Source organism: Candidatus Binatia bacterium, assembly GCA_036563615.1.
Taxonomy (GTDB): Bacteria; Desulfobacterota; Binatia; order UBA12015; family UBA12015; genus DATCMB01.
Genome location: DATCMB010000004.1, coordinates 458,113 through 573,455, shown reverse-complemented (window position 1 = coordinate 573,455; position 115,343 = coordinate 458,113). Strand labels below are relative to the sequence as shown.

Genomic DNA, 115,343 nt, shown 5'->3' with positions numbered 1-115,343 from the left:
GTTGCGCAGGCGGGCGAGGACCTCGCCGTACTCGTCGTCGAACGCGACGCCGAACAGGTCTGCGTAGCGCGCGCGGTCGAGCGGGCGTCCGTCGCCGAGCGAGCGCACGATGAAGAGCGTCTTGCGGTCCTCGACGTCGAGCGGGAACACGCCCGACACCGGGCTCGCGCCGCTCTCCATGCGCTCGACGTACGCGCCGAGCGTCTCCTCGTTGCGGTACACGGTGTCGCCGAGGTGCGACACGGCGCTGACGCCGACGCCGAGCTGGTGCCCCGCGCCGAAGCCGTCGACGCACGGCGCGCGGTCGTAGCGCCTGGCGCGCTCGCTCGTCTCGCGATTGAACGTGTGCCAGCGCGTCTGCACGAAGCCGAGCTCGGAGGTCACCTCGTGCACGAACGCGCGCCAGCGCACGAGGCGCTCGAGGTCGAGGCGCTCGAGCTCGCCCATCGTCGCCGCGAGCGGCGTCATCTCGTTGAGGCGCAGGTTGTAGAGGGTCAGCGCGTCGACGCCGCGCGCCGCGACGTCCTCGAGGTCGCGACGGAAGCTCGCTTCGGTCTGCGCCGGCAGCCCGTAGATGAAGTCGGCGCCGGTGATCAGCCCGCTCGCGACCAGCATGTCGACGGCGTCGAGCGCTTGCTCGCGCGAGTGGCGGCGGTGGATCGCGTCGAGCACGAGCGGGTCCATGCTCTGGATGCCGAGGCTGATGCGGTCGATGCCGTGACGGCGCAGCACGTCGAGGTGCTGCGGCAGGACCGACTCGGGCGACGACTCGACCGTGTGCGCCTCGGCGCCCTCGCGTCGCGTGCGCGCGAACAGCGCGGCGAGCACCTCGTCGAGCAGGTCGGGCGGCAAGGCGGTCGGCGTGCCGCCGCCGACGTAGAGCTGCGTCAAGTACGCGCCCGGCGTGATCCACTCGAGCTCGCGCACCAGCGCGCGGACGTAGCGCTCCATCTGCGCGCGGCTCGCCCCGATCTTCTTCGCGTAGAAGCAGAAGGAGCAGCCGTAGTTGCAGAACGGCACATGGACGTAGAGTCGCAGCGACGGCGCGTCGGGACGCGTGCGCTCGGCGCCGGCTGCCGGTCGGAACGCCGGCGCCGACAGCGGGTAGACGTGCACCGCCTCGTACGCGACGCGCAACGTCGGGCCGAGCGCCTCACGGATACGGGCGACGTCGGCGGGGCCGACGGAGATGCGGTGCTGCGTCATGAATCGGTTTGGCGGTCTATCGTCGTCCGCTCGGCGAAACAAGCCGTCCGCAAGCGATCAAGCACCGCGCGCTCGCGCGGCGGTGGTCGCGAGCGCGGACTCCCAGCCGTCGACCATGTTCGCGAACGGACGCGCCTCGGCGGCCTTGCGTCCCGCGGCCGCGATGCGTCGTCGCAGGTCGGGATCGCGCAGCAGGGCGAGCGTTCGCTCGGCGAGCGCGTCGACGTCGCCCGTCGGGAACAGCAGCCCGGTCTCGCCGTCGCGCACGACCTCGCGCGCGGCCGGAATGTCGCTCGCGACGAGAGCGCGTTCCGCGGCGTGCGCTTCGAGGTAGACCAGCGACGCTCCCTCGCGCTCGGACGGCATGACGACGACGTCGCACAGCGCGAGCACGTCCGGCATGGCGCGGAAGTCGACCGCGCCCGCGAAGCGGAAGGCGCGCTCGAGGCCGCGCGCGCGGACGTCGTCCTCGAGCGCCGCGCGGTGCGGACCGTCGCCGACGATCAGGAAGATCGCGTCGGGCACGTGGCGCACGACGCGCGCCGCCGATGCGATCAGATCACCCGGACGCTTGCCGGGCTTGAGGCTCGAGACGTGCCCGACCACCGGCGCGTCGGAGGGAATGCGCAGCTTCGCGAGCAGCGGCTCCGGCTTCGGACGAGGGCGGAAGCGCTCCTCGTCGACCGCGTTCGGCACGACCGCGCAGTCGAGGCCGAAGCGGGCGAGCGTCGCGCGCAGGTGGTGCGCGACCGCGACCCGCGCGTCGGCGGAGGCCATGTGCGCGAGGAGCTCGCTGCGCGCGTCTTCCGGGTAGCCGCCATCGGCGAAGCCGTGCGTCGGCTGGCCGTGCAGGCCGAGGACGCACGGCACGCCCCCCGCGCGACAGAGCTCGGGCACGTACCAGGCGAGTTGCTCGCGCCCGAGCAGCACGACGTCGGGACGGCGCTCCGCGATTGCGGCGGCGAATCGTGGCGCGAGCGTGCGGCGCGCGCGCTCGCGCCAGTCGCGCGGCGGCGGTGTGGCGGCGGAGCGGTACTCGGCGGCGAAGCCGTGCACGACGAGGTTCGGGACGTCCCAGACGAGGTCGTGGCGGTTCGCTTCGCTCGTCGGCTCGGCGGGCGGAGCCTCGGCGAGGACGCGCACGCGGTGGCCGCGTCGCGCGAGCGCCGGCAGCAGCGCCGCGTGAAACGTCGAGGCGCCGAACTGAAACGTCGTGACGCCGTCCGAGGTGAACGGCAGCGGCGCGATCGCGAGGACGTCGAGACGCTCGGTCGCGAGACGTCCTGCATGCGCCGTCATGCGAGACGCCTACGCGAGCTGGCGCGCGACCACAACGGTGGGCGTTGCGTCGTGCCTGGCGACGTCGCGGAGGTGGTGGGCGAGCGTCGCTCGAGTTGCGGGTGTGAGGCGCGTGGGGAGCGTGGCACGGCGTTCGCTCCCGTGCCGACACGATGCTGCACGACATGACGTCCGACGATCGGCCGCGCGAGCGGCTCGAGCGTGTGGGGATCGAGGCGCTGTCCGACCTCGAGCTGCTCGCGCTGCTGCTGCGCACCGGCAACCGCGGCGCGAGCGCGCTCGTCCTCGCGCAGCGGCTGCGCGCCCGCTACCCGCGGCTCGCCGATCTGGCGGCGGCGAGCGTGCACGAGCTCGCCGCGATCGACGGCATCGGCGCGGCGCGCGCGGCGTCGATCTGCGCGGCGATCGCGCTCGGGCGCCGCGCCGACCATCCCGAGCTCGGACGCGGCGACAAGATCGGCGGCAGCGAGGACGTCTTCCGCCACTTCCGCGGGCGGCTGTGCGGGCTCGCCCAGGAGCGCTTCTACGTTCTCATGCTCGACGGCAAGGGACGCCTGCGGCGCGAGCTGCGTGTCTCGGAGGGCACGCTCACGGCGAGCCTCGTCCACCCGCGCGAGGTCTTTCGCGCCGCGATCCGCGAGGCGGCGGCCGCGGTGATCCTCGTGCACAACCACCCGAGCGGCGACCCGACGCCGTCGCCGGAGGACGTGGCGCTGACCTCGCGGCTCGTCGCCGCCGGCGACCTGGTCGGCGTCAAGGTGCTCGACCACGTCATCGTCGGCAACGGACGCTACACGAGCTTCGTCGACAGCGGGCGGTTGTGAGGCGACGTGTGTGACGTCGCGTTGCAGAACGTTTCAGGCCCGCAACGTCGCGGTGCAGCGCGCGGTTGCGCCAGGCGGCCGCGTTGAGCGACGGCGTTACGCCGTCGCGCGGCGCAGGCGTTCGAGCGCTGCGCGCCGCGCTGCAACGGTAGGCTCGAGGTGACGCCCGCGTCACGCCGCCGTGACGCACGCGTCCCGCGGCGGCGCTACCGACCCACCTCAGAACGGAACGTCGTCCTCGCCCGGGTCCGGGCCGCCGAAGCCGCCCGGCGGCTCCATGTCGGGGATGTCGTCGCGGCGGCCGGCGCCACCGCCCAGGAAGCGCACGTCGCGCGCGATGATCTCGGTGACGTAGCGCTTGTTGCCGTCCTTGTCGTCGTAGGAGCGCGTGCGGATCTCGCCCTCGACGTACACCTCGCGCCCCTTGGAAAGGTACTTCGAGCAGGTCTCGGCCTGCGGTCCCCACACCACGATGCGATGCCACTCGGTCTGCTTCTGGCGGTTGCCATCGCGGTCCTTCCAGACGGTGTCGGTGGCGACGTTGAAGTTCGCCACGGCGCGTCCGCTCGGAACGAAGCGCAGCTCTGGATCGCTGCCAAGCCGGCCGACGATGATCGCCTTGTTCACAGACATCGCGGGGTCCTCCTGATCGGTACGCGCGACGCGCGCCGTCCCGTGCCGTCGCGTTACACCGGGCGGGCGTCGCGAGCAACGTCAACCAACTTCTGTACCACGCGACGAGCCCAACGTGAGACGTCGCGTTGACTTCCCGAAGGTCCGTCCATAGCCTCGAATACCTGGTGGAACGGTCGGGTGGTGGGGCGGACGCCCCTGCGGCACGAGGAGGTCGTTGAGATGGCGGCTCCGGTGCGCATCATTCCGCTCGGCGGCCTCGGCGAGATCGGCCTCAACATGATGCTGATCGAGTGCGAGGGGGCGGCGCTCGCGATCGACTGCGGCGTGCTGTTTCCCGAGCGCCCCGGCCTGGGCATCGATCTGCTGCTGCCCGACGTGACCTACCTGCGCGAGCGTCCCGGGCTCTTGCGCGGCGTCGTGCTGACGCACGGCCACGAGGACCACATCGGCGCGCTGCCGCGGCTGCTCGGCGAGATGCCGGTGCCGGTGTTCGGACCGCGCCTCGCGACCGCGCTGGTCAACGAGAAGCTGCGGCGCAACAAGATCGACGCCCCGCTCGAGACGGTCACGCCGGGCACGCACTTCGCGCTCGGCCCGTTCACCATCGAGCCGATCCACATGACGCACTCGATCGTCGACTCCTGCGCGCTCGCGATCGGCACGCCGCAGGGGACGATCATCCACACCGGCGACTTCAAGCTCGACCCGCGTCCGCTCGACGGCCGCGCGGCCGACGTCGAGCGTCTCGCCGAGTGGGGACGGCGCGGCGTGCTGGCGCTGATGTCGGACTCGACCAACGTCGAGCACGAGGGCGTCTGCGGCTCGGAGAGCGACGTCGGCCCGCACCTGACCGAGCTCGTGCGCACCACCGAGGGGCGCGTGCTGGTGACGACCTTCGCCTCGCACGTGCACCGCATCCAGCAGGTGCTCGACGCGAGCGAGGCGTGCGGCCGTCGCGTGACCATCGCCGGCCGCGGCTTCGAGGACTCGACGCGTCTCGCGAGCGAGCTCGGCTACCTGAAGCTGCCCAGGGGCGGGCTGATCTCGCTCGAGGACGCGCTGCGCCTGCCGCCGCGCGACGTGACCGTGCTGATCTCGGGCTCGCAGGGCGAGCCGACCTCGGCGCTGTCGCGGCTCTCGGACGGGCAGTACAAGCAGCTCACCATCACGCCGGGTGACGCGGTGATCCTGTCGTCGCGCATCATCCCGGGCAACGAGCGCTCGGTGCACGCGCTGCTCAACCGGCTCGCAAAGCGCGGCGCGATCATCCACACCGGCGAGCGCGCGCACGTCCACGTCTCGGGCCACGCCTACCGGGAGGAGCTGCGCACGATGATCCAGCTCGTGCGCCCGCAGCACTTCATCCCCGTGCACGGCGAGTACCGCCAGCTCGACGAGCACCGCCGGCTCGCCGCCGAGATGGGCATCCCGCTCGACCGCTGCCACCTGCTCGAGGACGGCGACGTCCTCGAGCTCGACGAGCACGGCGCCCGCCGGGGCGAGCGCGTGGTCGCCGGCCGGGTGCTGGTCGACGGTACGGGCGAGGGCGAGGTCGGCCCCGAGGTCCTGCGCGACCGGCGCCACCTCTCCGAGGACGGCTTCGTGGTCGCGGTGATCGCGATCCACCAGCAGACGGGCGAGGTGACCTCGGGTCCGGAGCTCATCACCCGCGGCGTGCTCGGCGAGGGCGAGAGCCCCGAGGTGCTCGACGACGCCAAGAGCGCGGTGCTAGAGAAGCTGCGCGAAATCACGCCCGAATCGCGGGCGGATCTGGTCGAGGTGGAGGAAGAGGTGCGACGGGTGCTGAAGCGCTACTTCTCGCGCACCCGCGGCCGCAGGCCGCTGATCGTGCCGCACATCTTCGAGATGTAGAGCCCCGGTCGCGGGGCAGATGGGCAGGTAGGAGGGGATGGGCCACCGCGCGGCGGCGGCACGCGGAGGGCGGCTCGGGGCCAAGCGGACCCGGGACCGCGGTGACGAGGAGATGCGGCGGTCCGCCGCGCCGGGAGGCGAGGCCCTGCACACGCTGCGCCGCGAGGCCGGCGCGGTCGGGCTCGCGGTCGGCGGGGTGATCGTCGCGCTCGCCATCGTCACCTACCAGCCCGACGCGCGCGCGAGCCTGGTCGGCCCGCTCGGCGCCGCGATGGCCGACGTGCTGGCGCAGTCGCTCGGCGTCGCCTCGTGGGCGATCCCGATCGGGCTCCTCGCCTGGGGCGTGCTGGTCTTTCTCGGACGGCTGCCGCGCGTCTCGGCGGTGCGCCTCGCGGCGGGCTTCGGCGCGCTGCTCGCGAGCGCGACCCTCTGCCAGCTCGCGATCGGCCGCTGGCGCGAGATGGAGGCCGGCGGCATCGTCGGCGGCTTTCTCTCGGCGGTGCTGCGCGAGGGCTTCGGCGACGCCGGCGCCTGGGTGATCGCGCTCGCGATCTTCGTCGTGCTGCTCGCGATCGCGACCGGGCAGTCGCTGCGCGACCTCGGTCGGACGAGCGCGCTCGGGACGGTGACGCTCGCGCGCCGCGGCGCGAGCTGGGTCGGCGAGCGGCTCACCCGCCAGCGCGAGGCGGAGGAGCACGCGGGCAACGTGATCCTGCTCGGTCCGGCGCACGTCGTCGGCGGCGGCGGCCGCGTGACGCCCCTGCCGACCCGACGGGAGAGCGAGTCGCGGCCGCAGGTCGTCGTGCAGGCGCGGCCCACGCAGCCCGCCGCGCGCGGTCGGCGCCGTCAAGTAGAATTGCCGTTCACCAGCGACCGCTCGTACTGCTTGCCCGACCTCACGATCTTCGACGAGCCGCCCGCCAAGCCCCTGGTCGTCGATCACGAGGCGCTGATCGCGAGCTCGCGCGTCCTCGAGACCAAGCTCGCGACCTTCGGCGTCGACGGCAAGGTGCGCGAGATCCACCCCGGGCCGGTGATCACGACCTACGAGTTCGAGCCCGGGCCGAGCATCAAGGTGAACCGCATCGCGGCGCTCGCCGACGACCTCGCGATGGCGATGAGCGCGCTCTCGGTGCGCATCATCGCGCCGATCCCGGGCAAGTCGGTGGTCGGCATCGAGGTGTCGAACAAGCAGCGCGAGCGCGTGCTGCTGCGCGAGATCGTCGACTCCGACGTCTTCCGCGAGTCGCCGTCGGTGCTGACGCTCGCGCTCGGCAAGGACACCAAGGGCAACCCGGTGGTGGGCGACCTCGCGCGCATGCCGCACCTCCTGGTCGCGGGCGCGACCGGCACCGGCAAGTCGGTGTTCCTGAACAGCTTGCTGACGAGCATCCTGATGCGCGCGACGCCGCGCGACGTGCGTCTCGTGCTGATCGACCCGAAGATGCTCGAGCTCAGCACCTACGAGCACATCCCGCACCTGCTCGTGCCGGTGATCACCGAGGCGCGCGCCGCGGTGACGGTGCTGAACAACCTCGTCAAGGAGATGAACGAGCGCTACCGCCTGCTGAAGGACAAGGGGGTGCGCAACCTCGAGAGCTACAACCGCCTGATCGCCGAGGAGGCGGGGCGGCCCGAGGTGATCGAGCTCGCGGACGAGGAGTCGGAAGAGGGCGAGGAGCAGGAGGAGTCGGGCGAGGAGCAGCAGGAGCGCCTGGTCCACCAGCACCTGCCGCGCATCGTCGTGATCATCGACGAGCTCGCCGACCTCATCATGACCCGGCGCGACTGCGAGGTGCCGATCACCATGCTCGCGCAGAAGGCGCGCGCGGCGGGCATCCACCTCGTGGTCGCGACTCAGCGCCCGTCGGTGGACGTCATCACCGGTCTCATCAAGGCAAATTTTCCGGCGCGCATCTCGTTCAAGGTCGCGGGCGCGGTCAACTCGCGCACGATCCTCGACAGCATTGGGGCGGAGCGCTTGCTCGGCGACGGCGACATGCTGTTCCTGCCGCCCGACAACTCGAAGCTGCAGCGTCTGCACGGCGCGTACGTCTCGGACGCCGAGATCAAGCGCATCACCGACTTCGTCCGCGGCCAGGAGCCGCAGCGCTACCAGATGGACCTGCTGCAGGACGAGGAGGAGGCGTCCGAAGGCTCCGAGCGCGACAGCGCCGACGAGCCGTACGATTCGATGTACGACGAGGCCGTGCGCATCGTCACGGAGAGCGGCAAGGCGTCGATCTCGTACGTCCAGCGGCGGCTGCAGGTGGGCTACAACCGCGCCGCCCGGATGATCGAGTGCATGGAGCGCGAGGGTGTGGTAAGTCCCGCGGATCACCGCGGGGTTCGCGAAGTTCTCGCCCCGAAACAGGGATAAAAGCTCTCGTGTCCATCATCGCATCGCTCGCGCTCCGCGCAGCGTTGGCCGTCGCCGTCGTGTCGTCGGCGGCCGCCGCCGCCGAGCCGGCGCGTGCCGCGCTGACCGCGCAGGAGGTCGTGCGTCACGTCCAGGAGCGGTACGACGAGACGCAGAACTTCACCGCCGACTTCACGCAGGAGATGCGGATCGAGGCGGGCGGCCAGGTGATCCGGTCGACGGGGACCATGTGGTTCCGCAAGCCCGGCCGCATGCGCTGGGAGTACACGAGCCCCGAGAAGCAGACGATCGTCGCCGACGGCGAGACGCTGTGGATCGATCAGCCGGCCGACAACCAGGTGCTGAAGGCGCCGCTGCGCCAGGCCTTCGAGTCGCGCACGCCGGTGTCGTTCCTGCTCGGCGTCGCGCGCATCGAGCGTGACTTCCAGGCGACGCTGCTGTCGCCGGCCGAGGACGGCTCGCTGCGTCTGCAGCTCGAGTCGAACGACTCGGAGGACGGCTCGCTCGGCTCGCTGACGCTCGAGGTCGATCCGCAGACCTACGACGTGCGAGCGGCGGTGATCCGCGACCCGCTCGGCAACACGACGCGCGTCGCGCTCGCCGGCATGAAGCGGAACGGAACGGTCGACGACTCGCTGTTCGTCTACGAGCGGCGCCCCGGCGTCGACGTGATCGAAGCCCCAACGCGCTGAACGGAGGAGTAGGTCGGTGCCATCGTTCGACGTGGTGTCGAAGGTCGACATGCAGGAAGTCGCGAACGCGCTGCAGCAGACCCGCAAGGAGGTCGAGCAGCGCTACGACTTCAAGGGCTCGAAGACCACGATCGAGCAGGAGAAGAACGTCATCAAGATCACCTCCGACAACGACTTCAAGGTGAAGGCGGTGGTCGACGTTCTGCAATCGAAGCTCGTCAAGCGCGGCGTCAATCTCAAGTCGCTCGAGTACGGCAAGGTCGAGCCCGCCGCGGGTGGTCTCGCGCGCCAGTCGATCACCATCCACCAGGGTCTCGACACCGACGCCGCGCGCGAGGTCGTCAAGCTCATCAAGGAGACCAAGCTGAAGGTCCAGGCGCAGGTGCAGGACGATCAGGTCCGCGTCACCGGCAAGCAGCGTGACGACCTGCAGAAGGTCATCCAGGCGCTGCGCGCGGCGGATTTCCGCCGGCCGCTGCAGTTCGTCAACATGCGCGACTGAGGGGACGTGACGCCGACGCCGCGCAAGGTCCACTTCGTCTCGCTCGGCTGCCCGAAGAACCTCGTCGACGGCGAGGTCATGCAGGGCATGCTGGTGCGCGAGGGGCACGAGCTCGTCCTCGACCCCGCGCAGGCCGACGTGCTGGTGGTCAACACCTGCAGCTTCATCGACGAGGCGAAGGAGGAGTCGATCGACACGATCCTCGAGCTCGCGCGCTACAAGGAAGAAGGGCGCGCGAGCCGGCTGATCGTCACCGGCTGCCTCGCCGAGCGCTACGGCACCGTGCTGCGCCAGAGCATGCCCGAGGTCGACGTCTTCGTCGGCACCGGCAACTTCCTCGAGCTGCCGAAGCTGCTCGTCGCCGACGCCCCGAAGCCGACCTACGTCGGCGCCCAGCACGTGCTGCACGAGGCGGACGCCCCGCGCATCCAGGCGACGCCGTTCTACACCTCGTTTCTCAAGATCGCCGAGGGGTGCAACCGCACCTGCTCGTTCTGCATCATCCCGAAGATCCGCGGACGGCAGGAGAGCCGCAGCATCGCGTCGCTGGTCGAGGAGGCGCGGCGTCTCGCGGACGCCGGCGTCCGCGAGCTCAGCCTGATCGCGCAGGATCTCACCAGCTACGGCACCGACCGCGACGACGGCGCGAACCTGACGCGTCTTCTCGAGGCACTGCTCGAGGTGGACGGCATCGACTGGTTCCGCCTCCTTTACATGTACCCGCAGCACGTCACCGACGAGCTGCTGCGGCTCGTCGCGCGCGAGGAGCGCATCTGCTCCTACCTCGACATGCCGCTGCAGCACGGCAGCGACCGCATCCTGCGCGCGATGCGGCGCGGCACCGCGGGCACGTCGCGGCGGCTGCGCGAGCTCGTCGCGCGCATCCGCGACCGCGTGCCCGGCGTCGTTCTGCGCTCGTCGTTCATCGTCGGCTTCCCGGGCGAGACCGAGGATGACTTCGCGGAGCTGCTCGCGTTCATCGAGGAGTGTCGTTTCGAGCGCGTTGGGGTGTTCCGCTACTCGCACGAGGAGGGTACGGCGGCGTACGAGCTCGGCGATCAGATCTCCGAGCGCGTGAAGGAGACGCGCCGGCGGCGCGCGATGCGGCTCGCGGCGCGCATTGCGCGCGAGACGAACGCGTCGCTGGTCGGGACGACGCTCCCGGTGCTGGTCTGCGGTCAGCTCGACAACGGCCGCTGGTTCGGCCGCACGCAGACGCAGGCGGCCGACATCGACGGCGTCGTCCTGCTACGCGGCCAGGCGCTGGAAGCCGGGACGATCGTGCCGGTACAAATCACACGCGCGAGCACGTACGACCTCGAGGGCGCGGTCTGCGAGCGCCCGGCCGAGAGCGCGGCCAGCGTCGCTTGACGCAGGCTGCGCACGCGCCCGCACCGGCCGTTCGGCCTGCCGGGCGTCCGAATCGATCACCGGTGCGGCGTGGCACGAAGCGTGCACCGAACCGGCCGATCGCTGCTGCGGGCCCGCAGGGGGCCCGCCGTGTGGCGCTCGGCACCATGTTGACACTGCCTGGAAGGATCCTTAACCTCCGCCGCTCCGGCGGCGCCGGCCGCGCTGCCGACTGGACACCGAAAAAATGAGAAAGGCTTTCCTGAAGAGTGCCCGTGAGTCCCTGCTGGCCATGCGGCGCCAGGTTCTCGAGGACATCGAGAACGAGACCAAGTCGAGCCGCGAGGGCCAGAAGGACGAGGGCATGGATGCCTACGACCTCGCGAGCGAGGAGCGGGATCGCGACATCAGCATGATCCTGTCGGACCGCGACCGCGCGAAGTTGCAGAGCATCGACGAGGCGCTCGAGCGCATCAACTCGGGCACCTACGGCATCTGCGAGATCTGCGAGCTCGACATCGCAGAAGAGCGCCTGAAGGCGCTGCCGTTCACCCGTACGTGCGTGACCTGCCAGGCCGAGCAGGAGCGCGAGGCGAAGCAGCAGCGGCGCCTCGACGACGATCGAGGCTACCGTCGCTTCGCGGTCGGCGAGACGGACGAGGAGCTCGGCTGATTCGGCTGCGCAGCGGGGCGTCTCGGAGAAATCCGAGACGCCCCGTGTGCGTTCGGCGCGCGACGACCTGATCGCGATCTACCGCGCCGCGATCGACGCCGTCGACCCGGAGCGGCTGGTCCGCGGTCGACTCGAGCGTCGCGGTGCGCGGCTCGCGATCGCGCTCGGCCGGGAACGGGTTCTCACGCCGCGTCTCGATCGCGTCTGGGTCGCCGGCGCCGGCAAGGCCGCGCTCGCGATGGCGCGCGCCGTCGCGACGATCGCCCCCGAGGTGAGCGGCGTCGTGATCGCGCCCGCGGCCGTCGTCGGTCCGCGCGGCACGCGCCTCGGGCGGATCCACGTCTTGCCGGGGGACCACCCGGTGCCGGGGCGGCGGAGCTACGCGTCGACGCGACGCCTGCTCGTGGCGCTGTCGCGCGCGCCGCGCGATGCGACCGTGCTCTTTCTGCTGAGCGGCGGCGCCTCGGCGCTGCTCGCGGCTCCGGCGCCCGGTGTGACGACCGCCGACAAGAGCGCGCTGAACCGTTGGCTTCTTCGCTGCGGCGCGGACATCGCGACGATGAACGCGGTGCGCAAGCACGTCTCGGCGGTGAAGGGCGGGGGGCTCGTGCGTCTCGCTGCGCCGCGCACGGTGGTGACGCTGGCGCTCTCGGACGTCCCCGGTGACGACCTCTCGGTCATCGGGTCGGGGCCCGGCGTCCCCGACCCGACCACTTTCGCCGATGCGATCGAGCGGCTGCGCGCCGTCGCACCGATGGGAAGGGGCGTGCCGCGGCGCGTCTGGCAGCGCCTCGTCGACGGTGCGGCGGGTCGCGGCCCCGAGGAGACGCTCAAACCGCGCGATCCGGCGGCGCGCCGTGCGCTCGCGGTGGTGATCGGCTCGAACCGCACGGCGCTGACCGCGGCGGCGCGCGCCGCCCGCCGGCTGGGCTACCGCGTCGTGCGCCGGCGTGCGACGCTGCGCGGCGAGGCCGCGGAGGTCGCACGACGTCTGGTCGAGGAGCTGCCGGATGCTCCCGGACCGGTCTGCTTGCTCGCCGGCGGCGAGACGCACGTCACCGTCGGTGACGCGCGCGGCCTCGGTGGTCGCTCGCAGGAGCTGGCGCTGGCCGCGGCGGAAAGGCTCGCGGGTCGCGACTGGACGCTCCTCGCGGCGGGCACCGACGGCATCGACGGACGCACCGACGCGGCGGGCGCGTTCTGCGACGGCACCACGCTGCGGCGCGGCGGGCGGCGCGCGGCCGAGCGGGCGCTGCGCGAGCACGACACGTATCCTTTCTTTGCCCGCATCGGAGATCTGTTTCGTCCGGGAGCGACCGGCACCAACGCCATGGACGTCGTCATCGCGCTGCGTCGTTGATCGTGAATGCCCACGACGGAGCGCGCATTCGAGAGACGTCGTTATACTTCCGATGCGGCGCGTTAGATAGCGATTCCTCTATTGACAGTTTTTTTTGATTCTACTAGAGTCCTCGCGACTTGGTCCGGACAAACAGCATGTCACCGACGCGAGACCTCGTCGCGGAGGTGACCGCGGCCCCGATTGTCGCCCCGCCGTTCGGTGGTGCGCGATGAAACCGTCGCTCTCGCCACAGCGCCTGCCATCCGAATCCACCCCGGTGATTGGTCAGTCCCGCGAGCCGCTTCCGCGGCCCGATTTGCGGCAAGATCGACAGGATCGACAGGAACGGATGGATCTTCTGGACAACAGCGAGCTCGCCGAGATCGCGGAGGATTACGGGCTCGGACGCGTCGTGTCGGTGACGCCGGCGCCCGAAGGGTGGACGCGGCGCGGCAACCACCAGACGAACCTGCTGCTCGACACGGCGCGCGGCAAGGTGATCGTCCGCTTCGACGAGGTGAAGGGCGAGCTCGAGGTCAAGCGCGAGGTCGACCTGCTGCTCTACCTGCGCAAGCACGGCTTCCCGTGCCCGCAGCCGCTCCCCGATCGCAAGGGACGCTACTACCGCGACGCGCACGGCGCGTGCCTGATCGTCTACAAGCACATCGACGGACGCCGTCCGACGGTCGACGCGCTGACGCCGGCGCAGATCGAGAACATCGGCCGCGCCCTCGCAGATCTGCACGTCGTCGGTAAGGGTTACAAGAAGGGGATCGACAACCGCTTCAGCTTCGAGCGCGTCGCCGACCTCTACCACGAGGTGCGCGGCCAGCTGCCGCCGTACTTCAAGAAGATCACCCGCACGCTCGACGAGGAGGTCGAGTACCTCGGCAGCTACCTCGAGGGGAAGCTGCCCAAGGGCGTGATCAACGGCGACCTCTTCGAAGAGAACCTGCTGGTCAAGGGCGACAAGCTCGTCGGCATGCTCGACTTCGAGGCGGCGTGCCGCGGCAAGTTCATCTTCGACCTCGCGACCGCGGTGAACGCGGTCTGCTTCACCGACGGCAAGTACGACCTCAAGCGCTTCGAGTCGCTGATCGCCGGCTACGAGTCGGTGCGCACGCTGTCGCTCGCCGAGTGGGACGCGTTCCCGAACGAGCTGCGCTTCTCGGCGCTGCGCTTCACCGTGACGCGGCTGCGCGAGGTGCTGGCGCTGCCCGACGCCGAGCTCGGGCTCGCGGCGATCACCCAGGAGCGCGGCTCCGCGACCCGCGCCGAGGACCGCAGCTCGCCGGGCGCCGAGCTGCGCATCCGCGTCGCGCGCGGCTTCCAGGATTTCTTCGACCGCTTGTCGATCCTGCGTCGCGAGCGCGAGGGCGGCATGGAGCCGATGCTGCTCGCGATGGCGACCGGGTACGATTACCGCAAGTACCAGAAGGTGAAAGCGGTCGAGAAGAAAGGTAGCAAGTAGGGCGTGGAGCCCTTCCTGCGGGAGATCCTGAAGCAGCTCGGTGAGGATCCCGAGCGCGAGGGTCTCCAGAAGACCCCCGCGCGCGTCGCGCGCGCTCTGCGCGAGCTCACCCGCGGGTACCACGAGGATCCCGAGAAGATCATCAACGGAGCCCTCTTCACCGAGGACTACTCCGAGATGATCATCATGAAGGATGTGGACTTCTTCTCGCTGTGCGAGCACCACATCCTGCCGTTCTTCGGCAAGGCGCACATCGCCTACCTGCCGAAGGGCAAGATCGTCGGGATCTCGAAGCTCGCGCGCCTGGTCGACGTCTACGCCCGTCGCCTGCAGGTCCAGGAGCGCATGACGACGCAGATCGCGTCGCTGCTCATGGAGAAGCTGAAGCCCGAGGGCGTCGCGGTCGTGGTCGAGGCGGAGCACCTGTGCATGCGCATGCGCGGCGTCGAGAAGCAGAACTCGTACGTCGTGACGAGCGCGATGTTCGGCGTGTTCCGCGAGCGTCAAGAAACGCGCGACGAGTTCATGACGCTGATCGGGCACCGCCGCGGCTGACGCGCGCCGGCTCGTTCCTCGCTACGCCGCTTCGCTGCGCACGCCGTCGTGTCGGGCGACGTGTCGCGACCCGCGCGCCGCGCTCAGAACTTCGCCCACCAGGGCGTGATCGTGTCGCCGCGGTCCGCGACCGTGACGTTGAACCGCTCGAGCAGCGTCCCCTGCGCACGCTCGAGCGCCGCGAGCGAGTTGTTGTAGTCGATCACCGCCTGGATCTCGGCGAGGCGCGCGCGTGCGACCTGATCCTGGAAGATCAGCAGGTCGGTGGTGGTCACCATGCCGACGTCGTAGCGCTTGGTCTGGTTGCGCAGGTTCTCCTCGCTGAGCTCGCGCGCGACGCGGGTCTGCGCGATGCGCTGCAGGTTGGAGATCACGTCGCCGACGGTCTGCCCGACCTCGAGCGCGACGTCCGACACCGTCTGCCGGTAGCTGAACAGCGCCTGCGTCTCCTGGATCTTGCTCTGCGTGTAGGCCGCCTTCGCCGCAGCGTTGCCGATCGGGACCTCGATGCGCACGCCGCCCTGGTAGTAATAGGTATCGCCCTCGAACATCCGGCCGAGCGCGTCGCCGTAGGTGCCGCCGAACGGGCTGAAGATGATCACGCCGGGGTTGTCGGGGTTCTGCACCGGGACGGCGTTGCCGCTCAGCGAGTTGATGCCGTAGACGCCGTAGAGGTCGAGCCGCGGCAGCAGCTGGTTCTTGTTCAGCGCGACGTTGAGCTCGTTGGTCTGCAGCGCGAGGCGCGCGGCGATGATCTCCGGGCGCTTCTCGAGCGCGATCGCGAGCGACTGGTCGAAGTCGGCGGCGACGCGATCGACGACCGGCTGATCGATGGGCTCGACCGGACGCGGGAAGCCGTTCGGATCGCCGGTCGGCATGTACACGAGCTGGCGCAGCCGCCGACGCGCCTGGCCGAGCGCGTTGGTCGCGACGATCACCTCTTCCTCGCGCCGCGCCGCCTCGGCCTCGCTCTCCTTGATCGCGACCGGCGGCAGCACGCCGACGTCGACGCGGATCTGGTTGTCGCGCACCGTCTGGCGGGCGAGCTCGAGCGAGGCCTGCAGCACCGCGAGCTGCTCGGTGAGGCGCACGACGTCCCAGTACGCCTGGATCACCTGGGTGATGAAGTTCGCGACGTTCGCGCGATACTGCGCGATCGCGGCGTCGGTCGCGGTCTCCGCGATGCGGATGTTGAGCCGCGAGAAATAGAGGCCGAAGCCGCGCAGCAGCGGCTGGTTCAGGCTGAGCAGCGCTTCGGGCGCGTACTGCGGCACGAGCCCCTGGAAGCGCGAGTCGGTGACCAGGCGGTTGTTGTTCCACTCGAGGCGCAGGAGGCCGCCCGAGAGCAGCTGCTTCTGCGCGAAGAAGTTCCAGTTGCGGTTGGTCGTCGCGAGCAGCGTCGCGCCCTGCAGCACCGAGCCCGCGGGAACCTTCAGACGATCGAGGTTCAGGTCGGCGCCGATGATCGGATCGAACTGGGCCTGCGCCGCGAGGATGCCCGCGTTCTCGACGCTCGGCGTGAGCGACTGGCTGATCAGCCCCGGGTTGTTCTGGATCGCGGCGAGCACCGCCTCGCGCAGCGTGAGCCGAGCCGGCGCCGACGCGAACACCGAGCCGACGTCGGGCGTTCCCGGCAGCGGCCCGAGCGGCGGCGTGAACTGCGCGCGCAGCGTCTCCCAGATCGACGGGATGCGCTCGTCTTCTTCGCGCAGCTCCGCGGTGGGTCCGGCGTCGATGGTGCCGTCGCTCGCGTCGGAAGCGCCTTCGTTCGCGTCGGCGGTTCCGCTCGCGGCGGTCTCCGTTCCGGCCGCGCTCTCCGCCCCGCCTGCCGCTCCTGCCGCGCCCCCCTGCGCGAGCGCTTCGCCGTACAGCAGCGCAGCCGTCGCCACCAACGCGATCGCTGCGACGGCGCCACGGTGAAGTGCTGCCCCCGCACGCCTCAACGATTCGCGCACGATTCCCCCGCGTATCGGCGCATGCCCATGATGTCAACCGACGGATGGCGCGAAGTCGCATGCGTCGCGCGTGCGCGTGCGACGATTTCGTCGCGCGTGGAGCCGTCTTGACGCGCCCGGCCGACCTTCGCTAGCCAGCCACGGCCGCAGCGACGCCTTCGCGAAGCGCGAATTGCTCGCGACGCGCGCAGTGGTAGGTTGACGCCGATGAGCTCCGTCCCACACAAGAAGTACCTTCTCGCCCCTGGTCCGACGCCCGTACCGGCAGAGGTTCTGCTGCGGATGGCGTCGCCGACGATCCATCACCGCACGCCGGAGTTCGAGGCCGTCGTCGCTTCGGTCCGCGAGCAGCTGAAGCAGGTCTTCCAGACCTCGCAGGACGTCATCACCCTCGCCGCGTCGGGCACCGGCGCGATGGAGGCGGGCGTCGTCAACACGCTGTCGCCCGGCGACGCCGTGCTGTGCGTGAACGGCGGCAAGTTCGGCGAGCGCTGGTTGAAGATCTGCAAGACCTACGGGCTCGACGCCGAGGAGCTGAAGGTCGAGTGGGGACGTCCCGTCGACCCGGCGCAGATCGAGGCCGCGCTGAACCGCCGTCCCGAGATCCGCGCCGTGCTCGTCCAGGCGAGCGAGACCTCGACCACGGTGCTGCACCCGATCGAGGCCATCGCGCGCATCACGCGCGAGCGCGACACGCTGCTGATGGTCGACGGCATCACCGCGGTCGGCGTCACCGACATCCCGATGGACCGCTGGGGCATCGACGTGCTCGTGTCCGGCTCGCAGAAGGCGTTCATGCTGCCGCCGGGTCTCGCCTTCATCGCGCTCTCCGAGCGCGCCTGGAAGGTGACCGAGACCGCGAAGCTGCCGCGCTTCTACTTCGACCTCCGCCGCGAGCGCGACAACCTGCACAAGAACACGACCGCGTACACGCCGGCGATCAACCTGATGTACGGCCTCAGCCAGGCGCTCGACATGATCCTCGGCGAGGGCCTGCAGAATCTGTTCGCGCGCTTCGCGCGTCTCGGCGAGGCGACGCGCGCCGGCGTGAAGGCGCTCGGTCTGAAGCTCGTCGCGCCCGAGTCGCCGAGCCCCGCCGTGACCGGCATCTACACGCCGGAGGGGATGAACAGCGGCGAGGTGCAGAAGTACATGCGCTACTCGCTCGGCGTCGAGGTCGCGGGCGGGCAGGATCAGTTCAAGGGCAAGATCCTGCGGCTCGCGCACCTGGGCTTCATCGACAACTTCGACATCGTCACCTGCATCGCGGCCCTCGAGTTCGCGCTCGCGCGCTTCGGCCACCCGGTCGAGTACGGACGCGGCGTCGGTGCGGCGCAAGCGGTGCTCGCGACCGGTCTGCCGGCCGCGGGCGCCAAGTCCTGAGCGCGGCGATGGCAGCGAAGTACCGCGTTCTGGTTTCGGAGAAGCTCGCCCCGGAGGGTCTCGAGATCCTCCGCCGCGAGCCGGAGATCGAGGTCGTCGAGCGTCCGCCGCTCAAGGGCCCGGAGCTCGCGGCGGAGATCGGCGACTTCGACGCGCTGATCGTCCGCAGCGGCGCCAAGGTGACCGCCGAGGCGATCGCCGCCGCGAAGCGCCTCAAGGTGATCGGCCGCGCCGGCATCGGCGTCGACAACATCGACGTCCCGGCGGCGACCCGCCGCGGCATCGTGGTGATGAACACGCCCGGCGGCAACAACGTCACCACCGCCGAGCACGCGATCGCGCTGCTGCTCGCGTCCGCGCGCCACATCCCGCAGGCGAACGCCTCGCTGCGCGAGGGCAAGTGGGAGCGCTCGAAGTTCACCGGCATCGAGATCACCGGCAAGACGCTCGGCGTGATCGGCCTCGGCAACATCGGCCGCATCGTCGCCGACCGCGCCTGCGGGCTCTCGATGAAGGTGATCGCGTACGACCCGTTCGTCACCGCCGAGACCAAGCCGCTCGGCGTCGACCTGGTGTCGCTCGAGGAGCTCTACGAGCGCTCGGACTTCGTCACGGTGCACGTGCCGCTGACGAACGAGACCCGCGGCCTGATCGACGCCGCCGCGATCGCGCGCATGAAGCCCGGCGTGCGGATCATCAACTGCGCGCGCGGCGGCATCGTCGACGAGCAGGCGGTCGCGGATGCGATCCGCGAGGGCAAGGTCGCGGGCGCTGCCTTCGACGTCTTCGCCGAGGAGCCGCCGCCCGCCGATCATCCCCTGATCTCGCTCCCGCAGGTGGTCGCGACGCCGCACCTCGGCGCGTCGACCGGCGAGGCGCAGACCAACGTCGCGATCGCCATCGCGGAGCAGGTGACCGCGTTCCTCCTGCGCGGCGCGATCTCCGCGGCGGTCAACATGCCGGCGATCACGCCGGAGCAGCGCGAGCTGCTGATGCCGTTCCTGCGGCTGGGCGAGAAGCTCGGCTCGCTCACCGCGCAGCTCGGCGGGCTCGACGGGCGCGGTGCGCGTGGAGGGAGCGGCGCGCCGGTCGAGGTCGCGATCGAGTACCGCGGCGACGTCGCGGAGCTCGGCACCAAGACGGTCACCGCCGCCATCCTGCGCGGCCTCCTGGTGCCGATCCTGGGCTCCGACCTGAACTACGTGAGCGCGCCGGTGATCGCGCGCGAGCGCGGCATCGACGTGCGCGAGACGGTGTCGACGCAGCCGAGCGACTTCCGCAACCGCGTCGCCGTCAAGGTGCGCTTCGCGTCGGGCGCGACGCACGAGGTCGCCGGTGCGGTGTTCGGACACAGCACGATCCGTCTCGTCAAGCTCAACGATTTCTTCCTCGAGGCGGTGCCCGAGGGCTACATCCTGATGCTGCACAACCACGACGTCCCGGGCGTCGTCGGACGCGTTGGGACGCTGCTCGGTCAGCACAAGGTCAACATCGCCGGTCTCGAGCTGGGCCGCGAGAAGATCGGCGGTCGGGCCGTGTCGCTGTTCCACGTCGACGACCCGGTGCCGGAGCCGGTCCTCGAGGAGCTGCGGAAGGTGCCGGAGATCATCTCCGCGGCGCTGATCCACCTCGAGTAGGCGAGGGCGGAGGTACGCGGTGTCAGCACTCGTCATCGTCGGCGCGCAGTGGGGCGACGAAGGGAAGGGCAAGGTCGTCGACTTGTTCGCGGCGCACGCGGACGTCGTCGCCCGCTTCCAGGGCGGGAACAACGCCGGCCACACGCTGGTCGTCGGCAACGAGCGCGAGCGCACCGTCGTCCACCTGATCCCCGCCGGCGTGCTGCACCACCAGACGACCTGCGTGATCGGCAACGGCGTGGTGATCGATCCCGCGGTGCTGTGCGGTGAGATCGACGAGCTGCAGAAGCGCGGCTACCTGTCCGATCCCGCGCAGCTCAAGATCGACGAGCGCGCGCACCTCATCCTGCCGGTGCACCGCCAGCTCGACCTCGCGCGCGAGGAGCGCCTCGGCGCGAACAAGATCGGCACCACCGGGCGCGGCATCGGTCCCTGCTACGAGGACAAGATGGCGCGCCGCGGGCTGCGCGTCGTCGACCTCTTCGACCCGGAGTACTTCCGAGAGCGCGCGGAGCGGCTGCTCGCCGAGCGCAACTTCGAGCTGTCGAAGCTCTACGGCTGGCCGCCGATCGACCTCGACGAGATGTGCCGCGAGTACCTCGGCTACGCGGAGCGCCTGCGTCCGCACGTCACGGACACCGCGCTCTACCTCTCGGAGCAGGTCGCGGCGGGCCGACGCGTGCTGTTCGAGGGCGCGCACGGCTCGATGCTCGACATCGACCACGGCACGTACCCGTTCGTGACCTCGTCGAACATCGTCTCCGGCGCGGTCGGCACGGGCGCGGGCATCCCGCCGCGCGCGGTGAGCCGCGTGCTCGGCATCTCGAAGGCGTACACGACCCGCGTCGGCGGCGGTCCGTTCCCGACCGAGCTCGACGACGAGGTCGGGCAGAAGCTGCGCGAGGTCGGCGACGAGTTCGGCGCGACCACGGGGCGTCCGCGGCGCTGCGGCTGGTTCGACGCGGTGGTCGTGCGGCAGGCGGCGCGTCTGTCGGGGATGTCGGGGCTCGCGATCACCAAGCTCGACGTGCTCTCCGGGCTGCCGAAGCTCAAGATCGCGGTCGCGTACGACTGCGAGGGCGTCCGCACGGAGACCGTGCCGGCGGGGGCGCGCGCGTTCGCGGCGGCCCGCCCGATCTACGAGGAGCTCGACGGCTGGGCCGAGGGGCTCGGCCAGGTGCGCCGCTTCGAGGATCTGCCGCCGGCGGCGCGGCGCTACATCGCACGCATCGAGGAGCTCACCGCGACGCCGGTGACCCTGATCTCGGTCGGCGCGGAGCGCGAAGAGACCATCCTTCTGCGCGACCCGTTCCTGCTGTGAGCGCGACGCTATCTTGCGCGAAGAACTGACCACCAATTGACCCCATCCCAGGGGACGGATACGGCTCGAAGGGGATGGCCGCGGCCGTGGTGACGAAGAACCTTCGCCGCTCCTACGACGGCCGCGAGGCGGTTCGGGGGGTGTCGCTGGAGGTCAACGAGGGGGAGATCTTCGGCCTGCTCGGACCGAATGGTGCGGGCAAGACGACGACGCTGTCGATGATCTCGACGCGCATCCGTCCGACCGACGGCGACGCGTGGGTGTTCGGCAAGCACGTCGTGCGCGAGGTGCACGCCGCGCGCCGCTTGCTGAACGTCGCGCCGCAGGAGGAAGCGCTCTACCCGTCGCTCACCGCCGCCGAGAACCTCGAGTTCTTCGCGCGCCTCTACGGCGTGCCGGCGGCCGAGCGTCCGAAGCGCATCGCCGAAGCGCTCGACGCCGTCGAGCTCACGAGCCGCAAGGACGATCGCGTCGCGACCTACTCGGGCGGCATGCGTCGGCGACTGAACCTCGGCTGCGCGCTGGTCAGCGGGCCGCGCCTCGTGCTGCTCGACGAGCCGACCGTCGGCGTCGACCCGCAGTCGCGCGTGCACATCTTCGAAGCCGTCCGGCGGCTGCGCGCGCAGGGGGTCACGATTCTTTACACGACGCACTACCTTGCCGAGGCCGAGGACCTGTGCGACCGCATCGCGATCATGGACGAGGGCAACGTGGTCGCGCTCGGCACCGTCCCGGAGCTGCTCGGCCTGTCGAAGACCAGCGAGGTGATCGAGCTGCGCTTGCGGCAGCCGGCGCCGCGCGTCGACGTCTCCTCGGTCGAGGGCGTGCAGCGCTGCGAGCAGAGCGGTCCGCTGCTGCGCGTCTACACCTCGCGCGCCGAGGAGGTCCTGCCCCGCTTGATGTGCAACCGTCCGGACCTGCAGGGGTTGATCGTGCAGGTCCGCGTCGCGCCGGTCTCGCTCGACACGGTGTTCATCGAGCTGACCGGGAAGGATCTGAGGGACTAGTGAACCAGCTGGTGAACCACCGCCGCGCGAGGGGCTTCGTGCTCGCGCTCGCTGCGGCCGCCGTCGTGGCGCTCGCCCCCGCGTACGTCGTCGCGCAGGGCGACTCGCCGATGGAGACCGTGCGCAAGACGCTGAGCGCGTCGAACAAGATCGTCACGGGCACCGGCGACCACAACACCAAGCTCGCGAAGCTCAAGGAGCTGCTGCGCGGCTTCCTCGACACCGACGCCCTCGGCTACAAGTCGATCGGCAAGCACATCGACGGCAAGACCGAGGCGCAGAAGCGCGAGTTCCTCGACCTGTTCCGCGAGCTCTTCATCCGCACCTACGTGCAGCGGCTGCTGCTCTTCGAGGCGCCCGACTTCGAGTACGGGGCCGAGAAGGTGAGCGGCGATAAGGCGACGGTGAACACCTTCATCGTCACGCCGCGCGACAAGTTCGCCGTCGACTACGACCTCGAGCGCAAGTCCAAGGGCTGGATCGCCACCGACATCCGGATCGAGGGCGTCAGCCTGGCGGAGAACTTCAAGTCGCAGTTCGATCGGGCGCTCGCCAAGCGGTCGTTCGACGAGCTGCTGACGCAGCTGCGCAACAAGTTGAAGAGCGGCGATTCGAGCGGCGGGACCGACTGACGGCGCATGGTTGCGGTCTTCCTCAAGGACCTGCGGCTGATCTTCCGCGACCGCTGGGCGCTGCTGTTCTTCATTCTCGTCCCGATCGTCGTCATCTCGATCATCGCGAGCGCGCTGTTCGACAGCGACGAGGGGCAGAAGCTCACCATCCCGATCGTCAACGACGACCAGGGGCCGGTCGCGAGCTCGTTCATCAAGCTGCTGTCGAAGCACGCCGACCCGGTGGAGATGCCGCGCGAGGCGGCGATCCGCATGGTCCGCGACCAGAACCGGGCGCCGGCGGCGATCGTCTTCCCGGAGGGCATGAGCAAGGCCTACCTGCAGGGCCGGCCGAGCGAGATCACGCTGCTCACCGACCCGGCGCAGGCCGTCGACCTGAACCAGGTCAAGGTGCTGTTGCTGCTGATGGACAAGGACGCGGCAGCGCTCGCCGACCCGCTGGCCGAAGACCGCATCGTGATGAAGGAGCAGAACCTGACGGGGAACCGCATCTCCGTCACGTCCTTCGAGCAGAACGTCCCCGGCTTCTCGATCATGTTCGTGCTGCTCGCGGTCATCTTCTCGACCGCGATGGGGCTGCACGACGAGCGCGACTGGGGAACTCTCCCACGGCTGCTGGTCGCCCCCGCGGGCTTCACCTGGATGCTGATCGGCAAGCTCGGCGCCCGCTTCGTGATGGGCGTCGTGCAGATGCTGGTCCTGTTCATCTGGGGCCACTTCGTGTTCAACGTCTCGCTCGGCTCGTCGGTGCTGGCGTTCTTCCTGCTGACCTGCGCGGTGGTGTTCGTCTGCGTTTCGCTCGGGCTCGTGATCGCCGGCATCGCGCGCACCCGCGAGCAGACCCAGCCGATGAGCCTCGCGGTGGTGATGGCCTTCTCGGCGCTCGGCGGCCTCTGGTGGCCGCAGTCCATCACGCCGGAGTGGATGCGCGAGATCTCGCCAATCGTCTTCACCACGTGGGCGATGCGTGGCATGAACGACCTGGTGCTACGCGGCCGTGGCCTGGCGGCGATCGTCGAGCCGGTGTCGGTGCTGCTGCTCTACGGGCTCGTGACGTTGGCGATCGGGCTGTGGTTGTTCCGCACCAGACACAGCGCGCGGTGAGAGCGAGGCGGGGGAGATCCGAAGGGGGAGAGAAGAGCGCGGCTCGCGCCCTCGCGGTCGCCTGCGTGCTCGTGCTCGCGGCCGCGGCGTCGGGTAGGGCAGAGACCGGCGCGTCTGCGGACGTCGGCGCGTCCGCCGACGCCTCCGCCGCTCGACTCGAGATCGCGCCGTCCGGCGAGAACGGCGCCGGTGCCGCGCAGGCCGCGCCGAAGGTTGACAAGCTCACGCTCGACGAGTTCGTGCGCCGCGCGCTCGAGGCGGCGCCCGAGCTCGCGGTCGCGCGCTGGGACGTCGCGGCCCGCCAGGCGAAGCTACGCGAGGCCAAGGCGTCGCGCTTCGTGCCCCAGTTCGAGGCGCTGAACCTGCTCGGCGTCGCGCCGGCCTACCGCGGTACGGTGCTCGAGCCGCGCGACACCGTCGACACGAGCCGCTACGGACCGTTCACCAGCGTCGACGTCACCCTCGTCCAGCCGCTGTTCACCTGGGGGAAGCTCACCTCGGGGATCGCGGCGGCGACGCACGCCGTCGAGCAGGAGATCGCCGCGAGCGAGGGCAAGGCGGCGGACGTCGTCCTGCAGGTGAAGACCCTGTACTACAACGTCCTCCTGTCGCGCTCGGTGCAGGGCATCCTGGTCGAGGCGCGCGACTCCTTCGAGGACGCGCTCGAGACCGCGAACGAGCGCCGCGAGAGCGGCGACCCGGACATCACCGAGCTCGACATCCTCTACCTGCGCGTCGCGCTCGCCGAGATCGCCAAGGAGGTCCCGAGGATCGAGACCGGCGCGCAGTCCGCGCTCGAAGCGCTGCGCATGCTGATCGGCGAGGACCGCAAGGCGCCGCTCGACGTCGCCGAGCGCTTCCTCGAGCCCGTCGAGATCCGGCTCGAGCCGCTCGAGCACTACCTCGGCCAGCTCTACGACAAGAACCCCGCCTGGAAGCAGCTCGAGGCCGGGATCGCCGCCAAGGCCGAGGAAGTCAAGACGATCGAGGCGGACTACTATCCGATGTTCTTCTTGACGGGCTCGTTCAGCTACAGCTACGCGCCGCGCAACGACCGTCAGCTCAACCCGTTCGCCTGGGACCAGTTCAACTACCAGCGCGGCCCCGGCGGCGTGTTCGGCATCCGCTGGCCGCTGAACTTCCACATCACGGCGGCGAAGGTCGAGGCGACGCGCGCCGAGCTCGGCAAGCTCGAGGCGCAGCGGCGCATGGCGCAGGACGGCCTCGCGCTCGAGCTCGAGACCGCCTACCGGAAGGTGATCGAGACCAAGGAGGCGCTCGACAAGCTCGAGGACGGACGCAGCGCAGGGCGCGCGATCCTGACGCTCTCCGTGACCAACTTCGACATCGGCATCGGCGACGCGTCGGAGATCCTGCAGGGCCTCTCGAACTACGCGCAGGTCTCGGGCCACTACTACGAGCAGCTGCGCGACTACAACATCGCGGTCGCCGAGTTCGAGCGCGTGAGCGGCGTCGAGATCTCGGTCAAGAAAGAGAAGCGCTGAGCGACGGCGCGGCTCAGGCGCTGAGCTTGTAGATCAGCGCCGCGCCGGCGACGGCGGCGAGGATCAGGACCACCCAGGCGGTGACGCTCAAGCGGGCCTTCCTTGCTCGTCGCGCGGGCGCCGCGAGAACCTGCTCACACGCCGAGGATGCTGAGCCCGGCGTCGACGTAGATCACCTGGCCCGTGACGCCGGCGCCGCCCGGTCCGACGAGCGCGAGCGCCATCCCCGCGACGTCCTCCAGCGAGACGTTGCGCTTCAGCGGCGAGCGCTCGCCGGCGTAGTGCAGCATGTCGCGGAAGCCCTTGATGCCGGCCGCCGACAGCGTCTTGATCGGCCCGGCGCTGATCGCGTTGACGCGGATCCCGGACTCGCCGAGCTCCGCGGCGAGGTAGCGCACCTCCGCCTCGAGCGCGGCCTTGGCGACGCCCATGACGTTGTAGTTCGGGAACACGCGCTGGCTGCCGGCGAAGCTCAGCGTCAGGATGCTGCCGCCGTTCTTCATGCGCGGCGCCGACGCGCGCGCGAGCGCGACCAGCGAGTAGGCGCTGACGTCGAGCGCGAGGTGAAAGCCCTGCCGGCTGGTGTCGAGGAAGCGTCCCGAGAGGTCCTCGCGGTTCGCGAACGCGACCGCGTGGATCAGCACGTCGAGCCCGCCCCACACGCGGTCCACCTCGGCGAACAGCGCGTCGATCTGCGCGTCGTCCTGGACGTCGCACGGCGCGATCAGGTCGGCGGAGAGGCTCTCCGCGAGCGGACGCACCCGACGCTCGAGCGTCTCACCGAGGTACGTGAAGCCGAGGCGTGCGCCCTCGCGCGCGAGCGCCTGCGCGATGCCCCAGGCGATGCTGCGCTCGTTCGCGACGCCGATGACGAGTGCGCGTGCTCCCTCGAGCAAAGGCATGCGGGCTTATCGCCAGGGCGAAGCCGCGTTGCAAGGGGCGGCGTGTGAATCGACCAAGCTCGAGCTCGAGCGGGCGAGACGATGGTCAGCGTCGCCGACCGTCCTTCGCGCGACGCTCGGTGCCGAGCACCTCGGGACGGGGCACCGTCGGCTTGTAGCCGCTCCGGCCCTTCAGCCGCTTGAGCTCGATGTCCTTCGGCGTCTCGTAGAAGTACTTGCCCTTGCGCACGTAGCCGCTGCCGCCGCGCTTGTTCGGCTCGGGGTTCGGGATGATCGCCGACGAGCGCAGCGGGATGCGCTGCTCCGGCTCGGGGATCTGCGGACGCTGCAGGCGGCGTCCCGGCGGACGAGGCTCGCGCGGCGTGCGCAGACGCGACGGCTTGTAGATGCGTCCGCCCTCGCCGTACTTGCCTGCTTCCGCGTCGTTCGGCGGCACCGCGACGGCGGCCGCGAGCAGCGCCGCGAGCGCGAGCAAGGAGTGCTTGGCGAACCTCATCGGTGTGCTCCGAAGTCTGCCAGCCCGACATCCGGAGGTCCACCCCACGATTTCGTCGATCCGGTGACCCCGAGGTCGGCGGCGAGGTAGGTGCTGGCGTCGACCGCCGGGCTGGTCTCCGCGTATGCGGGTGGCTGCCTGAGGCTCAGGTCGTCGTCGGCCCAGTGCGCGCCGCCGAGCTGACCGTCGTCGCCGTCCGGGTCGACGTAGAGCGGATCCTGGCCGGTCAGCACCGTGCCGGGCAGGGGCTGGACGATGACCGGCGGGTTGGTGTCGTTGATGTCGCGGCGATTGCCGGCGAACAGGACGTGGTCGACCGTGACCGCCTTCTTGCCCTTGCCGATGAACAGCCCGGCGCCGACGGCCTGGTCGGTGAGCAGGCTGTGGTGCAGGTGGAGATAGATCTTGGTCGCCCGGATCCCGCGGAAGCCGTTCGCGTGGACGGTCAGGAAGGCCGCCTCGGCGTTGCCCCCGAAGAGCTCGAGGCCGTTGCGGCCGTTCGCGTAGACGTCGAGGTCGCGGAGCAGCAGGAGCCTCGCCTTGGTCGTGCGGATGCCGTGGTTGCTCGCGCCCGTGACGATCGTGCGCAGGATCTCGACGCCTCTTGCGTGCTCCACCACGATGCCGTCAACGGCCGAGTTCGTGACGGCGAGCCCGTCGAGGCGCAGATTGGTCGCGTTCTTGTACGCCCGGATGCCGTTCTGGCCGCCGTCGACCCACAGGTTCTCGATCACCACGTCCGGATGACGGATGCGGAAGACGTCGCTGCCGTTCGACACGGTGATGCGCGTCGCCGAGCGATCGGCGCCCGTGCCGCGGATCCGCACCATCGGCGCCCGGGTCTGCACGAAGTTGCTCTCGACGTAGTCGCCCGGCGCGAGCATCAGCACGTCGCCCGCGACCGCCTGGTTCACCGCGTGGCGTAGCGTCTTCCACGGCGTCTGCGGCGACATCGCCTGCGCGCGCGTGTGCGCGTCGCTGCCGAGCGTCGGATTCACGTAGAGCACGATCCCCGGCGGTGTGGCCGTCGGCGTGGGCGTCGGCGTCGCGGTCGGCGTCGGCGTCGCGGTGGGCGTCGGCGTCACCGTCGGCGTCGGGGTCACGGTCGGAGTCGGCGTCGGCGTGACCGTCGGTGTCGGGGTCGGCGTCGGGGTGACCGTCACCGTCGGGGTAGGCGTGGGCGTCGGGGTCGGCGTCGCGCTCGGGGTCGGCGTCGGCGCACCGGGCGGCGGCGGCACCGGCAGCGCGCGGCTCGAGGACGCGTAGTGGAAGCCGATGTCGGCCACGCCGACGTCGGGCGCGCCGCTGGTCGCGGTGGTGCCCGTCGCCCCGAGCGCGCTCGCGTTCGCCGAGCCGAAGTCGACGGCGTCGCTCTGCGAGCTCTGCCCGGCCGCGATCTGCGAGAGGCGGAAGTCGTCGTCCGCCCAGCCGTTGCCGCCGCGGACGCCGTCGTTGCCCGCCGGATTCACGAAGCGCGGGTCGATCTCGAGGTTCTGCACGCAGCCGCCGCAGAACACGTACTCCGGCGGATCGAGGTGCTTGTTGACCGCGAAGAAGCCGTTGTGCAGCAGCAGCGCCTGCGCGGCGTTCGCGGGATGCTGGATCGAGATGCCGATGTTGCCGTACGCCGCGATGTTGTCGCGCACCTCGCCGTTCGCGTTCGCGAGGCGGATGCCGCCGTTCACGTTGAAGGCGGCGGTGTTCTCGGCGACCAGGTTGCCGGTCGAGAGCGCCGCATTGGTGCTGTCGATGTGCAGGCCCCACTCGCCGTTGTCGTAGAGCAGGTTGTTGCGCACGAGCGCGTCGCTCGTGTTGATCAGCGCGATCCCGGACTCGCCCGAGCTCGCCACGACCGAGTCCATGATCGTGACGCCGCTCACGTTGATCACGCGGATGCCGTCGTTCGCCGAGCCGATCACCGCGCAGTTGCGGATCGTGAGGTTGTTCGCGCCTTCCTTGCCCGAGATGCCGGAGTTGGACGCGTTGCGGATCTGGAAGCCGTCGATCGTGACGTCGGTGACGCCCGGCTCGACCACGAAGCCCGTGCGCCCGGGTGGCAGCACGATCGCCGCCTGACCCGGCACCTGCGCCATCACCGTCACGCCCGCGTCGACGATCTGCAGATCGCCGATCTCGGGGTAGATGCCCGGCAGCACGACGATCGTGTCGCCGGGGGCGACGCGCGACAGCGCCCAGGCGATCGTCTTCCACGGCGTCGCCGGGTTGCGCGCGGTGACGGTGCTGTTCGCGTCGTTGCCGTTCGGCCCGACGTAGTAGGTGTGGGTGATCACCGCCGGCGGCGTGACCGGCGTCGGCGGCGCCACCGCGGGCGGCGCGTCGTAGTGGAAGCCGATGTCGGCGACGCCGGTGTCCGGGACGCCGTCGACGCGCGTCGTGCCGCCGATGTCGAGCGCCGTGACCGGGCCCGAGCCGGCGTCGACCACCGGGCTCGCGAACTCGCCGCCCGCGTCGAGCTGCTCGAGGCGGAAGTCGTCGTCCGCCCAGCCGAGGCCACCGAGGATGCCGTCCGCACCCGCCGGCTTCTCGTAGCGCGGGTTCTTCCCGATGTTGTTCCAGACCACGATCGTGTCGGAGTACTCCGACTTCTTGTCGCGGTCGCGACCGTTCGCCGAGAAGTTGTTGTGGTGCACGGAGATGTTCGGCCCCGCGAGGTAGAGCGCGAGGTCGACGGTCTCGGTGAAGTTGTTGTCGCGGATCTCGCCGCTCGCGTTCAGCAGCCGGACGCCGTTGCCGTTCTGGTGGATGGTGTTGAACGCGACGATGTTGCCGGGCTGCGTCGCGAAGCCGTCGGAGTCGATCGACACGGCCCACTCGGCGTTCGCGTAGATCAGGTTGTTGTGCACGTATGCGTTGCGCGTGCGCGGCAGGAGGATGCCGTAGGTGCCCGCGCCGGTGACGATCGAGCCGTCGATCCAGGCGCCGTTGGTCTGCCGGATCCGGATGCCGACCGCGGACGGGCTGACCACCGCGACGCCGGTGATGCGGATGCCGTTGGCGCGGATCGCGGTGATGCCCTGCGCGCCGCCCTGGACGACGAGGTTCGCGATGCGGACGTTCTGCAGGGTGTCGACGTTGATCCCGGACGTGCCGTCCGGCGGCACGATCACGACGTCGCCGAGCGCGCCCTCGCCACGCAGCGTGACCGCGTGCTGCGCGAAGTCCGCCTGCTCGAAGTACGTGCCCGGCTGCAGCACGATCACGTCGCCCGGCGAGACGCGGCTCATCGCGTGGCCGATGGTCTGCCACGGGGTCTCCGGCGAGCGCGCCTCGACGAGCGAGCGCGCGTTCGAGCCGGTCGTCGGGTTGACGTAGTAGGTCGGGCCGGTGCCCGGCTGCGGCACCTCGTCCGGCGGCGTCGCGAACGGCGGCGGCGTGCCGTCGGTCGGCTGCGCCTGCGCGTGGTAGCCGAGGTCCGCGACGCCGTCGTCGGCGACGCCGTCCGAGCGCGTCGTGCCGGAGATGTCGCGCGTGCCGACGTTGCCGGAGCCCGCGTTCACCGCGGCGCTCGTCGACGGCTGTCCCGCAGCCGCGTGCTGCAGGCGGAAGTTGCCGGCCTCGGCGTCGACGAAGCCGGGCGGGGTCGCGAGGAGGTTCGCCCACAGCGTCGGCGGCTGCGCGCTCTCGATCTCGAGCTCGACCGCGCTGTCCCAGATCAGGTTGTGGTGGACGAGCGTCGGCGCGGTATCGGTCTCGATGCCGATGGTCGAGTTGCTCGCGAGGATGTTGTCGCGGATCTCGCCGGTCGTGTGGTCGAAGCGGATGCCGCCCGCCGCCAGCAGCCGACCGCTGCCGACGACGGTGTTGAAGGCGACGACGTTGTTCGCCGACGGCGCGGGCAGCGGGCCGTTCTTGAACTCGATGCCCCACTCGCCGCTGTCGCGGACGAGGTTGTTGCGCACGTAGGCGCCGGTCGACTTCTCGATCAGGATGCCGCGCTGGGTCGCGTCGCGCACGACGTTGCTGTCGATGACGGCGCCGTTCGTGTCCGTGACGTAGATGCCGTTGAAGGTCTGGCCCTGCGTCGTGCAGTCGCGGATGACGACGCCGTCGGCGGTCGCGGCGCGGATGCCGTGCTGGCCACCCTGCACGGTGAAGCCTTCGACGACGAAGCCCGGGTGGTCGATCGTGATGCCGATCTGCCCGGCCGGCGGCTGCACGATCACCGTGCCGACCGCGCGCAGCTCGATGTCGCCCTTGCTGCTCTTCGGCGCCTCGACGTAGGTGCCGGTCTGCACCAGCACGGTGCTGCCGCTCGGCGCGCCGTTGGCCGCGAGCGCGCGCGTGATCGTCTTCCACGGCGTCGCCGGGCTCAGCGCGTCGGTCGCGGCCCGGGTGTCGCTGCCGATCTGCGCGTCGACGTAGTACGTCGTGCCGCTCGGCGGCGTCAGGATCGGGGGCAGGCCGGTCGTGGACGCGGCGCCCTCGTGGTAGCCGATGTCGGCGATGCCGTCGTCCGGCATGCCGTCGGTGCGCGTCGAGCCGGAGATGTCGCGCGCGGCGGGCGGACCCGAGCCGGCGTCCTTCATCGGGCTGTCGGCGGCGTGGCCGGTCGCCGTGTGCTGCAGGCGGAAGTCGCCGTTGTTCGGATCGACGAGCAGCGGATCCTGCTCGACGTTCGACCAGATCTCGGGCGGCGAGGCGCCCTCGAAATCGATCTGCCGCGGGTTGGCGAACAGCCCGTTGTGGTGCACGTAGGTCGGCTGCGAGTCGGTCTTGATGCCGATGCCCGAGCTCGCGACCACCAGGTTGTCGCGGATCTCGCCGCTCGCGCGGTGGAAGCGGATGCCGCCGTGCGCACCCGTCGCGCCGTTCGCGTACAGCGTGTTGAACGCGGCGACGTTGACCGGCGAGACGAAGCCGTCGCCGACGTCACCGCTGTCGAAGTCGATGCCCCACTCGCCGCTGCCGACGACGACGTTGTTGCGCGCGTAGTTGGCGAAGCCGCCCTTGAAGACGATGCCCTTCTGCGCGACGTCCTCGACGATGCTGTTCTCGACGATGACCGCGATGCCGGCGACCACGCGGATGCCGTTCTGCGCGATCGCCGGCGCGGTGCGCGGCCCGACGCGCAGGTTGCGCACCCGGACGTTCGCGATCGCCTCGCTCGAGTTCGCCTTCGCGACGATGACGCCTTCCTTGTTCGAGCGCACGACGAAGCCGTCGAGGACGACGCCATCGCGCCGCACGCGCACGCCCACCGCGTCCTGCGGCGCGGCGATGATCGTCGCGCCGCGCTCCTCGGCGCGCAGCGTGACGTTCGGCCGGCCGATGGTGACGATCTCCTCGCACACGCCGGGGCGCACGATGACCGTCTCGCCGCTCTCGATCTGCGACATCGCGAACGCGATCGTGCGCCACGCGTTCCACGGGAACTGCGCTTCCCACTTGCTGTGGTTGTCGTCGCCGAGCGTGCAGTCGACGTAGAACGTGCTCCCGAGCGGAGGCGGAGTCGGGCCACCGGGATCGCCGGCGCTCATCGCGCCGTAGTGGAAGCCCATGTCGGCGATGCCTTCGTCGGCGACGCCGTCGGACCGCGTGCTGCCCGTGACGTCGAGCTCCGACACCGGACCGCTGCCCTCGTCGACGAGCGGGCTCTGCTGCGGATCGCCGGCGGCGGTCTGCTGCAGGCGGAAGTCGTCGTTGTCCGGGTCGACGAACAGCGGGTCGACGCTCAGGTTCGACGCCCACAGCTGGAACGGGCTCGGCGTCTCGTAGTTGATCGCGTTGCCGAACGAGTCGTTGTGGTGAACCAGCGTCGCGAGCCCGCCCTGATCGAACTTGATGCCGGAGCCCGTGTTCATCGCCGCGATGTTGTCGCGGATCTCGCCGGCGGTGTTCACGAAGCGCAGGCCGTGCCGGTTGTTGTACACCGTGTTGAACGCGGCGATGTTGCCGGTCGACACGGGCGGATGTCCGCCGTCGTCGGCGGTGTTGTCGAAGCTGATGCCCCAGTCCGGCGAGCCCGGCTTGAAGCCGTTGCCGTAGACCAGGTTGTTGCGCACGTAGGCGTTCACCACGCGCTTGAGCAGCACGCCCGCGGCGAGCGCGCCGTGGACGATGCTGTCCTCGATCGTGATGTTCTCGGCGTCGCGAACGGTGATGCCGTTGCCCGCGAGCTCGGTGTCGAGCGGGCGGACGTGCAGGCCGCGCAGCACCACGTCGCGGATCTGCTTGCTGCTCTCCGAGTTCGCGACCAGCACGCCGCGCTGAGCGGACTCGATGACGAAGCCCTCGAGCGTCACCGAGTCGCCCGCGATGTTGAAGGCGTTGCCGTTGCCGTGGCGCCGCACCAGCGTGCCGAAGGGCTCGGCGGCGCGGAGCACGATGCCGCTGCGGTCGACGTCGACCTCGTTCGTGATCTCGCAGGTGCCGTTCGCGACCACGATGACGTCGCCGAAGGAGACGCGGTTCACCGCGTTCTGCAGCGTCTTCCACGGCGTCGCCGGATTCTGCGCGGCTGCGTTGCTGTTCGAGTCGCTGCCGAGCGCGCAGTCGACGTGGTAGGTCGTCCCACCGCCGGGCGGCGGCGTCGGCGTCGGAACCGGCGGCGTGGGCGTCGGAGCGGGCGGGGGAGGCGTGCCGGTCGACGGCTCCGCATCCACGTGGTGGCCGAGGTCGGCGGTGCCCGCGTCGGGCTCGCCGTCGGCACGCGCCGAGCCCGAGATGTCCACGCTCGCGACCGGGCCCGAGCCCGCGTCGATCGCCGGGCTGCTCGCGAGCAGGCGGTAGTCGCCGTTCGCGGCGTCGGCGAATGCCGGGTCGGCCGCCAAGTTCGCCCACAGCACCGGCGGCTGGTCGTTGTCGATCTCGAACGGCTTCAGGCTGCCGAAGACGAGGTTGTGGTGGATGAAGGTCGGCGCGGTGTCGACCTTGATGCCGCGCTCCGGGTTGTTGGCGACGACGTTGTCGCGAATCTCGCCGACCGCCTTCTGCAGGCGGATGCCGGAGGCGAGCCCGGGCGCGCCGCTGCCGACCACCGTGTTGAACGCCACGACGTTGCCGGTCGAGATCGGGTACGGCTGCTCGTTCGCGTCCTTGCCGCTGCTGTCGAGGTGGATGCCTTCCTCGCCGCTGTCGACGACGAGGTTGTTGCGCACGTAACCGCTGCCCGCGCGCAGGTGGATGCCGCGCCCGCCCGCGTTCAGGATGACGTTGCTGTCGATCAGCGCGTCGCTCGCCTCGACGAGCGAGATCGCGTTCTGTGCTTGACCCGTCATCTGCGAGCGGCGGATGACGATCCCCGGCGCCTGCAGGGCGTACACCGCGCGGTAGCCACCCTCGAACGTGTTGTCGCGCAGCTCGCCTGTCGCGTTGACGAGCTGGATGCCGCCCGTCGTGGTCGTGGCGCCGTTGCCGCTCAGCGTGTTGAGCTCCACGACGTTGCCGGTCGAGGTCGTGCCGAGCCCCGAGGCGTCGATCTGGATGCCCCACTCGCCGCTGCTGCTGATCTCGTTGTTGCGGATGTAGAGCTCGGACGATCTCTGCGCGAGGACGCCGCGCTGCCCGACGCCCTCGATGACGTTCAGCTCGATCGTCGCGCCGGTCGTGTCGAGCACCACCACGCCGTTCGCGTTCTGTCCGGTGATCGTGCAGCGGCGGACCGTCAATCCGTCCGCGCCGGTCGCGCGCACGCCGTGCACGCCGCCCTGGATGGTGAAGCCGTCGAGCAGAAAGTCCGGAACGTCGATGTCGAACGCGCTGCCGCTCGGCGGCTGCACGATCGCCTCGCCGGTCGCGCGCAGCGTGATGCCGCCGACTGCGGTCGAGACCGCCTCGACGTAGGTGCCGGGCGCGACCAGCACGGTGTCGCCCGTCGTGGCGCCGTTGCCGTTCGCGAGCGCGCGGTTGATGCTCTTCCACGGCGTCGCGGGCGACTGCGCCTCGGACTTCGTGCGCGTGTCGTCGCCGAGCACGGCGTCGACGTAGTAGGTCGCAGGTCCACTCGTCATCGGCGGCGCGCCGGACGAGGTCGGGGCGCCCGTGTGGTAGCCCAGGTCGGCGACGCCGGTGTCCGCGGGGCCGCCGGTCGTCGAGCCGCCGATGTCGACCTCGTCGGTCGGTCCCGAGCCGGCGTCGATCGCCGGGCTCGTCGGCGCGAGCGAGAAGTCGTCGTCGGCGTAGCCGTCGCCGCCGAGCACGTTGTCCGGACCGTCGGGATCGACGAGCTGCGGGTCGACCGCGAGCATGCCCTCGCCGAGCGGGTAGGTCGACGGATTGATCGGCGTCGGGTTGTCGAACAGCAGGTTGCGGAAGACGGCGCTGCCGGGCGCTTCGAGCCGGATGCCGACCGCCACGTTGCCGACGACGATGTTGTCGCGCACCTGGCCGATCGCGTTCCTGAGCCGCAGCCCTCCCTCACCCGCGACGTCGCCGTTGAAGGCGACCGTGTTGAACGCGACCACGTTGCCGGTCGACAGCGGCGGCTGCGGCTCGCTCGCGTTCGTGTTCTCGAGGTCGATGCCCCACTCGCCGTTGCCGTACACCAGGTTGTTGCGGACGTAGGCCTCGCTCGAGTGGTCGATGAAGATGCCGCGGCTGCCCGCCGAGGCGGCGACCGAGTTCTGCACGATGGCGCCGGTCGTGTTGACGACCGTGAAGCCGTTCGCGCTCTGACCGATCGCGGTGCAGTTGCGGATGTCGAGCCCGTCCGCGCCGTCCGCGCGGATGCCGTGCACGCCGCCGCGGAACGTGATGCCGTCCACCGTGATGTCGTGGTGCGCGACCACCAGGCCCACACCCGTCGGCGGATTGCCCGGCGGCGTGACGACGACGTCGCCGCCGCCCATCGCCCGCAGCGTCACGCCCGGGAAGCGCGTCTCCGCGGACTCGACGTAGAGGCCGGGCGCGACGTGGATTGTGTTGCCCGACTGCACGAGCTGCAGCGCGCGCGAGATGGTCTTCCACGGCGTCGCCGGCGACTGCGCCTGCACGAGCGAGCGCGTGTCGTCACCGGTCGCGGCGTTGACGTAGAAATCGAGCGCTAGAGCGGACGCCGGCGCGAGGAGGAGGACAAGGAGGACGAGGACGGAGGCGTATCCGCAGGTGCGTGACGTTCGGGTTTCGGATCTCACGATGAAGCCACGGCCGAGTCGGGCCGAGCAGTTCTGGAGTCGGTGACGCTCTCCGAGTGTGACTGGCTCTCGGGAGCTGGACCGTAGCCGGCTGCGGACGACCAAGGAACCACCTTTGTCGCCCGCAGCCGGCGACGTTTGTCTTGAGAATCTTGACCTGAGGGCACCCGGTCGTCCGCCCACGTTCGACCGGGCCACACGGCGCTGGCGCGACGTACCCTGAAACCGCACCGCGTCGCTGCCCTACCTGGCCTTCGAGCCACTCCGCGCTCACATCCCTACGCTGCTACCGGACAGCGCGCCCGCGAAAGCCCCGCGGCTCTCGAGCGGGAAAGGATGGCACCCCGAGCCCGGAGCGCTCACGTGTACGTGAGCGTCTAGCCGGGGCGAATCGGGGGCTCGATGGGAGGGGGACTGACGTCGGCGAGCTCGACGGCCGCGATCACGCGTCGACCGTCTGCTCCGACGACGAGCGGTGGTCCGGAGACGACCAGATAGGGAGAGAACGTCTTTCCCGTCATGACGGTGTCGACCAGCGGGGGCGACACCATCAGGAGGGCGCTCGGCGCCTTGGCGACCGCCTTGGTGCCCGAGGTCTGCTGGTGCACCTTCGGCGTCGCGGTATGCTCGGGCATGGGCTGGATGAACGCAAAGCACACGAGCGCCATCAGCGTGGCGACCGTGGCCCAGGCCCTGACGAACGAGCGACTCATCCCGACCGACCGCAAGAGCAACCGCAAGGCCACGCCCGCCGCCTGCGTTCGTCACTTTTCTCGTTCAATCTCGTGCAGTTTCGCATGATCGGGCGCATGTGCGACGAGACGACGCATTTGCCAGGGCGATCGACCCGAAAGCCGTTGGGCAACCTGCCGCCCGCCCGTCTGTTCTTCGGGTTACGGCTTGCGGGTCGGCAGACGGCTCGGCTACCGGGCCGCTCTCACCTAAGGAGAGGAAATGAACACACGCACGAAGCTGGTCAATACGGTGATTGTGCTCGGCGCGCTCTTCGCGCTGCCGGCGGTCGCTCCGGCGCAGGACGTGACGATCGAGGGCGGCAACACGGACTTCCCCGACGAGACCCTGGTGATGCCGTTCTCGGCGATCGGCCGCACGACGTTCTTCTCGATCAGCAACGTCGGTGAGGGGGCGATCGACGCGCGCTGGGTCTTCTACGACAAGTCGGGGCAGCGCATCGACGAGGTGGTGCGCTTCATCTGGGGCGAGGGCGGCACGGACGTCGTCGACGTGACCAGCATCCGGGATCGGTCGATCGACGGCGAGGGACGCTTCGTCGAGGGCCCGGCGCGGAGCCTCGCCGGGTTCGAAGGCTTCGTCGTCGTGATCGGCAACAACGAGCCGCGGCTGATCGGCAACTTCACGATGGCGAACCTGTCGACCAACTCGGCGTTCGGCGTCAACGCGACCGGCTTCGGCGTGCTCGGCACGGTGCGCCAGGGCGGCATCATCCTCGGCACGAGCTTCAATCCCGCGACGCTGCAGGACGACCTGCTCGTCATCCTCGCGCTCGACGTGTTCCAGAACAACGACGCGACGATCGTCACCTCGCTGACCAACGGCAACGCGCCGCCGGTCGAGCCGCTGTTCAACGTCAACATCGTGCTCACGGGCAACGATCCGAACAACTCGATCATCGCCGAGACCACGGTGGGCGTGACCGGCAGCGCGCTGTTCACGACCTGGCAGGCGCTCTTCCCCGGCGTGACGCTGAACAGCTCGATGTCGATCTGGGTGAGCGCGACCGAGGGACCGGGGCTGCGCAACGGCGGCTTCGATCCCGACGACGACGACGGCGTCGGCATCATCGGCTACTACGGCCAGGCCGTCGGGCCGTTCGGCGCCGGCCAGACCCTGCGCGCGGGAACGTTCTTCCAGTGAGCGCAAAGGCGCGCGCGCGGTGAAGCGGCGCTCGGCAGACACCCGGCGCCCGGTGCGACGCGCGGCGCGACCGCGCGTCGCGCTCGCGCCGATGCTGCCGGTGGTCGCCGACGAGGCGGAGCTCGCCCAGGTCGGCGACGACTTCCTGCTGTCGCCGCTCGCCGACGGCTGGCGCTGCCTGGTGACGATCGACGACCGCGTGCGCGTCCGCGGGCGCGGCGGCGCCGACCTCTCCGCGCGGCTGCCGTCGATCGTCGCCGAGCTCGCCCGGCGCTGCGGGCGCGCGCGCGCGGGCGCGACCATCCTCGACGGAAATTTGGTCTTGCCACCGGCCGCCGAGAACGACGCGCCCGGGCTCGGCGACGTCGTCGCGCTCGAGCTGCTCGACGTGCTGTGCTGCGACGGTCGCGACGTCACCGGACAGCCGCTGCGCGAGCGCCAGGCGCTGCTCCGTCGGCTCGTCGGTGGGACGGGCTCGGGCGACGATGCGCTCGTTCGCTGGCACGCGCCGTGGCGCGGCGACGCGCGCGCCGCGTTCGCGCAGCTCGCGCGCGCGGGCGCCGCGGGGCACGCGGCGCTGCTCGCGCGTCGTGCAGAGTCGCGCTACCGCCCGGGGCGACGCTCGCGCGACTGGCTCGTGTTCGGCACGCGCGAGCTCGCCGAGATGCTGCTCTGCGGCGTCACGGCGACGGGCGCGCTCGTTCTCGGCGCGCCGACGCCGCACGGCCTCGTGTTCGGCGGCGTCGCCTGGCCGACGCGCCGCTGGCGCGAGCTCGCCGCGCGCTGCACCGAGGCCGACGCACCGCCGTTCCCCGAGCCGCCGATCTGGCCGTCGCTCGGCGGCGTGCTGTGGGCGCGGCCCGAGCTGTGGCTCGCGCTCGCGCCCGACGTCCGCGACGGCTCGGGGCGGGGAGGGCCACGTTGGCGGCTGGTGCGCGTGCAGGAGGATCTGACGCCGCCCGTGCCGGGCGTGGCGCCGGCGTCCGGCGTGGGCGCATCGAGCGCGAATGCGTCGGGCGGGCGTGCTTCCGGCGCGAGGGCGTCCGGCGCCGGCGCATCCGCCGCGAGCGGGCAGGGCGGCGCGCGATGAGCACCAAGGTCGCGCTCACCGTCGCCGGCTCCGACCCGAGCGGCGGCGCCGGCATCCAGGCGGACCTCAAGACCTTCGCCGCCTTCCGCGTCTACGGCGCCGCGGTGCTGACCTGCGTCACCGCGCAGAACACGCTCGGCGTGCGCGCCACCGGCGAGCTGCCGGCGGACCTCGTCGCGGCGCAGCTCGACGCCGTGCTCGAGGACCTCGACGTCGGCGCGGTGAAGACCGGCATGCTCGGCCGCGCGGAGATCGTCGAGGTCGTCGCCGAGCGGCTCGCGCGCCTGCGCGCGCCGCTGGTGGTCGATCCGGTGATGGTGGCGACGAGCGGCGACGCTCTGCTCGACGCGGCCGGAGCAACGGCGCTGCGCGAGCGTCTGCTGCCGCTCGCGCGGCTCGTCACGCCGAACCTCGACGAGGCGGCGGCGCTCGTCGGACGTCCGGTGCACGACGTCGCTGCGATGCGCGACGCCGCGCGCGCGATCCAGGCGCTCGGTCCGCGCGCCGTGCTGGTCAAGGGCGGCCACCTCACGGACGTCGCCTGCGACGTCCTGCTCGACGGCGACGCGCTGCACGAGCTCACGGCGCCGCGCGTCGACGTGCCGCGGCTGCACGGCACCGGCTGCACGCTGTCGGCGGCGATCGCCGCGCTGCTCGCGCGCGGGGCGTCGTTGCTTGACGCCGTGCGCACGGCCAAGGCGTGGCTGCACGAGGCGATCGCGCGCGCGCCGGCGGTCGGTCACGGCGCGCGTCCCGTCGACCACACCGTGCGTCCGCCGCTGCCCGACGACGAGGAAAGGGCCACGGTGGCACCCCCGCCGGACCGCGGCTATGGTCGAAGATCATGACCACGAAGAGCGGACGGTCGGTGAAGGTCGGCCTCGTGCAGATGCGCTGCTCGGAGGACGTGCGCGACAACCTCGCGCGCGCGCTCGCGCGGATCGACGAGGCCGCGGCCGGCGGCGCGCAGATCGTCTGCCTGCCGGAGCTCTTCCGCTCGCGCTACTTCTGCCAGGCCGAGGACCACGCCAACTTCGCGCTCGCCGAGCCCATCCCGGGTCCGAGCACGGAGGCGCTGTCGCAGGCGGCGAAGAAGAACGGCGTCGTGGTCGTCGGCTCGCTCTTCGAGCGCCGGGCGGCGGGCGTCTACCACAACACCGCGGTCGTGCTCGACGCCGACGGCAGCCTGCTCGGCGTCTACCGCAAGATGCACATCCCCGACGACCCGCTCTACTACGAGAAGTTCTACTTCACCCCGGGCGATCTCGGCTTCCGCAGCTTCCAGACGCGGTTTGCGCGCATCGGGGTGCTGGTCTGCTGGGACCAGTGGTTCCCCGAGGCCGCGCGGCTCACGGCGCTGACCGGCGCGGAGATCCTCTTCTACCCGACCGCGATCGGCTGGCATCAGTCGGAGAAGGCCGAGTACGGCAAGCAGCAGCACGAAGCGTGGGAGCTCGTGCAGCGCTCGCACGCGGTCGCGAACGGCGTCTTCGTCGCCGTGCCGAACCGCGTCGGTATCGAGGGCACGGTCGAGTTCTGGGGCGCGTCGTTCGTCGCCGCGCCGTTCGGACCGCTCCTTGCGCGCGCGAGCCACGATCGCGAAGAGCTGCTGCTCGTCGATTGTGACCTCGAGCGCATCGAGGAGACCCGCCAGCACTGGCCATTCCTGCGTGACCGCCGTGTCGACTTCTACTCCGGACTCACCCGACAGCTCCTTGACGACGCCCGCTAGCACCCCGCGCGAGCTCGGCTACCGCTGGCCCGCCGAGTGGGAGCCGCACGATGCGACGTGGCTCGCGTGGCCCCACAAGGAAGCCTCGTGGCCCGGCAAGTTCGAGCTGGTGCCGCTGGTGTTCGTCGAGATGGTGCGCGCGCTCGTGCCCGGCGAGCGCGTCGAGATCCTGGTCAACGACGCCGTGCGCGAGGACGAGGTGCGCGCGCTGCTGATCGACAAGGGCGTGTCGCTCGAGCGCGTCGGCTTCCACCGCATCCCGACCGACGACGCGTGGATCCGCGACCACGGCCCGATCTTCGTCGTCGGCAAGCGTCCGGGCGATCTCGCGGCGCTCGACTGGGGCTACAACGCGTGGGGCGGCAAGTACCCGCCGTGGGATCTCGACGACCAGGTGCCGCAGCACGTCGCGCGTCAGCTCGGCGTCCCGTGCTTCTCGCCGGGCATGATCCTCGAGGGCGGCTCGATCGACGGCGACGGGGAGGGCACGCTGCTCACGACCGAGGCGTGCTTGCTCAACCCGAACCGCAACCCGCAGCTGTCGCGCGAGCAGATCGAGGCGCGGCTGAAGGACTACCTCGGCGTCGAGCGCGTGCTCTGGCTCGGCGACGGCATCGTCGGCGACGACACCGACGGCCACGTCGACGATCTCACGCGCTTCGTCGCGCCGGGCGTCGTGGTCACGGTGGTCGAGGAAGACCCGCGCGACGAGAACTACCGCGCGCTGCAGGACAACCTCGCGCGCCTGCGCACGATGCGCGACGCCCGCGGGCGCGCGCTCGACGTCGTCACGCTGCCGATGCCCGACCCCGTCGAGTACGAGGGACACCGCCTGCCCGCGAGCTACGCGAACTTCTACATCGGCAACGCCGCGGTGCTGGTGCCGACCTTCGGCTGTCCGAACGACGAGCGCGCGCTGGCGACGCTCGAGCGGCTCTTTCCGGGGCGCCGGGTGGTCGGGATCCGCGCCAACGATCTCGTGTGGGGGCTCGGCGCCTTCCACTGCTTGACGCAGCAGCAGCCGCGCGCGTGACGCGTACGTCGCGGCGCGAGCGTCAGCGGCGCGGCTCCATGCGGAAGAACCACACCTCGACCTTGGCGGCGAGCCCGTCCGGCGAGACGTCGTACTTCTCGGCGACCGCGCGCCGCAGCGCCTCGATCTCGCGCGGGTCGGTGACGCGCACGGCGCTGCGCTCGTAGATCTCGCCGCCGATCCGCAGCCGCACGCGCGGGTCGGCCAGCGCGAGGTGCGGCCAGCGCTTCCAGGGGTTGAAGAAGTCGGCGGTGACGTAGAGCTGGCCGTGGTGCGCGATCACCCAGGTCGTCACCGACAGCGGATCGTCGGGCGACACCTCGACCTCGATGGTCTCGATCGCGTCGGTGAAGCCCCAGTCGGGGTTCTGGTTCGCGGCGAGCGGTCCCGCGAGGCGACCGCCGGGGATCGGGCCGAGCGGACCGCCCGACGCGCGCGCCGCGAGCCGCAAGCCGACGTAGCCGAGCGCCGCCACGCCGACGATCGCGAGCACGACGCGGGGCCAGCGTCGGGCGCGCGAGCGCGTCCGCACGGCGGCTACAGCCTCTCCTGCGTCGCGAAGCGTCCGGCGTAGATCGCGTTGCCCTCGCAGCGCTGCAGCACGATCTGGCAGATCCGGGTGCCGGCGTGGATCGCGAGCGGCCGCGTCGCGACGTTGCTGATCTCGAGCACCTGACGGTTCGACACGCCCGGGCTGACGAAGCCCGCGGTGACGTGGATCATCAGCCCGAGGCGTGCGAAGCGCGAGCGTCCTTCCAGCCAGCCTGCGATGTCGCCCGGCAGGGTGATGCGCTCGCGCGTGATGCCGTGGATGGTCTCGCCCGGCGACAGCACGTAGGGTTCGCGCAGCGGCCGCACCTCGGTGACGGTGCGGTAGTCGGCCTGGTCGTTGACGTCGATCACGTGCGGCCCGCCGGCGAGGACGCGGATCTCGTCGCCGAGGTGGAGGTCGATGGACGCGGGCCCGACCTGCTCCGGGTCGAACGGCTCGATGACGACGCGGCCGCGCTCGATCTCGGCGAGGATCGCGTCATGCGTGAGGATCATGACGCGAGCCTAGCAGCGAGCGAGTTTGCGGCGAAACGCGTCAGATCACGATTTTGCGCGCGCGACGAAGCGCGCCTCGCGCGTGTCGACCTGCACGTACTCGCCGCTCTCGAGGTAGGACGGCACCTGGATGACGAGCCCGGTCTCGAGGGTCGCGGCCTTGGTCTGCGCCTGCGCGGTCGCGCCCTTGATGGCCGGCGTGGTGTCGACGACCTGCAGGACGACCGTGGTCGGCAGGTCGACCGAGATCACGCGGTCGTTGAACACCACCGAGCGCAGCCCCTCCATGCCGTCCTTCAGGTAGCCGACGGCGTCGCCCAGCTCCTCCGCGCTGAGCGAGAACTGGTCGTAGCTCTGCGCGTCCATGAAGTGGAAGTCGTTGCCGTCGCGGTAGAGGAACTGCACCGAGCGCAGCTCGACGTTGGGCTCCTCGACGCGGTCGCCGCCGCGGAACGTCTTGTCGAGGATCTGCCCGGTGCGCATGTTGCGCAGCCGCACCTTGGTCAGCGACGAGGCGCCGCGCGCCGACGGCGTCTGCACGTGCACGTCCTCGATCACGAACGGCTCGCCGTCGACGAGGATCCGCACGCCCTTCTTGAAGTCTCCCGTTTGCAGCATGAGATCACCATCCCGCCAGATCGGCGGCGCGTGCGCGGTGCTCGTTGGCGTCGCCGAGGAAGCTGCGGTCGAAGATCGCACGGCGGAACCACAGGTGCAGGTCGTACTCCCAGGTGAAGCCGATGCCGCCGTGCAGCTCGGTCGTGTCGCGCGCGACGCGGTCGAAGGTGTCGGTCAGCAGCGACTTGGCGAGCGCGGCGCGGTGCGCCGACTCGTCCTGGATGCGGTCGAAGGCGTGCGCCGCGTACCACCACAGCGAGAGCGTCGGCTCGAGCTCGCACGCGAGGTTCGCGAGCTGATGCTTGACGGCCTGGAAGGCGCCGATGATCCGCCCGAACTGCTCGCGCTGCTTGGCGTACGTGACGGCCATGTCGAGCATGCGCCGGCAGCCGCCGTAGGCGTCGGCCGCGATCAGGACGCAGCCCGCGTCGCGCGTGCGCTCGAGGGCGCGCGCGCCGTTCGGCAGCTTGACGCCGGGCGTGCCGTCGAGCGTCACCTGGGAGAGGCGACGCGTGAGGTCGTTGCACAGGTAGTCCGTCGTCTTGATGCCCGCCGCGCCGCGCTCGACGAGCCACAGACCCGGACCGCCGTCGTCGCGCGCCGCGACGATCAGCACGTCGGCGAGCGAGCCGTACGGCACGAGCACCTTGGTGCCGGTCAGGCGGCCGCCCTCCGCGCGCGTCGCGAGCTTCTCCGGAGACCACTCGCCGTCGGGCTCGCCGAGCGCGAAGGTGCCGATGCGGCTGCCGTCGACGAGCTGCGGCAGCCAGCGCTGGCGCTGCTCGTCGTCGCCGCCTTCCGCGAGCGCGATCTGCGCCAGCGCGTTGCCGAGAAACGGTCCCGGCGTCGCGTTGTAGCCGAGCTCCTCCGCCGCGAGTGCCAAGTCGAGCAGCTCGAGACCCGCGCCGCCGTATTTTGCATCGACGTAGAGCCCCGTCACGCCGAGGCCGACGAGCCCGCTCCACAGCTCCGGATCGTGCCCGGTCGGGCCTTCCATGACCTGGCGCACGCGCGTCGTCGGGCACTGCTCGTCGAGGAAGCGGCGGATGGTGTCCTTCAGCAGGACCTGGTCCTGGGAGAGTCCGAAATCCATGCTCGAGTCCTCGAGGTCAGCGGCGCGACGCGGCCGGATCGCGGGGCAGGCCGAGCCCGCGCTCGGCGATGATGTTGCGCTGGATGTTCGCGGTGCCGCCCGCGATCAGGATGCCGAGCGACCACAGGTAAGCCGTGACCAGCATGCCGCCGAACGGCGCCTCGGCCTCGCCCGGCGCGAGCGCGCCGCGGTCGCCCATGATGTCCATCGCGAGCTTCGCGATGTCGTAGTTGAGCTGCGTCGAGTAGAGCTTGTTGACCAGCCCCGCCATGCCGGGCTCCTCGCCGCGCGCGCTCATCGTCAGCTGCCGGTAGCCGTGGTACTCCGAGGCGCGGAGCTTCGCTTCGAGCTCGACCAGGCGGTTGCGGATGATCGGGTCCTGGATCGCCGGACGGCCGCGCAGCTTGGTGGACTGCGCGAGCATCAGCACGCCGTCGAACACCCGTCGCGTCATGCTCGCGCTGCCGATCAGCGCGCGCTCGTGCTTGAGCGTCGAGCGCGACACGATCCAGCCCTGACCGCGCTGCCCGACCAAGTTCGTGTACGGCACGCGGACGTTCTCGAGGAAGACCTCGTTGAAGTCCGCGGTGCCGGTCATCTGACGCAGCGGGCGCACCTCGATGCCCGGCGTCTTCATGTCGATCAGGATGTAGCTGATGCCCTCGTGCTTGGGCGCGTCGGGCTCGGTGCGCACGAGGCAGAACATCCAATCCGCGTGCTGCGCGTCCGAGGTCCAGATCTTGTGGCCGTTGATCACCCAGAAGTCGCCGTCGCGCTCGCCGCGCGTGCGCAGCGACGCGAGGTCGGAGCCGGCGCCGGGCTCGGAGTAGCCCTGACACCAGCGGATCTCGCCGAGGATCGTCGGCAGGATGAACTTCTGCTTCTGCTCCTCGGTGCCGTGCTCGAGCAGCGTCGGCACGAGCATGCTCGGACCCTGGCCGATCACCTCGTGCGGCGCGTTGGCCTTGCGGAACTCCTCCGCGATGATCGTCTGCGCGAGCGGATCGGGTGGACGCTCCGCGCCGCCGTAGCGCTTCGGCACGTGACGGTAGAGGTAGCCGCGCTCGATCGCCTTCTTGCGGAACTCGGTCGCGCGCGGGTCGGTGCGCACGCCGCCGCCGAGGAGCGCGCGATCGTCGGCCGGAGGAGCCGCGGCGGCGTCCTCCTTGCTCCAGTTGGCGGCGAGGAACGCTCTCACCTCGTCGCGGAACTTCTCGTACTCGGCGCTGAAGCTGAGATCCATCGGCTGGGCTCCTCGACGAAGAACGGGACGGCGTGGCGGACGAGCATGCGCCCGCGAGACGCGCGGCGGGCTGCGGTCGTAGTAGCAACATTGCCCCGGGCCGCAAAGCAGCGCGTGCGTACTTGATGTAGGCTCGGGTGCCATGACGGACGCCGCCCGCGACGTGCTCGTGGTGTTCGCGCGCTGCCCCGCGGCGGGGCGGGTCAAGACCCGGCTCGCGCGCGCGATCGGCGACGCCGCAGCGGCGTCGCTCTACGCGGCGTTCGTCGCCGACCTGCGCGACCGCTTCGCGCACGCGCCGTTCGCGGTGCGCTGGGCGCTCGCGCCACCGGACGACGGCTTCGCCGCGCGCTTCGCCGTCGATCCGAGCCACGTCTTCCTGCAGAGCGGCGAGGATCTCGGCGCGCGCATGCGCGACGCGTTCGCGCGCATGCTCGCTGCCGGCTTCGCGCGCTGCGCGATCATCGGCTCGGACATGCCGCAGCTCGCGCCGCGGGTCGTGGAGGACGCCCTCGCGCGCCTTGGGAGCGCGGACCTCGTCCTCGGCCCGGCGCAGGACGGTGGCTACTACCTGATCGCGGCGCGCGCGGTGCCGGAGGTCTTCGACGGCATCGCGTGGGGCACGGACTCGGTGCTCGCGAGCACGCTCGAGCGCGCACGTGCGCGCAACCTCGCGACGTCACTTCTCGAGCCGGGCTTCGACGTCGACGTCGAGGCCGACCTCGAGCGGCTGCGCGCGCTCCTCGCGATGCCGGAGGCGGCGGCCGCGCTGCCCGCGACGGCCGCCGCGCTCGCGGCGCTCGACGAGAAGCCTCAGAACTCGATCACGACATCCGGATCGTCGTCGACCTGAACCGTGTCGATGAAGCGGATGCGGCGCTGACGGCGCGACATGATCACCGAGCTGACGCGCACGCCGTGGCCGAAGAAGCGCACGCCCTTGAGCAGCGTGCCGTCGGTGACGCCCGACGCGGCGAACAGGATCTCGTGGCCGGGGGCGAGGTCGCGCTCGGTGTAGATGCGCTTCGGGTCGGTGATGCCCATCGCGCGCATGCGCTCTTCTTGACCTTCCTTCGTCGGCACGAGACGCGCCTGCATGGCGCCGTTCAGACAGCGCAGCGCGGCGGCGGTCAGCACGCCCTCGGGCGCGCCGCCGATGCCCATCACCGCGTGCACGTTGGTGCCGCGCACCGCGACCGAGATGCCGGCCGACAGGTCACCGTCGCTGATCAAGCGGATGCGCGCGCCCGCGCGCCGGATGTCCTCGATCAGCTGCTCGTGCCGCGGACGGTCCAGCACGATGACCACCAGGTCCTTGACGGAGCGGTTCAGGCGGTTCGCGATCGCGGCAAGGTTCTCGGCGACCGGCGCGTCGAGGTGGATCGCGCCCTTCGCCGCCGGGCCGACGATGATCTTCTCCATGTAGCAGTCGGGCGCGCGCAGCAGCCCGCCGCGCGTCGACGCGGCGATCACCGAGATCGCGCCCGGCGCGCCCGTCGCGCACAGATTCGTGCCCTCGAGCGGGTCGACCGCGATGTCGACCTCGGGATCCTCGCTCCAGCCGCGCCCGACGTGCTCGCCGATGTACAGCATCGGCGCCTCGTCGCGCTCGCCCTCGCCGATGACCACCTCGCCGCGCATCGGCAAGGTGTCCATCGCCTTGCGCATGGCCTCGACGGCGACGTGGTCCGAGTGGCGTCGGTCGCCTTGGCCCATGGTCCGCGCGGACTCGATGGCGGCTAGCTCGGTGACCCGAAGAAATTGCTTGGACAGCTCCTCTTCAATCATGTCTCGCCCCCGTGCGGCATCTCGGTGGAAGCGCCGCGCGCTTCCGCCTGCGCTTCTCCGATGGGCTTCGTCGCGCGGACAAGGCCGTGCGACTCGCTTCGTTCGTGATCGTGTCGTCGCGCTGCATGTCGTGCGAAAGCGCCGGATGGTAGCAGGTTTCGCACTTGCTTCGAGAGGGAAATTCCGTTGCTGAGGAGGCTCATGCCGCAGCGCGCCAAGGTCCGCACGTTCCGCTTCCGAGGTCTCACCGTCGTCTACGAGCCCCTTCCCGGACCCATCACGGCGATCGCGATCAACGTCCGCGCCGGCGCGCGCTACGACGGCGCGATCCCCGGGCTCGCGCACATGGCGGAGCACATGCTCTTCCAGGGCACCGACGCCCTCGACCAGCTCGCCCTCAACCGGCGCGCGGCCGAGATCGGCGGCAACCACAACGCGACCACGGGCTACGAGTCGATCGCGCTCACCATCGAGGTGTTCAACGAGGACTTCGAGGCCGCGATCGAGCTGCTGGCCGATCAGTTCTACCGCAGCCGCGTCGACCCGCAGCGCTTCCGCAAGGAGTGCCGCGTCGTGCTCGACGAGATCCGCGGCTTTCGCGACGACCCGCTCGACCACCTGCACGAGCGCGGCTGGTGCACCTTCTTCGGACCGCCGATCGGCCACCCGATCTGCGGCACGGTGGGCTCGGTGCGCGCCATGCAGCCGAGCGACGTGACGCGCTTCCTGCGCAGGCGGTTCGTGAACGCGAACGCCGTCCTGGCGGTCGTGGGCGGCGTGTCGGAGGAGGTCGTGCGCCGGGCGCTCGCGCGTCACGTGGCGGCGGATCGGGTCGGCCGGCCGGCGCGTAGCGCGGCCGTGCGCCGCGGCCGCGGCGGAGTTCTGCGGCTTCCGGGAAGCGAGCGCGGGCAGTCGTTCGTCGTGCGCTTCCTCGAGGTCGACCCCGCGCCGCGCAACCTGCTGGCGCTCGGCATCGCGCTCGACCTGGTCGGCGCGGACCCCGACAGCACCCTTTTTCAGGCGGTCCGCGAGCGCCACGGGCTCGGCTACGAGGTGTCGGCCGAGCTCGAGTGGGGCGACGGCTGGGGCGCGGCGGTGCTGTCGGCGAGTGCCGGTCCGGGACGCGCCGACCGCCTGGCGCGGATCATGGACGACGTCCTCGAGCGCTCGGCGGAGGAGGGCTTCGCGCCCAGCGACCTCGCCCGGGCGCGCAAGAAGCGGCGCTACGGCTACGCCGTCCTCGCCGAGCGCCGGCTCGACCGGGCGCTCGCGCGCGCCGATTGCGCAGCCTCCGGCTTCCCGTCGCTCGAGGAGGCACAGCGCATCATCGCCACCCTCGAGGACGCCGAGATCCACGCCGCCTGGCGCCGCGCCGTCGCCGGACGCAGCCTGCTCGCGCTCCTGGGCGACTGAGCCGTCGATTAGCCGCGCTCCCTGCGGCTTGCTAGAGCGCCAGCAAACGCCCTGCGTCCTCCGATCCGAATGGACCAAACCACGACGCGGGGCAGGGAGAGCCTTTGGAAGAAAGATTGCAGCTCGCGGTCTTCATCGACTTCGACAACATCGAGATCGGGGTCAAGACCACGCTGAACAGCGAGCTCGACATCGCCCTGGTGCTCGACGCCCTGAAGGAGCGCGGCGAGGTCGTGTCGAAGAGCGCGTACGGCGACTGGGCACGCGCCGGCATGCAGAGCCGGACGATGACCGAGCATGCGGTGCACATGGTGCAGCGCAACGTGACGCCGCGCGGCGACAAGAACGGCGCCGACATCAACCTGGTCGTCGATGCCCTCGAGATGGCCTTCACGCGGCCGCACATCAACGGCTTCGCCATCGTCGGCGGCGATTCGGACTTCATCGCGCTGGTCGAGAAGCTGAAGCAGTTCGGCAAGCGCGTATTCGTCGTCGGTGGGCGCTCGTTCACGAGCGGGATCCTGCAGCGCAACTGCCACGAGTTCATCGCTTACGAGAACCTGCTCGGCGCGCGCTCGCGCGGCGACAAGCCGCAGAGGAGCGCGGCCGGTGGCAGGCTCTCGCTCGAGCATGGGTTCGCTCAGGTGCAGCGCGCGCTGAAGATCCTCGCCGACCGTGGCGTCGAGCCGCAGCTCGGGCCGCTCAAGAGCACGCTGCTTCAGCTGGACTCGACCTTCAGCGAACGCGACTACGGAGCCTCGTCGTTCCGTGAGTTCATCCAGCGTCTCGCGGACAAGCACCACCTCAACCTGAAGCGCATCGACCACGGCTACGTCGTCGAGCTCAACGGCGAGGGCGGTACGCAGAAGCCCCGCAAGGGCGACGCGGAGGAAGGCGTCGAGGCGCCGGTCGCCGCCGAGCCGGAGGCCAGCGGCGCCGAGGGCGACGGCGCGAGCGCTCCGCCGACCGTCGCGACGCGTCCGCAGGAGGAGGCGCTCGTCCTGCTGCGCACCGCGCTCGAGAAGCTCAACGAGTCGCGCGCCGGCAAGCCGATGTACGTGCGTCACCTGGCGCAGGGTCTGCGCGCCGTCGATCCCGAGTTCGACGAGCAGATGTTCGGCTTCCGCACGCTGACCGAGCTCATGCACGTCGGCCAGCGCGAGGGTCTGCTGCGCATGCAGCGCGACCGGCAGGGCGCCTGGCGGATCACGCCCGTGACCGCGACGTCGGCGGACGGCGGTGAGGGCGCGGACGCCGAGGCCAGCGCGGCTGCGCGCGCCGAGGCTGCCGAGTCCGGCGCCGAGACGACGCCGGCGCTCGAGCCGGTGGTCGATCCCGACGCGGCCGACGCGCAGGACGAGGCGGTCTCGCACACCGCACCGCACGGCGACCCGCTCGCCGACGCGGCGGACGAGACCGCCGACGAGCGCGACGCAGCCGAGCGTGCGGAAGCGCAGGACGCCGGCGACGACGAGTCCGCCGCCGAGGACGCCGTGACCGAGAGCGCAGCGGCCGAGGCGGAGGGCAGCGCTGCGGCGGAAGCTTCGCAGGCCGACGACGCCGAGGCGGAGGCCGCGGCGGCGAAGCCCGCGACGCGGAGCCGGCGCCGCACCTCGTCGTCGACGAGCGGCACGCGCACCTCGCGCACGACGCGGGCGAAGACCACGCCGCGCACGACGAAGTCGCGCTCGACGTCGTCGAGCCGTCGCAAGAGCAAGGACACGGCGTCCGACGCCGCGAGCGAATGACGGTGTGGGCGGCGCGCGGCTGCGAAGAGCGGCCGCGCGCTGCCCGTGCATCGTCCCCGTGTTCGTTCGCGAGCGACGAGGTTGCGGTCGCCGGGCGGCGGCAGCTCGCAGGGCAAGCTGCGTACGCGTGGCGTCCCTCGGCGAGCTGCGTGTGCGCGCCGACTCTCGACGTCCGTCGGCGGCTCGCGCGGCTTCGCTCGAGTCGGAGCGGCGCCAGCTCGGCCGAAGCAGCTTCAGCTGAGCCCGAGCAGCTCCGCGACCTCGCTCTCGCCGAGCTGCTCGATCCAGCCGCGGTCGTCGTCGATCACGCTGCTCGCGAGCGCGCGCTTCTGCCGCTTGAGGCGCAGGATCGCTTCCTCGATCGTCCCCGCCGCGATGATGCGGTAGACCGACACCGTCTTGCGCTGCCCGATGCGGTGCGCGCGATCGGTCGCCTGCTCCTCGACCGCGGGGTTCCACCACGGGTCGAGGTGGATGACGACGTCGGCCGCGGTGAGGTTGATGCCGGTGCCGCCCGCGCGCAGGCTCAGCAGGAAGAGCGGCATCGTGCCCTCGGTGAAGCTGTTCAGCACGGCGGCGCGGTCGCGCGTGCGGCCGTCGAGGTAGGCGTACTCGATGCCGCGCTCGTTCAGATCCTGGCGCAGCAGGGTGAGCAGCTCGACGAACTGGCTGAAGACCAGCGCGCGTCTGCCGCTCGCGATCACCTCGGACGTGAGCTCGCGGAACGCTTCGAGCTTCGCCGAGTCCTGCGGGCGGTAGCGCGGGTCGACGAGCCGCGGGTCGCACGCCATCTGGCGCAGGCGCAGCAGCGCCGTCAGCACCACCATCCGACTCTTCTCGAAGCCGTCGCGCGCGATGCGGCGTGAGAGGTCCTCGCGCGTCGCGGTGACGAGCGCCGCGTAGGCGCGATGCTGCGCCGGCGTCATCTCGACCACGACGTCGGTCTCGATCTTCGGCGGCAGATCGCTCTCGACGTCGGCCTTCGTGCGCCGCAGCACGAACGGTCGGATGCGCGCGCGCAGCGCCGCCGCCTCGGCGGCAGCGGCCTCCTGCTCGAGCGCGATCTGCGCCGCGACCGCCTCCGCGTCCTCGTCCTCGTCGCCCGCCGGCCCCGCGAGCTCGCCGAGGCTCGCCATCACCGGACGCTCGTAGCGCCGCGAGAAGCTCCGCCAGCTCCCGAGCATGCCCGGGTTCACGAAGTCGAGGATCGACCACAGCTCGAGCAGACGGTTCTCGATCGGCGTGCCGGTGAGCGCGAGGCGCGCCTCTGCCGCGAGCGACTTCGCCGCCGCGGTCGTCGCGGCGGCGTGGTTCTTGATCTGCTGCGCCTCGTCGAGGATCACGTAGCGGAAGCGGATGTCGCGCAGGCGCTCGACGTCGCGGCGCAGGAGCGCGTACGTCGTCACGACGAGGTCGACGTTGGGCACGTCCTCGTAGCGCGCGTGGCGACCGAGCCCGTGCAGCAGCACCGTGCGCAGCCCGGGCACGAAGCGCTCCGCCTCGCGGATCCAGTTCGGTGCGACCGAGGTCGGCGCGACCACCAGGCTCGGCATGCTGCCGTCGCGCGCGCGTCGCCAGGCGAGCAGCGCGAGCGTCTGGATCGTCTTCCCGAGACCCATGTCGTCGGCGAGGATGCCGCCGGTGCCGAGCTCCGAGAGGAGCTGCAGCCAGGCGACGCCGACCTTCTGGTAGCTGCGCAGGTCGCCCTGCAGACCGGGGATCGGCTCGGCGGTCGGCGACGACGCGAGCTCGCGCAGGCGTCGCGTCCAGCTCGACAAGAGCTCGTCGAGCTCGACGTTCTCCGCGAGCTCGCTCCACGCCGCGACCTCGCCGAGCAGGTGACGCGGCACCTCCGCGCTGAGCGAGTTGCCGAGCGTGTCCTGCGTCGCCGCGACCAGCGCCGCGACCTTCTGCGACAGCTCGGCGACGCTGCCGTCGGTGAGGCGCACCCAGCGGCGCTTCGCCGCCAGTGCTTGACGGATCTCCTCGACGTCGGCCGGGATGCCGTCCGCGGCGTAGCGCAGCGCGACGACGATCGATCCGGGACGCGCGGCGTCGGCGGTGAGCGTCGCCTGCAGCGGCGGGCGCGCGGTGACGTTGCGCAGCGCCGGCGGCACCACGACCTCGGTGAGCGGTCCGCCGGCCGACGTCTCGGCGACGAGACGCGGCAGGTCGTGCGTCCAGAAGAACACCGCCTCGTCGCCCTGCGCGCGCCAGGTCTCGGTGTCGGGCGGCGTGACGCTCGCGCGGCGCCGTCGCGGACGGCGCGCGAGCTCGAGCACGGTCGCGCTCACCACGTCGACCGCGGCGCGCTCGAGCTCGGCGTTGCGCTCGGGATCCTCGATGGTCGCGCAGCTCGCCGGCGTCAGCACGATCACGCGCTCGCCGTAGTGCGCCTCGAGCGTCGCCTCGACCGCGAACACCGCGCCGGTGACGCGCAGCACGATCCTCGGCACCGGCAGCGGCGGCAGCCCGAGCTCGTCGCGCGACGGCAGCGCGACGCCCTCGCTCTGGAAGTGCTCGTGCAGCAGCGCCGGCACGCGCGCCACGTCGGCCGGCTCGACCAGCACCTGCGGGTGCGCGGCGAGGCGCGCGAGCGCGATCGGACCGACGTCGTGCGCGACGCGCGCGAAGCAGCGCGCTTCCGGGAAGAACACCCAGCCGGTCGCGCCGCGCAGCAGGACGGTCTCGGTGAACGGCACCGGCGCGCCCTCGTCGGCGATCGCGCCGCCCGGACGCGTCGGCCGCCAGACCGCCTCGAGCACGAAGCCGCGCTCGAAGCGGGACGCCGCAGCCTCGGCCGACGGCAGGCCGAGCAGCGCGCGGAACGCCGGCTCGTCGATCGGGCGACCGCCGGTGTTGTACTCGAGCCAGGCGCGGCGGACCTTGAGCTGCTCCTCGGCGACCTCGTCGGCGCGCATCTGCAAAAGCTCGTTCGCGCGCACGTCCTCGTCGGTCGCCGGGCGCAGCCGCAGGGCAGGGCGCACGGGCTGCGCGAGCAGGGTCAGCGTCTCGTTTCCGTCGAAGTCGTGCAGCGTCAAGCCGGCCTCGGCGATGCGGTCGAGGAACAGCGCCGCGTCCTCGCCCTCGGCGACGAAGTCGCGGCCGCCCTCGGGCGCGCGCCGCAGCGGCTCGAAGAGACGCCACTCGTGCGCCGGCAGCCGGCGTCCTTCGAGGTCGTCGGGGCCGAACGGCTGGCGCTCGCCCTGCGGCTGGACGCGCACGCGCAGTCGCGCCGGCGCCTCGAGGTCCTCGTCGCCGCGCTCGACGGCGATCAGGAAGGACGCCGCGCCGAGCGGGCGCAGGGCGCCGCGTCGACGCCAGGCGGCGAACGTCGTGTCGAGGAGGCTCGTGCGACGCGGCACGGCGGCGCGGGCGGCTTCGAGGTCGATCCCGTGGCGACGCGCGATCGAGAGCGCGCGGGGCAGATCGGGCGCGGCGGGCGCGGCGGCCTGCGTCTCCTCGGCGCTGCTCTCGCGCAGCAAGCGCTCGCGCAGCGCCGGCGACGCCGCCATCTCGTCGAGCAGCCCTGCGACGTGCTCGCACGGCGGCTCCTGGCCGAGGCCCTGACAGCTACAGAGCGCCGCGAGCTCGCCGTTGTGCGCGACGCCGACGCTGACGCTCTCGACCGACCCGTTCGTGCGAATTTTTCCCAGCACGAGCTGGTTGCGCAGCGCGACCGGGTCGCCGACCAGGTGCGCGGTGGTGCGGCGTCCGATGCTCGGCGCACGATGGACACCGAGCATGCGCTCGACCCGGTCCGCGTCCAGGTCCGGCAGCCAGTCCTGGAGCGGCGCCAGATCGGACATGGTCACCGCGCACGACATCGAACCTGAAACGCTATCCCTCGGTGAAGAGCCACGCAAAGCGTTTCGACGCGCAGCGCCGTGACGAGGCGTCGACGCGCGCCGCGATGTGCTTTGCCTCGCCCCCGACGCGCGCTATGCCTGCCGGAGCTCGCCGGTGCGCGGCGCGAGCGACCGTCCGGAGGAGAGTCGCATGCTGGAGATCCGCTTCGACGACATCGAGGGCCTGAAGGCGCAGATCAAGGAAGAGTTCAGCCCCTGGGGGCCGGCGGTGCAGGTGACGCAGGAGATGATCAACGCGTTCGCCGACCTGACCGGGGATCACCAGTGGATCCACGTCGACGTCGAGCGCTGCAAGCGCGAGAGCCCGTTCGGCGGCCCGATCGCGCACGGGTTCTTGACGCTGAGCCTGCTGCCGAGGCTGCGCGCCCGCTCGGACTTCACGATCGTCGGGCACGGCAACGCCGTCAATTACGGAGCGAACAAGCTGCGCTTCCTGGCACCCGTGCCGGCCGGCGCCACGCTGCGCGCGCGCTCGCGCCTGGTCTCCGTCGAGCAGCGGCCGAAGGGGACGCTGGTCACGCAGGACATCCAGGTCGGGATCGAGGGTCAGGAGACGCCGGCGCTGCTCTACCAGATGGTCGTGCTCTACAACCCGCCGCGGAAGTAGCAGGAGCGCGCCGCCGCAGGCGGCGAGAAAGGGGAAGACGATGTCCGAGCCAGCCGCGGTCGCCTTCTCGCCGCAGGATCTGTTCGACTTCCCCGACCCGTACCCGCTGTTCGCGTCGCTGCGGCAGTCGAGCCCGGTGCTGCGCATCGCGCAGTTCGGGCGCCAGACCCACCTGGTGACGCGCTACGACGACGTCGCGCGCATCCTGCGCGACAACGACACCTTCTCGTCGCGCGCCAACGCGCAGCTGTCCGAGGTGATGGGCCGCAACATCATCCAGATGGACGGCAAGGAGCACCAGAAGCACCGCCAGATCGTCCAGTACGCGTTCCACTTCAAGTCGATCGCCGTGCTCGAGGACTTCATGCGCGACACGGTGCACCAGCTCATCGACCGCTTCGCGCGCGACGGTCGGGCGAACCTGGTCGAGCAGCTCGCGGAGCCGTTCCCGATCCGCGTCATCGCCAAGCTCGCCGGCGTGCCGATCCGGGACTTCGACCAGTTCAAGCAGTACGCGCTCGACATCATCGGCTTCGCCAAGGACCGTGCGAAGGGGCTCGCCGCGTCGCGTGCGATCGCGGAGTTCCTGCTGCCGATCATCGCCGAGCGCCGGCGCGAGCCGACCGACGACGTGCTCTCGCGGCTCGTGACCGGCGAGGTCGACGGCCAGCGCCTGAGCGACGAGGAGATCATCAGCTTCATGCGGCTCCTGCTGCCGGCGGGCGCGGAGACCACCTTCCGCTGGATCGGCAGCACGCTGCATGCGCTGCTGCACCATCCCGGCGCGCTCGACGAGGTGCTCGCCGACCGCTCGCTGGTCGGCGCGGCGCTCGAGGAGACGCTGCGCTGGGAGACGCCGGTGCTGTTCGTCGGCCGCCAGGCGACGCGCGACGTCGAGATCGCGGGCGTCGCGATCCCCGCCGGAAGCCTGGTCACGCCGGTGATCGGCTCGGCGAACCGCGACGAGAGCCACTACCCGGAGCCCGATCGCTGGGACCTGCACCGCGGCGCCGACGACCATCTGTCGTTCGGCGGCGGCCGGCACTTCTGCCTCGGCTACCACCTCGCCCGGATCGAGGCGCGGATCGCCCTCGAGGCGGTCCTCGACCGGCTGCGCAACCTGCGGCTCGACCCCGAGCGTCCCTCCACGATCGTCGGGCTCGCCTTCCGCTCGCCGAAGGACCTGTTCGTCCATTTCGACGCCTGACCCCGCCAGCGGCCGACTTGCTCGCAGGGGAACGGAAGGCGATGATCGGAGGGCCGGGCTTGGCGCCCGGCCGATGGCTCAGCCGAGGCTTTCGACGCGAGTCGGCGGCTTCGGCGGGGGGTTCTCGATGAAAAGCGTCCGCAGCATGCGCTGGCTCGTGCCAAGCCTTCTCGGCCTGGCGATCCTGCTTTGCGTCGGCGTCGCCTCGGCCGAGCCGATCGAGCGCGTCGAGGCCAAGCGCGTGTGCATGGTCAACGACTCGGTCTTCCCGAAGGACCAGATCCCGGTCCAAGTGGACGGCAAGACCTATTTCGGCTGCTGCGAAATGTGCAAGGGGCGCCTCGCGGCGGACGCCTCGGCGCGCGTCGCGACCGACCCCATCTCCGGCAAGCCGGTCGACAAGGCGACCGCCGTGATCGGCGCGACGCCGGACGGCAAGGTGCTCTACTTCGAGAGCGACGCGACCTTCAACGCCTACAAGAACCGCGCGTGACCGCGGACTTCGAGTACCATGACTTCGACGTCCTGGTGCGCGACCTGGACCCCCAGGGGCACGTAGCGAACCACGTCTACGTCGCGTACCTGTCCGAAGCGCGGGCTCGCTACATGCGCAGCCTCGGTGGGTTCGAGGCGGGGCTCCTGCCGTCGGTCGTCGCCGAGGTTCGGTGCCGCTACCTGAGCCCGCTGCTGCCCTGGGAGAAGTTTCGCGTCGGCGTGCGCGTCGCGCGCGTCGGCCGAACGAGCATCGACTTCGCGTACCGGGTCTGCACCGCGGAGCGCACCGTCGCCGAGGGGGACAGCACGGAGGTGCTGATCGATCGCGCGACGGGTCGTCCTCGCGAGATCCCGTCGTCCGTGCGCGCACGTCTGGAAGCGATCGCCGGCGTGCGCGGCGATGCAGCGTAGGAGAGAACGATACACGATGGAATCGCACCAAGGCCGCAAGGGCCCCAGCGATCAGGAAGAGACCAACACCGAGCTCAGCGCCGAAGAGCAGGAGTGGCTGCTCGCGACGCAGGACGTCGTGCCGCTGAAGGATCGTGACGTCGAGGTGGAAGAAGAGCAGCCCTCGCCGCTGGGTGGCCTCGCGGAGCGCCTGCGCTCGCGGCGCGAGCCGGTGTCGAGCGAGTCCGACGGCTCCTTGCCCGCCCTCGACCGCCGTACCGCCGAGCGCCTGCGGCGCGGCCAGATCGACATCGAAGCGCAGCTCGACCTGCACAACCTGACGCAGGACGAGGCGTTCCTCGCGATCCAGACCTTTCTCTACGAGTCGCTGCAGCAGAACCGACGCTGCGTTCTGCTGATCACGGGCAAGGGCACCGCGCGCGACGGCGGCGGCGTGCTGCGCTCGGCCGTGCCGCGCTGGCTCACCGAGGGCGCGTACGCGCCGCACATCATCGGCATCGCGCCGGCGCACCCGCAGCACGGGGGGGACGGGGCGCTCTACGTGCTGCTGCGGCGTCAGCGCTGAGGAGACGCGACGCTCGCCGGCGCATGCTTGACGCGCGTCGGCGGCGCCGGCGCGTCGTCCATCAGCCGAAGCGGCCGGTGATGTAGTCCTCCGTCCGCTGCTCGCTCGGCATCGTGAACATCTTGCTGGTGACGTCGAACTCGACGAGCTCGCCGAGGTACATGAAGGCGGTGAAGTCCGAGACGCGCGCCGCCTGCTGCATGTTGTGCGTCACGATGACGAGCGTGTAGTCGTTCTTGAGCTCGCCCATCAGGGCCTCGATCTTCGCGGTCGAGATCGGGTCGAGCGCGGAGCAGGGCTCGTCGAACAGCACGACCTCGGGCTGCACCGCGATGGTGCGCGCGATGCAGAGGCGCTGCTGCTGTCCGCCCGACAGCGCGAGCCCGTTGGTCGACAGCTTGTCCTTGACCTCGTCCCACAGCGCGGCGCGCCGCAGCGCGCTCTCGACGCGATCGTCGAGCTCGGACTTCGGCAGCTTCTCGTAGAGCTGGATGCCGAAGGCGATGTTGTCGTAGATCGACATCGGGAACGGCGTCGGCTTCTGGAACACCATGCCGATGCGCGCGCGCAGCAGATTGACGTCCTGGCGGCGCGACAGGATGTTCTCGCCGTCGAGCAGCACCTCGCCCTCGGCGCGCTGGTCGGGGTAGAGGTCGTACATCCGGTTGAGCACGCGCAGCAGCGTCGACTTGCCGCAGCCCGACGGACCGATGAACGCCGTGATCTGGTTCTCGTAGAGCGGCAGCGAGATGCGGTTCAGCGCGCGCGTCTTGCCGTAGTAGAAGCTGAGCTCGCGGATCGAGATCTTCTCGGTGAGCGTGGCGGGGTCGATGGACGCGTGATGCGTCATGGCGCTGGATCGAGCGTAGCTCATGCCGCCGCCCGGCTCCGTGCGATCAGCGCGCGCGCGACGATGCTGAGCGCGAGCACGCTGAAGGTGATGAGCAGCGCCCCGGTCCAGGCGAGCTGCTGCCAGTCCTCGTAGGGGCTCAGCGCGAACTGAAAGATCACCACCGGAAGGCTCGCCATCGGCGCGTTCAGATCCAAGCTCCAGAACTGGTTGTTGAGCGCGGTGAAGAGCAGCGGGGCGGTCTCGCCGCTGACGCGCGCGATCGCGAGCAGGATGCCCGTCACCATGCCGGCGCCGGCGGCGCGGTACGCAATCCGCGTGATGACGACGTACTTCGGCATGCCGAGCGCCGCGGCCGCTTCGCGCAGCGACACCGGCACGAGCAGCAGCATGTCCTCCGTCGTGCGCAGCACGACCGGCACGACCAGGATCGCGAGCGCGACCGTCCCCGAGAGCGCCGAGAAGTGGCCCAGCGGCACCACCATCACCTCGTACACGAAGAGCCCGACGACGATCGACGGCGCGCTGAGCAGGATGTCGTTGATGAAGCGCACCACCACGGTGAGCCGATCGCGCCTTCCGTACTCCGCCATGTACGTGCCGGCGAGGATGCCGATCGGCGTGCCGATCAGCACCGCGAGGCTCGTCAAGACGAAGCTGCCGACGATCGCGTTCAGCAGTCCTCCGTCGGAGCCGGGCGGCGGCGTGGTCTGCGTGAAGACGTCGAGCGCGAGGCCGCCCGCTCCCTTCCACACGAGCACCGCGAGGATCAGCACGAGCCAGCCGAGGCCGAACAGCGTCGCGAGCAGCGACAGCGTCACGGCGACCGCGTTGCGACGTCGGCGCGCGGCGTAGAGCGAGCTTCGCGCGGGCGCGTTCATGCTCATGCCCCCACGCGGCGCTCGAGCCGGAACAGCATCCAGCGTGCGGCCGCGAGCACGGTGAAAGTGATGAGAAAGAGCAGGAAGCCGAGCGCGATCAGCGACGAGGTGTAGAGCTCGCCGACCGCCTCCGTGAACTCGTTCGCGATGGTCGCCGAGATGGTCGTGCCGGGCGCCAGGATCGACGACGAGATCCGGTGCGCGTTGCCGATCACGAACGTCACGGCCATCGTTTCGCCGAGCGCGCGACCGAGCGCAAGCATCGCGCCGCCGACGACGCCGATGCGCGCGTACGGCAGCACGACCGAGCGCACCACCTCCCACGTCGTGCAGCCGAGCCCGTAGGCCGCCTCGATGAAGACGCGCGGCACGGACTCGAACACGTCGCGCGACACCGCGGTGATGAACGGCAGCACCATGATCGCGAGGATCAGCCCCGCGGTGAGAAGGCCGATGCCGTAGGGCGGCCCGGCGAACAGCGCCGACAGCACCGGCACGTCGGCGAAGGTGTCGATCAGGAACGGCTGCAGCGTCTGCTGCAGGAAGGGCGCGAACACGAACAGGCCCCAGATCCCGTAGATGATGCTCGGAATGCCGGCGAGCAGCTCGATCGCGATGCCGATCGGACGCCGGAGCCACGGCGGGCAGAGTTGCGTGAGGAAGACCGCAATCAGGATCCCGACCGGCACGGCGATCGCCATCGCGATCAGCGAGGTGACGATCGTGCCGTAGGCCGGCGCGAGCGCGCCGAACTGCTCGGTGACGGGGTTCCACTGCTCGCTGACGACGAAGCTCGGGCCGAACGCGCGCAGCGCGGGCAGCGCGCCGACGAAGAGCGCCACCATGACGCCGCCGAGGATCGCGAGGACCGACAGCGCCGCGGCGCGCGTCAGGTTGTAGAAGAGCGCGTCGGTGAGGCGCAGGCGGGCGAGCACGCGCTCGCGCGCGGCGAGCCGTCCGTCGAGCGTCGCGGCCGACGCGAGCGTCGCGTCGGCCGGAGAGCTGCGCCTGGAGAGCTCCATCGTCAGTCGTTCAGCGTGCGGTGTAGATCGGCTTGCCGCCCTCGTCGGTGATGCGCGTCCACGACTGCTCGATCGCGCGCACGACCTCGTCCGGCATCGGAACGTAGTCGAGCTCGGCCGCCATCGCGTCGCCCTTCGCGTACGCCCAGGCGAAGAACTCGAGGGCCGCCTTCGCCGCGGCGGGATCTCTCGGCTTCTCGTGCATCAGGATGAACGTCGCGCCGGCGATCGGCCAGGACTCGGCACCGGGCGCGTCGGTGAGGACGATTGCGAAGCCCGGGACGCTCGCCCAGTCCGCGTTCGCGGCGGCCGCGGCGAACGCCTCGGCGGTCGGCGCGACCGCGTTGCCGGACGCGTTCACGAGCTTCGTGAAGGTCAGCTTGTTCTGCTTCGCGTAGGCATACTCGACGTAGCCGATCGCGCCGCGCGTCTGCGCGACGTTGTTCGCGACGCCCTCGTTGCCCTTGGCGCCGATCCCCGTCGGCCACTGCACCGCGGTGCTCGTGCCGACCTTGCTCTTCCACTCGGGGCTCGTCTTCGCGAGGTAGTCGGTGAAGATGAACGTCGTGCCCGAGCCGTCCGAGCGGTGCACGACCGCGATCGCCTGCTTCGGCAGCGTGACGCCCGGATTCAGCTTGGCGATCGCGGGATCGTCCCAGCTCTTCACCTCGCCGAGGAAGATCCGCGCGAGGGCGGGGCCGTCGAGCGTCAGACCGCCCGGCGCGATGCCCTCGAGGTTCACCACCGGCACGACGCCGCCGAGCACGGTCGGGAACTGCACGAGCCCGTCCTTCTGCAGCTCGTCCGCCGAGAGTGGCATGTCGGACGCGCCGAAGGTCACGGTGCGCGCCTTGATCTGCTTGATGCCGCCGCCCGAGCCGATCGACTGGTAGTTGAGCTTGACGCCCGTCTCCTTGGCGTAGGCGTCGGCCCACTTGGCGTAGATCGGGTAGGGGAACGTCGCGCCGGCGCCCGAGATGGTGGAGGCGAAGCTCGACGTCGCAAGGGCGAGCGCGAGGGCGCTCGCGGTCAGAAGCGTGGTGATCTTCACGGATGGTCTCCTGTCGAGATTCGATCGTCGCATGGCTCACCAGGCGACCTGGAACCTCGCTTGGTAGATGTTGGCGCTGCCGGCGCCGTCGGTGCGCGCGGAGTAGACGTAGTTCGCCATCACCCGCATGTTCGGGTTCAGGTACCAGTTGAGCCCGACCGTCGTGTCGCCCAGGTTGCCGCCGCGGACGTCGCCCGAGTCGAGCTCGATCTTCGAGTAGCGCGCGCCCACCTCGAACGCGCCCCAGCCGGCGTCGGGTCCGAAGCCGAAGTTGCGCTTGGGCCGCACGCGATCGAACGCGCCGGAGGACTTCTTGTACGCGCGGCGCTCGCCGGTCAGGAAGTAGCTGACGTAGGCGTACCAGCCGTCGAACGCGGGATCGCCGGACGCCGGCGCGTCGACGAAGACGCGCATGTACTCGGCCTGCAGCGACGCCGGTCCGAGCACGATCGCGAGCTCGGGATTGATGCGGTCGAGGTCGTTCGCGAGGAAGTCGCCCGTGTCGACGAAGCGCGCCGCGAGGTGCGACTCGGGACGCTGGCGGAACCTGAGCTCGGCGTCGTTGCGGAACGAGTGCGCGTAGGAGAAGCCGAGGTGGACGAGCTGCGCGCCGTCGTCGGCGTACCAGGGTAGGCCGGTGATGCGCGTCGCGATGTCGTAGTTTTGCTCGTCACCGAAGCCGAAGCCGGTGTCGTCGGTCTCGCGGAACGCGCCGACCGCCCAGGTGAGGCGCTCGTCGAAGTAGGTCGGGTGGATCCCGATGCCGGTGTTGCGCTCCGGCGCGAAGACGTCGGCGAGGCTTCGCTCCATGAACGTGATGTTCACGCTGCTCGTGAGCTGCTCGAGCGAGAACGGCTCCTTGAAGTGGCCGATGCGGAGGTTCTGGACGAGCGGCACGTTGCGGACGGCGAAGTAGACGTCCTTGAACGCGACGTCGCCGCTCGCGACGTCGACCTCGAACTTGAAGCCGAAGTCCCGGTAGAGCTCGGCCTCGAAGCCGATCCGGGCGCGCCGGAACTCGGTGCCGCTCTGGAACTCGTCGATGCCGAGCTCGTCGCTGAGCGCGCGGCTCGAGTCGACGATTGCCCAGTCGTTCTGCAGCCGGCCGATCAGGGCGAAGCGGAACTGCTTGTCCGCGGTCTCGAGGCGCGGACCGTCCTTCCAGCGGGCGTACAACGTGTCGGGCGAGGGCTTCTTCTCCTCGACCACCTCGACCACTTCCGTGCGCTCGACCTTCTCGACCGTGGCGGCGTTCGCGCGGGCCGTTGCCCGGTCGGCTTCGCCCGCCTCGCGGACTTTGCGGCTCAGCGTGCGGTGCTGCTCGTCCGAGATCTGTCGGTTCTGGCGCAGGACGTCGAGGATCTCCTGCATGGCTGCTTGCTGTGCGTCGCCGGCGCCGGCCGCGCGCGTCGTCGCCACGTCCGCCGCGAGCAGCACGAGGGTGGCGAGCACGAGGTTCTTTCTGCGAAATCGCATCTCCCCTCCGGGGTCTTGCTGGGGGGCCGTCACGGCGCGAGCCGCGCGGCCCTCGCGATCGTCGCAGGCAGCACTACCGTCTCGATGTTGCAGGACGGTTACGGCGCAATTGCGCCGCCTTGAAGAGCGATTGCCCGGGTGCGCGCCGAGCACGGAGCGCCGTGCCGCGCGCGCACGCGGCGCGCAGCTCGGCGCAGGGCACGCTCAGCGCGCGTCGTGGAAGATGACGCCGAGGGCCCAGCGCCGACCCCAGGTGACGGTGCTGACCCCGTGGCGCAGCACCGCCCGGACGTGGCCGCGGCGGGTCGCGAGCGGCCGCACGGCGTTGGCGAAGATCAAGATCTCGCCCCGTGCGGCGGCGATCGCCTCGCCGCGCGACTGCCGCGCGGTCGCTGCTCGACGAGCAGGAACTCGCCGCCGCCGTAGTCGACGCCGGGCACGCTGAGAAAGCACGTCGCCTGCAGCGGGAAGGCGATCTCCCCGTAGAGGTCCTGGTGCAGGCAGTTGTAGCCGCCGGCCTCGTAGCACAGCAGGAGCGGGGTCGGCCGGCGCTGCCCGTGCGCGGCGCAGTGCGCGAGGAAGTCCTCGAGACGCTCGGGATAGCGCGCGTCGATGCGCAGCAGCTCCATCCAGCGGTTCGCGATCGGCGCGAGCTCGCGGTAGAGCGCGCGCCGCAGCGCGGCGACGAGCCGCGGCAGCGGGTAGGCGAAGTATTCGTAGCGGCCCTCGCCGAAGCGGTAGCGCGCCATGTCGATGCGCGAGCGGAAGCGGCGCTCGTCGGCGTCGAGCTCGACGAGCTCGCGGCACTCGTCGGCCGTCAGGATCGCGGGCGTCTTCGCCCAGCCGCGCTCGGTCAGCGTCGCGCCGAGCGCGGGCCAGTCGAGCCGGCGCACGCGCTCCGCGATCGACGGCGTCCCGACGGCGGCGTCTGCCGCGTGCATCCTCCGCGTGCTCATCGCGCGCATGCTCGCGCACCGCGCCCGGCGTTGGAAGTGTGACGCCGCTCGGAGTACGAGGCGTCGATGGGCCTCTACGAGCGCTACTTCCTCCCGAAGCTGATCGACCTCGCGATGCGGCAGAAGCCGATCATGCGGCAGCGTCGCAAGGTGGTGCCGCTCGCGTACGGACGCGTCCTCGAGATCGGCATCGGCTCCGGGCGCAACCTCGAGTTCTACGACCGCTCGCGCGTCGAGCACCTCTGGGGCCTCGAGCCGTCGCCGGAGATGCGCAAGCTCGCGGCCGCGCGCGCCCGCGAGCTCGGGATCGACGTCGAGTTCCTCGACCTGCCGGGCGAGCACATCCCGCTCGCGGACGGCTCGGTCGACACCGTGCTCACGACCTACACGCTGTGCACCATCCCGGACGTCGCGCGGGCGCTGCGCGAGATGCGTCGTGTGCTCGCGCCGGGCGGCGTGCTGCTGTTCTCCGAGCACGGTCGCGCGCCGGATCCGGGCGTCGTGCGCTGGCAGAACCGTCTGAACGGCATGTGGAGCGCGATCGCGGGCGGCTGCAACCTGAATCGTGCGATCGACTCGCTGCTGCGCGACGCAGGCTTCGCGATCGAGGTCGAGACGATGTACCTGCCCGGGCCGCGCCTCTTCACCTTCAACTACTGGGGTCGCGCGAAGCCTGCTTGACGCGAGCGCGCGCGCTGCTCGGACGACACGGCGGATGCGCAAGGGCGACGCATTCTGAGCGCTAGCGTCATTGGTTTGACTCTCGCTCGGGCGGTGAATGCCCGTCCGACGTGAGCCGAGCCGGGGAACGAGACTTGCTCGCCGGCGCCTGCCATGATCCGCGTCCTCGTCGCCGACGATCACACCATGTTTCGCGACATGATGAAGATCGCGATCCCGCGCGAGGGCCAGCTTCAGGTGGTCGGCGAGGCGGCGGACGGGCAGGAGGTGTGCGCGGCGGTGGAGCGCCTGCGGCCGGACATCGTGCTGCTCGACTACCGGATGCCGCGCGTCAAGGACTTCGCGGCACTGGTGCGCGAGCTGCGTCGGTTGAGCCCGGCGACCCGCGTCATCGTGCTGTCGGGCTTCGCGACCCAGGAGATCGCGCAGAAGGCCGCCGACGGCGGCGCGAGCGGCTACGTGCTCAAGTCGACGCGTCTCGCGGCGATCCTCGACGCGATCCGCACCGTCGCAGCCGGCGGAACGTGGATCGACCCGAGCCTTCCACGGCGCGTCTTCGAGACCTTCCAGCGCGCGCGTGAGCCGAGCGGCAAGCCGAGCGCGCTCGCCACGCTGACGCGTCGCGAGCGTCAAGTGCTGGGCTACGTCGCGCTCGGCATCAGCAACCGCGCCATCGCCGAGAAGCTCTGTCTCAGCGAGCAGACGGTCAAGACGCACCTGACCAACATCTTCGGCAAGCTCGAGGTGCGAAACCGCTGGGCCGCGGCGCTCGCGTTCTACGGCCGCGACGTGCCGCGCTCGGACGCCGACGCGAGGTAGCGCGCGAGCGGCGGCTTGGCGGCGCCGTTCGCCGTCTTGCGCGGATCGCTCGTCGCCGCCGCGTCGTCCGGCTGGTCGGGCAGGACGATCGTGAAGCGGCTGCCGACGCCGGGTGTGGTCTCGACGGTCAGCGTGCCGCCGAACTGCTGCTCGACGAGATTGCGCGCGATCCACAGCCCGAGCCCGGTGCCGCGCCCGCGCTCCTTGGTGGTGAAGAGCTCGTCGAAGACGCGCGGCAGGATGTCTTCCGGAATGCCGCCGGCGCGGTCGCCGACCGTCACCAGCACGCGGTCGCCGTCGCGCCGCGCCTCGACCTCGACCGCATCGGCCGTCACGCCGCGGTCCTCGTAGGCGTCGAGCGCGTTGCCGATCAGGTTGGTCAGCACCTGCGCGAGACGCGCTTGCGAGCCCATCACCTGCAGCCCGCGCGGGTGCTCCGTGTACTCGATGTGGCAGCCCGACGTGCGCAGCCGGTGCGCGAACAGGCCGCGGATCTCGTCGACCACGGCGCCGATCGAGAACGGCACGGGCGCGCCGTCGCCGGGGTCGCGGCCGTGCACCTTCACCTTGCTGACGAACGCCGCGGCCTTGCGCGCCCAGCCGGCGGCGGTCTCCGCGGTCTCGACGATCTCGTTCGCGATCGCGCGGTGGTCGTCCTTGGTGACATTCGGGTCGTCGGTCGCGTCGGCGTACTCGTGGCCGAGGTCGGTGAGGATCTTGAGGGCGTTCATCACGCCGCCGAGCGGCGTGTTGAGCTCGTGCGCGATGCCGGCGGTGAGGCGTCCGAGCGTCGCCAGCCGGTCGGCGCGCGTCAGGCTCTGCTGGCTCGCCTCGAGCTTCTCGTATGCCGTGCGGAGCTTCGCGAGCGACTCGGCGAGCTCGAGGTTGGTCTCGCCGAGCTCGCGCGTGCGCTCGCGTACTTCCTCTTCGAGTCGCGAGTTCAACGCCGCGAGCTGCGCGAACGCCGTCGCCGTGCCGAGCGCGAGCGCGATCTGGTTCGCGGCCGTGCGCAGCAGCGAGACGTCGAGCACGTTGTAGGGCCGCCCCGAGCTCTTCGTGCCGAGCGCGAGCACGTCGAGCCCGCCGTCGCCCTGACGGATCGGCACCAGGACGTCGGCGTCGAGCGCTCGCCAAACGGCGGGCAGCGCGTGGTCGGCGACGTCCTCCCACTCGTAGCGGGCGAGGATCTCGCCGGCTGCGAGACGCTCGCGGAGCGGACCCTGCAACGCGATCGGCGGGCGTTCCGAGCTCGCGTCGGCGTCGTGCAGCAGTCCGTCCTCGCCGCGCACGAGCAGCGCGATGCTGCGCGGCCAGAGCGTCCGTCCGAGGACGCTCGCCGTGTGCGTCGCGACCTGCTCGGTCGAGCGCGCCGAAGCGAGCTCGTGGCTCAGCTCGGCGAGCACGGTCTCCGGATCGTACGCCTTGCGGAAGAAGACGCGATCGACGGCGTCCTGCACGCGGTTGCGTAGCCAGGTGAGAAGGTAGACCAGCGCCAGGTTGACGCCGGCCCACGCGAACGACGAGAGCGACCACGAGCTCCACGTCGGAACGAGCGCGCCGAACGCCGCGAACAGCGTCAAGTAGATGACGACGCTCGCCGCGACGACGATCGCGTAGGTCAGCGCGCGGCGCAGCACGACGTCGATCTCGAAGAGGTCGCGCTTGACGATGGCGTAGGCGATGCTGAGCGGGAACAGGAAGGCGGTGATCGCGCCGGCGTTGAGCGCGATGCCCCCGCCGGCGATCGCGGAGACCGCCATCAAGCCGACCGGGACGACGAGGCCCGCGAACGCGCCCACCGCAACGACGCCGATGCGCCTTCGCACGAGCGCCGACGGGCTCGACAGGAAGTCGTAGACGATCACCGCGATGAGCGTCATCCCGGCGAGCCCGTGCGCCGCCGAGGCGACGAGGTGCGCCGCGGTGTACGCCGACGGCGAGTCGAGCACCGCCTCGTACCACACGGCGAGCAGCACGAATGGCGCGTACACCGCGAACAGCGCGTACCGACCGCGCCCGCGCAGGCGGTCGGTCGGGAACACCAGCGCGAGGTGCAGGAACGCCGCCGCGAGCAGCGACTCGGCGAGCACGTGCAGGCGGAAGAACCAGTGCGGACCGTAGAGGTCGACCGCCGTGACGATGAAGACGCTCGTCGTCGTGGTGGCCGCGAACAGCGCGCGGCTCGCGCGGTCGTCCGGCTTGAGCAGGAAGACGAGCAGCCCGATCGCGAGGAAGGCGACGCCGTTCACCAGGTAGGCGCCGAACAGCAGCACGAAGTCGGTGCGCGAGAAGATCTGCGAGGCGACGGTGGCGTCGATCACGGATCCGCCCGGACTGCGCAGGCGGTAGTCGATCGGCGTCCCCGCGGGACGCTCGGCGACGCGCTCGTACACCTCGGCCGCGGTCGCGACGGGCTCGCCGTCGACCGCGAGCACCTGGTGCTGGAAGAGATTCCCCGGACGGCTCGGCCACTCGGGTAGCGCGATCGACGGCACGACCCGGTTCGCCATCACGAAGAAGCCGGGGAAGGTCGAGCCGATCCAGCCGAGCGAGGTGACGGAGATCACCGCGAACAGCACCACGAAGAGCGAGACCGTCGCGATCGTGATGCGGCGCAGCCGCCGCGCGCGCGCGTTCAGCACGAGCGCCTCCGGCCGACGAGCAGCCCCACGCCGAGCGCGACGCCGCCGAGCGCGATCCACGCGTCGCCCCAGCGGACGTACGGCGTCGTCGTCGTGCCCGGCACGACGGCGGCGCGCAGCACGCCGCGTCCCGGCGGCAGCGCGTCCTGCACCTCGCCGGTTGCCGTGACGAAGCCCGAGATGCCGCCGACCGACGCGCGCACGAGCGGACGGCGCGTCTCGACCGCGCGGAAGACGCTCATCGCGAAGTGCTGCGCGCGCGCGGCCCCGTCGCCCGAGTCGAGCCAGGCGTCGTTCGAGAGGTTGACCAGCACGTCGGCGCCGTCCCGGACGCGAGCGCGCGCCAGCGCCGGGAAGAGCGCCTCGTAGCAGATCAGCGCGCCGAGCCGGAGGTCGCTCGCTTCGAGCAGCGCCGCCGCACGGCCTGGCGCGTAGGCGAGACCGCTCGCGGCCGCGCTCGCGTCGAACGGGTCGTACTCGGCGAACGGCACGAGACGCTGCTTGTCGTACGAGCCGCGGATCGTTCCTTCACCATCGAGCAGGAAGACCGCGTTGCGCGGGCTGCCGTCCGCGGCGCGCCGCGAGCCGCCGAAGAGCAGCAGCGCGTTGCTCGCGCGCGCGACCTGCGCGAGCTGCGCGCGCAGCAGGGCATCCTCGTCCGGGTAGAACGCGACCGCGCTCTCCGGCCAGACGACGAGCGCAGCGCCTCCCGCGCTTCGCGTCTCGGCGGCGTACGCGGCGACGGTGCGCGCGGCGGCGGCGCGGCTCCAGTGCAGACGCGCCGGGACGTCGGCCTGCACGAGCGCGATCTCGCGTGCGGCGGCGCTCGTCTGCGCGTTCGACGCCAGCGCGCCGAGCCGCGCCTCGCCGTAGAGCAGCGTGAGCGAGAGCAGCGCCGCGGCGGGCAGGAGCGTCTGCAGCACGACGCGCCCCGGACGCTCGGCGGCGGCGAGCGCGAGCGCGCCGCGCACGAGCGCGACGCTCGTCCACGCGACGACGAACGACACCGCGTACATCCCGCCGAGGTCGGCGATCTGCACGAGCGCGGTCGCACGCCACTGCGCGTGCGCGAGGAAGCCCCAGGGCAGCCCCGTCAAGAACACGGTGCGCAGCCACTCGCACGCGACCCAGAGCCACGCGCCGCACGCCGGCACGGCCCACGACGGCACGCGCGGCGCGACCAGGCGGTGCGCGAAGGTCAGGAGCGCGTAGGGTAGGGCGGCGTAGACCAGCCACACCGCGAGCGCGAACGCGAGCGCCGTCGTCCGGCTGCCGCCGAAGTACGCGGCGGCCGCGCCCGGCGCCCACGACGTGACGCCGATCGAGATCAGCAGGCCGAACGCGGCGCCGAGCAGTAGCGCGCGCGGCGGCGTCGTGCGCTCGGCGCCGACGAGCAGCGCTCCCGGGGCGAGCCAGGCGAGCGCCGCGAGCGTGAACGGCGGCATCGCGAGCGTGTAGAGCACCGCCGCGACGACCGGGCTCGCCGCGACGAGCAGGCGCGCCGCGCTGGGTGCGCTGACGGCGATCGAGGCTCCGACGCTCGGCGATGCGGGCCGCGTGCTCAGCCCGGGCACGGCGCTCGTCCCGCGCGTCCCCCGCGTCTCAGGCGAGGCCCGTCGGGTCGACGGAGCGGGGGCCGCCGCCGGCCGCGGCGCCGATCGCCTCGCGGTTTGCCGCGACGCGCTCGGGCAACAACAAGGTGAAGGTCGAGCCGCGTCCGATCTCGCTCGTCGCGCCGAGGTCGCCACCGAGCAGCCAGGCGAGGCGACGCGCCAGCGTCAAGCCAAGACCGATCCCACCCTGCGCGCGCTCCGCGACCTCCTCGGCCTGGCGGAACGGCTCGAAGATGACCTCGAGGTCCTCGGGGCGGATGCCGGGGCCGGTGTCCTCGACGGCGAACGCGAGCTTGTCGTCGACCCGCCCGATGCGCAGCGTGATCGAGCCTTCGGGCGTGAACTTCGCGGCGTTGGTGATCAGGTTGCGCAGGATCGTGCGCAGCTTGACGGAGTCGGTGACCAGCACGTCGGGCGCGTAGTCGCGCTCGACGCGGAACTCGACCGGCTTCTCCTCGAGCAGCACCCGCGCGAGCCGCGTCAGCTCGGCCACCACCTCGTCGAGCCGGATCCGCTGCTCGCCGACCGCCTGCACGCCCGCCTCGATGCGCGCGTAGCTCAGGAAGTCGGACACCAGCTCGGCGAGGTTGCGGCTCGCTTCCTCGACCGCGCGCAGCGGCTCGAGCGCTTCCTGCGGCAGCTTGCCGAACTGGCCGTCGATCAGCAGCTCGCTGTAGCCGGCGATGACGTTGAGCGGCGTGCGGAACTCGTGCGAGACGTTCGCCACGAGCTCGGCTTGCAGGCGCTCGCGCTCGCGCAGCCGCTTGATGAGCCGGTAGGCCTTGAGCCCGACGTCGACCCAGAGCAGCAGCTCCTCGGGGCCGTTCGCCTTGTCGTGGTAGCCCTGGATGTCGAGCTCGGCGAGCATCTCGCGCGGCGGCTTGTTCCCGGAGTACCCGGTCTGCAGGATGATCTGCACGAGCGGGTCGAACTTGCGGATCTCGCGCACGAGCTCCTCGCCGGTCATGCGCGGCATGAAGTAGTCGACCAGGATGAGGTGCAGCTCGCGCTCGCGGATGATCTCGAGCGCGCGCTCGCCGCTTTCCGCCAGGAGCACTTCGTGCCCCTGCTTTCGGAGCAGGCTGCCGACCGAGATCAGGGTCTCCTCCTGGTCGTCGACGACCAGGATGGTGTGTCCCGTGGGTTCTCTCGAGGATCGACGCGCCATGGTGCGGGAGCCACCCGAAGAAACTCGGGGTGCTCCTCCGATCATCGGCTCGACCGGGGCCCTTCTTGAGAGAATCCGCAAAAGGCCGTTACAGACCTTTCACGGCGCTCTGCCGACTCGCCCGCCACGGCGCTCGCGTTGCCCGCCGACGCGGGCTCCCCGTGCGCTGGGCTCGAAGTCGGCGCCGTGCAGGTCCCGGAAAGTCCGATGCTCAGCGGGATCCGTGTCCCTTGTGGCCGCCGTGGCCACCGTGCCCGCCGTGCCCGGACGACGAGCAGCCACGCTGCCACTCGACGATGCGCGGCTTCGGCTCGCCGCGCCGCTCCGGAAGCACGGTGACGATGCTCAGGTCGAAGGTGCTGGTCTCGCCGCCGGAGAGGCGTCCGCCACGCTCGAGCCGGCCGTCGATCGCGATCACCAGATTGTCGTGGTCGACGTGCGGCGTGCCGTCCACGTGCCAGGCGGGGTCCGACGGGTCGAGCTTGAGCGCGCCGTCGTGCACGTGCTGCTTGGCGTAGGTCACGAACTCGTGGCGGTCGTAGATCAGCTCGAAGCTGTCCGGTGCGCCGGGGTCGCGGATCTCGTAGTGCCCCGCCTGCTCGGCGAGGAGCTCCATGACGAAGCCCTGCGCGTTGTAGATCGCGACGTCCTTCGCCGAGAACAGCAGCGGGAACTCCTCGCCGACGCCGCTGAACACCATGCGACGACGGATCGGGCCGATGTCGAGCGGCAGGTACATCGTCCCGTCCTTGCCCACGGCGGCGGAGTAGCAGCGTACGAGGACGGCCGCGTTCGACTCGTCGAGGCGCAGCACCGGCTGCAGGACGGTGAAGTCCTTGTCGGCGATCTTCAGGACCTTCTTGCCGTTGCGCTTGACGGTGATCTTGGTCGGGCCGATCGGCACGTCGGGGACGGTGACGACGAGCTGTGGCTTCTTGACGCCGTCGGCGAGGTCGCGCCGCACGACGGCGCGCGCGCTCACTTCCTTCTTGCCGAACTCGACGTCGTAGCTCTCGCCCGCGCGTAGATCGTCTGCGAACAGCGTCACCGTTCCGCCGACGGGCGCGAACGCCGGCCGGATCGCGGCCGGTGCCGGCGGCGGCTTGTCGCAGCCGCAACCCGCGTGCGCCCGAGCGGGCGGAAACGCGAGCACCAGGCCCAGAACGAGAACGCCAACCAACCCCACCTGCCTCGTGTGCACGAGCGAGTGATCGGCGTTGCAGGACGGTGCGTGTAGTCGCGCGAAAGTGTGAATTTTCGGGCTTGTCGCAGGAAATCTACGACTTTAGGGTGAGTCGATGTGCGTCTTGCAGGGCGGCTGCGCAAGCGCTGGACAAAGCTCGCTGCACGCCCGTGCGCGCACGGTTCGGTCGCACGGGCGACGGTGCAGGTCGAGGTGCGACCAGCGCGGGTTGCACCTGCTTGGGGTCTGTCTTAAGCGACCGAAATAGAACGGAAGAGCAAGGAGGACGAACATGGCACTTCGACTCGGTGACACGGCTCCCGACTTCACGGCCGAGACCACCGAAGGACCGATTCGCTTCCACGAGTACATCGAGGGAAGCTGGGCGGTGCTGTTCTCGCACCCCAAGGACTTCACGCCCGTCTGCACGACCGAGCTCGGCTACATGGCCAAGATCAAGCCCGAGTTCGACAAGCGCGGCGTCAAGATCCTCGGCCTCAGCGTCGACCCCGTCGACTCGCACCGCGAGTGGTCGAAGGACATCCAGGAGACGCAGGGCTACGCGCCGAACTACCCGATCATCGCCGATCCGGACCGCAAGATCGCGAACCTTTACGACATGATCCACCCGAACGCGCTCGACACGCTGACGGTGCGCTCGGTGTTCGTCATCGGCCCGGACAAGAAGATCAAGCTGATGCTCACCTACCCGGCGAGCACCGGCCGCAACTTCGACGAGATCCTGCGCGCGATCGACTCGCTGCAGCTCACCGCGAAGCACAGCGTCGCGACGCCGGTGAACTGGAAGGAAGGCGAGGACTGCATCATCGTGCCCTCGCTGTCCGACGAGGAAGCGAAGAAGAAGTTCCCGAGCGGCTGGAAGGCGCAGAAGCCCTACCTGCGTCTCGTTCCGCAGCCGCGCGACTGATTCGCACGACCGCGATCGCGGCGGAGGTTGCTTGACCTCCGCCGCGCCGCGGGATCCCTCCCGCGCGCCTCAGACGTCGCGCACCATGTACTGCATGTGGTGACGTCCGCCCGACGGCGTCCGCATGCCGGGCAGCAGGTGCGGCGCGCCGTGGCGCTTGAAGCCCATTCGCTCGAAGAAGGCGAGGGCGCGCTCGTTCTCGAGCATCGTCGTCAAGTGACAGCCCGGTGAGCCCGCCGCACGCAGCGTCGCGAGCCACGCCTCCATCAACGCCGCGCCGGCGCCGACGCCGCGCGCCTCGGGCAGCAGGTTGATGTGCAGGTGCGACGGCCAGCGCGGATCGTCGAGCGTGCCGCTCGGCGCCGGGCCTTCGCGGAGCGCGTCGCGGATCCCGCGCAGCAGAAAGCGCGCGATCTTCGCGCGCAGGAAGAGCTTGTGGCGGACGACGGCGCGCGACAGCGCCTGCGCCGGATCGGGCGCGCGCCGGCTGTCGATGCAGCCCGACAGGTAGCCGACCACCTCGTCGCCGCGCACCGCAACGAAGAGCGACTGCGGCTCGTGGTCCGTGTAGTACGCGGTCCAGATGTCGGCGAAGCTCTCGACGTGCGGCCAGTACCAAGTCGCCGGCTCGCCCATGTAGCCGACCCGGTGACAGATGCGCCGCACGGCGGCGCGGTCTTCGGGACGGAAGCGGCGGGCCGTGATCGCTGGCACGGCCGCGGTCGTAGCTTCAGTGCTTGCCGTAGTCGAGCGGCACTCCCTTGCGCTGCGCGAGGATGTAGGCCTCCATCGCCTTCAGCCGCACGTCGTCGTCGGGCAGCGGCTTGCCGCGCGCCGGGTTCTCGATGCACCAGTTGATCATGTCGCGCAGCATCGCGACGCGGCCGAGCTGCACCTGGAACTTGGGATAGGTCTCCGGGTGCGTGTTCGCGGCGTCGGGGTGGCACATGTCGCACGACACGCCGATCGTGCCGCCGAACGCCTTCGCGTCGTGGAAGATGCGGTGGCCGTCCTTGACGAACTGGTCGGTCGCGGCCTGCCAGATCTTCTCGTCGCGCTCGGTGAAGGCGCTGTAGATGCCGGTCTGGACCTTCTCGTCGCCCGGCGTCCCGACCGCCGCGCCCGGCGGCTCGCCTGCGGCGACGGGCGGCGCGCCCGTCGATCCGTTCTGTGCGCCCGCGGCGCTACCGACCTGGGCGCCCGCGGACGGTGATCCCGCGGCGCCGGACGGCGCGCTCGCCTGCGCGACCTGCACCGGACGATCCTCCCAGCGCGCGTTCGGGTTCTTCTTCTTCCACTCGGCCATGAGCTGGTCGGAGACGCGCTGCGCCTGCTCGCGCGTCAGCTCCTGGCCCTCGGCGACGCCCTCGACCTCGACCGTGGTCTCGCCGTCGCAGAGCGCCACCACCAGATTGCCGTCCTTCGACTTGGGCACGTCGTGCTTCGGCAGGTCTTGCCGCGGTCCGTCGGCGCCCGAGCGCGCCGCGACGCCGACCGCAGCGACGACCGCCACGAGCGTGCCGCCGATGATGAGGATACGCGATCGCATGCTGTCTCCTCCTCGTCCGCGCCTCAGTACGATGGGAGCTTGGTCGCCGACGGCCGGTCCTTCGCGCCGTTCGACCTCAGGTACGCCGCCGACACCGTGACCGGGTTGCGGTCCCACAGGTTGTAGACCTTGTCGACCAGCCCGCTCTCGAGCACGTCGAACGTGCCGTCGCCGCAGCCGTCGAACTGCGAGAACGGATCCGCGCGGTTCATCTGCACGGTGAGCTTCGGCAAGCCTTCCGGCGCGTACGGCCAGGGCCAGGCCGTCGACAGCATGCCGTGGAACGAGATGTTGCCGATCTGGTTCGACAGCAGCTGGTGGGTGTGGCCGTGGATGACGGTCACCTTCTCGAACGGCTGCAGGAGCGCCTGCACCTCCTCGGCGTCGTCCGTCCAGAAGTTCCAGGGCCGGTAGTACTTGTAGAGCGGCGAGTGCGAGAAGACGACGATCGGCGTCTTCTTGTCGACCTTCGCGAGGTCCTCGGCGAGCCACTTGCGGCCCTCTTCGCCGACCTCGAAGCGCGACTGGATCGGGTTGTCGAGCCCGGCGACCGTCAGCATGCGCTCCTCGGGCGTCATGCCGCGCTCGGTCCAGAAGTCCTTCTCGAAGACGCTCATGAGCGTGATGAAGTGCACGCCCTTGTGGTCGAACGAGTACTGCTCGGGGCCGAACAGGTCGCGCCACTTCTCGCCCATGTCGAGGAACCAGTCGTGCTCGCCGACCATCATCTTGACGGGAGCCTTGACGCTCTTGAGGATCTGCGCCCCCAGCTCGAGCTCCTCCGGCTTGCCGAGCTGAGCGAGGTCGCCGCCGAACAGCACGAAGTCCGGCTGCGGGTCCATCGCGTTGACGTCGTCGACGGCCTTCAGGATGGCGCGCACGAAGCGGTCGTTGAGCTTCTGCTCGTAGAGGTGCGTGTCGGAGATGTAGGCGAAGGTGAAGCTCTTGTTCTCGCCTTCCGCGCCGTGCGCGATCTCGACGAGCTGGAAGCTGTGCGGCGCGAACACGCCCTTCGCCATCGCCGCGGCCGCCGACGCCGTCGCGACCTTCATGAAGCCGCGCCGCGAGAGGCGCTTCAGCCCGGCGAAGAAGGCTTCGCGCTCCTCGTAGTGCTTGGTCTCGATGCTTTTCACTCCGCGTGGCATCGTACTCTCCTCACAGCGTCGGCACGGGCGGCAGGACGCCGATCTCGGCGGGGTTCTTGAGATCCGGATCCGGCGCGAGATCGCCCATGTTGCCCTTCTTGCCCATGGCAACCTCGGTGTCGCGCTCGGGGCGAACGTTCTTCTTGGCGCGCATCTTGGCCATCTCCTGCTTGGCCAGCGCAGCCTGCGAATCGCTGGTGAGCGTCTCCATGAACGCGACCAGGTCGTCGATCTCGGCCTCGGTGAGGCCGAGACGCTGCATGCCGCCGTCGAGGAACGGGTTCGGCACGCCGCCCTTGTTGTAGTGGTCCATGACGTCCCACAGCGTCGCGAGCGAGCCGTCGTGCATGTACGGCGCGGTGACCGCGACGTTGCGCAGGGTCGGCGTCTTGAAGGCGCCGATGTCGGCGGGCTGCTTGGTGACCAGGAAGCGTCCGAGCTCCGACATGTCGGTCTCGAGCGCCAGGCGATCGATCTGGTCGAGGTCGCCCGTGCGGACGATCTTCAAGGCGTTGCGCGCGAGCTCGACGAAGTCCGTCTTGTGCGCCGCGATGCCGATGTTGTGGAACTTCTGGTCCGAGAACAGCGGGCTCGTCGTGCTGAACGCGTGGCAGGTGTTGCAACGTCCCTTGCCGTTGAACAGCGCCCAGCCGCGCTTCGCCGACGCGCTGATCGCGTTGGAGTCACCGCGGATGTAGCGGTCGAACGGCGCCTCGACGCCCGGCAGCGTGCGCTCGAACGCCGCGATCGCCGCCGCGATGTCGTCGTAGGTGACCTCGCGCCCGAAGACCTTCTGGAACTCCTCGTTGTACTCGGGGATGCCGCGGATCTTCGCGACCACCTCGTCGGGCGACTTCATCCCCATCTCGATCGGATTCAGGATCGGCAGCTTGGCCTGGTCCTCGAGGGTGGTCGCGCGTCCATCCCAGAATTGGGTGGCGTTGAACATCGCCGCGAGGATGGTCGGCGCGTTGCGCTTGCCGACCTGCTTGCCGATGCCCTCGGACGTCGGCAGGTGGTCGACGAAGCCCTTCTTCGGATCGTGGCACGTCGCGCAGGCGACGGTGTCGTCCGCGGACAGACGCTTGTCGTTGAACAGCTTCTCGCCCAGCGCGATCATCTCGGGCTTCGGCGGGCCGCCGGGAAGCGCGATCTCCCAGATGGTCTCCGAGACGCCGAGCGGTGGCTTCGACTCGTCGGCGGGCGCGCTCGCCTTCTGCTGCTGCGCGGAGGCAACGGCGGCGAGGCCGACGAGCACGGCGGCGGACAACAACGACGCGAGGCCCTTCGTCGTGCGACTCATCCCGGCTCCTTTCCGGCGCGCGGCGTTTCTTGGACGCCGCTAGATAACACTCAGTGTCGATTTCGCGTTATGCCCGATTCGATCGAGCAGTCAAGCGGGTGTGGGTCGCGTCGTGATGCGCAGGGATGTCGCCGCGAGAGCGACGCGGGATCGACGCTCGCTCAGCGCTCGTCGCGGCAGCGCAGGCACACGCCTCGCAGCGTCACGTTGATCGTCTCGACGACGAAGCCTTCCGGCACGTCGGTGTAGCCGCGAACCTGCGCGTCGGCGCGCGCGGGGAGGTCGATCAAGCGCTGACAGATGCGGCAGCGCGCGTGGTAGTGCGGTCCGGTGTAGGCCTCGTAGTGGACCGGCTCACCGCCGTCGGTGACGCACGCCGCGAGCCCGACCTGCACGAACGAGCCGAGCATCTCGTACACGGTCTTGCGGCTCAGGCGACGCTGCGAGCGGCGCAGCGTGCGGTGCAGCTCGGCGACCGTGTAGTGGCCCGGCTGCGAGCGCAGCAGCTTGAGCAGCGCGACGCGCTGGCGCGTCGCGCGCAAGCCGTGCCGGGCGAGCTCCTCGGCGAGATCGGCGTCGACGGCCTCGCGCTTCATTCCGGCGCACGAGCGTTCCACGCTCGCGCGCCACGAGCAACCTGTCCTCGGTCGGGCGAGCGGCGTCGCTACGCCTGCGCGACGCTCACTTTCCGAAGCGCTGCAGCGTGTTGAAGTCGAAGAACTCCGGATCGAAGGGCAGGCGACGGTCGTTCGCCGGGTCGTTGCCCGGACCCTGCAGACCGCTCACCGTGGCGCGATTCATCTTGATGTTCTCCGCCGCCTGGTAGCCCTGCGTCGCGCCCCACAGCCAGTCCTCGCCGCCGTCGGGGCGCACGCGCTTCTCGCTCATGAAGCCGGCGATCATGTAGGTGTTCATGAGCTCGTCGCGCCAGTTGAACTTGCGGTTGAAGACGCCCTGGTAGGTGTCCTTGTCGACGTAGAGCTGGATCTTGCCGTACAGGTAGTACTTGTCCTTCGGCGTCGCCTCGATGATCCACACCGGCCGCTTGGCGAGCGCGAGCCCGATCGGCGCCCACGCGAGGCCCTTCCAGTTCGGATCCATGAAGCCGACGGTCTGCAGGTCCTTGTCCCACATCACGCGCCAGCCGCCCTGCGGCAGCCAGCGGTAGTTCTGCTTGGCCTCGAAGCTGTTCGGATCGACCAGGCGGAGCTGCTCCTTGCTCTCGAGCAGCCGCCACTCGAAGTCCTCGGGCTTGCCGTCGAAGAACGGACCGTCGTCCTGGCTCATGTCGGAGCCGAGGAAGCCGTCGGAGCGGTTGGTCGGCGACACCGGGCGGACGCGGCGCAGCGTCGGCACGTAGGCCCAGTTCGAATCGCGGCGATCGGGATCGCGGTAGCGCCAGGTGAGCGCGGTCGTGCCCTGCAGGTCGGTCGGGAAGGTCGTCGTCGCGATCATCTGCATGAGCAGATTCTTCGGGTTCGGGACGCGGTACTTCTCCGACTGGCCGTCGTAGTACATGAAGAACACGTCCTGGCCGGCCTCGCGGTCGATGCCCTCGGGGTTCACCCAGACCAGCCGCACGGAGTTACGGCTGTTCCCGAGGTACCAGTAGCCGTAGTACGCGTTCCAGAGGATCTTGGCGCCCGCCTTCGGGTCGCTCGGATCGATGTCGGGGAAGGGGAAGCCGTAGACGTACGGCGGCTGCTGACCGGTCGACTTGTCGATGATCGTGCCGCGCTCGTTGACGTCGTACTTGCCCTTGTTGTCGATCGTCGCTTCCTCGAACGCGGTCTCCCAGCGGAACTTCCCCTCGGGCCACTCGACGATCTTGTTCTCGTACTTGCCGTCCTTGTAGTGCTGCAGGATCTCCGGAGGCAGCAGTCCCTCGGCCTGCGCGGCCGTGTCCTTGTTCAAGACGTCGCCCGGCTTGAGCTCGGCCGCGCTCGTCACGGGAAACGAGAGAGCGATTGCCAGACCGAACGCAAAGGCGAGCGCCGTCCTGTTCACGGTCGTCATCGATGCCACCTCCGCATGGATGGATCGTCAAACGCTTGACCGACACAGAGCACACCCCCGCTCGGAAGCCAAGTCGCTACGCATGACACCGCGTGTCGGGCGACGCGAATCGTGCTCATGTCGTGTGCGACGAACGAGCGCGCGACATGTTCGATGGCCGATCGGATGGTACGTCGTGGACGTTACCAGGTCGGATGCGAGGAGGACGACGCGAGTGGCGAGGACGGGAGCTGAAGGGGAGAGCGGCGCCGAGCGCGCCGCGAACGCAGTGCGTACGGTGGCGATCGCGCCGTCGATCCTCGCCGCGGACTTTCGCCGGCTCGGCGATCAGGTGACCGAGGCGCTGCAAGCGGGCGTGCGGCGCATCCACATCGACGTCATGGACGGTCAGTTCGTGCCCAACATCAGCATGGGCGCGCTGGTCGTCGAGGCGCTGCGACCGCTCGCGGAGCCGTTCGACGCCGTGCTCGAGGTGCACCTGATGATCGTCGAGCCCGATCGCTACCTCGCCGACTTCCACCGCGCCGGCGCGACCGCGATGACGGTGCACGTCGAGGCGTGCACGCACCTGCACCGCACCGTAGGCGCGATCCGCGCGCTCGACGCCCAGCCCGGCGTCGGCCTCAACCCGGCGACGCCGCTCGTCGCGCTCGAGGAGATCCTGCCCGAGATCGACGTCGCGCTCGTCATGTCGGTGAACCCGGGGTTCGGCGGTCAGAAGTTCATCGCCTCGAGCGTCGACAAGGTGCGGCGCCTGCGCGCGATGCTGGTCGAGCGTGGGCTCGACCACGTCGAGATCGAGGTCGACGGCGGTGTCGGCCCGGACAACATCGCGGAGCTCGCCGCGGCGGGCATGACGATCGCGGTCGCGGGGTCGTCCGTGTTCAACCAGCGCGCGTCGGTCACGGACAACGTGTCGCTGCTGCGCTCGAGGTGCGCGGCGCACGGCTTCGCGACCCGCTGAGCGCGCGGCGCTGAACGCGCCGCGCGGCGGCGCGCTGCTTCGGAACCCGCGCGGCCGCTCGCGCGAGCGCGGTCGCGCGACGTTTTGCACGGGCGAGCTGCACGCGCGTCTCCTCGCGACGGTAAAGCACAAGCCGTCCGGGTGACGGCTCCCTGCAAGCTTGTGCATCGCGCTGCAAGTCTCTCCACGGTCGTGCGCCGAGCGTGCAGCGTTCACGAGCGTTCACGGCGTCGGTTCGTCGGAACGTCGCTTGCAACGCCTCACGCGTCCGGCCGGACACGACGTCGAAGCACGCGGCCCGCAGGCCGCGCGGCGCCGAGCCCGCTGGGCAACGGCGACCGAACGAATTCGACGGGGAGGGAACATGTTGAAGTCGACGAAGTGGGCCGTCCTGCTGTCCGCGATCGCGGCCGTCGCCTGGCTCGGCGTGCCGAACGCCGGCGCCACGCAGGCCGATTGCCCGGCCGATCGCACGGATCAGATCGCGCAGTCGGGTACAACTGGCAGCGGCGCCTCCGCTGGCAGCGCCGGCGTCGGCACCAGCGGTTCGCATGGCTCGGCTGCAGGCACGCACGGCGGCACGGGCACGGGCTCGGGCGCCGCGGGCTCCGGCGCGATGGGCTCGGGCACCACGGGCTCGGGCGCGATGGAGGACGAGGATCCGCGCACCGGGCGTAGCGGGACGAGCGGCACGATGGGCAGCGGCTCGGTCGGCAGCGGTGCCGCGGGTAGTGGCGCCGCCGGAAGTGGTGCTGCTGGTCGCAGCGGCTCGACGTCGGGCTCGAGCGGCAGCATGGGCTCCGGCGCGGGCAGCGGCTCTGCCGCGGGCTCCGGCACCGGTTCGGGCACCGGCAACTGACCTCGCGGGGACGGAGCGCGAGCTGGATCGCGCTTCGTCCCCGCGTCTTCGAGTCGTCCTCGACGCTCGCTGCTGCGCTTCGCCGCATCGATCTCGCTTCAGACACGCGAGCCGTCGCTCTCGCGACTCGAGAGCAGCGCGACGCACGACGAGACAGAGGCGCGCGGTGTGTCCGCGTGGCGACAGCACCGCCGCGGTTTGTCACCGCTCGGACGCAGCACGCGGAGCGAGAAAGCAGCTCGAGAGCGATGTCGCGTCGAATATCTCGCGGCACGCGCGTCTATACGTGCAGCTCGCCGATGGACCGCGGCTTGCTGATAGCCGCGCGAGTGACGCGAAACGCAACCAGGAAGGCGTGGACGTGAAGCAGCGGAAGACGAGCGAGAACGATCTCGAGCTCCTGCTGCAGAGCCTCGCGGCGGCGGCGGCGATCCTGGTGCTCGCGGCGCTCTCCACGGTCTGACGTCCCTCATCGACGCTCCAGCCGGGGCGCGCGTCGCATCGCGGCGCGTGGCCTTGTCAGAGCGCTCGCGACCGAGGCAAGCTCGCCGCGTGGAGGCGCGCACGGCGAGCGAGACGGCGGCAGCCCTGGTGCTGCGCGCGCCCGAGACGCTCGAGCGCACCACGCTGCCGCTCCCCGAGATCGGTCCAGGTGACGCGCTCCTGCGCGTCGAGGCGTGCGGGCTCTGCGGCACCGACCACGAGCAGTTCACCGGGACGCTGCCGATCCGCGAAGCCTTCGTGCCGGGCCACGAGATCGTCGGCACGATCGAGCGGATCGGCGACGAGGCGCGCCGCAGCCGTGGGCTCGCGCCCGGCGACCGCGTCGCGGTCGAGGTCTTCCACACCTGTGGCGCGTGCGAGGCGTGCCGTAGCGGCGCGCACCCCCTCTGTCGCGCGCACGGGCTGCGCGACTCGTACGGCATGGCGACGCTCACGATGCCGCCCGGACTGTGGGGCGGCTACGCGACGCACGTCTTCCTGCCGCCGACGGCGGTCGTGCACCGTGTGCCTCCGGGGCTCGACCCGGTCGAGGCGACGCTGTTCAACCCGCTCGGCGCGGGCATCCGCTGGGCGACGACGTTGCCGCGCATCCGTCCGGGTGCGGTGGTCGCCGTGCTCGGCCCCGGACTACGCGGTCTGTGCGCGGTGCGGGCGCTGCGGCGCGCGGGCGCGGGCTTCATCCTGCTGACGGGCGCCGGTCCGCGCGACGCGAGCCGGCTCGAGCTCGGCAAGCGCCTCGGCGCGAGCGTCACGGTCGACGTCACGCAGGACGATCCGGTGAAGGTCCTCAAGCGCGAGAGCGGCGGCCGCGCCGACGTGGTGGTCGACGTCACCGCAGCGGCGCCGGAGGCGTTCCTGCAGGCGATCGACCTCGTCCGCACGGGCGGCACGGTGGTGATTGCCGGGATGCGCGGCAGCGCGCTCGTCGAGCGCTTCAATCCCGACTGGATCGCGATCAAGGAGATCACGATGATCGGCGCGCGCGGCGTCACCAGCGACGCCTACGCGGCCGCGCTCGACGTGCTGGTCGAGGACGACCTGCTGCGCGCCGTCCCGCGGCGGACGGCGGGGCTCGATCCGGACGAGGTGGCGGCGCTGCTCGACGAGATGGCGCACGGCACGGAGCGACCGCTGCACGCGGTGATCGTGCCGCAGCGCTGACGCGTTCACGCGGCGATCATGCCGCAGCGCTGATCGGCGCTCAGCGGGCCGCTTCGCTCAATCGGCCTTCGTCGCGCGCCGCGGATCGTCCTCCGGATTCAGGTACACGATCTGCCACGGGCCGATCGTGCTGAGCTGCAGGACGGTGTCGCCGCTCGCCCAGCCGAAGTGCGTCATGTTGGGCGGCATCGAGCTGTAGGAGCCGGCCGGCAGCGGCTTCGCCTGCGCCGGATCGAAGGTGTCGCCGTGCCCGAGGTGCAGCGTCCCCGACAGCACCGTGACGCGCTCCTCCTTCGTGTGCCAGTGCGGCAGGACGCGGTAGCCGTCGGGCAGGAAGAGGCGCATGGTGAAGAAGCCTTCCTTCGAGGGATCGCCCTCGAGCACCGCGACCTTGGCGCCCGGCAGCAGCGAGGGTGGTGCGGGCTGCCACGCGACGTCGTCGGGCTCGAAGAGGATCCAGCCGTGGGCTGCGGGATCCTCGGACGGCGCATCGGCGCACGCCGCGGTCACGCCCGCGAGCAGCAGCGCGAGGGGCAGGCAGGTCGCGAGGGTGCGGCAGGCTCGCTTCACGAGATCGCTCCTTTCTGCCGGTCGGCCGGCGCCCGCGGCACCGCGCGACGGCTCGACCCGGCGACGATCCATGAGTCGGCAGATCGGGGCCGAAGCTCCAGCGCCCAGTCGGTGAAGCCGCCGGGAACCGGGCTTCGCGTTGTCGTCCGCGTACCCCTCTTCCCCGTTTACCGGCTCCGTGGTCAGGATGGGAGCGACGCCCGGCGGGCGGCGTCGCCGGTCGTTCCGCGGCGCCCGCAGATGGGAGAGAACATGGGCTTCGTCTGGACCATCATCATCGGCTTCGTGGTCGGTCTGCTCGCCCGCATGCTCCACCCCGGCCGCGACGAGATGGGCTTCATCCTGACCACGCTGCTCGGGATCGGTGGCGCGCTGGTCGCGGGCTTCATCGGCCGGATGGCCGGCTGGTACCGTCCCGACGAGGCGGCGGGCTTCATCGCGTCGCTGATCGGCGCGATGCTGCTGCTGTGGATCTCGAGAAGGATGACGCACACGCCGCGCGCCGCTACTTGAGCGGCGTGGGCGATCAGCCGGCGCAGGCGACGGCGCGTCGCCGCCTGCAGAGCGTGCTCGAGGCGGGCGGCGAGCACACGTTGCGCACGCTCTCGCAGCAGACGTCGCTCTCCGAGCGCGACGTCGCCGAGCACCTCGTGCACCTCGAGCGCAGCCTGACGCATCGCGGTCTCGCGCTGGTGATCGAGCCGGCGCGCTGCCGCGAGTGCGGCTTCCGCTTCGAGCGCCGCTCGCGCGCGACGCGTCCCAGCCGCTGTCCGCGCTGTCGCAGCGAGCGCATCGATCCGGCGCGCTTCGCGCTGCGTGGCAAGGAAGGCTGACGCCGGGCGCGGCCGGGGGCCGGGCAGCTGCCGCGAGCCGTCTAGCAAAAATCTGCATCGGCGAGTTGCAGCTTGCTGATCGTCGCTGACTGGTCCGCGCCGAACGTGCGCCATTCGCGCGCCGCATCGTGCGGCGATGCGTGACTTATACTTGACGCGCGCGTCCGTGCGTCGCTGCCGTCGTGCTGCCGACGTCGTGAACAGCCGCTGATCACTCGCTGAGCGCGAGGTGCGTCCGCGTTCGCGCGCACGCAGCAAGGACGAGGACGTCGCCGTGGCACCTGCGTTGCAACGCGCGCCGCCGGCTCGACCAGGAGGGAGGTCGCAGCAACGGAGGTCTGCGTGATCACACCCCGATGTCCCACTGCCGTCGCCGTCGCGGCGGTGGTCTTCATCCTGGGCTCGAGCGCGACGGCGTCACGAGCTCAGGTCCTCGACCTCGAGCGTCTCGACGGTCCGACGGCGATCAAGATGATGGAGGAGGGCAAGCTCACCTCCGTCCGCCTGACGCGCGCCTACATCGAGCGCATCGAAGCGCTCAACAAGCGAGGTCCCGGGCTCAACGCGGTGACGCAGCTCAATCCGAACGCGCTCGCGGAGGCCGAGCAGATGGACCGCGAGCGCAAGCGCGGCATCGTTCGCGGACCCGCACACGGCTTGCCCGTGCTGCTCAAGGACCTGATCGACGTGAAGGGCATGTACACGTCGAACGGCAACTGGTCGCTCCGGGAGTCGTTTCCCGAGGAAGACGCGGGCGTCGTCAAGAAGCTGCGCGAGAGTGGCGTGGTGATCCTCGGCAAGGTCGGGCTCACCGAGTGGGCGAACAGCTTCGGCAGCCAGCCGTCCGGCTTCGGCAACCTGACCGGGCAGGTGCTGAACGCACTCGACGCCGACCAGAACCCGAGCGGCTCGTCGTCGGGCTCCGGCACCGCCGGCGCCGCGGCGCTGTCGATGCTGACGGTCGGCACCGAGACCTCGGGCTCGATCATCAGCCCGTCGACCGCGCAGAGCCTGGTCGGCATCCGTCCGACGGTCGGGCTCGTGCCGGCGTACGGCATCGGGCCGATCTCGTCCTCGCAGGACACCGCGGGGCCGATGGACCGCACCGTCGCCAACGCGGCGATGAACCTGCAGTCGATGGCCGGACGCGATCCGAAGAACGAGGCGGCGTACGAGGAGGTTTTCGGTCCGAACTGGGAGCAGTCGATCACCCGCGCGCCCGAGGTGGTGCCGGACTACATGTCGGCGCTCGACCTGAACTTCGTGCGCGGCAAGCGCATCGGCTACAACGGCTCGTTCGCCGAGGGCTCGCCAGCGAAGCTTGCGTTTGACGCGTTGGTCGCGGCGGGCGCGATCATGGTGGAGCGGCCGATGATCTCCGTCGCCCCGATTCCGAGCCTGCCGAGCGGGTACCAGCAGCACAACGCGATCAACCTCTACTACCGCAACCTCGGACCGTTCGCGCCGATCAAGAGCCTCCTCGAGGAGATCGAGGACAACCTCGCGAACGCACACTTCGCGCTGAAGTTCGGCCACCAGAGCCACGTCAACGCGTCGATGGCGGACGTCACGCCCGGCGGCGCGAACCAGATCGCCTACCAGACGGCGATGCCGATCCGTCGAGCCGCGCAGTGGGCCGCGATCGACGCGATGATGAACAACGAGACGCCGGACGACCCGAGCGACGACTTCATCGCGATCCTGGGCAGCGTGCCGAGCGGCGCGGCCGCGGGCACGCCACAGATCACGATCCCGATGGGCTACAATCCGACGACGCGTCGCGCGCAGGGCGTGTCGATCCACGGCAACGCGCTCAGCGAGCGCAACCTGATCGGCGTCGCCTACGTGATCGAGCAGTACACGAAGCTGCGCCAGCCGGTCTCGGAGCTCAATCCGAGCATGTACCGCTGCGCGAAGACGGCGCCGAAGCCGCCGTTCCACCAGCGCGGCTCGTGCAACCCGGACTTCGACGACCTGGCCGGCAAGGTGCGCACGGCGCCCGAGCTGCCGTTTGCGCTCGAGATGGAATCGGTCGAGGGCCTGCAGGCGCGGATGGAGGCCGGCACGCTGACCTCGTACGACCTCACCAAGGCCTACCTCGCGCGCATCGGCTGGACGAACGCCGATGGCCCGGCCATCCAGGCGGTCCGCCACCTGCAACCCGAAAGGGCGCTGAACGAGGCGCGCCGGCGCGACAACGAGCGCAAGCGCGGCGACGTGCGCGGCCCGCTGCACGGCATCCCCGTCCTCGTCTCGGACGTGATCGACGTCGAGGACATGCCGACCACCGGCGGCTCGATCGCGCTGCAGGACGCGGTTGCCAAGGTCGACGCGACGCTGGTCGCGAGGCTCGAGGAGGCGGGCGCGGTCGTGCTCGGCAAGACCAACGTCACCGAGCTCAACGGCGTCTTCGATGCCAACATGCCCGAGGGCTACTCGTCGCTCGGCGGGCAGGTGCTGCTGCCGTCCGACACCGACAAGACGCCGGCCGGCTCGTCGGCCGGCGCGGCGGCAGCGACCGCGGCCGGGCTCGCCGCGTTCACCGTCGGACTCGAGACCTCGCCCGACACCGCGCAGATCATCGCACCGGCGGGCGTCGCCGGCGTGGTCGGGCTCAAGCCCACGGTCGGACTCGTGAGCCGCAAGGGCGTCATGCCCGTCGCGCGCTCGCAGGACTCGCCGGGGCCGATCACGCGCACCGTGTGGGACGCGGCGGTGGCGCTGCAGGTGATGGCAGGATTCGATCCGGCGGATCCGGCGACCGCCGAAGCGCCGCTCGCGCCGGACTACCTGTCGGCTCTCGTGCCGACCGCGCTCGCCGGCAAGCGCGTCGCGGTGATCGACTCGACGTCGGGACCGTATCCGTCGGTGGTCAGCACGCTCGCGTCGCTCGGTGCGACCACGGTGGTGACGTCGATCGGCACGCCGAGCCCGAACCCGCCGAGCATCGTGCTCAGCGAACTCGAGCGCGATCTCGACGAGTACCTGCTTGGGCTGCGCATCAAGAAGGGCGCGCCGAAGTCGCTGCAGGACATCATCGCCTACAACGAGGCCAATCCGATCGAGGGCCTCAAGTACCAGCAGCGCGACCTGATCGCGGCGCAGGCGATCGATCTGTCCGATCCGGCGACGGCGGCCGCGTACGTGTCCAACCGCGACACGGGCAGGGCGGCGAGCCGCGCGTTGATTGACGCGATCCTCGACGGCGGCACGCCGGCGGATCCGAGCGACGACGTCGACGTCATCGTCGTGCCGAGCGGTGACGCGCTGGTCGGGATCGCGGATCGCGCCGGCTACCCGGTGCTCACCGTTCCCGCGGGCTACGGCACCGGCAACCAGGGCCGCAACCCGATCGGCGTGACCTTCGTCGCCGGGCCGTTCGAGGAGCGCGAGCTGCTCGCCGCAGGCTACGCCTTCGAGAAGGCGACCGAGGTACGCCAGGCGCCGAGCTGGACCAACCCGAGCATGTGGCGCTGCGTGCCGGGCAGCTTCTACTTCGACCCGCACCACTGCCATCCGGGCGACCGGGTGCTGGCGATGAAGTAGGCGCGTTGGGTGCCGACCGGCGGTGCGCTGCGCGTCTCGTGCGCGCACGCAGCGCCGGTCGGCGCTCGCCGCGCTTGCCGCGGCAACTTTCGCTCCGACGTCTTTAGGCGTCGTCGCTTTCGTGATAGCGCACGCGCCGTGCGTCCAGCGGTGTGGTTGACGGTCTTCGCGACCATGCTTCTCGTCAGCGCGGCGAGCGTCCGCGCTGCAGATGCGCCCGTCGCTGCGGACGCGCCCACCGTCGACATCCTCTGGACCGAGACCAAGCGCTACTCGTACGGGTCCGAGGAGCTGATCATCCGCGATTTCTTCCAGGACCGGCGAGGCGGCTTCTTCGTCGACGTCGGCTGCGCTTGGCCGATCAAGAACAGCAACACGTACTACCTCGAGAAGCACCTCGGCTGGACCGGCATCGGCATCGACGGCTTGCCGGACTTCGCGGACAACTGGGCGCGGCGGCGCCCGAACAGCACGTTCCTCAACTTCTTGGTGAGCGACCACTCCGACACCGAGGAGCGGTTCTACAAGGTGCCGGTGTGGGGGCTGTCGACGGCCGAGGCCGAGGTCGCGGCGACCATGCCGCTGGTCGACGAGATCGAGGTACCGAGCATCACGCTCGACGACCTGCTCGAGCGCTTCGGCGTGACGAAGGTCGACTTCGTGTCGATCGACGTCGAGGGGCATCAAGCAAAGGTTCTCGCCGGCTTCGACGTGCAGCGCTGGAAGCCGGAGCTCGTCTGCATCGAGGACGACGGCGAGCTCTCGATCCCCTGGTTCAAGGAGCGCGGCTACGCGCCGATCGAGCGCTACCGCGCTCGCGACATCGTCAACTGGTACTTCGCGCCCGTCGAGATCGCGGCGAAGGTGAACGCGCGCGAGACCGAGCGCGGTCGCGAGGAGCGGCGCAAGATGGAGGAAATGCTCGCCAAGGAGCCGTCCGGCTCCTCGGTGCGCGCGTACTGGACGCCGAAGTACCTGCTGGGGCCGGATGGCATGCCGGTTCTGAATCCGCGCTGGGAGCCGCCCGAGGTCTGGCAGCGCGCCGCGCAGGAGGGTGGCGACCCCGCGAAGGTGGGCGACGACATCGCGAAGGAGGGTGGTGACGCGGCGCCCGCGTCGGCGGTGGTTGCCGATGCGGCGGCGCCCTCGAAGGCTCCGGGTGCAGCGACAGCGTCGTCAGCGCTGACGTCGCCGGCGCCGCAGCGTTCGGAAGACGCGCTGCGCCCCGAAGAGGCCCCACGTCCCGAGGCGAAGCCGCAAGGCGAGGGCGGTCACTAGCGGACGGCGGCGGCCGGGGTGCGCTCGCGGCGCGCGTCGGTCGCGACGGGCGGGCGCAACCTCCGCGTGTGGCGGGTGTTGCACGCGGCGATGGCTTCGCTGTCGGCGCGGTGGACGGAGAATGCGCGACGGGCGCGCACGTGGTGCGCGCCGAGCTCGCTGCGGGTGTGGCTGCGGCCGCTCGGTGCGCTGCTGCTGACGAGCGCTCTGCTCGCGGGGTGCACGCCGCTCCCCGCCGCGCCGCAGGTCATGGTGTACCCCGGCCGCGGCAAGAGCCTCGCGGAGTTCGACGACGACGATCTCCGCTGCCGCTCCTGGGCCGAGTCGCGCATCGGGGTGTCACCCGATCGAGCGGCCAGCGATTCGACCGTGAGCGGCGCCGCGCTCGGCACGCTCCTCGGCGGCGCAGCCGGCGCCGCGCTCGGCGCCGCGGCCGGCAACCCCGCCATCGGCGCCGCCGCGGGCGCCGGAGCAGGCCTGCTCGGCGGCACGAGCGTCGGCGCGGCGCGGGGCCAGGCCGCCGCGTGGTCCGTGCAGCGCCAGTACGACATCGCGTACGCGCAGTGCATGCACGCGAGCGGCAACGAGGTGCCGCGCAGGCCCCGTCGCCCGCCACCGCCGCCCCCACCGCCTCCGCCGCCGGGGTACTACTATTGGCCGGGTGGTTACTGGTCGGCTCCGCCGCCGTACGGGCCGCCGCCCTGGATATCGTAGCGCGAGCTGAACTTCCTCGCGCACGTTGCTTGCGCGCGCGGCGGTCGCGTCAAGTGGATCGAGTGCGTCCGCGGCAGCTCATGACGCCGACCAGATGCGGGGTGCTCGGTCGAGCCGGCGGTCTTGAAGAGTGCGAGGAGGGGGACTTGAACCCCCACGGGTGTTACCCCACTAGCCCCTCAAACTAGCGCGTCTGCCATTCCGCCACCCTCGCACAGGTGACCGCCCACGGAGGGGACCCCGGGCGTTGCCATCCTTTACATACCGCCCGCGTGGGTCTCAAGGCGGTCCGATTCGATCCGGCCAGCCGTCCCTCCCGAGGCTCGCGCCGTGCGGCCGATCCGGGCAAGCATGCCCCGGCAAAGAGGCCGCGCACGGCAGGAGGGCGGGACAGTGGCGACCATCGAAGATCTGGAGCGACGGCTCCGCGCGCTCGAGGACCGGGAGGCGATCCGCGAGCTGATCGCGCGCTACGCCTACGAGGTCGACTGCGGCGAGCCGCCGGACTGGGCGAGCGTCTTCAGCGAGGACATCGAGATGGAGGCGGGCAAGCTCGGGACCTCGCGCGGGCTCGCGGAGATCGAGCGGCGCTTCACGCGCGCCGAGCACCTCGACGCGATCCGCGAGGGCAGCCAGCACGCGTACTCGAACGTCGTCGTCGACCTCGACGTCGACGGCGACCACGCGACCGCCTGGGGCTACGCGTGCGTGCACGTCCGGCGCGGCGGCGAGTGGCGCGTCCACACGCTGGGCGTCAATCGCTGGCGGCTGCGTCGCGAGGACGGGGCGTGGAAGTTCGTCGAGCGCCAGCGACGCGAGGTGGGGGAGGGCGACTGGCGGCGGCTGATCGACGCCCGCCGCGGATGATCCGCGCGCGCCGCGGACGATCTCCGCGCGCCGCGGATGCCGTCAACCAACGCTCAGGGCTCGACGCGGAACAGGCGCGCGAAGTTCTCCGCGACGCGCGCCGCCACCTCGTCCAGCGAGACGCCCCAGAGCTCCGCCGCGAAGGCCGCGGTCCCGGCGACGTCGGCGGGCTCGCTCGCGCGCTCGCGGTCGGGCGAGAGGTACGGGCAGTCCGTCTCGAGCAGCACCCGGTCGCGCGGCAGCGTCTCGAGCATGCGCGTGAAGCTCTCGGAGCGGCGCGCGTTCGCCGGGATCGACAGGTAGTGCCCGCGCTCCGCGATCCGCCGGGCGAGCGCGACCTTGCCGCCGAAGCAGTGCCAGTTGACGCGCTCGGCGCCCATCTCGTCGAGGATCTCGAGGCAGCGACGCTCGCGTCGTCGCGTGTGCACGATGATCGGCTTGTCGGCTTCCAGCGCGAGCGCGACGAGCGCACGGAACACTTCTTCTTGACGCGGCCAGAGCGCCTCGGGCACCCAGTGCCCGTCGAGGCCGATCTCGCCGACCGCGAGCGCCTCATCGACGTGCTCGCGGACCCAGGCGACGCCTTCCTCGGCGGTCGCGACCTCGCCGTCGCGCGGGTAGGGGACGTCGAGCTCGCGCATCTCGCGCAGCACGGCGTCGACCGGGTAGAGGCCGAACGCGGGCCGCACGCCGGGGCAGCGCTGCGCGAGCGCGCGCACCGCCTCGTTGTCCGCGGGGTTGAGGCCGTTGACGACGATCGTCGTCACGCCCGCGGCGCGAGCGCGTGCGACGATCGCCTCGGCGTCGTTTGCGAGCCGCGGATGCGTCAGGTGCGCGTGGACGTCGGCCAGACCCATCGCTCGTCCGCTCGCCGACGGACGCGCCGCGCAGCTTCGGCGCGGCTCAGGGCTGCGCCGGAGCCGCGTCGCCCGCTGCGTCCGCGCTCGGCGCGGCAGCGCCGTCGGCGGACGCACCGCCGTCCTGCGCGGTGCCCGCAGCCGGCACCTCGGCCTCGGCGCCGGCCTCGGCCTGCGGCGCCGCGTCCTGCGCGGGAGCCGCATCGGCTGCCGCGTCGCCCGTCGCAGTGCCCGCCTCCGCGCCGGCAGCCGCAGCGCCAGCGTCCGCCGCGCTGCCCTCGGCCGCCGCTCCGGCGTCGGCGCCGGCCTCCGCCGTCGGCGCCGCGGTCTCGCCGCTCGCAGCGGCGTCCGCGCCCGCCTCGGCGCTCGCAGCGCCGGCCGCCGCACCGGCGCCCTCGTCGATCGTCGTGCCGTCGAGCGGCGCTTCGAGCGGCGGGGGCTCGGCGGGCAGCGTGTCCGCGATCGACGCCGTCAAGTGCCGGGTCGAGTTCCAGGTCAGGAAGAGCGACGTCAGCATGAAGACGATCGCCGTCCACGTCGTGAGGCGGGTCAGCAGGTTGCCGGCGCCGCTCGAGCCGAAGATCGTCTGGCTCGAACCACCGAACACCGCGCCGATGTCGGCTCCCTTACCGGTCTGCAGGAGCACGACGACGATCAGAACGAAGCACGCGAGCACGTGCAGGATCGTGACGACGATGGACATCTCTTCTCTTCCGCCTTCCGCTGCTTTCGAGCCCGGCGCCGCTCAGGCGCGGTACTCGACGATGCGAGTGAAGCTCTCGACCTCGAGGCTCGCGCCGCCGACGAGCGCGCCGTCGATGTCGGGCTCGGCCATGAGGCCGTCGATGTTGTCCGGCTTGACGCTGCCGCCGTAGAGGATCGGGACCGCGTCCGCCGGCAGCTCGAGCTCGCGCAGCAGGCCGCGGATCTCGCCGTGCACCTCCTGCGCCTGCTCGCGCGTCGCGACGCGCCCGGTGCCGATCGCCCAGACCGGCTCGTAGGCGACGATCACGCGACCGCCCGCGTCGCTGCCGACGCCGCGCAGCGCGGCGTCGACCTGGCGCTTGACGACCTCGAGCGTGCGCCCGGCGTCGCGCTCGGCGAGCGTCTCGCCGACGCAGACGATCGGGACGAGGCCGTTCGCGAGCGCGGTGTCGACCTTCTTGCGGATCACCTCGTCGGTCTCGCCGAAGATCTCGCGACGCTCCGAGTGGCCGAGGATGACGTGCGTCACCCCGAGGTCGCGCAGCATGCCGTGCGACACCTCGCCGGTGAAGGCGCCCTTGTCGGCCCAGTGCATGTTCTGCGCGGCGACGGCGATCTTCGTGCCGTCGACGGCGGCGCGCACGGCCGCGAGCGCGGTGAACGGCGGCGCCAGGATCACCATGCGGTCCGTGCGTGCGCCGACACGCTTTGCGAGCTCACCCGCAAGCGCGGTCGCCTCCGCGGCCGTGCCGCAGTGCATCTTCCAGTTGCCGGCGAGGATCGGGGTGCGCGCCATGTTCGCTCGTGCCGGGGACGGGTCCCGGTCTGGTGGGACACGTCCCCGAGCCGCCTCCTTAAGCAGATGCGCGACCGGCAGGCCAGTCGCGAGTGACCGTCGTCAGTCCTCCAGCGCGGCGACCCCGGGCAGCGTCTGCCCCTCGAGGAACTCGAGCGACGCGCCGCCGCCGGTCGAGATGTGCTTGATCCGCTCCGCGACGCCGGCCTGCTGCACGGCCGCAACGGAGTCGCCGCCGCCGACCACGGTGAAGGCGCCCTGCGCGTCCGCGACCGCGCGGGCGACCGCCACCGTGCCGCCGGCGAACGGCTCCATCTCGAAGATCCCCATGGGGCCGTTCCACAGCACGGTCTTCGCCTTCGCGATCTCGGCGGCGTAGCGCTCGCGGGTCTTGGGACCGATGTCGACGCCGAGCCAGCCGTCCTCGATCTCCTGTCCCGGGGTGACCTTGGACTCGGCCGTCGCCTCGGGCTTGCGGGCGACGACGTGGTCCTCGGGCAGGAGCAGGCGGACGCCGCGCTGCTCGGCCTGCTCGAGCGTCCGCTTGGCCTCCTCGATCTTGTCCTCCTCGACGCGCGAGGCGCCGACCGCGACGCCGCGGGCGCGTAGGAAGGTGTAGGCCATCGCTCCGCCGACGAGCAGCGTGTCGATGCGGGGCAGGAGGTTGTCGATCACCGAGATCTTGTCGGAGACCTTGGCACCGCCGAGGATCGCGACGAAGGGCTTCTCGGGGCTGCGCAGCAGCGCGCCGAGGTGATGGATCTCGTCGCGCAGCAGGAAGCCCGCCGCCCGCACCGGGACGAGGCGCGCCATGCCGGCGGTCGACGCGTGCGCGCGGTGCGCGGCGCCGAACGCGTCGTTCACGTAGACGTCGGCGAGCGCCGCGAGCTGCTTCGCGAACTCCGCGTCGTTCTTCTCCTCGCCGGCGTGGAAGCGCAGGTTCTCGAGCATCAGGACCTCGCCTTTGCCGAGCTTGGCGACCATCTGCTCGACCTCCGGACCGACGCAGTCGGGCGCGAGCGGCACCTCCTTGCCGAGCAGCTCCGACAGGCGACGCGCGGCGGGGGCTAGGCTCTCGCGCGGGTCGCGCTTCCCCTTCGGCCGACCGAGGTGCGACGCGAGCACCACGCGCGCGCCGTGCTCGACGGCGTAACGGATGGTCGGCAGCGCCGCGCGGATGCGCGAGTCGTCGGTGATCGTCCGCACGTCGCCGGAGCCTTCGAGCGGCACGTTGAAGTCGACGCGGATGAACGTCCGACGACCGTCGAGCTCGACTTGGTCGATGATCTTCATGGCGGTCTTCCTTCCTTCAGGAGTCAAGGACGCGTTTGGCGCGGCGAGCGCGTTGACGTTCCGTCATCCCAGAGCTTTACTAGACGTGCCTGTGGGGCTGGAGGGTTTGCTGGCGGGATGATCGAGCACCTCTTTTCGGGGACCGGTCCGGTCGTTCTCGCCGTACTGTGGATACTCATCGCGTGCTCCGCGGCCGCGTGGGGCATCACCTTTTACAAGCTCGGCCAGATTCGCCGGGCCCGCAAGCAGTCCGAGCGCTTCATCGAGGTGTTTTGGGACTCCAACAGCTTGAGCCACATCCACACGGCGAGCCTGGAGTTCAAGCAGAGCCCGGTCGCGCAGGTCTTCCGCGCGGGCTACCAGGAGCTGGTGCGCCTGACGCGCGGCAAGCGCGGTGAGCGCGGCGAGGAGGAATCGGACACCGAGCTCGGCGGCTCGGCGAACGTCGAGCGGGCGATGCGCCGGGCGACGAACCAGGAAGTGACGAAGCTCGAGAAGGCGCTCACGTTCCTTGCGACCATCGCGTCGACGGCGCCGTTCATCGGCCTGTTCGGGACGGTGTGGGGAATCATGAACGCCTTCCGCGGGCTCTCGGAGGCGCAGACCTCGAGCATCCAGGCGGTCGCGCCGGGCATCTCGGAGGCGCTGATCGCGACGGCGGTCGGCCTCGCGGCGGCGATTCCCGCCGTGGTCGCGTACAACCACTTCAATCGCGAGGTCCGCGTCCTGCACGCCGACATGGAAAATTTCTCGGCCGAGTTCCTCAACATCGCCGAGCGCCACTTCTTGAAGTGATCGGGGTTAGCGCGGGGAGGGGAGAGGGCAAGCATGGCCTTCGACGGACAAGGCTCAGCCAACGGCTCCATGTCGCAGATCAACGTCACGCCGCTCGTCGACGTGATGCTGGTGCTGCTGGTGATCTTCATGGTGACCGCTCCGATCCTGCAGCAGGGCGTTGCCGTCGACTTGCCCGAGGCGCGCGCGGGCGCGCTCTCCGGAAAGGACGAGCAGCTCGTCGTGTCGCTCGCGAAGGGCGGCGACATCTACCTGAACGACGCCAAGATGTCGGCCGCCGACCTCGAGTCGAAGCTGCGCGCGATCGCGGCGCAGCGCCCTGACGGCCAGGTCTTCGTCCGTGCGGACAAGAGCGTTCCGTACGGCGAGGTGGTCGGCGTGATGGCGGCGATCAAGCAGGCGGGTATCCGGCGCGTCGGCATGGTCACACAGCTCCCGCCGGGCGAGGAGTGAGGTAAGCACCGCCTGAAACGGCGTCCCCCATCGATTCTCACCGAGCGGGGATTCGATCGCCGCCTCGCGGCGATGATCCTCATCGCCTTCGCGGCGCACCTGGTGCTGCTCGGTCTTCTGGTCGCGATCGGCGACTATCGTCTGCGGCCGCGAGCCGACGGCGTGGCGTACACTGTCGAGATCGTCGACGAGGGCGAGCTCGGCGGGCACATGCCGGCCGGACTCCCGAAGCTCGACGTCGGCGGCGCGCCCGGACCGGAGCGCCGTGCCGCGAAGGCCGCGCCAAAGCCACCCCCGCCGCCACGTCGCGAGGAGCCGCCGCCTCCTCCGAAGCCGGAGCCCGAGCCCGAGCCGCCGCCGAAGCCGGAGGCGCAGCCGCAGCCGCCCCCGCCGCCGCAGCAGCTCGCGCAGGCCGAGAGCGAGGACGATCTGATCGTCGCGACGCCGGCGCCGACGCCGCGTCCGACCGCAAAGCCGACGGCCGCACCGACGGCGCGGCCCACGCCGCCGCCGACGCCACGCCCGACCGCGCGTCCGACCGCTGCGCCGACGGCGCGTCCGACGGCTGCGCCGACCGCGCGTCCGACGGCCAAGCCGACGGCGAAGCCGACCGAGCGTCCGAAGCCGACCGCGACGCCGCGTCCGTCGCCGACGCGCGCCCCGGCGCGACCGACCGCACGCCCGGCCGATGCGCCGCGCCCGACGGCGTCGTCGGTCATCGTGCGTTCGGGACCCACGGCGACCCCGGCGCGCGACGCGGCGCGCGCGCGTGCGCCGCAGGCAAGCCCGACGAGCTCGATCGACGCGCGCATCGCGGAGGCGGTGGCGCGCGTGCAGCGCAACGTCGAGGGGAGCGCGCGCGAGGGATCCGCCGACGCGACGCGCGCGCCGGGCGGGCAGGTGCGCGGCAGCGGCGGCGTCGGCGGCACCGACGCGCCAGATCCGAACCGCCGCCTCGGCGTCGGCCCGGGTCGCGGCGGCGCGGGTCAGCTCCGCGGCACGGAGTTTCTCCTGTACTACAACCAAATGCTCGCGCGGATCCGCGACGCGTGGGTCTACCCCGGCGCGGCGTCCGACGTGGAGGTCAAGGTCCGCTTCCGGATCCTCGAGGATGGTACGATCTCCGACCTGAAGATCACGCAGCCGTCGGGCGATCCCGCGTACGACTCGTCGGTGCTGCGTGCGGTGCGCGCCGCGAGCCCGCTGCCGCCGCCGCCCGAACGCTATCGGACGGACTTTTCCGACGTCGAATTGACGTTCCAGCCGGGCGACCTACAGGGTGCCCGATGAGCTCACGGACGCGACGGGAGGAATGGATGTCGAACGAGTCGATCACCCCGTGGACGCGCGCACGCGCCGTCGCGCGCGGAGCCATGCTCGTGGTCCTGGCGCTGGCATGGCTCGTCGGCGAGTCGCAGGCGCAGGTGCGCGGCCTCATCACCGGGCCCGGGGAGACCGCCTTCCCGATCGCGATCGTGGCGCCGAGCGGCGGCGGCGAGGCGGGAAGCCAGTTCGCGACGACGCTGACGCGTGACCTCGATCTCTCGGGGATGTTTCGCATCCTCGATCCGGCGTCGTTCATCGATCAGGGCGACGCGACCCGCGTCGAGGAGATCAACTTCGCGAACTGGAGCTCGATCGGAGCGCGCTTGCTGGTGACGAGCCGTGCGTCGACGTCGGGCGACGGGCTCACCATCGAAGCGCGGCTGTTCGACGTCGCCGAGCAGCGTCAGCTCGGCGGCAAGCGCTACCAGGGCTCGCGGCGCGACGCGCGTCGCATGGCGAACCGCTTCGCCGACGAGATCCTGCTGCTGCTCACCGGCGAGCTCGGCCCGTTCGACAGCCGCATCGCCTTCGTCTCGACGCGCGGCGGACGCTTCAAGGAGCTCTACTCGATGAGCTTCGACGGCTCCGATCTGCGCCAGCTGACGCGCAACCAGACGATCAATCTGTCGCCGAGCTGGGCGCCGGACGCGCGCTCGGTGATCTTCACGTCGTACAAGGACGGCCGGCCGAAGCTCTACGAGATCGACGTCGTCACCGGTCGTGAGCGTCTCATCCCGACCGGACCCGGCATGGTGATGGGCGCGAGCTTCGCACCGGACGGTCGCGAGATCGCGGTCACGCGTTCGACGGGCGGTGGGGATTCCGACATCGTGCTGGTGTCGCCGGAAGGGCAGATGCTCGCGCGGCTCACGCAGGGGCAGTCGATCAACGTGAGCCCGAGCTTCTCGCCCGACGGCTCGCAGATCGCGTTCTGCTCGTCGCGCGGCGGCTCGCCGCAGATCTACGTGATGAGCGTCGCCGGCGGACGTCCGCGTCGCGTGAGTCCGCGCGGCTCGTACAACACGCAGCCGGTGTGGTCGCCGAAGGGAGACAAGATCGCCTACACCGGACGCGTCGATGGTCGCTTTCAGATCTTCGTCGTCGACGTGAACAGCGGCGAGGCCGTGCAGGTGACGTCGAGTCGCGGTGACAACGTCGATCCGACGTGGTCGCCCGACGGTCGTTACCTGATCTTCAGCTCGACACGCACGGGAAGAGCGCAGCTCTTCTTCAGCGACGCGCGCGGTGTGCGCCAACGACAATTGATAAGTAGTCCGGGCAGTGATACCAGTCCGGCCTGGTCGCCGCGGCTCGACTGATGGGGTCCGCGCTGGGGGGCAAGATGCGGGTTAGCGAATCGCGCGATGTCGGTACGGGGCGGATGTTGCTGAGTGCGCGTTCCCTCACCGGGCGCATCGCAGCGCTCGTTTTGATCTCTTTCTTTGTCTTGCTGCCTGGCTGCAGCAAGAAGAAGACGACCGAAGACATCTACGACGACACCGAGACCGTCGGCATGGGCGAGAGCGACGTGACGCGTGGCTCGAGCCTCGACCAGTTCCGCCGCGGAACGCTGGGTCGCGGCGAGCAGGGCCCGCTGTCGGACGTCTACTTCTCCTACGACTCGTACGAGCTCTCGGACAACGCGCGCGAGATCCTGCGCGCCAACGCCGACTGGCTGCTCGAGAACCGCCAGGCGCGCGTCGAGATCGAGGGCCACTGCGACAGCCGTGGCACCGTCGAGTACAACCTCGCGCTCGGCGCGAAGCGCGCCAACGCGGCGCGGGACTACCTGACGGCGCTCGGCGTCTCGCCCGATCGCATCACCACGATCAGCTACGGCAAGGAGCTGCCGGTCTGTCACGAGGAGACGGAGAGCTGCTGGGCCGAGAACCGGCGCGCGCACTTCGTCGTCCTGAACCAATAGGAACGAACGTCCGTGTCGCCCATCCGCCTCCGTCAGCACGCTGCACCCGCGCTGGTCGCGGGGCTCGTCGCTTTGCTCGGCATCGGGTGCGCGTCGGAGGCGGACCTGTCGTCGATCCGGCGCGAGCAGCGCGAGCTCGCGCGCAAGCTCGCCGACACCCGCGCCGACGTCGAGAGCCTGCGCGTCCAGCTTTCGCGGCTGCGCGGGCAGATCGAGGATCGCCGCTCGCGGACGTCGTCGAGAACGTCGAGCCCCGCCGCGGACGACATCGAGCAGCGCCTGCGTGCGCTCGAGATGAGCTCGCCGCCGCGCTCGTCGGAGGAGACGAGCGTGGTCAGCGTGCAGCCGGAGCGGGAGCCGGTGCCGCCGGGGGCGGAGTTCGGCGAGCGTCCGGCGGAGCGTCCGGAGCCGCTGCCGCCGGCGATGCCGGCGAGCGGATCGCCGATCTCGGTGGAGGCGGACATCCACCGCAGCGAGAGCCCGGAGTACCGCACGGGTCTCGCGCAGTACCAGCGCGGCGAGCCGCAGAAGGCCGTCCAGACGCTGCGCAGCTACGTCAACAAGAACCCGAAGAACGAGGCGGTGCCGTACGCGCAGTACTGGATCGGCGAGTCGTACTACCAGCAGGGCAAGTTCAACGAGGCGATCCTCGCGTACAACGAGATCCTGGTCGGCTTCCCGAAGAGCGACCGGGTGCCCGCCGCGTTGCTGCGTCAAGCGGCGGCCTTCGCGGAGCTGGGCGACAAGATCGACGCTCGGCTCATCCTGCAGAAGCTGATCGCCGATCATCCGAACTCGCCGGAAGCGGCGCGGGCCAAGCGCGAGCTGCTCGCGCTCGGCAACTGAAGCCGGCCGCGCACGTCGCCGGACCCGACACGCGCGTCACCGGAGGCCCTGTGCTAAGGGGGTGGAACGCCCTCACGGCTCAAGGACCATGCGCGTCGTACGCCATCTGACTCGCGGCAGCCGGCCGTTTCGCTCGCCGGTCGTCGCGCTCGGGAACTTCGACGGCCTGCACCTCGGCCATCAGGCCATCGTGCGCCGGACGCTCGAGCGCGCGCACGCGAAGGGCGTCGACGCGATCGCCTTCACCTTCTGGCCGCACCCCGTCGCCGTTCTCGCGCCCGAGCGGGCGCCCACGATGATCACGTCGCTCGCCTGTCGCATCGCGCTGCTGCACGACGCGGGCCTGGTCGGCGCCGTGGTGCGACGCTTCACGCGCGAGTTCGCGTCGCTCACGCCCGAAGAGTTCGTGCGCGACGTGCTGGTGGGCGCGCTCGGCGTGTCGGGCGTGGTCGTCGGCTACAACGTGACCTTCGGACGCGACCGCGTCGGAACGCCGGAGCGTCTCGCCGAGCTCGGGCGCGAGCACGGCTTCGACGTCGACGTCGTGCCGCCGGTCACGGTCGGCGAGCACACGGTGAGCAGCAGCGCCGTGCGTCGCATGCTCAACGCGGGTGACGTCGAGAACGCTGCGCGCCTGCTCGGTCGTCCGCACACGCTGATCGGCAAGGTGCGTCGCGGCGATCGGCGCGGCGCGGGCATCGGCTTTCCCACGGCGAACGTGTATCCGCGCGGCGGCATGCTGCCTCCCAACGGCGTCTACGCGGTGCGCGTCGGCATCGGCAACGAGCCGCCGCAGCGTCCCGCGGTCGCGAACCTCGGCACCAATCCGACCTTCGGTACGAACGCGCGTCGCCTCGAAGTGCACCTGTTCGACTTCTCGGACGACATCTACGGGCAGCGGATCCACGTCGCGTTCGAGAAGCGCCTGCGCGCCGAGATGAAGTTTCCGTCCGTCGACGCGCTCGTCACGCAGATCCGCGCCGACGCTCGCGCCGCCCGCGAGGTGCTCGCACGGTCGTGAGCGAGCGCGAGGAGACGTCCGCTCGAGAGCAGACGTTTCGCTGCACGGTGCGCAGCGGTGAGGGCGGTCAGCGACTCGATCGCTGGCTCGCGCAGCAGAATTTTCTGCCGACGCGTTCGCGCATCACGCACCTGATCCGCTCGGGGCTCGTGACCGTCGACGGCGTGGTGCGCAAGGCGAGCTTTCCGGTGCCCGAGGGAGCGCGCGTCGAGGTGCGCGTGCCGCCGCCCGAGCCGTCGTGGGTCGAGGCCGAGGACATCGAGCTCGACGTGCTCTACGAGGACGAGGCGCTGATCGCGATCAACAAGCCCTCCGGGATGGCGACCCACCCCGCGCCGGGGACGCGGCGCGGGACGCTCGTTGCGGCGCTGCTGCACCGCTGGCGCTTCGTCGGCGACTGGCCGGACCCGCAGCGTCCCGGCATCGTGCACCGCCTCGACAAGGACACGACCGGCGTCATCGTGGTCGCGAAGACGCCGGCCGCGATGCACGCGCTCGCGCGTCAGTTCGCGCGGCGTCACGTGCGCAAGCGCTACACCGCGATCGTGATCGGTGCGCCGCGCACGGAGCGCGGCGTCGTCGACCTGCCGATCGGACGCGATCCGATCGATCGCAAGCGGATGCAGGCGCGCGTCGGTCAAGCGCGTCCCGCGCTGACCAACTGGGAAGTGCGGGAGGTGCTCGGGGATCCGCCGTGCGCCGCGCTGCTCTCGCTCGAGCCGGAGACCGGACGCACGCACCAGCTCCGCGTGCACCTCGCGAGCATCGGTCATCCGATCGTCGGCGATCGCGTCTACGGATCGGGGCGTGCGCCGGCGAACGCGTCGGCGCACGCGCGCGCGGCGATCGAGAGCTTTCCGCGTCAGGCGTTGCACGCGGCGTCGCTCGTGCTGCGACATCCGGCGGACGGACGCGAGCTCGAGCTCGTCGCGCCGCTCGCGCGCGACATGCAAGATCTGCTCGTCGAGCTGCGTGCGAGCCGCGCGCACGACGCGACAAGAAAAACGGACGTCGACGCAGCGCTTCGTGACGCAAGCGGGGGTTGACTCGGAATCCTGCTTGCTCTAAGCCGACTGCGGGCGTCGGGGTCATTCCTCTACTACTCGACCACCTGCACCGGTCCGACGCTCTGATCCGCCCTTGCCCAGCCGCACGCCACACGTCAAGCGAATATCTGCAGATCATCGAGTGGGTGCTTGAGGCCGAACGAACCACAGCCATGAGCTCACGTCGGTCGGGGTCTCCAGCCAGGCTCGCGAAGGAGAGGGAGATGCCGCGCTCACGATCCCGAAACGAGGCGCAGTCGGATCTCGCGGAGGACATCGCGGCGGTCGGCGACGCAGTGAACGGCGAGGGCGATGCTCTCGAGCTCGATCCGCCGTCGGAGGTCAAGACGACGGCACGCGTCCAGAGCGGCGCCGCGACCGAGGCTTCGCCGGCGCGCGCCGGCGTCATCCGACGTCCGGCGTCGAGCGCGGCAAGCTCTGCCAGCGCTGCCGACGCCGCGCCGCGCGCCGCCGAGCGCAACGACGACGCGACGCAGCGGACGTCCGCCGAAGAGCCGCGCCGTGCGTCCGCTCCCGAGCGGCCGGCGACGACGCCCTCCGGTCCCACGATCATCACCGGCTCGACGCCGCCGCCGGTCAATCTCAAGGACCTGAAGCGGCTCGAGATCCACGAGCTCGCGCAGATCGCTCGCAGCTTCAACGTCGAGGGCGCTTCCGCGATGCGCAAGCAGGAGCTGATCTTCGGCATCCTGCAGGCGCAGACGGCGCAGTCGGGGTCGATCTACGGCGAGGGCGTGCTCGAGGTTCTGCCCGACGGCTTCGGCTTCCTGCGCGCGCCCGACTACAACTACCTGCCCGGGCCGGACGACATCTACATCTCGCCGTCGCAGGTGCGCCGCTTCAACCTGCGCACGGGCGACGTGGTGTCGGGTCAGATCCGTCCGCCGAAGGAGGGCGAGCGGTACTTCGCGCTGCTCAAGGTCGAGAAGATCAACTACGAGGAGCCCGAGCGCGCGCGAGAGAAGATCCTCTTCGACAACCTGACGCCGCTCTACCCGAACGAGCACCTGCGTCTCGAGCACCGTCCCGACGAGGTGACGACGCGCGTGCTCGACCTGCTGACGCCGATCGGCAAGGGACAGCGCGGGCTCATCGTCGCGCCGCCGCGCACCGGCAAGACGATGATGCTGCAGAACATCGCGCACGGCATCACGGCGAACCATCCCGACGTCGTGCTGATCGTGCTGCTGGTCGACGAGCGTCCCGAGGAAGTCACCGACATGCAGCGCTCGGTGAAGGGCGAGGTCGTGAGCTCGACCTTCGACGAGCCGGCGACGCGTCACGTCCAGGTCGCCGAGATGGTGATCGAGAAGGCGAAGCGTCTCGTCGAGCACGGCAAGGACGTCGTCATCCTGCTCGACTCGATCACGCGGCTCGCGCGCGCCTACAACACGGTGGTGCCGCCGTCCGGCAAGATTCTCTCCGGCGGTGTGGACTCGAACGCGCTGCACAAGCCGAAGAAGTTCTTCGGCGCGGCGCGCAACATCGAGAACGGCGGCTCGCTGACCATCATCGGCACCGCGCTGATCGACACCGGCAGCCGCATGGACGAGGTGATCTTCGAGGAGTTCAAGGGCACCGGCAACATGGAGATCCACCTCGACCGGCGCCTGATCGACAAGCGGACCTTCCCGGCGATGGACATCAACCGCTCGGGAACCCGCAAGGAGGAGCTGCTGCTGTCGCGCGAGGTGCTGAACCGCGTCGTGATCCTGCGGCGGCTGCTCGCGCAGGCGAATCCGGTCGAGGCGATGGAGTTCCTGCTCGACAAGATGAAGGACACCAAGACCAACGCCGAGTTCATCGCGTCGATGAACTCGTGAGCGAGGGGGCCTGCGACCCCGCTCGAGGTGGCGGACGCGGCCGGGCGCTGGGCCCCGGGGCGCTTCGCCACGGTCGCGCCGAGGCGGGCCGCTCTCGGCGAGTGAATTGCGTACAATTTGGGGCTTTGCTAGCCAGCGACGGTTAAGCGCTGCACAGGCGCAATGGTCCGGGCGTCTCCCGTCCGGCCAATTCGAGGAAGGTTGAAAGATGCCCGAGCCGACGATGAAACAGCTCCTGGAAGCCGGAGTCCACTTCGGCCACCAGACGAGCCGCTGGAACCCGAAGATGAAGCGCTACATCTTCGGCGCCCGCAACGGGATCTACATCATCGATCTCCAGCAGACGGTGAAGATGTTCCGCGACGTGTACCGTGAGGTGCGCGAGCTCGCGGCATCGGGCGGCGTCATCCTCTTCGTCGGCACCAAGAAGCAGGCTCAGGAGCCGATCCGCGAGGAGGCCGAGCGCTGCGGGATGTTCTACGTCAACAACCGCTGGCTCGGCGGCATGCTGACGAACTTCCAGACCATCAAGGCGTCCATCGACCGGCTGAAGAAGCTCGAGGAGATGCTCGCCGATCCCGCCACCCAGGAGCGCTACACCAAGAAGGAGATCCTCAACTACTCGCGCGAGCTCGAGAAGCTGAACTCCTCGCTGGGTGGCATCAAGAACATGCGCAAGCTGCCCGACGCGATCTTCGTCATCGATCCGAAGAAGGAGGAGATCGCGGTCAAGGAGGCGAACAAGCTCGGCATCCCGGTGATCGCGGTGGTCGACACCAACTGCGACCCGGAGCTCGTGGACTACAAGATCCCGGGCAACGACGATGCGATCCGCGCGATCCGCCTGTTCTGCTCGTCGATCGCCGACGCGATCATCGAGGGACGGCAGGAGTTCGAGGAGCGCCTGCGCGGCCAGGGCGACGAGCCCGGCGCCGAGCAGGAGGGCGCGGAGGGCGTCACGGAGGGGCCGGCGCCGGCCGGAGCTTGAGGCGACTGCCCGGCGTCAAGCGACGACCCGGCGCAGCGATCGCCGGGAGAAGCGAATCCGCAACGGCTCGTGCGCGCGCGAGCGCGACGAACGCCGTCGGCGGGCGATGAACGATGCCGGCGAGACCTCGCCGGCAGAGCGCAATCGAGGACGAACCAGTTGGAAATCACAGCGGCACAGGTGAAGGAGCTGCGCGAGAAGACCGGCGCCGGCATGATGGACTGCAAGGCGGCTCTGGTCTCCGCGGGGGGCGACTTCGAGGGCGCGATCAAGTACCTGCGCGAGAAGGGGCTCGCCACCGCCGCGAAGCGCGCCGGTAAGGTCGCCGCCGAGGGCGTCATCACGGCGCGGCTGCTCGGCCCGAACGAAGGCGTGATGCTCGAGCTCAACTGCGAGACCGACTTCGTCGCGAAGACGCCGCAGTTCCAGGATCTCGCAAACCGTCTGCTCGGCGCGTTCGCCGGCCGGACGGAGCTCGACGGCGTGCGCGGCGCGCAGGATATCGACGCCGGCTCGATCCAGGTCGACGGCAAGGCGATCTCGGACGTCATCGCCGAATCGATCGCGTCGATGGGCGAGAGCGTCGTCCTGCGTCGCGTGGCGCGCCTGGCCGTCAAGCCGGGCGAGGGGGCGGTCGGCTCCTACGTCCATGCCGGCGGCAAGATCGGCGTGCTCGTCGAGGCGCGCTTCGGCGGCCAGACCGCGAACGCGGAGCAGACCGCCGAGGTCGAGAAGCTGCTGCGCGACGTCGCGATGCAGATCGCGGCGGCGAGCCCGCGCTACGTGCGGCGCGAGGAGGTGCCCGAGTCGGAGCTCGAGCGCGAGCGCGAGATCTACCGCGCGCAGGCCGCCACCTCGGGCAAGCCGGCGCAGGTCGTCGAGCGCATCGTCCAGGGCAAGATCGAGAAGTACTTCGGCGAGTTCTGCCTGGTCGAGCAGGAGTTCATCCGCGACCCGCAGACCACGGTGGGCAAGCTCGTCGAGAGCACGGCGAAGGCCGTCGGGCTGCCGATCGAGATCGCTCGCTTCGTTCGTCTGCAGCTCGGCGAGTCGTCGTCCGAGGCCTGACCCGGTCGACCACCGGTGGCTGCCGCGCTCGCCTATCGCCGGGTTCTGCTGAAGCTCAGCGGTGAGGCTCTTGCCGGAAGCGCGGGCTACGGCATCGACGACGCGCTTCTGACACGCTTCGCGAGCGAGATCTCCGACGTGCAGAAGCTCGGGGTCGAGCTCGCCGTGGTGATCGGCGGCGGCAACATCTTCCGTGGCGTGGCCGGGATCAGCCACGGCATCGAGCGCGCGACCGCCGATTACATGGGCATGCTGGCGACGATGATGAACAGCCTCGCCTTGCAGGCTGCCATCGAGCGCTTCGGCGTGCAGACGCGCGTGCTCTCCGCTCTCGAGATGAAGGAGGTCGCCGAGCCGTACATCCGTCGGCGCGCGACGCGGCATCTCGAGAAGGGGCGGGTGGTGATCTTCGCCGCCGGCACCGGTAATCCGTTCTTCACCACCGACACCGCCGCGAGCCTGCGCGCGGTCGAGATCGGCGCCGAGATCTTGTGCAAGGCAACCAAGGTCGACGGCGTCTACGATTCCGACCCGATGCTGAACCCGTCGGCGGTGCGCTATCGCGAGTTGACCTACCTCGACGTCCTGAGCCAGAAGCTAAAGGTCATGGATTCGACGGCGATCTCGCTCTGCATGGACAACGATCTGCCGGTGCTCGTCTTCAACATGCTCGAGCCCGGCAACCTGAAGCGGGCCATGCTGGGCGAGCCGATCGGTACTGTCGTGCGGGGAGGAACCTCGTGATCGACGACGTGCTGAACGAGCTGAAGCGCGAGATCGACGAGACCGCGAACAAGCTCAAGAAGGAGTTCGCCAAGGTCCGGACCGGGCGCGCCTCGACGGCGCTGCTCGATGGGATCATGGTCGAGTACTACGGCGCACGAACGCCGCTCAACCAGCTCGCCACGGTCAACGCGCCCGAGCCGCGCTTGCTGGTCGTGACGCCGTTCGACCGCTCGGCGATCGGCGAGATCGAGCGGGCGATCAAGGGCTCGGACCTCGGGCTCAACCCGCTCAACGACGGCAAGCTGATCCGGATCCCGATTCCCGAGCTGACCGAGGAGCGCCGCCGCGACCTCGTCAAGCATGTGAAGAAGATCGCCGAGGACTTCCGCGTGTCGATGCGCAACCACCGGCGCGACGCCAACGAGATGCTCAAGGATCTGCTCAAGGAGAAGCAGATCTCGGAGGACGACTACCGGCACGCGCACGACAAGGTGCAAGCCTTGACCGACGAAGGGATCGAGCGCATCGACCGCACGCTGAAGGCCAAGGAAGAAGAGATCATGGTGGTGTGAGGTGGCGATGATCGCAAAACCGAGCCGCGCGACCCTCGCGCTCCAGGGAATCGACCCGAATCGTCTGCCGCGCCATGTGGCGATCATCATGGACGGCAACGGGCGCTGGGCGCAGGGGCGTGGCTACGATCGCATCTACGGTCATCGCCGCGGCAAGGACTCGGTCAAGGCGATCGTCGAGATCTCGCGCGAGATCGGCATCGAGTACCTGTCGCTGTACGCGTTCTCGGCGGAGAACTGGGGTCGGCCGGCGGCCGAGGTCAACGCTTTGATGCGCCTGCTCAAGCGTTACCTGACGACCGAGCTCGACCGCATGATGAAGAACGACGTGCGGCTGCTCGTCATCGGCAACGTCAAGCGGCTGCCGCGCGACGTGCAGCAGGCGCTCAAGGTCAGCGTCGAGACGACGCGCCGCAACCGTGGTCTCACGGTGATCCTCGCGCTGTCGTACAGCGCGCGCGAGGAGATCGCCTCGGCGGTGCGCGCGGTCGCCAAGCGCGTGCAGCACGGCGAGCTCGAGCCCGAGGAGATCACCGAGGACACGATCGCCCAGAGCCTCGGCACCGCCGGCATTCCGGACCCCGACCTGCTGATCCGCACGAGCGGCGAGGTTCGGCTGTCGAACTTCCTGCTCTGGCAGGTCGCCTACACCGAGATCTACATCACCGACACGCTCTGGCCGGACTTCCGCGAGAAGGAGTTCCTCGAGGCGCTGCGCCAGTTCCAGATGCGCGAGCGCCGCTTCGGGCGTCTCCCCGAGAGCGGGGACCAGGCCCGCCTGCGTGCTGCGAACTAGGCTCGCGACCGCAGCGGTCGCGATCCCACTTCTCGTCTGGCTCGTGCTCTTCAGCCCGGGCTGGGTGTTCGCCGGCTTCGTGGTCGGCGTCACCGCGATCGGGCTGCACGAGTTCACGACCATGGCGCTGCCGGAGCACCGCCTCGTGCGGCTGTTCGCCATCGCGGCGGGGCTCGCGTTTGCCGCGGCCGTGGTCGCGCAGCGACCGGGCGCGCTGGGAATCGTGCTCTTTGCGGTGCTCGCCGGCGGGCTCTTCCTGTCGCTCTTCGACGAAGACCTGCAAGGCGCCGTCGCGCGCTTCGCGAACGCGCTCCTCGCGGCGCTCTACGTGGGCTTCCTGCTGCCGCACGTCGTTGCGCTGCGGCTCCTGCCGGTCGGTGGGGAGCGCTGGGTGCTGTTCGCCATCGCGTGTGCGATGGGCTCGGACACCGGCGGCTACTTCGCCGGACGCTTTGCCGGGCGCACGAAGCTCATGCCGCGCGTGAGCCCGAGCAAGACCGTCGAGGGCTCGGTGGGCGGGCTGCTCGGCGCCATGGTGCTCGCGATCGGCGTCTGGCTCGTCCTGCCGCCGCCCGGCGCGACGCTCGAGGAGCTCGTTTTCCTCGGGCTCGCGATCGGCGTGCTCGCGCAGGCCGGCGACCTCATCGAATCCCTGCTCAAGCGCGCCTACGGCGCGAAGGACTCGGGCTGGATCATCCCCGGCCACGGCGGCATCCTCGACCGGATCGATAGCCTCGTCTTGCCGTTCGTGTTCGCGTACTATGTCAATGCCGGTCCGATGCCCTGAATCCTCGGGCAGGCGGGAGATCTATCGATGGTGATTAGCGTCGTCGCGGCGATCGTCGTGCTCGGGCTCCTGATCTTCGTGCACGAGCTCGGGCACTTCCTCGCCTGCAAGCGCGTCGGGGTCGGGGTGCTCAAGTTCTCGCTCGGCTTCGGCCCGACGCTGTTTTCGCGCCGCGTCGGCGAGACCGAGTACGTGGTCGCAGCGGTTCCCCTCGGCGGGTACGTCAAGATGATCGGCCAGGAGGACGACGGCAGCGAGCCCGATCCGGCGACCGCCTCGCAGCCGAACTCGTTCGCCGTGAAGCCGCTGTGGGCGCGCGCGCTGATCGTGGTCGCGGGGCCGCTCGGCAACCTGGTGTTCGCGGCGTTCCTGCTCGCGCTGCTCTACGCGACCGGCGTTCCCGTCCTGACCTCCACGGTCGGCAAGGTGAGCGACGGCATGCCGGCGGCGCAGGCCGGTCTGCAGGCGGGCGACGAGATCGTCGCCGTCGACGGCGAGCCCGTCGACCGCTGGGAGCAGCTCTCGAGCGAGATCCGCGCGAGCGACGGCAAGCCGGTCGTGCTCGACGTGCGGCGCGGCGCGGAGACCTTCCAGATCACGGTCACGCCGCAGCGCACCGAGGGCAAGACGATCTTCGGCGAGCCGATCCCGATCTACGTCATCGGCGTCGAGCCGTCGGACAAGGTCATCACCGAGCGCAGCAACCCGATCATGGCGATCTGGCTCGGCATCCGGCGCACCGCCGAGCTCGTCGGGCTCACGCTGCTGACGCTCGTCAAGCTCTTCCAGGGCGTCGTGTCGGCGTCCGAGGTGGGCGGTCCGCTCACGATCATGACCGAGGCCGGCAAGCAGGTGCACCACGGCTTTGCGGCGCTCGCGTTCTTCATGGCGTTTCTCAGCGTCAACCTAGGCGTGCTGAACCTGCTGCCGATCCCGATCCTCGACGGCGGGCACCTGCTGTTCATGGGGGTCGAGAAGATCCTCGGGCACCCGATGGAGATCCGTCACCGCGAGATCGCGCAGTCGGTCGGGATGTTCCTGCTGATCTCGCTGATGGCGTTCGCGCTCTACAACGACGTGCACCGCCTGGTGGGCGGAGGCGGCTGAGAAGCGGCTTTGCCGCCGGCGGCTCGAGCCGGCGTTTCTCGTGCTCATCCTCGGCATCGACACCGCGACGCGCGTCGGCACGGTCGGCGTGGTGCGCGCTCCGCTCTTGCGCGACGCACTCCCTGCGCCACACGAGCGCGACGTCGCGGCGCGCAGCGACGTGCTCGCCGACGTCGTGCGCGTCGGCGGCCTCGAGCACGGTGCGGCGCTGATGCCGCTCGTCGACGAGGCGCTCGAGCGCGCCGGCGTCGGGCTCGAGCAGATCGACGCGGTCGCCGTGTCGGTGGGGCCGGGATCGTTCACGGGGCTGCGCGTCGCGCTGGCGACGGCGAAGGGCTTCGTGCTCGGCACCGACGTCCGGCTGATCGGCGTGCCGACGCTCGAGGCGTTCGCGGCGACGCTGCTGCCCGGCTGGGTTGCGAGCGAAAGCGTTCCTGCGGACGCCGTCGTGCCGGGAACGCTCGTCGCGTCGTGCCTCGACGCACGCAAGGGCGAGGTCTACGGAGCGGCGTTCGCGCTGCGCGAGGGCGAGCACGGACTCTCGCTCGAGCGCCTCACGCCCGATCGCGCGGCGCGTCCGGCGGCGTTTCGCGAGATGCTCGAGTCGCTGCTCGCAGAGAGTGGCGGTCGCGCCGTGCTGCTCGGCGATGGAGCGGAGCGTCATCGCGGCGAGATCGTCGATCCGCTCGAGGGCAGGGTGGTCGCGCTGCCGTTCGCGCGCCATCACCCGCACGGTGCGGTGGTCGCGCGTCTCGGCGCGGCGCTGCTCGCGGCACGCGGCCCCGACGACGTCGCGGAGCTCGTCCCGTTCTACGCGCGTGCGTCGGAAGCGGAGATCGCGCGCGAGCGCGGCGCCGCTCGAGGACCTTCGCGTTGACAATCCAAATCCAACGGGCCTACAACTAAAGTGCACTAGCCTTCGGGCCGTCGATGGTTCGGCGCAAACAGCCGCCCAGGCGACGTTTCCAGGAGGAACACTCGATGGAGAAGCGTGACGAGGAGTTGATTCGGTCGCTGATCGACCGCGACGCGGAACTGCGCAAGCACTACCTCGAGCACGAGGAGTTCGAGCGCCAGCTCGCTCGCTTCAACGCCAAGCCGCACCTCTCCGCTGAGGAAGAACTCGAACGCAAACGCCTTCAGAAGCTCAAGCTCGCGGGCAAGGATCGCATGATGGAGATCCTGTACCGCTATCGCAGCGGAGCGGCTTCCCAGACACACTGAGCGTGCACGGGCCCGCGCCCCTCCGCCGCTCGGCGTGCGATGAGGGGCGCGGTGCCCACGCCGTGCGGCGACGCCGCCGGGACGCGACCCCACTCCCTTCGTCTCTGCACCCGCCTCTGCGAGTGCCCGGGCCGGTGCGGCCTGCCACGTCCGGGCTGCGTTTCCACGGGTATCCGTGGTCAGTCGATTTTCCGGCGGACAACGGTTAAACGCCGGGGATGCGCCACATCATCTCCGTTCTGGTGGAGAACGAGTTCGGGGTCCTCGCGAGGATCGCCGGCCTGTTCAGCGGACGCGGCTTCAACATCGAGAGCCTGTGCGTCGCCGAGACCACCGAGCCCACGGTGTCGCGTATCACGCTCGTGACCAGCGGTGACGACCGCGTTCTCGAGCAGATCACGAAGCACCTCAACAAGCTCGTCAACGTGATCAAGGTCAGCGACTTCAGCGCGATCGATCACGTCGAGCGCGAGCTGGTGCTGGTCAAGGTGACCGCCGACGCCAAGACGCGCGGCGAGGTGCTGAGCGTGGTCAACATCTTCCGCGGCAAGGTGGTCGACGTCGCGAGCGAGTCGTACATCGTCGAGGTCACCGGCACCGAGGACAAGATCGAGGCGTTCATCAATCTGCTGCGTCCGTACGGCATCAAGGAGGTCGTGCGAACGGGAATCGTCGCGATGTTCCGCGGCGCCGAGGTGCTCGCCGCGCACGAGGACGGTACGCCCGCCGTCGCGGAGGGACACGAGGGACGACTCGCCCGCGAGGGCTCGGAAGCAGACTTCGTCTGACAAGAACGGCCCATCGGAGAAGCAGAGCGGCGAACGTCGAGCGGGTGGCGTCGAGATCGCCAGCCGATCCGTGCGCGATGCGGTATCGTACGTGGGCGATGCGAAACGAGGGGACTTGGGAATGGCACTGAACATCTACACGGACAAGGACGCGGACCTGAGCCTGCTCAAGGGCAAGAAGGTCGCCGTCATCGGCTACGGCAGCCAGGGACACGCGCACGCGCAGAACCTGCGCGACAGCGGCGTCGAGGTCTGCGTCGGTCTGCGTAAGACGAGCCCGTCGTGGGAGAAGGCGAAGAACGCCGGGCTCGACGTTCGCGAGACCGCCGACGCGGCGAAGTGGGCCGACATCGTGATGATGCTCGTGCCCGACGAGATGGGCGCCGAGATCTTCGAGAGCGAGATCAAGCCCGGGCTCAAGAAGGGCGACTACCTCGCCTTCGGCCACGGCTTCAACTTCCACTTCAAGAAGATCGTTCCGCCGGCGGACGTGAACGTCTTCATGGTGGCGCCCAAGGGCCCCGGACACCTCGTGCGCAGCGAGTACCAAGCGGGACGCGGCGTGCCGTGTCTGATCGCGGTCGGCCAGGACCCGTCGGGCAACTCGAAGCAGATGGCGCTCGCGTACGCGAGCGCGATCGGCGGCGGACGCGCCGCGATCATCGAGACCACCTTCCGCGAGGAGACCGAGACCGATCTCTTCGGCGAGCAGGCGGTGCTCTGCGGCGGCCTGACCGAGCTCATCCGCGCGGGCTACGAGACGCTCGTCGAGGCGGGCTACAGCCCCGAGATGGCGTACTTCGAGTGCTTGCACGAGGTGAAGCTGATCGTCGACCTCATCTACGAGGGCGGCATCGCCAACATGCGCTACTCGATCAGCAACACCGCCGAGTACGGCGACATGACGCGCGGCAAGCGCGTCATCGGCCCCGAGGCGCGCGCCGCGATGAAGGAGATCCTGAAGGAGATCCAGTCCGGCAAGTTCGCCGAGGAGTGGATGACCGAGTACCGCTGCGGCCTGCCGCACTTCCGTGAGCTGCGCAAGGAAGGCGAGCACCACCCGATCGAGGAGGTCGGCGCGAAGCTGCGCGCGCTGATGCCCTGGATGCAGCAGAGCCGTCTCGTCGACAAGTCGCGCAACTAGTGGCGGGCGGCAGGCGGATCCCGCTCGCGGCGGACGGCTATCCGCTGATCGGCGGCTCGGCTGGCATCGCCGTCGTCGCGGCGCTGCTCGCGACCGTGACCGGCGGGGCGGTTTCGACCGTCCTCGTCGTGCTCGCGGTCGCGATGGCGGTGCTGGCCGCATTCTTCGTCAACTTCTTCCGCGACCCCGAGCGCAAGACACCCGAGGGCGCAAACCTCGTCATCTCGCCGGCCGACGGCCGCGTCATCGTCGCCGAGCCGAGCGTCGACGAGCCGCGCTTCCTGCACGGCCGCGCGGCGAAGGTGAGCGTGTTCATGTCGCCGCTCGACGTGCACGTGAACCGCGCGCCGATCGACGGCGAGGTGACCGGCGTCTTCTACAATCCGGGCAAGTACTTCGCGGCCTTCGCCGAGAAGGCGTCGCTCGACAACGAGCAGAACGCCGTCGTCATGCGCTCCGACGACGGACGCCAGGTCGCCTTCGTGCAGATCGCAGGCTTTCTCGCACGGCGCATCGTGTGTCGTGTGCGCCCCGGCGATCGTTGCAGGCGCGGCGAGCGTGTGGGCATGATCAAGCTGGGGTCGCGGGTCGACGTGTTCATCGCCGGCGACGTCGAGCTCAACGTCAAGGTGGGTGAACGCGTGAGGGCTGGCGAGACGGTCCTCGGGGTGATGCGATGATCGAACGCAATGTGCCGTTGAGGTCGGGGCGCGTCCGTCTGCTGCGTGGGGGAGCTGCGGAGCGTCGGGCGTCGCTGCAGAAGGGCGTCTACATCCTGCCCAATCTCTTCACGACCGGCGGCCTGCTGCTCGGCGTGTACGCGATCATCGCGGCGAGCCGCGGCGACTTCCTCACCGCGGCGGTCACGATCTGCGTCGCGCACCTGTGCGACGGCCTCGACGGACGCATCGCGCGCCTCACCAACACGACGAGCCAGTTCGGCGTCGAGTACGACTCGCTCGCGGACCTGGTCGCGTTCGGCGTCGCGCCCGGCATCCTCGCCTACCACTGGGCGCTCGAGCCGTGGGGCGCGTGGGGCTGGCTCGCGGTCGGGCTGTTCATCGCCTGCGGCGCGCTGCGGCTCGCGCGCTTCAACGTGCAGTCGACGTACGCCGAGAAGAAGAGCTTCGTCGGACTGCCGATTCCCGCCGCCGCCGACATGATCGCCGCGACCGTGCTGCTGTACTACTTCTTCGGCGGCGAGGGCGCTGCGAACAAGCACCTCGTCCTGCTGCTGATGATCTACGCGCTCGCCTTCCTGATGGTGAGCAACCTTCGCTACAACAGCTTCAAGGACCTCGACCTGCGCGCCCGGGCGCCGTTCTACTCGGTGGTGGCGATGCTCGTGGTCTTGACGCTGGTGGTCGCGCAACCGCAGCTGCTGTTCTTCTGCGTGATCCTCGCGTACGTCGCGTCGGGACCGATCGGTCTCGTGGTGACGCTCCTCCGACGTCGCGGTCGCAGGCGAGTGATCGAGCGCGAGCGACGGATCGACGGAGCTCGCAGCGCCTGACCGCACGATCCGCGAGTTTCGATGGCCGTGCCGACCGCCTGCTCGAGCGACAGAAGGAGAGGCGGCTGGGCTCGGCCTCGGGATCGCACGGGCGGTGCGCACCGCCGCCGCCGGTCACCTAGCTCGCTCGAGCAGAGCGATCTGTTCGAGCTCCCGACGCGGCAAGCGCTCGAGCGCCGGCGGACGCCGAAGCCCTCGCCGCCGTGGGGCGCCGAGGTGCTTGACGGCGCTCGCGACGACGTCCGAGTAGACGGCGTCCTCGTCGCGCTCCGCAACGATCAGGCTAGCTTCTTTCAGCGCGCCCGAAGCTTCGGCTGCGCTGAAGGTTCCGCTGGGCCCCGACCGATGGGCTTGACACCCGTCGGAAAAACGGGTTTGCGCTGCAGGCATTAACGCGTCGCAAGACCATCCCGGGATTCATTTATGAGTCAAGAATGGGGATATGAATGGGGCTTGCCGGTGGCGGCCTCGAGCTACGCGGGCGAAATCGATTGGCTGCTGTGGCTCTTGCACGCGGTGATGGTCTTCATCTTCGTCGCGTGGGGCATTTTCTTCGTTTACTGCCTCGTGCGTTACCGCGCGCGCGACGGTGAGCGAGCCGTTTACCACCAGGCGGGCGAGTCGGCTTCGTTCATCCCCGACGGGCTCATCCTGGCGTTCGAAATCTGGTTGATCCTCGCCTTCGGCATTCCGCTCTGGGCGAGCATCAAGCAAGAAACTCCGCCGCCGGACGATTCGTTGACCGTCAATCTGGTGGCGCAGCAGTTCGCTTGGAACTTTCAGTACCCCGGTCCGGACGGAAAATTCGGACGGCGCGACGTGTCGCTCGTGAGCGCGGAGAATCCGATCGGCCTCGACCCGGATGATCCGGCGTCGAAGGACGACGTGGTCACGATCAACAACCTCAACGTTCCCCTTGGCAAGCCGACCATCCTGCGGATGACGTCGAAGGACGTGATCCACAGCTTCCAGGTCACCGAGTTCCGCAACAAGCAGGACGTCGTTCCGGGCCTCGAGACCATGCTGTGGTTCGAGCCGACGCTCGCCGGCAAGTACGAGATCGGCTGCGCCCAGCTTTGCGGACTCGGTCACACGAAGATGGTCGGCAATGTCTTCGTGCAGACTCCCGAGGAGTTCGAAAGCTGGCAGAAGGAGCAGCTGGCGGAGAAGCTTGGAACCATCGGCACCGCGGACGCTAGCACGGTCGCACCCACCGTCGACTCGCCTTCCTGAGCTCCGCCGAGCCCGATCACCGAACCGGTGTCAGCAGGCAGCAACGCAGGAGACAAGCGGTGAAAGACGAACACGGTCACGCCGGCGCGCACGGGCACGCCGAACCTCAGTCGTTCATCTGGAAGTACGTCTTCTCGGTCGACCACAAGGTCATCGGGATCCAGTACTTGATCACGTCGTTCGTGTTCCTGCTGATCGGCTTCTCGATGATGCTGCTGATG

101 protein-coding genes, 1 tRNA gene and 1 pseudogene (2 of these 103 only partly in view) are annotated in these 115,343 nt (G+C 70.4%); 66 read left to right on the top strand and 37 right to left on the bottom strand.

Features of this window, described 5'->3' with window-relative positions; translation table 11 throughout:
• On the bottom strand, positions 1–1,206 hold the 5' portion of the coding sequence (locus VIS07_02525) for a coproporphyrinogen-III oxidase family protein (protein ID HEY8514370.1). It extends 162 nt beyond the left edge of the window; only the first 1,206 of its 1,368 coding nucleotides appear in the window; its start codon is at positions 1,204–1,206; its stop codon lies beyond the left edge, outside the window.
• Positions 1,207–1,263: 57 nt separating this feature from the next.
• Positions 1,264–2,505, bottom strand: a complete 1,242-nt coding sequence (locus VIS07_02520) for a glycosyltransferase family 4 protein (protein ID HEY8514369.1) — start codon at positions 2,503–2,505, stop codon at positions 1,264–1,266.
• Positions 2,506–2,669: 164 nt separating this feature from the next.
• Between VIS07_02520 and radC the strand changes: the two genes are divergently transcribed.
• Positions 2,670–3,329 carry a DNA repair protein RadC gene (gene radC / locus VIS07_02515; protein HEY8514368.1) on the top strand — a complete coding sequence of 220 codons (660 nt, stop codon included), beginning with the start codon at positions 2,670–2,672 and terminating at the stop codon, positions 3,327–3,329.
• A 219-nt stretch (positions 3,330–3,548) separates the two neighbouring features.
• Here radC and ssb read toward each other — a convergent pair whose 3' ends face one another.
• Positions 3,549–3,962, bottom strand: coding sequence for a single-stranded DNA-binding protein (ssb, locus tag VIS07_02510; GenBank protein ID HEY8514367.1), 414 nt, complete (start codon positions 3,960–3,962; stop codon positions 3,549–3,551).
• Between the two features lie 222 nt (positions 3,963–4,184).
• On the opposite strand from ssb, the gene VIS07_02505 reads away from it, so the two are divergent.
• The 9 genes from VIS07_02505 to folE all read left to right on the top strand — a co-directional run bounded on the left by VIS07_02505 (position 4,185) and on the right by folE (position 14,802).
• Complete coding sequence (locus tag VIS07_02505; GenBank protein ID HEY8514366.1) at positions 4,185–5,837, top strand: ribonuclease J; 1,653 nt, start codon at positions 4,185–4,187, stop codon at positions 5,835–5,837.
• Between the two features lie 112 nt (positions 5,838–5,949).
• Positions 5,950–8,217, top strand: a complete 2,268-nt coding sequence (locus tag VIS07_02500) for a DNA translocase FtsK 4TM domain-containing protein (protein HEY8514365.1) — start codon at positions 5,950–5,952, stop codon at positions 8,215–8,217.
• An 8-nt stretch (positions 8,218–8,225) separates the two neighbouring features.
• On the top strand, positions 8,226–8,909 hold the full coding sequence (gene lolA / locus VIS07_02495) for an outer membrane lipoprotein chaperone LolA (GenBank protein ID HEY8514364.1): 684 nt from the start codon (positions 8,226–8,228) through the stop codon (positions 8,907–8,909).
• A gap of 16 nt (positions 8,910–8,925) precedes the next feature.
• A complete protein-coding gene (locus VIS07_02490) occupies positions 8,926–9,411 on the top strand; it encodes a YajQ family cyclic di-GMP-binding protein (GenBank protein HEY8514363.1) in 486 nt (161 codons plus the stop codon).
• A gap of 6 nt (positions 9,412–9,417) precedes the next feature.
• Entirely contained in the window at positions 9,418–10,782 is a 1,365-nt protein-coding gene (gene rimO, locus VIS07_02485) for a 30S ribosomal protein S12 methylthiotransferase RimO (GenBank protein ID HEY8514362.1), read from the top strand.
• Between the two features lie 271 nt (positions 10,783–11,053).
• Positions 11,054–11,434, top strand: coding sequence for a TraR/DksA C4-type zinc finger protein (locus VIS07_02480; protein ID HEY8514361.1), 381 nt, complete (start codon positions 11,054–11,056; stop codon positions 11,432–11,434).
• A 46-nt stretch (positions 11,435–11,480) separates the two neighbouring features.
• On the top strand, positions 11,481–12,794 hold the full coding sequence (locus VIS07_02475) for a DUF4147 domain-containing protein (GenBank protein HEY8514360.1): 1,314 nt from the start codon (positions 11,481–11,483) through the stop codon (positions 12,792–12,794).
• A gap of 331 nt (positions 12,795–13,125) precedes the next feature.
• Positions 13,126–14,247, top strand: a complete 1,122-nt coding sequence (locus tag VIS07_02470) for a homoserine kinase (protein HEY8514359.1) — start codon at positions 13,126–13,128, stop codon at positions 14,245–14,247.
• Between the two features lie 3 nt (positions 14,248–14,250).
• Positions 14,251–14,802: a GTP cyclohydrolase I FolE gene (gene folE, locus VIS07_02465; protein HEY8514358.1), complete on the top strand. Its 552-nt coding sequence runs from the start codon at positions 14,251–14,253 to the stop codon at positions 14,800–14,802.
• 83 nt (positions 14,803–14,885) lie between these two features.
• Here folE and VIS07_02460 read toward each other — a convergent pair whose 3' ends face one another.
• Complete coding sequence (locus VIS07_02460) at positions 14,886–16,691, bottom strand: TolC family protein (protein HEY8514357.1); 1,806 nt, start codon at positions 16,689–16,691, stop codon at positions 14,886–14,888.
• Positions 16,692–16,964: 273 nt separating this feature from the next.
• Here VIS07_02460 and VIS07_02455 point away from each other — a divergent pair, with 273 nt between their 5' ends.
• The 7 genes from VIS07_02455 (at position 16,965) to VIS07_02425 (ending at position 25,346) form a co-directional block, all read left to right on the top strand.
• Positions 16,965–18,140, top strand: a complete 1,176-nt coding sequence (locus tag VIS07_02455) for an alanine--glyoxylate aminotransferase family protein (GenBank protein ID HEY8514356.1) — start codon at positions 16,965–16,967, stop codon at positions 18,138–18,140.
• 8 nt (positions 18,141–18,148) lie between these two features.
• Positions 18,149–19,777, top strand: a complete 1,629-nt coding sequence (serA, locus tag VIS07_02450) for a phosphoglycerate dehydrogenase (protein HEY8514355.1) — start codon at positions 18,149–18,151, stop codon at positions 19,775–19,777.
• A 19-nt stretch (positions 19,778–19,796) separates the two neighbouring features.
• Positions 19,797–21,098, top strand: coding sequence for an adenylosuccinate synthase (locus VIS07_02445; GenBank protein ID HEY8514354.1), 1,302 nt, complete (start codon positions 19,797–19,799; stop codon positions 21,096–21,098).
• Positions 21,099–21,184: 86 nt separating this feature from the next.
• A complete protein-coding gene (locus VIS07_02440; protein ID HEY8514353.1) occupies positions 21,185–22,105 on the top strand; it encodes an ABC transporter ATP-binding protein in 921 nt (306 codons plus the stop codon).
• Positions 22,105–22,737, top strand: coding sequence for an ABC transporter substrate-binding protein (locus VIS07_02435; GenBank protein ID HEY8514352.1), 633 nt, complete (start codon positions 22,105–22,107; stop codon positions 22,735–22,737). Before VIS07_02440 ends, VIS07_02435 begins: the two co-directional genes overlap by 1 nt.
• A 6-nt stretch (positions 22,738–22,743) precedes the next feature.
• The gene (locus tag VIS07_02430) at positions 22,744–23,841 is read left to right on the top strand and encodes an ABC transporter permease (GenBank protein HEY8514351.1); all 1,098 of its coding nucleotides are present in this window, start codon (positions 22,744–22,746) and stop codon (positions 23,839–23,841) included.
• 65 nt (positions 23,842–23,906) lie between these two features.
• Positions 23,907–25,346: a TolC family protein gene (locus VIS07_02425; protein ID HEY8514350.1), complete on the top strand. Its 1,440-nt coding sequence runs from the start codon at positions 23,907–23,909 to the stop codon at positions 25,344–25,346.
• Positions 25,347–25,480: 134 nt separating this feature from the next.
• Here the strand turns inward: VIS07_02425 and VIS07_02420 are convergent, their stop codons facing one another.
• From VIS07_02420 to VIS07_02405, 4 genes are all read right to left on the bottom strand, one after another.
• Entirely contained in the window at positions 25,481–26,248 is a 768-nt protein-coding gene (locus VIS07_02420) for an enoyl-ACP reductase (GenBank protein HEY8514349.1), read from the bottom strand.
• 85 nt (positions 26,249–26,333) lie between these two features.
• Positions 26,334–26,744, bottom strand: a complete 411-nt coding sequence (locus tag VIS07_02415; protein ID HEY8514348.1) for a hypothetical protein — start codon at positions 26,742–26,744, stop codon at positions 26,334–26,336.
• Positions 26,741–35,695 carry a right-handed parallel beta-helix repeat-containing protein gene (locus tag VIS07_02410; GenBank protein HEY8514347.1) on the bottom strand — a complete coding sequence of 2,985 codons (8,955 nt, stop codon included), beginning with the start codon at positions 35,693–35,695 and terminating at the stop codon, positions 26,741–26,743. Before VIS07_02410 ends, VIS07_02415 begins: the two co-directional genes overlap by 4 nt.
• 518 nt (positions 35,696–36,213) lie before the next feature.
• Positions 36,214–36,549 (bottom strand): hypothetical protein, encoded by a 336-nt coding sequence (locus VIS07_02405; GenBank protein ID HEY8514346.1) that lies wholly within the window; start codon positions 36,547–36,549, stop codon positions 36,214–36,216.
• 241 nt (positions 36,550–36,790) lie between these two features.
• On the opposite strand from VIS07_02405, the gene VIS07_02400 reads away from it, so the two are divergent.
• The 5 genes from VIS07_02400 to VIS07_02380 are packed head-to-tail and all read left to right on the top strand — an operon-like array spanning position 36,791 to position 41,587.
• The gene (locus VIS07_02400) at positions 36,791–37,732 is read left to right on the top strand and encodes a hypothetical protein (GenBank protein HEY8514345.1); all 942 of its coding nucleotides are present in this window, start codon (positions 36,791–36,793) and stop codon (positions 37,730–37,732) included.
• Between the two features lie 19 nt (positions 37,733–37,751).
• Complete coding sequence (locus VIS07_02395; protein HEY8514344.1) at positions 37,752–38,822, top strand: hypothetical protein; 1,071 nt, start codon at positions 37,752–37,754, stop codon at positions 38,820–38,822.
• On the top strand, positions 38,819–39,670 hold the full coding sequence (gene thiD, locus VIS07_02390) for a bifunctional hydroxymethylpyrimidine kinase/phosphomethylpyrimidine kinase (protein HEY8514343.1): 852 nt from the start codon (positions 38,819–38,821) through the stop codon (positions 39,668–39,670). Before VIS07_02395 ends, thiD begins: the two co-directional genes overlap by 4 nt.
• Positions 39,667–40,554, top strand: coding sequence for a carbon-nitrogen hydrolase (locus VIS07_02385; GenBank protein ID HEY8514342.1), 888 nt, complete (start codon positions 39,667–39,669; stop codon positions 40,552–40,554). Before thiD ends, VIS07_02385 begins: the two co-directional genes overlap by 4 nt.
• Positions 40,538–41,587 carry an agmatine deiminase family protein gene (locus tag VIS07_02380; protein HEY8514341.1) on the top strand — a complete coding sequence of 350 codons (1,050 nt, stop codon included), beginning with the start codon at positions 40,538–40,540 and terminating at the stop codon, positions 41,585–41,587. The genes VIS07_02385 and VIS07_02380 overlap by 17 nt, the downstream gene beginning before the upstream one ends.
• A gap of 22 nt (positions 41,588–41,609) precedes the next feature.
• Here VIS07_02380 and VIS07_02375 read toward each other — a convergent pair whose 3' ends face one another.
• The 5 genes from VIS07_02375 to VIS07_02355 are packed head-to-tail and all read right to left on the bottom strand — an operon-like array spanning position 41,610 to position 45,588.
• Complete coding sequence (locus tag VIS07_02375) at positions 41,610–42,119, bottom strand: hypothetical protein (protein HEY8514340.1); 510 nt, start codon at positions 42,117–42,119, stop codon at positions 41,610–41,612.
• 5 nt (positions 42,120–42,124) lie between these two features.
• Positions 42,125–42,634 (bottom strand): dCTP deaminase, encoded by a 510-nt coding sequence (gene dcd / locus VIS07_02370; GenBank protein HEY8514339.1) that lies wholly within the window; start codon positions 42,632–42,634, stop codon positions 42,125–42,127.
• Positions 42,635–42,679: 45 nt separating this feature from the next.
• On the bottom strand, positions 42,680–43,252 hold the full coding sequence (gene efp, locus VIS07_02365) for an elongation factor P (protein ID HEY8514338.1): 573 nt from the start codon (positions 43,250–43,252) through the stop codon (positions 42,680–42,682).
• A gap of 4 nt (positions 43,253–43,256) precedes the next feature.
• Positions 43,257–44,345 (bottom strand): acyl-CoA dehydrogenase family protein, encoded by a 1,089-nt coding sequence (locus VIS07_02360; protein HEY8514337.1) that lies wholly within the window; start codon positions 44,343–44,345, stop codon positions 43,257–43,259.
• A gap of 16 nt (positions 44,346–44,361) precedes the next feature.
• On the bottom strand, positions 44,362–45,588 hold the full coding sequence (locus tag VIS07_02355) for an acyl-CoA dehydrogenase family protein (GenBank protein ID HEY8514336.1): 1,227 nt from the start codon (positions 45,586–45,588) through the stop codon (positions 44,362–44,364).
• Between the two features lie 142 nt (positions 45,589–45,730).
• Here VIS07_02355 and VIS07_02350 point away from each other — a divergent pair, with 142 nt between their 5' ends.
• A complete protein-coding gene (locus VIS07_02350) occupies positions 45,731–46,441 on the top strand; it encodes a TIGR04282 family arsenosugar biosynthesis glycosyltransferase (protein HEY8514335.1) in 711 nt (236 codons plus the stop codon).
• Here the strand turns inward: VIS07_02350 and glpX are convergent.
• Positions 46,402–47,376, bottom strand: a complete 975-nt coding sequence (glpX, locus tag VIS07_02345; GenBank protein ID HEY8514334.1) for a class II fructose-bisphosphatase — start codon at positions 47,374–47,376, stop codon at positions 46,402–46,404. The genes VIS07_02350 and glpX overlap by 40 nt on opposite strands.
• 201 nt (positions 47,377–47,577) lie before the next feature.
• Between glpX and VIS07_02340 the strand changes: the two genes are divergently transcribed.
• Positions 47,578–48,789 (top strand): pitrilysin family protein, encoded by a 1,212-nt coding sequence (locus tag VIS07_02340; protein HEY8514333.1) that lies wholly within the window; start codon positions 47,578–47,580, stop codon positions 48,787–48,789.
• Between the two features lie 104 nt (positions 48,790–48,893).
• Positions 48,894–50,537 carry an NYN domain-containing protein gene (locus tag VIS07_02335; protein ID HEY8514332.1) on the top strand — a complete coding sequence of 548 codons (1,644 nt, stop codon included), beginning with the start codon at positions 48,894–48,896 and terminating at the stop codon, positions 50,535–50,537.
• A 233-nt stretch (positions 50,538–50,770) separates the two neighbouring features.
• Here VIS07_02335 and VIS07_02330 read toward each other — a convergent pair whose 3' ends face one another.
• Positions 50,771–54,346, bottom strand: a complete 3,576-nt coding sequence (locus tag VIS07_02330) for an SNF2-related protein (GenBank protein ID HEY8514331.1) — start codon at positions 54,344–54,346, stop codon at positions 50,771–50,773.
• Between the two features lie 190 nt (positions 54,347–54,536).
• Between VIS07_02330 and VIS07_02325 the strand changes: the two genes are divergently transcribed.
• The 5 genes from VIS07_02325 (at position 54,537) to VIS07_02305 (ending at position 57,691) form a co-directional block, all read left to right on the top strand.
• Positions 54,537–55,013, top strand: coding sequence for a MaoC family dehydratase (locus VIS07_02325; protein ID HEY8514330.1), 477 nt, complete (start codon positions 54,537–54,539; stop codon positions 55,011–55,013).
• A 40-nt stretch (positions 55,014–55,053) separates the two neighbouring features.
• Positions 55,054–56,220 (top strand): cytochrome P450, encoded by a 1,167-nt coding sequence (locus VIS07_02320; GenBank protein ID HEY8514329.1) that lies wholly within the window; start codon positions 55,054–55,056, stop codon positions 56,218–56,220.
• Positions 56,221–56,293: 73 nt separating this feature from the next.
• On the top strand, positions 56,294–56,713 hold the full coding sequence (locus VIS07_02315; GenBank protein ID HEY8514328.1) for a hypothetical protein: 420 nt from the start codon (positions 56,294–56,296) through the stop codon (positions 56,711–56,713).
• Positions 56,710–57,126 (top strand): thioesterase family protein, encoded by a 417-nt coding sequence (locus VIS07_02310; protein HEY8514327.1) that lies wholly within the window; start codon positions 56,710–56,712, stop codon positions 57,124–57,126. Before VIS07_02315 ends, VIS07_02310 begins: the two co-directional genes overlap by 4 nt.
• A gap of 16 nt (positions 57,127–57,142) precedes the next feature.
• Positions 57,143–57,691: a Smr/MutS family protein gene (locus tag VIS07_02305; protein ID HEY8514326.1), complete on the top strand. Its 549-nt coding sequence runs from the start codon at positions 57,143–57,145 to the stop codon at positions 57,689–57,691.
• 61 nt (positions 57,692–57,752) lie between these two features.
• On the opposite strand, the gene pstB is transcribed toward VIS07_02305, so the two are convergent.
• The 6 genes and pseudogenes from pstB to VIS07_02275 all read right to left on the bottom strand — a co-directional run bounded on the left by pstB (position 57,753) and on the right by VIS07_02275 (position 63,912).
• Complete coding sequence (gene pstB, locus VIS07_02300; protein ID HEY8514325.1) at positions 57,753–58,541, bottom strand: phosphate ABC transporter ATP-binding protein PstB; 789 nt, start codon at positions 58,539–58,541, stop codon at positions 57,753–57,755.
• A 20-nt stretch (positions 58,542–58,561) separates the two neighbouring features.
• Complete coding sequence (gene pstA / locus VIS07_02295) at positions 58,562–59,428, bottom strand: phosphate ABC transporter permease PstA (GenBank protein HEY8514324.1); 867 nt, start codon at positions 59,426–59,428, stop codon at positions 58,562–58,564.
• On the bottom strand, positions 59,425–60,444 hold the full coding sequence (gene pstC, locus VIS07_02290; GenBank protein HEY8514323.1) for a phosphate ABC transporter permease subunit PstC: 1,020 nt from the start codon (positions 60,442–60,444) through the stop codon (positions 59,425–59,427). Before pstC ends, pstA begins: the two co-directional genes overlap by 4 nt.
• Before the next feature lie 10 nt (positions 60,445–60,454).
• Positions 60,455–61,495 (bottom strand): phosphate ABC transporter substrate-binding protein PstS, encoded by a 1,041-nt coding sequence (gene pstS / locus VIS07_02285; protein HEY8514322.1) that lies wholly within the window; start codon positions 61,493–61,495, stop codon positions 60,455–60,457.
• Between the two features lie 36 nt (positions 61,496–61,531).
• Complete coding sequence (locus VIS07_02280) at positions 61,532–62,971, bottom strand: porin (protein ID HEY8514321.1); 1,440 nt, start codon at positions 62,969–62,971, stop codon at positions 61,532–61,534.
• Positions 62,972–63,175: 204 nt separating this feature from the next.
• Positions 63,176–63,912: pseudogene (locus tag VIS07_02275) on the bottom strand (2OG-Fe(II) oxygenase).
• Positions 63,913–63,993: 81 nt separating this feature from the next.
• Between VIS07_02275 and VIS07_02270 the strand changes: the two are divergent.
• Positions 63,994–64,608 carry a class I SAM-dependent methyltransferase gene (locus tag VIS07_02270; GenBank protein HEY8514320.1) on the top strand — a complete coding sequence of 205 codons (615 nt, stop codon included), beginning with the start codon at positions 63,994–63,996 and terminating at the stop codon, positions 64,606–64,608.
• 153 nt (positions 64,609–64,761) lie between these two features.
• Positions 64,762–65,427 (top strand): response regulator transcription factor, encoded by a 666-nt coding sequence (locus VIS07_02265; GenBank protein HEY8514319.1) that lies wholly within the window; start codon positions 64,762–64,764, stop codon positions 65,425–65,427.
• Here the strand turns inward: VIS07_02265 and VIS07_02260 are convergent.
• The 4 genes from VIS07_02260 to VIS07_02245 all read right to left on the bottom strand — a co-directional run bounded on the left by VIS07_02260 (position 65,385) and on the right by VIS07_02245 (position 71,898).
• Positions 65,385–68,069: an ATP-binding protein gene (locus VIS07_02260; GenBank protein ID HEY8514318.1), complete on the bottom strand. Its 2,685-nt coding sequence runs from the start codon at positions 68,067–68,069 to the stop codon at positions 65,385–65,387. The genes VIS07_02265 and VIS07_02260 overlap by 43 nt on opposite strands.
• Entirely contained in the window at positions 68,063–69,643 is a 1,581-nt protein-coding gene (gene lnt / locus VIS07_02255) for an apolipoprotein N-acyltransferase (protein HEY8514317.1), read from the bottom strand. Before lnt ends, VIS07_02260 begins: the two co-directional genes overlap by 7 nt.
• A gap of 28 nt (positions 69,644–69,671) precedes the next feature.
• Positions 69,672–70,850 (bottom strand): ATP-binding protein, encoded by a 1,179-nt coding sequence (locus tag VIS07_02250; GenBank protein HEY8514316.1) that lies wholly within the window; start codon positions 70,848–70,850, stop codon positions 69,672–69,674.
• Between the two features lie 211 nt (positions 70,851–71,061).
• Complete coding sequence (locus tag VIS07_02245; GenBank protein HEY8514315.1) at positions 71,062–71,898, bottom strand: hypothetical protein; 837 nt, start codon at positions 71,896–71,898, stop codon at positions 71,062–71,064.
• A gap of 427 nt (positions 71,899–72,325) precedes the next feature.
• On the opposite strand from VIS07_02245, the gene VIS07_02240 reads away from it, so the two are divergent.
• Positions 72,326–72,961: a peroxiredoxin gene (locus tag VIS07_02240; GenBank protein HEY8514314.1), complete on the top strand. Its 636-nt coding sequence runs from the start codon at positions 72,326–72,328 to the stop codon at positions 72,959–72,961.
• A gap of 69 nt (positions 72,962–73,030) precedes the next feature.
• On the opposite strand, the gene VIS07_02235 is transcribed toward VIS07_02240, so the two are convergent.
• The 6 genes from VIS07_02235 to VIS07_02210 form a co-directional block, all read right to left on the bottom strand.
• Complete coding sequence (locus VIS07_02235) at positions 73,031–73,675, bottom strand: GNAT family N-acetyltransferase (GenBank protein HEY8514313.1); 645 nt, start codon at positions 73,673–73,675, stop codon at positions 73,031–73,033.
• A gap of 16 nt (positions 73,676–73,691) precedes the next feature.
• Positions 73,692–74,510, bottom strand: a complete 819-nt coding sequence (locus VIS07_02230; GenBank protein HEY8514312.1) for a cytochrome C — start codon at positions 74,508–74,510, stop codon at positions 73,692–73,694.
• A 23-nt stretch (positions 74,511–74,533) separates the two neighbouring features.
• A complete protein-coding gene (locus tag VIS07_02225) occupies positions 74,534–75,655 on the bottom strand; it encodes a metallophosphoesterase (protein ID HEY8514311.1) in 1,122 nt (373 codons plus the stop codon).
• A 10-nt stretch (positions 75,656–75,665) separates the two neighbouring features.
• Positions 75,666–76,958 carry a cytochrome c peroxidase gene (locus VIS07_02220; GenBank protein ID HEY8514310.1) on the bottom strand — a complete coding sequence of 431 codons (1,293 nt, stop codon included), beginning with the start codon at positions 76,956–76,958 and terminating at the stop codon, positions 75,666–75,668.
• Positions 76,959–77,119: 161 nt separating this feature from the next.
• Positions 77,120–77,554 (bottom strand): transcriptional repressor, encoded by a 435-nt coding sequence (locus VIS07_02215; GenBank protein ID HEY8514309.1) that lies wholly within the window; start codon positions 77,552–77,554, stop codon positions 77,120–77,122.
• 85 nt (positions 77,555–77,639) lie between these two features.
• Positions 77,640–78,974, bottom strand: coding sequence for a DUF1329 domain-containing protein (locus VIS07_02210; GenBank protein ID HEY8514308.1), 1,335 nt, complete (start codon positions 78,972–78,974; stop codon positions 77,640–77,642).
• Positions 78,975–79,251: 277 nt separating this feature from the next.
• Here VIS07_02210 and rpe point away from each other — a divergent pair, with 277 nt between their 5' ends.
• The 3 genes from rpe to VIS07_02195 all read left to right on the top strand — a co-directional run bounded on the left by rpe (position 79,252) and on the right by VIS07_02195 (position 82,462).
• The gene (gene rpe, locus VIS07_02205; protein HEY8514307.1) at positions 79,252–79,938 is read left to right on the top strand and encodes a ribulose-phosphate 3-epimerase; all 687 of its coding nucleotides are present in this window, start codon (positions 79,252–79,254) and stop codon (positions 79,936–79,938) included.
• 364 nt (positions 79,939–80,302) lie between these two features.
• Entirely contained in the window at positions 80,303–80,797 is a 495-nt protein-coding gene (locus tag VIS07_02200) for a hypothetical protein (GenBank protein HEY8514306.1), read from the top strand.
• A 552-nt stretch (positions 80,798–81,349) separates the two neighbouring features.
• The gene (locus VIS07_02195; protein HEY8514305.1) at positions 81,350–82,462 is read left to right on the top strand and encodes a zinc-binding dehydrogenase; all 1,113 of its coding nucleotides are present in this window, start codon (positions 81,350–81,352) and stop codon (positions 82,460–82,462) included.
• A gap of 57 nt (positions 82,463–82,519) precedes the next feature.
• Here VIS07_02195 and VIS07_02190 read toward each other — a convergent pair whose 3' ends face one another.
• On the bottom strand, positions 82,520–83,032 hold the full coding sequence (locus tag VIS07_02190; protein HEY8514304.1) for a cupin domain-containing protein: 513 nt from the start codon (positions 83,030–83,032) through the stop codon (positions 82,520–82,522).
• 252 nt (positions 83,033–83,284) lie between these two features.
• Here VIS07_02190 and VIS07_02185 point away from each other — a divergent pair, with 252 nt between their 5' ends.
• The 5 genes from VIS07_02185 (at position 83,285) to VIS07_02165 (ending at position 89,403) form a co-directional block, all read left to right on the top strand.
• Complete coding sequence (locus tag VIS07_02185; protein ID HEY8514303.1) at positions 83,285–83,545, top strand: GlsB/YeaQ/YmgE family stress response membrane protein; 261 nt, start codon at positions 83,285–83,287, stop codon at positions 83,543–83,545.
• 5 nt (positions 83,546–83,550) lie between these two features.
• Positions 83,551–83,865: a transcriptional regulator gene (locus tag VIS07_02180; protein HEY8514302.1), complete on the top strand. Its 315-nt coding sequence runs from the start codon at positions 83,551–83,553 to the stop codon at positions 83,863–83,865.
• A gap of 342 nt (positions 83,866–84,207) precedes the next feature.
• Entirely contained in the window at positions 84,208–87,411 is a 3,204-nt protein-coding gene (locus tag VIS07_02175; protein HEY8514301.1) for an amidase family protein, read from the top strand.
• A gap of 174 nt (positions 87,412–87,585) precedes the next feature.
• Positions 87,586–88,689 (top strand): FkbM family methyltransferase, encoded by a 1,104-nt coding sequence (locus VIS07_02170; protein HEY8514300.1) that lies wholly within the window; start codon positions 87,586–87,588, stop codon positions 88,687–88,689.
• Between the two features lie 165 nt (positions 88,690–88,854).
• Positions 88,855–89,403: a glycine zipper family protein gene (locus VIS07_02165; GenBank protein HEY8514299.1), complete on the top strand. Its 549-nt coding sequence runs from the start codon at positions 88,855–88,857 to the stop codon at positions 89,401–89,403.
• 131 nt (positions 89,404–89,534) lie between these two features.
• Here VIS07_02165 and VIS07_02160 read toward each other — a convergent pair.
• Positions 89,535–89,617: transfer RNA gene (locus VIS07_02160), tRNA-Leu, on the bottom strand.
• 179 nt (positions 89,618–89,796) lie between these two features.
• On the opposite strand from VIS07_02160, the gene VIS07_02155 reads away from it, so the two are divergent.
• Positions 89,797–90,270 carry a nuclear transport factor 2 family protein gene (locus VIS07_02155; GenBank protein HEY8514298.1) on the top strand — a complete coding sequence of 158 codons (474 nt, stop codon included), beginning with the start codon at positions 89,797–89,799 and terminating at the stop codon, positions 90,268–90,270.
• A 53-nt stretch (positions 90,271–90,323) separates the two neighbouring features.
• Here the strand turns inward: VIS07_02155 and VIS07_02150 are convergent, their stop codons facing one another.
• From VIS07_02150 to VIS07_02135, 4 genes are all read right to left on the bottom strand, one after another.
• Complete coding sequence (locus VIS07_02150) at positions 90,324–91,127, bottom strand: TatD family hydrolase (GenBank protein ID HEY8514297.1); 804 nt, start codon at positions 91,125–91,127, stop codon at positions 90,324–90,326.
• 46 nt (positions 91,128–91,173) lie between these two features.
• Complete coding sequence (secG, locus tag VIS07_02145; protein HEY8514296.1) at positions 91,174–91,830, bottom strand: preprotein translocase subunit SecG; 657 nt, start codon at positions 91,828–91,830, stop codon at positions 91,174–91,176.
• Between the two features lie 42 nt (positions 91,831–91,872).
• Positions 91,873–92,628: a triose-phosphate isomerase gene (gene tpiA, locus VIS07_02140; GenBank protein HEY8514295.1), complete on the bottom strand. Its 756-nt coding sequence runs from the start codon at positions 92,626–92,628 to the stop codon at positions 91,873–91,875.
• A gap of 102 nt (positions 92,629–92,730) precedes the next feature.
• Positions 92,731–93,921 (bottom strand): phosphoglycerate kinase, encoded by a 1,191-nt coding sequence (locus tag VIS07_02135; GenBank protein ID HEY8514294.1) that lies wholly within the window; start codon positions 93,919–93,921, stop codon positions 92,731–92,733.
• A 117-nt stretch (positions 93,922–94,038) separates the two neighbouring features.
• Between VIS07_02135 and tolQ the strand changes: the two genes are divergently transcribed.
• The 24 genes from tolQ to VIS07_02015 all read left to right on the top strand — a co-directional run.
• Positions 94,039–94,716: a protein TolQ gene (gene tolQ / locus VIS07_02130; GenBank protein ID HEY8514293.1), complete on the top strand. Its 678-nt coding sequence runs from the start codon at positions 94,039–94,041 to the stop codon at positions 94,714–94,716.
• A 69-nt stretch (positions 94,717–94,785) separates the two neighbouring features.
• The gene (gene tolR, locus VIS07_02125; protein HEY8514292.1) at positions 94,786–95,169 is read left to right on the top strand and encodes a protein TolR; all 384 of its coding nucleotides are present in this window, start codon (positions 94,786–94,788) and stop codon (positions 95,167–95,169) included.
• A gap of 72 nt (positions 95,170–95,241) precedes the next feature.
• Positions 95,242–96,459: an energy transducer TonB gene (locus VIS07_02120; GenBank protein ID HEY8514291.1), complete on the top strand. Its 1,218-nt coding sequence runs from the start codon at positions 95,242–95,244 to the stop codon at positions 96,457–96,459.
• Entirely contained in the window at positions 96,456–97,814 is a 1,359-nt protein-coding gene (gene tolB, locus VIS07_02115) for a Tol-Pal system beta propeller repeat protein TolB (protein HEY8514290.1), read from the top strand. Before VIS07_02120 ends, tolB begins: the two co-directional genes overlap by 4 nt.
• A 128-nt stretch (positions 97,815–97,942) precedes the next feature.
• Positions 97,943–98,419, top strand: coding sequence for a peptidoglycan-associated lipoprotein Pal (pal, locus tag VIS07_02110; protein ID HEY8514289.1), 477 nt, complete (start codon positions 97,943–97,945; stop codon positions 98,417–98,419).
• Between the two features lie 12 nt (positions 98,420–98,431).
• On the top strand, positions 98,432–99,265 hold the full coding sequence (gene ybgF, locus VIS07_02105; protein ID HEY8514288.1) for a tol-pal system protein YbgF: 834 nt from the start codon (positions 98,432–98,434) through the stop codon (positions 99,263–99,265).
• A gap of 88 nt (positions 99,266–99,353) precedes the next feature.
• Positions 99,354–100,286, top strand: coding sequence for a bifunctional riboflavin kinase/FAD synthetase (locus VIS07_02100; GenBank protein HEY8514287.1), 933 nt, complete (start codon positions 99,354–99,356; stop codon positions 100,284–100,286).
• A complete protein-coding gene (locus VIS07_02095) occupies positions 100,283–101,332 on the top strand; it encodes an RluA family pseudouridine synthase (GenBank protein HEY8514286.1) in 1,050 nt (349 codons plus the stop codon). The genes VIS07_02100 and VIS07_02095 overlap by 4 nt, the downstream gene beginning before the upstream one ends.
• A 572-nt stretch (positions 101,333–101,904) precedes the next feature.
• Positions 101,905–103,176, top strand: coding sequence for a transcription termination factor Rho (gene rho, locus VIS07_02090; GenBank protein ID HEY8514285.1), 1,272 nt, complete (start codon positions 101,905–101,907; stop codon positions 103,174–103,176).
• Positions 103,177–103,384: 208 nt separating this feature from the next.
• The gene (gene rpsB / locus VIS07_02085) at positions 103,385–104,164 is read left to right on the top strand and encodes a 30S ribosomal protein S2 (GenBank protein ID HEY8514284.1); all 780 of its coding nucleotides are present in this window, start codon (positions 103,385–103,387) and stop codon (positions 104,162–104,164) included.
• A gap of 159 nt (positions 104,165–104,323) precedes the next feature.
• Positions 104,324–105,232, top strand: coding sequence for a translation elongation factor Ts (tsf, locus tag VIS07_02080; GenBank protein HEY8514283.1), 909 nt, complete (start codon positions 104,324–104,326; stop codon positions 105,230–105,232).
• Positions 105,233–105,247: 15 nt separating this feature from the next.
• Entirely contained in the window at positions 105,248–105,976 is a 729-nt protein-coding gene (gene pyrH / locus VIS07_02075; protein HEY8514282.1) for a UMP kinase, read from the top strand.
• The gene (gene frr, locus VIS07_02070; protein ID HEY8514281.1) at positions 105,973–106,530 is read left to right on the top strand and encodes a ribosome recycling factor; all 558 of its coding nucleotides are present in this window, start codon (positions 105,973–105,975) and stop codon (positions 106,528–106,530) included. The genes pyrH and frr overlap by 4 nt, the downstream gene beginning before the upstream one ends.
• 7 nt (positions 106,531–106,537) lie before the next feature.
• On the top strand, positions 106,538–107,326 hold the full coding sequence (locus VIS07_02065; GenBank protein ID HEY8514280.1) for an isoprenyl transferase: 789 nt from the start codon (positions 106,538–106,540) through the stop codon (positions 107,324–107,326).
• Positions 107,313–108,113, top strand: coding sequence for a phosphatidate cytidylyltransferase (locus tag VIS07_02060; GenBank protein HEY8514279.1), 801 nt, complete (start codon positions 107,313–107,315; stop codon positions 108,111–108,113). The genes VIS07_02065 and VIS07_02060 overlap by 14 nt, the downstream gene beginning before the upstream one ends.
• Positions 108,114–108,140: 27 nt before the next feature.
• Positions 108,141–109,220, top strand: coding sequence for an RIP metalloprotease RseP (gene rseP, locus VIS07_02055; GenBank protein HEY8514278.1), 1,080 nt, complete (start codon positions 108,141–108,143; stop codon positions 109,218–109,220).
• Positions 109,221–109,260: 40 nt separating this feature from the next.
• Complete coding sequence (gene tsaB / locus VIS07_02050; protein HEY8514277.1) at positions 109,261–110,097, top strand: tRNA (adenosine(37)-N6)-threonylcarbamoyltransferase complex dimerization subunit type 1 TsaB; 837 nt, start codon at positions 109,261–109,263, stop codon at positions 110,095–110,097.
• Between the two features lie 104 nt (positions 110,098–110,201).
• Positions 110,202–110,444, top strand: coding sequence for a DUF465 domain-containing protein (locus tag VIS07_02045; protein HEY8514276.1), 243 nt, complete (start codon positions 110,202–110,204; stop codon positions 110,442–110,444).
• 218 nt (positions 110,445–110,662) lie between these two features.
• The gene (ilvN, locus tag VIS07_02040; GenBank protein HEY8514275.1) at positions 110,663–111,232 is read left to right on the top strand and encodes an acetolactate synthase small subunit; all 570 of its coding nucleotides are present in this window, start codon (positions 110,663–110,665) and stop codon (positions 111,230–111,232) included.
• Positions 111,233–111,359: 127 nt separating this feature from the next.
• Positions 111,360–112,376: a ketol-acid reductoisomerase gene (ilvC, locus tag VIS07_02035; protein ID HEY8514274.1), complete on the top strand. Its 1,017-nt coding sequence runs from the start codon at positions 111,360–111,362 to the stop codon at positions 112,374–112,376.
• A complete protein-coding gene (locus tag VIS07_02030; GenBank protein HEY8514273.1) occupies positions 112,376–113,056 on the top strand; it encodes a phosphatidylserine decarboxylase family protein in 681 nt (226 codons plus the stop codon). The genes ilvC and VIS07_02030 overlap by 1 nt, the downstream gene beginning before the upstream one ends.
• Positions 113,053–113,889, top strand: coding sequence for a CDP-diacylglycerol--serine O-phosphatidyltransferase (gene pssA / locus VIS07_02025; GenBank protein ID HEY8514272.1), 837 nt, complete (start codon positions 113,053–113,055; stop codon positions 113,887–113,889). Before VIS07_02030 ends, pssA begins: the two co-directional genes overlap by 4 nt.
• Before the next feature lie 423 nt (positions 113,890–114,312).
• On the top strand, positions 114,313–115,122 hold the full coding sequence (locus VIS07_02020; GenBank protein HEY8514271.1) for a cytochrome c oxidase subunit II: 810 nt from the start codon (positions 114,313–114,315) through the stop codon (positions 115,120–115,122).
• Between the two features lie 59 nt (positions 115,123–115,181).
• Positions 115,182–115,343 carry the start of a cbb3-type cytochrome c oxidase subunit I gene (locus VIS07_02015; protein ID HEY8514270.1) on the top strand. Its footprint extends 1,614 nt past the window's final position, so 162 of the gene's 1,776 nt are visible here — the first part of the coding sequence; the start codon lies at positions 115,182–115,184; the stop codon falls past the right edge of the window.

Coding starts and splice junctions, on each gene's coding strand:
- VIS07_02520 (HEY8514369.1), bottom strand. CDS start 2,505: ATGACGGCGCATGCAGGACGTCTCGCGACCGAGCGTCTCGACGTCCTC.
- radC (HEY8514368.1), top strand. CDS start 2,670: ATGACGTCCGACGATCGGCCGCGCGAGCGGCTCGAGCGTGTGGGGATC.
- ssb (HEY8514367.1), bottom strand. CDS start 3,962: ATGTCTGTGAACAAGGCGATCATCGTCGGCCGGCTTGGCAGCGATCCA.
- VIS07_02505 (HEY8514366.1), top strand. CDS start 4,185: ATGGCGGCTCCGGTGCGCATCATTCCGCTCGGCGGCCTCGGCGAGATC.
- VIS07_02500 (HEY8514365.1), top strand. CDS start 5,950: ATGCGGCGGTCCGCCGCGCCGGGAGGCGAGGCCCTGCACACGCTGCGC.
- VIS07_02480 (HEY8514361.1), top strand. CDS start 11,054: ATGCGGCGCCAGGTTCTCGAGGACATCGAGAACGAGACCAAGTCGAGC.
- VIS07_02470 (HEY8514359.1), top strand. CDS start 13,126: ATGGATCTTCTGGACAACAGCGAGCTCGCCGAGATCGCGGAGGATTAC.
- VIS07_02455 (HEY8514356.1), top strand. CDS start 16,965: ATGAGCTCCGTCCCACACAAGAAGTACCTTCTCGCCCCTGGTCCGACG.
- serA (HEY8514355.1), top strand. CDS start 18,149: ATGGCAGCGAAGTACCGCGTTCTGGTTTCGGAGAAGCTCGCCCCGGAG.
- VIS07_02430 (HEY8514351.1), top strand. CDS start 22,744: ATGGTTGCGGTCTTCCTCAAGGACCTGCGGCTGATCTTCCGCGACCGC.
- VIS07_02420 (HEY8514349.1), bottom strand. CDS start 26,248: ATGCCTTTGCTCGAGGGAGCACGCGCACTCGTCATCGGCGTCGCGAAC.
- VIS07_02415 (HEY8514348.1), bottom strand. CDS start 26,744: ATGAGGTTCGCCAAGCACTCCTTGCTCGCGCTCGCGGCGCTGCTCGCG.
- VIS07_02405 (HEY8514346.1), bottom strand. CDS start 36,549: ATGAGTCGCTCGTTCGTCAGGGCCTGGGCCACGGTCGCCACGCTGATG.
- VIS07_02400 (HEY8514345.1), top strand. CDS start 36,791: ATGAACACACGCACGAAGCTGGTCAATACGGTGATTGTGCTCGGCGCG.
- thiD (HEY8514343.1), top strand. CDS start 38,819: ATGAGCACCAAGGTCGCGCTCACCGTCGCCGGCTCCGACCCGAGCGGC.
- VIS07_02385 (HEY8514342.1), top strand. CDS start 39,667: ATGACCACGAAGAGCGGACGGTCGGTGAAGGTCGGCCTCGTGCAGATG.
- dcd (HEY8514339.1), bottom strand. CDS start 42,634: ATGATCCTCACGCATGACGCGATCCTCGCCGAGATCGAGCGCGGCCGC.
- efp (HEY8514338.1), bottom strand. CDS start 43,252: ATGCTGCAAACGGGAGACTTCAAGAAGGGCGTGCGGATCCTCGTCGAC.
- VIS07_02360 (HEY8514337.1), bottom strand. CDS start 44,345: ATGGATTTCGGACTCTCCCAGGACCAGGTCCTGCTGAAGGACACCATC.
- VIS07_02355 (HEY8514336.1), bottom strand. CDS start 45,588: ATGGATCTCAGCTTCAGCGCCGAGTACGAGAAGTTCCGCGACGAGGTG.
- VIS07_02350 (HEY8514335.1), top strand. CDS start 45,731: ATGACGGACGCCGCCCGCGACGTGCTCGTGGTGTTCGCGCGCTGCCCC.
- glpX (HEY8514334.1), bottom strand. CDS start 47,376: ATGATTGAAGAGGAGCTGTCCAAGCAATTTCTTCGGGTCACCGAGCTA.
- VIS07_02340 (HEY8514333.1), top strand. CDS start 47,578: ATGCCGCAGCGCGCCAAGGTCCGCACGTTCCGCTTCCGAGGTCTCACC.
- VIS07_02330 (HEY8514331.1), bottom strand. CDS start 54,346: ATGTCCGATCTGGCGCCGCTCCAGGACTGGCTGCCGGACCTGGACGCG.
- VIS07_02325 (HEY8514330.1), top strand. CDS start 54,537: ATGCTGGAGATCCGCTTCGACGACATCGAGGGCCTGAAGGCGCAGATC.
- VIS07_02320 (HEY8514329.1), top strand. CDS start 55,054: ATGTCCGAGCCAGCCGCGGTCGCCTTCTCGCCGCAGGATCTGTTCGAC.
- VIS07_02315 (HEY8514328.1), top strand. CDS start 56,294: ATGGCTCAGCCGAGGCTTTCGACGCGAGTCGGCGGCTTCGGCGGGGGG.
- VIS07_02305 (HEY8514326.1), top strand. CDS start 57,143: ATGGAATCGCACCAAGGCCGCAAGGGCCCCAGCGATCAGGAAGAGACC.
- pstB (HEY8514325.1), bottom strand. CDS start 58,541: ATGACGCATCACGCGTCCATCGACCCCGCCACGCTCACCGAGAAGATC.
- pstA (HEY8514324.1), bottom strand. CDS start 59,428: ATGAGCATGAACGCGCCCGCGCGAAGCTCGCTCTACGCCGCGCGCCGA.
- pstC (HEY8514323.1), bottom strand. CDS start 60,444: ATGGAGCTCTCCAGGCGCAGCTCTCCGGCCGACGCGACGCTCGCGTCG.
- VIS07_02280 (HEY8514321.1), bottom strand. CDS start 62,971: ATGCGATTTCGCAGAAAGAACCTCGTGCTCGCCACCCTCGTGCTGCTC.
- VIS07_02270 (HEY8514320.1), top strand. CDS start 63,994: ATGGGCCTCTACGAGCGCTACTTCCTCCCGAAGCTGATCGACCTCGCG.
- VIS07_02265 (HEY8514319.1), top strand. CDS start 64,762: ATGATCCGCGTCCTCGTCGCCGACGATCACACCATGTTTCGCGACATG.
- VIS07_02250 (HEY8514316.1), bottom strand. CDS start 70,850: ATGGCGCGTCGATCCTCGAGAGAACCCACGGGACACACCATCCTGGTC.
- VIS07_02240 (HEY8514314.1), top strand. CDS start 72,326: ATGGCACTTCGACTCGGTGACACGGCTCCCGACTTCACGGCCGAGACC.
- VIS07_02230 (HEY8514312.1), bottom strand. CDS start 74,510: ATGCGATCGCGTATCCTCATCATCGGCGGCACGCTCGTGGCGGTCGTC.
- VIS07_02225 (HEY8514311.1), bottom strand. CDS start 75,655: ATGCCACGCGGAGTGAAAAGCATCGAGACCAAGCACTACGAGGAGCGC.
- VIS07_02220 (HEY8514310.1), bottom strand. CDS start 76,958: ATGAGTCGCACGACGAAGGGCCTCGCGTCGTTGTTGTCCGCCGCCGTG.
- VIS07_02215 (HEY8514309.1), bottom strand. CDS start 77,554: ATGAAGCGCGAGGCCGTCGACGCCGATCTCGCCGAGGAGCTCGCCCGG.
- VIS07_02210 (HEY8514308.1), bottom strand. CDS start 78,974: ATGACGACCGTGAACAGGACGGCGCTCGCCTTTGCGTTCGGTCTGGCA.
- VIS07_02200 (HEY8514306.1), top strand. CDS start 80,303: ATGTTGAAGTCGACGAAGTGGGCCGTCCTGCTGTCCGCGATCGCGGCC.
- VIS07_02185 (HEY8514303.1), top strand. CDS start 83,285: ATGGGCTTCGTCTGGACCATCATCATCGGCTTCGTGGTCGGTCTGCTC.
- VIS07_02170 (HEY8514300.1), top strand. CDS start 87,586: ATGCTTCTCGTCAGCGCGGCGAGCGTCCGCGCTGCAGATGCGCCCGTC.
- VIS07_02150 (HEY8514297.1), bottom strand. CDS start 91,127: ATGGGTCTGGCCGACGTCCACGCGCACCTGACGCATCCGCGGCTCGCA.
- secG (HEY8514296.1), bottom strand. CDS start 91,830: ATGTCCATCGTCGTCACGATCCTGCACGTGCTCGCGTGCTTCGTTCTG.
- tpiA (HEY8514295.1), bottom strand. CDS start 92,628: ATGGCGCGCACCCCGATCCTCGCCGGCAACTGGAAGATGCACTGCGGC.
- VIS07_02135 (HEY8514294.1), bottom strand. CDS start 93,921: ATGAAGATCATCGACCAAGTCGAGCTCGACGGTCGTCGGACGTTCATC.
- tolQ (HEY8514293.1), top strand. CDS start 94,039: ATGATCGAGCACCTCTTTTCGGGGACCGGTCCGGTCGTTCTCGCCGTA.
- tolR (HEY8514292.1), top strand. CDS start 94,786: ATGTCGCAGATCAACGTCACGCCGCTCGTCGACGTGATGCTGGTGCTG.
- VIS07_02120 (HEY8514291.1), top strand. CDS start 95,242: ATGATCCTCATCGCCTTCGCGGCGCACCTGGTGCTGCTCGGTCTTCTG.
- tolB (HEY8514290.1), top strand. CDS start 96,456: ATGAGCTCACGGACGCGACGGGAGGAATGGATGTCGAACGAGTCGATC.
- VIS07_02100 (HEY8514287.1), top strand. CDS start 99,354: ATGCGCGTCGTACGCCATCTGACTCGCGGCAGCCGGCCGTTTCGCTCG.
- rpsB (HEY8514284.1), top strand. CDS start 103,385: ATGCCCGAGCCGACGATGAAACAGCTCCTGGAAGCCGGAGTCCACTTC.
- VIS07_02065 (HEY8514280.1), top strand. CDS start 106,538: ATGATCGCAAAACCGAGCCGCGCGACCCTCGCGCTCCAGGGAATCGAC.
- rseP (HEY8514278.1), top strand. CDS start 108,141: ATGGTGATTAGCGTCGTCGCGGCGATCGTCGTGCTCGGGCTCCTGATC.
- VIS07_02045 (HEY8514276.1), top strand. CDS start 110,202: ATGGAGAAGCGTGACGAGGAGTTGATTCGGTCGCTGATCGACCGCGAC.
- ilvN (HEY8514275.1), top strand. CDS start 110,663: ATGCGCCACATCATCTCCGTTCTGGTGGAGAACGAGTTCGGGGTCCTC.
- pssA (HEY8514272.1), top strand. CDS start 113,053: ATGATCGAACGCAATGTGCCGTTGAGGTCGGGGCGCGTCCGTCTGCTG.
- VIS07_02020 (HEY8514271.1), top strand. CDS start 114,313: ATGAGTCAAGAATGGGGATATGAATGGGGCTTGCCGGTGGCGGCCTCG.